The sequence below is a fragment of the Streptomyces sp. NPDC019224 genome, from assembly GCF_040632605.1.
Lineage (GTDB): Bacteria > Actinomycetota > Actinomycetes > Streptomycetales > Streptomycetaceae > Streptomyces.
On the sequence record NZ_JBEYCF010000015.1, the window covers coordinates 57672 to 145185 of the forward strand.

Below are 87514 nucleotides of genomic sequence, written 5' to 3' on the forward strand. Positions count from 1 at the left end.
CATCGACAACCTCGCCTCGGCCACCGACCGCGACGTCCACGCCTGGGCCGACCAGTGGCTGCGCACCACCGGCATCGACACCCTCACCGCACACACCGGCGAAACCGACACCACCTGGTCCCTCACCATCGACCACCAGGGCACCCGCCCCCACCGCATCAGCGTCGGCGTCTACGACCACACCCTCGACACCCAGCACGGCCCCACCCCCCTCGCCCTGCGCGAACGCTTCACCACCGGCATCCCCGAGGACACCACCCTCACCCGCCCCGGCCGCCGCCCCGCCCTCGTCGTCATCAACGACGAAGACCTCACCTACGCCAAGATCCGCCTCGACCCCCACTCCTGGAACACCGTCCTGGACAGCCTCTCCGGCATCCCCGACGCCCTCACCCGCGCCGTCATCTGGAACGCCGCCCGCAACCTGGTCCGCGACGGCGAACTCGCCCCCAGCACCTACCTCGAAGCCGCCCGCGCCCACCTCCCCTACGAGACCGACCTCGCCCTCCTCCAAGGCGTCCTCGCCTTCGCGGACACCCAGGTCGCCGGCCGCTACACCACCCCCGAGGACCGCCCCGCCGCCCTCGCCACCCTCACCGCCCTCTGCCGCGACCTCATCCGCCGCACCGAGGACGGCACCAACCCCGGCCTCCGCCTCACCGCCGTACGCCACCTCATCGACGCCGCCACCCAGCCCGACACCATCCAGGGCTGGCTCACCGACGACATCGTCCCCGGCGGACCCGGACTCGACCCCGAACTGCGCTGGCGCATCCTCACCCGCCTCGCCGTCCTCGGCGCCACCGACGAGGAAACCATCGACGCCGCCCTGGAGGACGACCCCAGCGCCACCGGCCAGGAAGGCGCCGCCCGCTGCCGCGCCGCCCTGCCCACCCCCGAGGCCAAGGCCACCGCCTGGGACGCCATGTTCCACGACGACACCCTCTCCAACTACCTCTTCACCGCCACCGCCCAGGGCTTCTGGCAACCCGAACAGACCGACCTCGTACGGGCCTACGTGCCCCGCTACTACCCCGAGGCCGCCCAGCTCGCCGCCCGCCGCGGCCCCGCCATCGCCGAAGCCGCCGGACGCCACGCCTTCCCCGCCCACGCCGTCGACGCCGACAGCCTCCGCCTCGGCGAAGAAGCCCTCACCGACCAGGCCCTCATCCCCGCCCTGCGCCGCAAACTCACCGATCAGCTCGACGACCTGCGCCGCGCCCTGAACGTACGCAACGCCACCTGACCGCACACCCCACCCGTGCCCGGCCCGCCCTCACCCCGAGGAGCGTGCCGGGCACACCCATACCACCCCAACCCCCGGCAACCCGTCCCCACCCGAAACCCGCCACCCTTTCGAGTTCAGATCACCCCGCTCCCCGGCCGCGCCCCCCGAAACCCGGACAAGCTGGCACGCACACCCATGCCCGCACCCCCCACGCGCGCCCGAAGGACCACCCACCCCATGCCCGTACCACCCCTCGCCGGGTCCACCACCGGCCCCACCGCACTGCGCCCCCTCCTCGACACCGTCCTCACCGCCCTCACCGAAGGAGCCCACCGCCGCGACGGCCCCCTCCCCGCAGGCGGACCCGACACCGTCGACCCCCACATGCGCACCGCCCTCACCCCCCTCATCCCCGACCACGGCACCGGCGCCCACCACGCCCTCGCCACCATCGTCGAAGCCCTCACCCAAGGCGCCGCCGACCCCGCCGACCCCCTCTGCGCCGCACACCTCCACACCCCGCCCCTCGCCCTCGCCGTAGCCGCCGACCTCGCCGCCTCGGCCCTCAACCCCTCCATGGACTCCTGGGACCAGGCCCCCGCCGCCTCCACCCTCGAAGCCGACACCGCCGCCGCGCTGGCCGCCGAGATCTACCCCCACCACCCCGCCCCCGACGCCCTCATCACCACCGGCGGCACCGAAGCCAACCAACTCGGCCTCCTCCTCGCCCGCGAACGCCACGGCCCCGTCCAGACCGTCACCGGCGCCAACGCCCACCACAGCATCGCCCGCGCCGCCTGGCTCCTCGGCCTCCCCGAACCCCTCACCGTCCCCGCCCCGAACGGCACCATCGACGTCCCCGCCCTCCACGAGACCCTCGCCCGCCACCACGCGCAGGGCCCCCTCCTCGTCACCGCCACCGCCGGCACCACCGACACCGGCCAGATCGACCCCCTCACCGACATCGCCGACCTCTGCGCCCGCCACGGCGCCGAACTCCACATCGACGCCGCCTACGGCGGACCCCTCCTCTTCAGCCCCACCCACCACCACCGCCTCGACGGACTCGACCGCGCCGACAGCGTCACCCTCGACCTCCACAAACTCGGCTGGCAACCCGCGTCCGCCGGCATCCTCGCCGTCCCCGACCGCCACCACCTCCACGCCCTCCACCACCACGCCCCCTACCTCAACGCCGACGACGACACCGAAGCCGGCCTCCCCGACCTCCTCGGCCGCTCCCTGCGCACCACCCGCCGCCCCGACGCACTCAAGATCGCCGTCACCCTCCAGGCCCTCGGCCGCACCGGACTCGCCGACCTCATCGACCGCACCTGCGCCACCGCCCACCACCTCGCCGACCTCATCACCCGCACCCCCGGCCTCGAACTCCACGACCGCCCCACCATCAGCACCGTCCTCTTCCGCCCCACCGACGCCGACGACCACACCGTGGCCACCGTCCGCCGCACCCTCCTCACCCGCGGCCACGCCGTACTCGGCCGCACCCACACCCACGGCCGGCTCTGGCTCAAGGCCACCCTCCTCAACCCCCACACCACCCCCGACGACCTCCACCGGCTCCTCGGCCTCGTCACCCGCCTCACCGCCGAACTCAAGGAAGGCAGCACCCTCCGATGACCGCCGCACCACCCACCCCCGACCCGCACCGCACCCACGATCTCGTCGGCATCGGCATCGGCCCCTTCAACCTCTCCCTCGCCGCCCTCGCCCACGGCCTCCCCACCCCCCTCACCACCGCCTTCTACGAACAGCGGCCCGCCTTCCACTGGCACCCCGGGCTCCTCATCGACGGTGCCACCCTCCAAGTCCCCTTCCTCGCCGACCTCGTCACCCTCGCCGACCCCACCAGCCCCTGGAGCTTCCTCAACTACCAACGCACCCAGGACCGCCTCTTCCCCTTCTACTTCGCCGAGCGCTTCCACATCCACCGAGCCGAATACGACGCCTACTGCCGCTGGGTCAGCGGACAACTCCCCGGCCTCCACTTCGGCCACCAGGTCGAGGCCATCCGCTGGGACCCCCACACCGCCCGTTTCGAGGTCGACCACACCCAGCTCGACGCCCACGGCGAAGCCGCATCACTCGGCCGCACCCACACCCGCCACATCGCCCTCGGCATCGGCACCGAACCCCACATCCCCGACGCCTTCAAACCCCTCACCGACGCCGGCACCGCCCCCGTCATCCACTCCGCCGACTACCTCCACCACCGCGACCGCCTCCTCCGAGCCCGCCACATCACCGTCATCGGCTCAGGACAGTCCGGCGCCGAAATCTTCCTCGACCTCCTCCGCGCCCGCCCCACCGGCAGCGAAGGACTCCACTGGCTCGCCCGCACCCCCGCCTTCGCCCCCATGGAGTACTCCAAACTCGGCCTCGAACACTTCACCCCCGACTACACCCGCTACTTCCACGCACTCCCCGAACCCGTACGCGACGCCCTCGTCCCCCAGCAATGGCAACTCCACAAAGGCATCGACCACGACACCATCGCCGCCATCCACGACGAGCTCTACCGCCGCACTCTCCACGGCGGCTGGCCCGACGCCACCCTCACCCCCGGCGTCACCGTCCGCACCGCAGGACGCGTCGCCAACACCCGCGTCGAACTCCACCTCGAACACACCCAGCAAGGCACCCGCACCCGCATCACCACCGACGCCGTCGTCCTCGCCACCGGCTACCGCGAACGCCCCCTCGACACCCTCCTCGAGCACCTCGCCCCCCACCTCCGCCGCGACACCTCAGGCCGCCCCCGCGTCGACGCACACCACCGCCTCGACCTCGGCCCCGCCATCACCGGCCACATCTACGTACAGAACGCCGAACGCCACACCCACGGCGTCGGCACCCCCGACCTCGGCCTCGCCGCATGGCGCAGCGCCACCATCCTCAACAACCTCACCGGCACCACCCCCTACCCCCTTCCGCAACGCACCGCCTTCACCACCTTCGGCCTCACCCAGCCCGCCATCCCCACCCAGCACCCCACCCTCGTCCCCCTCACCCACACCAACTGACCCCCCACAAGACCGTCCCCACCCCGCCGAGGACTGTCACAAGAACGGCTCCCAGCCGCCAACAATGTCGAGGTCACGTCACCAACTGATGTGGTTATCGCACAACGCTGGGCGCCGATGCCCGCACTTGCCATCGTGGTGCCCCGTCAGCCACCTCAGGCGGCACACCCGGAACGACAGCACCCGCACCCACGGGCGCCCCCGGACCGTGTGCCGCCCCACGGAACACCTCGGGGGAAACCATGTCACTCACCCGCCGCACGCAGATCGCCCTCGCCGGCCTCGTCGCAGCAGGAGTCGCAGCCGCCATCATCGTCGTCCCGGCACTCACCGACGACGACACCACCGGCCAGGCAACCGTCGCCGCCGCCAGAGACACCGACTACGGCCCCGAACCCGAAGCCGACAGCGACCTCGTGACCCAGGCCGACCGGATAACCTCCATGGCCACCGGCACACTCTCGCCCGACACCATGATCAACCGCGCCCGCACCTGGCTCACCGCCAACAACGGATCCCAGGTCCCGTACAGCATGCAGCGCGTCTGGAAGGACGGCTACCGCCAGGACTGCTCCGGCTTCGTCTCCATGGCACTCGCCCTCGGCAAGCCCGGCCTCAACACCGTCGGCCTCGCCAGCTCCGCCAACGGCGTCACCAAGCGCCTCAGCAGCGCCAGCCAGCTGCGCAAGGGCGACCTCCTCATCGACGCCAGCACCAGCGACGGCGACTTCCGCCACGTCGTCATCTTCGAGAAGTGGGCCAACTCCTCACACAGCTCCTACTGGGCCTACGAACAGCGCGGCTCCCACGGCACCACCCACCGCACCCTCAGCTACGGAATCGGCCGGGACAACTACGACCCCTACCGCCCCCTCAAGCTCAGCGGAAGCAGCAGCGGCGGCGGAGGCGGCAGCCAGACCCCCACCCCCAGCACCTCCTGGCCCGTCCTCAAGAGCGGCTCCCAGGGCACCGACGTCCGCTCCGCCCAGCAACTCCTCATCGCCCGCGGCTACAGCATCTCCGCCGACAGCAGCTTCGGCCCCAAGACCCGCGCCGCAGTGATCCGCTTCCAGAAGGCCCACTCCCTCGCCGCCGACGGCGTCATCGGCCCCAAGACCTGGTCCAAGCTCATCGTCACCGTCAAGTACGGCGCCAAGGGCCAGGCCGTCAAGGCAGCCCAGAACCAGCTCAGGATCTACGGCTACTCCCTCACCGTCGACGGCAGCTTCGGCGCCAAGACCAAGGCCGCGACCCTCGCCTTCCAGAAGAACCACCACCTCGCCGCCGACGGCGTCATCGGCCCCAACACCTGGCGCACCCTCCTCGGCTCCCGCTGACCCCCCGCCCCACACACCACGACGGCCCCTTTCCACCGCACCCGCGGAAGGAAAGGGGCCGCCGCCGCATGCACGCCGTCACACCCGAACGGACACCACACCCACTGGCCTCGATCTTTCGTGACGGTCCGTCGGTTCTTTCGGCGGGCCGTTCCGGTTGCTCGGGCCGGTGGTGGCCAGGGTGATGGCCCCGCTGTCGCGTCGGGTGGGCGCCGGGTTCCACGGCTTGGGTCGGGGTGGTGTGGGCAGCCCCTCCGGCGTGTGTCACGATCGCACCCAACCTGTGGGGGGTGTTGCTGAATGGCGCAGGACATTGCGCTGCGGCCGGTGGTGGATCCGGCCCTCGAGGACGCGGAGCGCGCGCTGCTGGAGAAGTCCGCCGACGGACTCTTCCCAGCCACGCTGCCGCTGCCCGAGGAGCCGGGGCTGGGCGGCCGTACCAAGGCGGACATCTGGACGGCCCTGGGGGCCTCCGCGGTGTGCGCGCTACTGCCGGCGACGATCCTGTGGGCGCTGATCGGCGTGTGGCCCGGCCTGGCCGTCGGGCTCGCGGCGCAGGCGGGGCTGATCTGGCTCGGGGTCCAGTTCGGGTTCGAGGCGTTCATCCTGACCGTCGTGGGCGTGCACCTGCTGGCCTGGCTGCTGATCGTCGTCCTCGGCTGCGGGACCGACGAGCGGCAGCGGGTGGCCCGGCTGCGCCACGGCCGCTACTACCTGGCCGAGGACTTCGGCGACGACTCCCTGCGCGAGCTGCTGGACCACTCGCCGCTGCGCCGGATGGAGCGCGCCCAGGCCGCCGTGACGGCGGTACTCCAGTCGCAGGTCGACCGGGACGGCCTGCTGGACGACATCGCCAACGACGTGACGCTGCCGGCCCAACAGTACGAGATCGCCCAGCGCCTGGCCGAGCTGACCCGGCTGGCGCGGAAGGTGCGCACCGCTGCCGGGGACGCCTCCGGCTCGCGGGTGGAGGAGATGCTGCGGACTCAGCGGCAGGCGCTGCGGCTGTCTTCGAGCGCGCTGGAGGAGCGGGTGGAGGCGCTGGAGCGGTACGCCGAGAACACCCGCGCGGCGGACGCGGCGTACCGCGAGTGGGAGGCCGTACGAGAGCTGGAGCAACTCGGCGAGGACATGCACGAGCTGGTGGTGAACACGGTGCGGGACGAGCTGGCCGTCGCCGAGATCGAAGGGCTCGCCGACCGGTCCCGGCTCCAGGACCTGCACCGGATGCTGGACGAGGCGCGGGAGGCGGGGCTGCTGGCCACGCGGTTCGCCGACGAGCCGGCCGACCGCCGGTCCGGCGACAGCGGCCGGGCGTGAGGGGGAGGACGACATGACGCAGACATCCCAGCCGAGACGCGAGTTCCACTCCGGCCGCGGCAAGAAGACCTTCGAGCGGATCCCGGGCGGGTTCTACCTGGTCGGCGCCCTGGTGATCCTCTTCGAGGTGGTCACGCTCGGCGCGGTGGGCCTGGCCCCGGCCGTCGGCGGCCCGGGCGACGACGGGGCATCCCCGGACAAGGAATCCCGGCGGGTCGAGGTCACCTACATCGCGACGGGCGACCACCCCTCGGTGGACTTCACCGTCGGGGAGGCGAACGGCAACCACGAGCCCCACGGGGTCGTCATCCTGCCGTACCGCAAGACCGTCGAGCTGGCGGCGGGCGCCGACTTCTACCTGGACGTCAGAAGCCGCGAGGACCAGGAAGGGGGCACTCTCACGTGCACCGTCCTGGTCGGCGGCAAGGTGGTCCAGCAGGCGCACAGCACACCGGACTCCTCATCGGCCACCTGCGCGGGCAGCGTCGCGGACGCCCCGCAGCGGGGCATCCCCGTGCCCACTCTCACCCCCGGCGCCTCCCCGCTGCCCGAGGAGCGGCGGCTCACCGGGACCGTCGAGGTGCCGGACTACCCGGGCGAGGGCTCGCCGGTCATCGGCACCGTCACGGACTCTTCCCTGGAGTACGCGGAGCTGGGCGGCACGTGGGACCGGAGCAAGACGCTGGATCCGGTCTTCGACGGCTTCACCCGCAAGCAGGAGGGGCGCCAGCGCGCACTCGTGAAGTCCACGCAGGTCGACGAGGACATCATGGCCGCGGCCGGCGGCACCGGGGAGCTGCGGGGCGTGGCGGGCGCGGTGATGGACGAGCGGCGGCGCTACGAGTACCCCCGCGACCAGGCGATCCTGGTCGACGTCGCCTCGCAGCCGCTGAAGGTCGACGGACATGACGCCTGGCTGCTGGTCAGCGAGATCCACTTCCACAAACGCGGGGTGCCGTCCACGATGGACCTGAACGCGGTCCTCGTGGTCGACACCGGGCGGGTCCGCCCCTCGGTGCTGTGGGTCGTACTGCCGGAGACGAACAAGAAGCTCTGGCCGGACCTGAACACTCTGGTCGCATCCGTCCAGGTCCACTGACCTGCACCGATACTGGACGGGCCCGGGCGCGCGACGCGTCCCGGGCCCGTCCGTAGAGCGCGACGCCGGCCGGGCACGGCATCGAGTCGGCGGCGATCAGGTCGACGAGCGTGCCCGACGCACGGGTGCGGTGCCAGACGATCGTGCAGTAGCGCGAGCGCAGCCACGGCTCCACGTGCTCGTACGTGGTGGCGGTGGCCGGCCATCCGTAGAGGTGCCGCGCCGCCCGAGCCTTCCGCCACGGCGTGAGCGCTGCTGATATCGCGTTGTCCAGGCCGACCTTGCGGACGGTCTCGACCAGCAGCACTTCCCCGGCCTACGAGACCACCGCCCGGCCGCCGCCCTCGATGCGGACACGCGGGTACGACCCGATACGCCTCTTCACCTGGAGAGTGCTTCTTCCCATGCAGCCGACAGGACCCTCGACAAGTACCATCGTTGCAGGTCAGGAGCACTCTCCGCTTATTTGGTCAAGCCTCGGACAGCCCTTGGTGCCGCGACGGGGCGAACCCCGACTGCCGCGGCACTAGAACACCGGCACACCGTCCCGCGTCAGCCGCCAGCCCACCGAAGCGAACTCCGCACCGTCCACCGAACCCCTCGCCTGCACCCAGGCGATGATCGTGTTCCGGATCTCCTCCGAATTCGCCCACAACTGCTTCGCACCCGCCACATGCGGGAAATTGCCCCCACCACTCGCCCGGTAGTTGTTCACCGCCAGCACGAACTGCGCCTTCGGATCGAGCGGCTTCCCCTCGAACGACAGACCCACGATCCGCGAACCCACCGGCTTCGCGATATCGATGTCATACGTCAGCCCCGACACCGCGTCATAGTTGTAATCCGGCGTGCTCTCCGCATTCGTCAGCCTCTCCGGATCCACCGGAGCACCCGCCGCCGTCTGCACGTAGTACTTCGCCGAGAACTCCAGATAATCCAGGACCTGCGCACCCGTCACCAGACGCGCCTCCAGCGTGTTCTCGAACGGATACAACCCCGCCGCATCCTTGATCGTCACATCACCGGCCGGAATCCGCGCCGTACGCGAGAAACACGACGCCTGCGACAACACCGGCAGATCCGCGTACTCACCACCCGCCAACGCCGCCTTCACCGTCTCCGCCTGAACGACATTGATCAGATCGATGATCGGCTCGTCCTTCCACGCCGCCTCGGCCGTCGACATCTCCGCCGCCGACGTACCGATCACCTGATTGACGTACGCCACGACCTTCTCGTGCTCATCCGCCAGCAACCTCGTGATCCTCGGATCCTCCACCGCCGTGTTCGAGTTCAGCACCCGCGAACCGGCCCTCTCGACCACCCAGCGGCCCTTCTCCCACACCACCTCGAAGTCGAACAGCGTCAACCGCTGCCCCCACTTCAACGGCTCCGACAGCACGACCTTCTTCCCGGTCTCCCTGTTCTCCACGAAGTACTCGGGAATCTCCAGATGCGCATGACCCACCAGAATCGCGTCGATCCCCGGCACCTGCTCCGCCACCAGACCCGCCGCGTTCTCCACATACGGAACCTGATCCCCGTACGACGACGTCCCACTGCTCCCCGAGTGCGCCGCCACGATCACCACATCGGCACCCATCGAACGCAGCCGCGGCACATACTTCGCCGCCTGCTCCTCCAGACCCGGGAACACCATCTTCCCGCTCACGTTCGCCTTGTCCCAGATCGCGATCCCCGGATTCGTCAGCCCCAGGATCCCCACCTTCACATCCCGCCCGTGCGGCGTACGCAGCTTCTTGACCACATACGGCGCGAACGCCGGCCGCAGCGTCTTCGCATCCAGCGCATTCGCCCCCAGCAGCGGGAAATCGCACTGCTCCTCGAACTTCCGCAGCACCGGAATCCCGTAGTTGAACTCGTGGTTCCCCAGCGCCGCCGCGTCATAACCGATCACGTTCATCGCCTGCGCCATCGGATGCACCGGACCACGCTTCGCCGTGATCGGATCGATCTTCGCGTAGTAGTACGAGAGCTGCGTCCCCTGGATCGTGTCACCCGCGTCGATCATCAACGTGTTGCCACGGCCCTTCTCCCGCCGCACCTCCTCCACCAACGTCGAGATCTTCGCCAGACCGACATCGTTGTGGCCCTTGTCGTCGAACTCGGCGTCCGTGAAGTAGTCCCAGTTGAAGACGTTCCCGTGCAGGTCCGTCGTCCCCATCACGGTGAACGAGTACCGCTTCTGCGGACCCCCGTGACCATCACCCCGCCCACGCCCCCGCGCCTGGGCGGGCGACGCGGCACCACCCGCCACCACCGCACCCGCGCCGGCCGCGGCCGATGTCCCCAGGAACGTCCTTCGGTTCAGCGGCATCTCGTCTCCCACATCCCAGTTCTCTTCGTACGAAGTTCTTCCGCGCACCCTCGTGTCGTGCCCGGCCCCGTCCGTCCGTGACGCGTGTAGACCGCACACACGCGCGGACAACGCGCGTAGATAATCACCCACCCACCACCCCCGGCAACACCCCCGGCAGGTTTCCGTTCCATGACCACACGCCATCCACCGGCGAACGCCCCGCCTGTCACACCCGGATGCCACAGTGGACCCATGACCGACACCGCACAGCCCTACGGCACCCCGGACCAACCCCGCCTCGCCGTCCGCGGCGAAGCCCGCCTCCAGGTCGACCCCGAAATCGCCCGCCTCTCCATCACCGTCACCGCCCGCGGCAAGGACCGCCGCGCCGCCCTCGAAGACCTCACCCGCCGCAACACCACCGTCCTCGAACTCGCCCGCACCTACGGCGACGCCATCGAGAAACTCGAAACCGGCTCCCTCTTCATCAACCCCGAACTCACCCCACGCGGCCGCGACGAAAAAATCCGCGCCTACCACGGCCGCGTCCACATCACCGCCGTCCTGGGCGACTTCACCGCCCTCGGCGAATTCATCACCCGCGTCGGCGACCTCGACATGACCCAGGTCAGCGGACCCTGGTGGGCCCTGCGCCCCACCTCACCCGCCCACGGCGAAGCCCGCCGCCAAGCCGTCCGCGAAGCCGTCCAGCGCGCCCGCGAATACGCCGGCGCCCTCGGCGCGGAACTCGCCGCCCTCGTCGAACTCGCCGACATAGGCGCGGAGAACACCGCCCCCGTCGCCTACGCCCGCACCGGCGGCTACGGCGGCGCGATGCCGGCCCCCGCCGGAGCCGGCGCCCCTCCGCCCCCTCCCATCGACCTCGAACCCCAGCGCCAGACCGTCTACGCCCAGGTCAACGCCCGCTTCACGATGACCCCGCCGAAACTCTGAAATTCCCCTCGGCACGGACCCGGCGCGCGCTCATCCGAGCGCGCCGTCGCGCAATTCAACACTTGTCAATAACCCTTCATGGAAAGGTGGTTGGACAGTCATACGGAGCCAATTGCCTACCCATAGGTAAGGTCTAGGCTCGAACCATGCGCCGAGCCAAAATCGTTTGCACCCTGGGACCCGCCACCGACTCATACGACCAGATCAAGGCCCTGGTCGAGGCCGGAATGGACATCGCCCGCCTCAACCTCAGTCACGGCAGCTACGCCGAACACGAAGAGCGCTACCACCGCGTGCGCAAGGCCTCCGACGAGGCACACCGCAGCGTCGGCCTCCTCGCCGACCTTCAAGGCCCGAAGATCCGCCTCGGACGCTTCCGCGAGGGCCCCGTACTCCTTGAACGCGGCGACGACTTCACCATCACCGTCGAACCCATGGAGGGCGACCGCCACGGCTGCGGCACCACGTACAGCGGCCTCGCCGCCGACGTCACCCCCGGCGAACGCATCCTGATCGACGACGGCCGCGTCACCCTCGAAGTCAAGGAGGTCGACGGCCCCCGCGTCCGCACCACCGTCGTCGAGGGCGGCATGGTCTCCGACCACAAGGGCCTCAACCTCCCCGGCGTCGCCGTCTCCGTCCCCGCCCTCTCCGAGAAGGACATCGACGACCTGCGCTGGGCCATCCGCACCGGCGTCGACGTCATCGCCCTCTCCTTCGTCCGCAGCGGCCGCGACATCGAGGACGTCCACCGCGTCATGGACGAGGAGGGCCGCCGCCTCCCCGTCATCGCCAAGGTCGAGAAGCCCCAGGCCGTCGACAACATCGAGGACATCGTCGCCGCCTTCGACGGCATCATGGTCGCCCGCGGCGACCTCGGCGTCGAAATGCCGCTGGAGCAGGTCCCGATCGTCCAGAAACGCGCGATCAAGCTCGCCAAGCGCAACGCGAAGCCGGTCATCGTCGCGACCCAGATGCTCGACTCCATGATCGACAACTCCCGGCCCACCCGCGCCGAGGCGTCCGACGTCGCCAACGCCGTCATCGACGGCACGGACGCGGTGATGCTCTCCGGCGAGACGAGCGTCGGCAAGTACGCCATCGAGACGGTCCGCACGATGTCCCGCATCGTCGAGGCCGCCGAGGAGGACATCCTCGCTAAGGGCCTCCCGCCCCTGACCGAACGCAACAAGCCCCGCACCCAGGGCGGCGCGGTGGCCCGCGCGGCGGCGGAGATGGGCGACTTCCTCGGCGCGAAGTTCCTGGTCGCCTTCACCCAGAGCGGCGACACGGTCAAGCGGCTCTCGCGCTACCGCTCGCCGATCCCCCTCCTGGCCTTCACCCCGGACCCGGCCACCCGCTCCCAGCTGAACCTGACGTGGGGCGTCGAGACGTTCCTCGGCCCGCACGTGGACTCGACGGACGCGATGGTCGCCCAGGTGGACGAGGAGCTGCTGAGGATCGGCCGCTGCCAGAAGGGCGACGTGGTGGTGATCACCGCCGGCTCCCCGCCGGGCGTGGCGGGGACGACGAACCTGGTGCGAGTGCACCACATCGGCGAGGACGACAGCCCGAAGTAGGGCGGCTCAGTATTTCGGCCCGACGTGAGCGTCCATGAGGGCTACGGACGCCCGTCGGGCGACGGAGATGTTGTACTCCTTGCCCGCGCGCGTACAGTGCGTCCACTCGACGCCGAGCTTGTCGAGGGTGTCGGTGTAGAGCTGCCGGATGTCGTCCGAGACGTTGGTGAACCAGTACCGGGGGTACTCGTACCGCTTCTTGACCCCGCCGACCACTCTGGTCGTCCAGTTCATGGTCCGACAGCCGTCGGAGTGGACGAGTCCACGGATGAAGTCCCACGGGTGGGCGTCCACGATCTCCTGCTGCCAGGGAGCGAGGACGATGCGGCGGGTGTGCTTCATGCCGGGGCCGTGTTGAGGGAAGAGGCAGGTCCAGTGCTTCGTGTAGGACTTGACTTCGACGCATCCGTCTCTGTGGCGCCGCGAGGTGCGCGGCACGGGCATCACTCGGCGTAAGGCCGACTCGGCTTCGTCGATCAGTCCCGGATGTGCCTCACCGCAGAAGATGGACAGATGGTGCTGCTTCCGCTTGGAGATGATGTGGCCATCGCCCAGATAGAGGCCGAGCAAATAGGCGTATGCGCGGCGATCGAATTCTCGGCCTGTGCACAGCGGGCAGTCGGTAGGCCGCTCGAACTGGATTCCGCGCCGCTTGCGATCCTCGTGCAGCCACCAGCCGATTGTCCCGCGCGGGACATTGAGAAGTTCCGCAACCGCTCGGTTCGTGGTTCCGCTCCGCAGGAGGGCGAGTGCTTCGTCACGTATCGACGGATTGTGCTGTTCCATGCGGCGAAGTCTTGTTCGACCTCGGCGGGGATGTGCGTGATTTGAGGGTGAGTTCACCGGCGGGAGTGAAGATCGCCAAGCTGGCTGACACCTTGGTATCGAAGGTAAAGTGCCCTGGGTGGGATTCGAACCCACGCTGTCGGTTGTTTGAGAACCGTGTCTCTTCCGCTGGACTACCAGGGCTGACATTAGGATCAAAGGCTAGCCTAGACCCGCTGTGACTCAAACATACAGGAGCTAGGTAGGCTCAGGTAGCAGCACCTGCCCTGAATCAAGGAGCCCCGTGACCACCCCCGAGTCGCCCCAGCCCGTCGCCGATGACGACAAGTCGCACGTCCCGCCGCTGACGACCCGCGTCGTCATCGCCGAGGACGAGGCACTCATCCGCCTCGACCTCAAAGAGATGCTCGAAGAAGAGGGCTACTCCGTCGTCGGTGAGGCCGGGGACGGGCAGCAGGCTGTCGACCTGGCGCGGGAGCACAAGCCCGACCTCGTCATCCTCGATGTGAAGATGCCGGTCCTGGACGGGATCTCCGCCGCCGAGAAGATCGCCGAGGAGTCCATCGCGCCGGTGCTCATGCTCACCGCGTTCTCGCAGCGCGACCTCGTGGAGCGGGCCCGGGACGCCGGGGCGATGGCGTACCTCGTGAAGCCGTTCAGCAAGAGCGACGTCGTCCCGGCGATCGAGATGGCCGTGTCCCGGTTCTCGGAGCTGAAGGCGCTGGAGAACGAGGTCGCGGACCTCGCCCAGCGGCTGGAGACGCGCAAGCTGGTGGACCGGGCGAAGAGCATCCTGCAGACGGACTACGGGCTGTCCGAGCCGGAGGCGTTCCGGTGGATCCAGAAGACGTCGATGGACCGCCGGCTGTCGATGCAGCAGCTCGCCGAGGCGCTGATCGCGGACGCCGAGGAGAAGAAGAAGGCCGCCGAGTAAGCCCCGTAAAGCACAGGGAAGGCCCGCGCCACCAGAGGCGCGGGCCTTCCTCGTACCCGTGGACGCTCAGTCCTCGCCCAGGTACGCCTTGCGGACGGACTCGTCGTGGAGGAGGTCCGCTCCGGTGCCGGAGAGGACGATCCTGCCGATCTCCATGACGTGGCCCCGGTCCGCGAGCGACAGCGCGGCCTGGGCGTTCTGTTCGACCAGGAGGATCGTCGTACCGGAGGCCCGGAGTTCGACGATGGTCTCCATGATCTTCTGCATCATGATCGGGGAGAGGCCCATGGAGGGCTCGTCGAGCATGAGCAGCTTGGGCCGGGACATCAGCGCGCGGCCCATGGCGAGCATCTGCTGCTCGCCGCCGGAGAGGGTTCCGGCGGCCTGCTTCCGGCGTTCCCCGAGGATGGGGAAGAGGTCGTAGGCGCGCTGGACGTCCTTCTCGATGCCCGCTTTGTCGTTGCGGAGGTAGGCGCCGAGGAGGAGGTTCTCCGTGATCGTCAGCCGGGGGAAGATGTGGCGGCCCTCGGGGGAGTGGGCGAGGCCCAGGGAGACGATCTTGTGTGCGGGGACGTTGTTGAGTGGTTTGCCCTCGAAGAGGATGCGGCCGCCGAGCGGTTTGAGCAGTCCGGAGAGGGTGCGCAGGGTGGTGGTCTTGCCGGCGCCGTTGGTGCCGATGAGGGTGACCACCTGGCCGGCCTCGACGGTGAACGAGATGCCCTTGACGGCTTCGATCTTGCCGTAGGCGACGCGGAGGTCCTCGACCTCGAGCAGTGCGGTCATCGGTTGTCCTCCTCTTCGGTGCTCGTGCTCGTGTGGGCCTCGGCTGCTTCGACCTCGGCGACCTCGTCGGCGCCGGGGGCGCCTTCGAAGGGGGTGCCGAGGTAGGCGGCGATGACGCGTTCGTCGCTCTGGACCTCGGACGCGGTGCCTTCGACGAGTTTCTCGCCCTGGACGAGGCAGGCGACGCGGTCGCAGAGGTTGAAGATGAAGCGCATGTCGTGCTCGATGACGAGGACGGCGATGCCCTGGTCCCGGATGGCGAAGATGAGTTCTTCGGTGACGCGGGTTTCCTGCGGGTTCATGCCGGCGGTGGGCTCGTCCAGGAGGAGGAGTCCGGGGTCGCTGGCGAGTGCGCGGGCGATTTCCAGCTTGCGCTGGTCTCCGTAGGGGAGGTTGCGCGCGAGGTGGTCGGCCTTGTCCTGGAGGCCGATGAACTCCAGGAGTTCCATGGCGCGTTCGCGGCTGGAGTGCTCGGCCCTGCTGTAGCCGGGCAGCCGCAGGAGGGCTGACCAGAGGCCTTCCTTGGTCCTGGTGTGGCGTCCGACGAGGACGTTCTCCAGGACGGTCATGTTGGCGAAGAGCCGGATGTTCTGGAAGGTGCGGGCGATGCCGGCCTTGGTGACGAGGTGGGGCTTGGGGGGCAGGACGGTGCCCTTGTAGCTGACCTTGCCCTCGGTGGGGACGTAGAGGCCGGTGAGGCAGTTGAAGAAGGTGGTCTTGCCGGCGCCGTTGGGGCCGATGAGGCCGACGATCTCGCCTGCGTTGACCTGGAGGTCGACGTCGCGTACGGCGGTGAGGCCGCCGAAGCGCATGGTGACCCCGCTGGCGTCCAGGACGGTTGTCGTGGTGGCGGTTGTCGTGGTGGTGGTCATGGTGTTACGCCCCCGCCTTGGCGATGCCGGCGTCCGTTTCGTCGGACTTCCGGGGTGTGGGCACGTCGAGCTGGTCGGTCTCGTGGAATTCGAGCTGCTTCCTGCGGTCGGCGACCAGGCCCTCGGGGCGGAAGCGCATGAGGAGGACGAGCGCGATGCCGAAGAGGAAGAGCTGGTAGTCCTGCATGAACTGCAGTTTGGCCGGGATGAGGTAGAGCAGTGCGGCGCCGACGAAGGGGCCGCTGAGGGTTCCCATGCCGCCGAGGATGACGGCGGCGAGGAGGAACGCGGAGTTCGGGGGCACGGAGCCGGCGAACTGGTACTGCTCGGGCGTCACGGTGTAGTTGACGTGTGCCTGTACGGTGCCGGCGAGGCCGGCGAGGGTGGCGCCGAGGGCGAAGGCGAGCAGCTTGAGCCGGAAGGCGTTGATGCCCATGGCGGTGGCCGCGGTCTCGTCCTCGCGGATGGCGACCCAGGCGCGGCCGATGCGGGATTCGCCGGAGCGGCGGAAGACGAGGACGACGACGGCGGTGACGACGAGCATCAGCAGGTAGTAGTTGGCGGGTCTGCTGAGGGTGAAGGGGCCGACGTCGTGGCTGAGTCCGAAGTCGATTCCGAGGAGGTTGAGGTCGGGGATGCTGGGGATGCCCTGGGAGCCGTTGGTGAGGTCGGGTCCGCTGTTGCCGTTGAGGTTGTTGACGGTGACGCGGAAGATCTCTCCGAAGCCGAGTGTGACGATGGCGAGGTAGTCGCCGCGCAGGCGCAGGGTGGGGGCGCCGATGAGGACGCCGAAGATCAGTGAGACGACTGCTCCGGTGAGGACGGCGGCCCAGAAGGGGAAGTGGACGCCGATCGCGGAGAGGGGTGCGCCGGAGACGAGGGCGGCGGTGTAGGCGCCGACGCCGAGGAAGGCGACGTAGCCGAGGTCGAGGAGGCCGGCGAGGCCGACGACGACGTTGAGGCCGAGTGCCACGGTGGCGAAGATGAGGATGTTGACGCCGATGAGGGCGTATTCCGCGGTGTCCTGGGTGAAGGGGAAGCAGAGGGCTGCGACCAGGGCTGCGGTGAGGGTGACGTTGCGGTGTCTGGCGGTCAGCGCGGTGATCCGGGCGATGAGTCCGGCCCGGGTGAGTGCGGTGAAGGCGAAGGCCGCGGTGATGAGGAAGCCGATGAACTGTTCGGAGTCCTCGGTGGGGATGTCGATCCCGTAGGTGAAGACGTACAGGGCGATGCCGAAGGCGGCGGCGATGGTGATGATCTCGGCCCAGGCCGGGAGGGTCTTGGCGCGGGGTGCCGAGGGGGCGGCGAGGCTGTTGCGGAAGCGCTGCCAGGCGTTCGGCGGGGGCCCGTCGGTGGTGGGGGGGACGTCGTAGGGGAGGGCGAGGGAGGCGATGACGGCGATGAGTGCGCCGATGCCGCTGACCCAGGCTCCGGGTTCGAGGTTGACGACGCCGCCGAGCTCGTAGGAGATGGCGCCCATGGTGTAGCCGGTGGTGCCGAGGGTGGCGAGGGCCAGGAGGCGGACGGGGCTGTTGGTGCCGGCGGGGGTGAGCCATCGCAGTCCGGGGATGCCGTAGCCGGTGAGGGCGAAGAGCAGGGTGAGGATCGCGCTGGTGAGGGTGAGGATCTGGAGGCCGCCGGGGTAGCCGGTGACGGTGAGGTCGCCGGGGAATTCGGAGGTCCAGGTCCAGGGGAGGAAGGTGCCGGCGAGTGCGGCCGCGGCGCCGGTGAGGGTGGCGATGCGGGCGGCGGGTGCGGGGAGCGGGAGGAGTGCGGTCGGGGTGGTGGTCATCTGTATCACGCCCTGTCCGCGACGCGTTCGCCGAGCAGGCCTTGTGGCCGTAGCAGCAGGACGACGATGAGGAGGACGAAGGCCCATACGTCCTTCCAGGCGCCGCCGCCGAAGAGGTCCATGCCGGGGACTTCGCTCATGTAGCCGGTGGCGAGGGATTCGGCGACGCCGAGGACGACGCCGCCGAGCATGGCGCCGTAGATGTTGCCGATGCCGCCGAGGACGGCCGCGGTGAAGGCTTTGAGGCCCATGAGGAAGCCCATGCGGAAGCCGATCTGGCCGTTCTTGAGTCCGTAGGCCACGGCGGCGACGGCGGCGAACGCGGCGCCGATGGCGAAGGCCATGACGATGATGCGGTCGGTGTTGATGCCCATGAGCTTGGCGGTGTCGGGGTCCTGCGAGGTGGCCTGCATGCCGCGGCCGGAGCGGGTCTTGGAGACGAAGAGGCCGAGGGCGATCATGCAGACGGGGGCGGCGATGAGGACGAAGAGGTCACCGCGCTGGACGTGGGCTCCGAAGACGCTGAAGGCCTCGCCCTTGAACTGGGGGAAGGGGCGGTCCTTGGTGGCGTCGGGGTACCACTTCCAGATGGCCTGCTGGAGGGCGAGGGAGAGCCCGATCGCGGTGATCAGCGGGGCGAGGCGGGGGGCGTTGCGCAGGGGCCGGTAGGCGAAGCGTTCGGCGGCGACGCTGATGGCGACGGAGCATATGACGCCGCCGATGATCATGAGGGGGACGATCGCGAGGAGGTTGGAGCCGGCCGGCATCCAGAGGTAGACGGTGAGAGCTCCGAAGCCTCCGATCATGAAGATCTCGCCGTGGGCGAAGTTGATGAGCTGGATGATTCCGTAGACCATCGTGTAGCCGATCGCGATGAGTCCGTACATCGCGCCGAGGATGAGTCCATTGGCCAGCTGTTGCGGCAGTTCGTGCACCGCAGGGCCTCCGTGGAGTGGTTCGGATATGGCACCGCGCGGGAGTGCTGGTAGCGCTCCCGCGCGGTCTGGGGTCGTTCGGGTGTGGCCCGGGAGCGGGTTACGGCTTGTAGGCCTCGCTGAGCTTGGAGACCCACTTGCCGCCGTCGACCTGGTAGGCGGTCATCATGGTGTTGGTGGTGTCGCCGTACTGGTCGAAGGAGACGGGGCCGGTGACGCCGTCGAACTTGACCTTGCTCATGGCGTCGAGGACCTTGGCGCGGGCGTCGTCGGGGAGCTTGCCGTCGTTCTCGGAGACGGCGAGCTTGACGGCCTCGATGATGGCCCAGGTGGCGTCGTAGGTGCCGCCCCCGTAGGCCTCGTAGGCGTCCTTGTAGCCGGCGGTCTGGTAGTCCGCGATGAACTTCTTGGCGGAGTCCAGCTCCTCGACGGGCTTGCCGACGGAGGTGGCGATGTCGCCCTGGGCCTTCTTGTTGAGCTTGATGAAGTCGGCGCTGTACATGCCGTCGCCGCCCATGAGGGGGATCTTGACGCTGTCCTTGAGCTGCTGGCTCAGGGGGGCGCCGGCGGGGTATTCGCCGCCGTAGTAGACGGCCTTGGCGCCGGACTTCTTGACCTTGGTGACGACGGCGTTGAAGTCGCGGTCGTCGGGGTTGACGTGGTCGGAGCCGACGATCTTGCCGCCGAGGCCGGTGAAGGTCGCCTTGAAGGAGGCGGCGAGACCGGCGCCGTAGGGCTTCTGGTCGTCGATGAGGTAGACCTGCTTGATCTTCGCGTTGTTGTAGAGGTACTTCGCGGCGAAGGCGCCCTGGATCTGGTCCGTGGTGGCGGTGCGGAAGTAGGTCTTGAAGGGGCGCTTCTTGTCGCCGGTCTTCCAGTTGTCGCCCTGGGTCAGTTCGGTGCCGGTGTTGGCGGGGGAGACCTGGGTGAGGCCGGCGTCGTTGAGCGGTTTCTGCATCGACTGGGAGACGCCGGAGTTCAGCGGGCCGACGACGCCGACGACCTTCTTGTTGTCGATGAACTTGGTGGCGTTCTGCTGGCCGACGGAGGGCTGGGCCTGGTCGTCGAGCGGCTGGACCTCGAAGGTGATGCCGGGGACCGTCTTCTCCTTGTTCGCCGTTTTGACGGCGAGGTCGGCGGAGTTCTTGATGCCGAGGCCGAGGGCGGAGAGGTCACCGGTGAGGGGGGCGTCGACGCCGATGACGACGGTCGTGTTGCCGCTGCCGCTGTTGCCGTCGCTCTCGTTGCCGTCGTCGCGCGACCCGCAGGCGGTGAGTGTCAGTGCTCCTGTGGTGAGCACTGTGGTGAGGATGAGCAAAGAACGGTGTCGCACGAAAGGTCCTTTCCCTGGCGCGGCCTCCTCGGCTTGAGGTGCCGTGTCGTTCGCCGGGCCGTACTGGTTGGTACAGGGCCGTGCTGCAGACGCGCCCGGCGGCGCGGTGACTGGCCGTGACTCTAAGGGCAGTGGTGGGGGTCGGGAGGGGTGCCGGCCAAGGATGTGACTGTCTTGTTATGCCCTTGAGCAAGGCTTGAGGTGGCTGGGCGGACATGTACGGCTTTTTACCGGACCGTGAAGTGACCGCAATGTGAGAACACGCAGCTCTGCTAAGGGGCTTGGGGTGATCTTGCTGCTGTCGTCCGGTGGGGCGGTGCGGGGGTGCGGGAGGGCAGGCCGCAGGGCCCGGTGGCCGGGAGGGCCGGGCTCGTCGTGTCGCGGCGGGGTGCTCCGTCTCGCGCGCTGGTCACGCAGCGTTACGGTGGCGGGGGTGCGGCGACGCGGTGTGGTGGTGGGGCGGGGAGGTGTGGCAGATGAGTGGGCCACGGAACGGGGGCCGGGGTCAAGGGGGTTGAGGCTGTCGTCTGCCTGAATTCCTTGTGCGGGGCGGTAGTTGTGTCCGGATACGCCGCTGCCCGGCCGTTTCGGTTCGCGGCCGGGCAGGGGTGGTGGGGCGTGGTGCGGGGTCAGGCGGCTTCGGGGGCGGGGGCGTCGCGCAGGAGGCAGGTCAGGCGTGCGGTGCAGACCCGCTTTCCGTGCTCGTCGGTGATGGTGATCTCGTACGTGGCGGTGGACCGGCCGCGGTGTACGGGGGTGGCGGTGCCGGTGACGAGGCCGCTTCGCGCCCCTCGGTGATGGGTGCAGTTCAGGTCGACGCCCACGGCGATCTTGGAGGGGCCGCCGTGGAGCATGGAGCCGACGGAGCCGAGGGTCTCGGCGAGGACGGCGGAGGCGCCGCCGTGCAGGAGGCCGTAGGGCTGGGTGTTGCCCTCGACGGGCATGGTGCCGACGACGCGCTCGGCGGAGGCTTCGAGGATGCGTACGCCCATGCGTTCCCCGAGGTGGCCGGCGGAGAAGAGGGCGGGCAGGTCGACGCCGAGCGCGGCGTACTCGTCGATGATCTCCTGGGGGAACGTGGGTGCGGTGTGCTCGCCCATGGCGCCGCCTTTCGTCTCGGTGCGGTGGTGCGCATCTGTGTGCGTCGTTCTTATCAGACGGCTGAGCGAGCGCTTAGGGGGCGTCGGCCGGCGGCTCAGCGCGCGGGCTCGAAGCGCACCACGACGGACTTGGAGGCGGGGGTGTTGCTGGTGTCGGCGGTGGAGTCGAGGGGGACCAGCACGTTGGTCTCCGGGTAGTAGGCGGCGGCGCAGCCGCGGGCGGTGGGGTAGTGGACGACGCGGAAGCCGGGGGCGCGGCGCTCGACGCCGTCCTTCCACTCGCTGACGAGGTCGGTGTAGGAGCCGTCGGCGAGGCCGAGGGCGGTGGCGTCGTCGGGGTGTACGAGGACGACGCGGCGGCCGCCCTTGATGCCGCGGTAGCGGTCGTCCAGGCCGTAGATGGTGGTGTTGTACTGGTCGTGGGAGCGCAGGGTCTGGAGGAGCAGCCGGCCCTCGGGGAGCTCGGGGAACTCGACGGGCGCGGCGGTGAAGTTGGCCTTGCCGGTGGTGGTGGGGAAGCGGCGGGAGTCGCGGGGGCCGTGCGGGAGGGTGAAGCCGCCGGGGTGGGCGATGCGCGCGTTGAAGTTCTCGAAGCCGGGGACGACGCGGGAGATGCGGTCTCGGATCGTCGCGTAGTCCTTCTCGAACTCCTCCCAGGGTGTCGCGGATCCGGGTCCGAGTACGGCGCGGGCGAGGCGGGCGACGATGGCGGGTTCGGAGAGGAGGTGGGGGCTCGCGGGGGTGAGGTTGCCGCGTGAGGCGTGGACCTTGCTCATGGAGTCCTCGACGGTGACGAACTGCTTGCCGCTCGCCTGGACGTCCTTGTCGGTGCGGCCGAGGGTGGGCAGGATCAGGGCGCGGGTGCCGGTGACGGTGTGGGAGCGGTTGAGTTTGGTGGAGATGTGGACGGTGAGGCGGGCGCGGCGCATGGCGGCCTCGGTGACGTCGGTGTCGGGGGTGGCGGCGACGAAGTTGCCGCCCATGGCGAGGAAGACCTTGGCGTCGCCGTCGCGCAGGGCGCGGATGGCGCGGACCACGTCGTAGCCGTGGTGGCGCGGTGAGGTGATTCCGAATTCCTTGTCGAGGGCGTCGAGGAAGGCGGGGGCGGGGCGTTCGAAGATGCCCATGGTGCGGTCGCCCTGGACGTTGGAGTGGCCGCGCACGGGGCAGACGCCGGCGCCGGGGCGGCCGATGTTGCCGCGCAGCAGGAGGAAGTTGACGACCTCGCGGATGGTCGGGACGGAGTGTTTGTGCTGGGTGAGGCCCATGGCCCAGCAGACGACGGTGCGCTTCGAGGCGAGGACGAGTTCGAGGGCCTGTTCGATGGCGGCGCGGTCGAGTCCGGTCGCGGCGAGCGTCTCGTCCCAGTCGGCTTCGGCCGCGGCGGCGGCGAACTCCTCGAATCCGTGGGTGTGTTCGGTGACGAAGGTTTCGTCGACGGCGCCGTCGGTCGCCAGGATCAGTTTGTTCAGGAGGCGGAAGAGGGCTTGGTCGCCGCCGATGCGGATCTGGAGGAAGAGGTCGTTCAGTGGTGTGCCCTTGAGCAGGCCGCGGGGGGTCTGCGGGTTCTTGAAGTGTTCGAGGCCGGCTTCGGGCAGCGGGTTCACCGAGATGATCCTGGCGCCGGCGGCCTTGGCCTGTTCCAGGGCGGAGAGCATCCGGGGGTGGTTGGTGCCGGGGTTCTGTCCGGCGACGATGATCAGGTCGGCGTGGTGCAGGTCTTCCAGGGAGACGGAGCCCTTGCCGACGCCGATCGTCTCGGTGAGCGCGGAGCCCGAGGACTCGTGGCACATGTTGGAGCAGTCGGGCAGGTTGTTGGTGCCGAATTCGCGGGCGAAGAGCTGGAGGAGGAAGGCCGCCTCGTTGCTGGTGCGGCCGGAGGTGTAGAAGACGGCCTCGTCGGGGGAGTCGAGGGCGCCCAGTTCCTCGGCGATGATCTGGAAGGCGCGCTCCCAGGTCACGGCCTGGTAGCGGTCGGCGCCCTCGGGCAGGTACACGGGCTGGGTGATGCGGCCCTGCTGGCCGAGCCAGTAGCCGCTGCGCCCGGCGAGGTCGGCGACGGGGTGGGCGGCGAAGAAGTCGGGGGTGACCCGGCGCAGCGTGGCCTCCTCGGCGACGGCCTTGACGCCGTTCTCGCAGAATTCGGCGGTGTGCCGCTTGTCGCCCTCGGGCCAGGCGCAGCCGGGGCAGTCGAAGCCGTCCTTCTGATTGACCTTGAGGAGGGTCTGCGCGGTGCGGCGCAGGCCCATCTGCTGCTGGGCGACGCGCAGGCTCTGGGCGACGGCGGGCAGGCCGGCGGCGGAGTGCTGGGCCGGTCCGACCCGGGGGGCGTCCTGGACGGGGTCTCCTGCGGGCGGCTTGCTGGCCATGGTGCTCCTCTTCGAGCCTGCTGGGGGTCCCAGGAGGTGTCTCGTGGGTCCGCCGTGTGTGTTTCCTTGTCTCCGATCCTGGCACGCGGGGCGGGTGGGGTGCCCGGGGAGCCGTGGCGGGCGGTGGCCGGTCCGGATTGTCGGTGGTACGTGGCAGGATCGGGGTGTGGCTGAGACGGCATCGAAGAAGACGGCAGACAACCGACCGCGCCTGCTCCTGATGGACGGGCACTCCTTGGCGTACCGGGCGTTCTTTGCGCTGCCGGCGGAGAATTTCACGACAGGGGCGGGCCAGCCGACGAACGCGGTGTACGGCTTCATGTCGATGCTCGCGAACACGTTGCGTGATGAGGCGCCGACGCATTTCGCGGTGGCGTTCGACGTGTCCCGCAAGACGTGGCGGGCGCAGGAGTTCCCGGAGTACAAGGCGAACCGTTCGAAGACGCCCGAGGAGTTCAAGGGGCAGGTCGAGCTGATCGGGGAGCTGCTGGACGCGATGCGCGCGGACCGGTTCGCGGTCGACGGCTTCGAGGCGGACGATGTCATCGCCACGTTGGCGACGCAGGCCGAGGCGGCCGGCTTCGAGGTGCTGATCGTCACCGGTGACCGCGATTCGTTCCAGCTGATCACGGACAACGTGACGGTGCTCTATCCGACCAAGGGCGTCTCGGAGCTGACCCGGTTCACGCCGGAGAAGGTCGTCGAGAAGTACGGCCTCACGCCCCGGCAGTATCCGGATTTCGCGGCGCTGCGCGGTGACCCGTCGGACAACCTTCCGGGCATCCCGGGGGTCGGCGAGAAGACGGCCGCGAAGTGGATCAACCAGTTCGGTTCGTTCGACGAGCTGGTGGCGCGGGCCGAGGAGGTGAAGGGCAAGGCGGGCCAGAATTTCCGCGATCACCTGGACGCGGTGAAGATGAACCGTGTGCTGACCGAGATGGTCCGGGACGTGGAGCTGCCGAAGACCCCGGCCGACCTGGAGCGCGCTCCTTACGACCGTACGGCGGTCACCGGTGTCCTGGACGTGCTGGAGATCCGCAACCCGAGCCTGCGTGAGCGGCTGCTCGCGGTGGATCCGGGGGCGGCGGAGGCCGGGCTGCCCGCGCCCGCGGCCGGGATCGAGCTGGACGGTGCCGTGCTCGGTGCGGGTGAGCTCGCCCCGTGGCTGGCGGAGCACGGTGCGCAGCCGCTCGGCGTCGCCTCGGTGGACACCTGGGCGCTCGGCAGCGGTGCGGTGACGGAGATCGCGCTCGCCGCGGCCGGCGGGGCGGCGGCCTGGTTCGATCCGGCGCTGCTCGACGAGGCCGACGAGCAGGCGTTCGCGGCCTGGATCGCGGACCCGGCCCGGTCCAAGGTCATGCACAACGCCAAGGGCGCCATGCGGGTCTTCCCGGAGCACGGCTGGCGGATCGAGGGCGTCTCGATGGACACGGCGCTCGCCGCCTACCTCGTCAAGCCCGGCCGGCGTTCCTTCGCGCTGGACGCCCTGGCCGTGGAGTACCTGGGCCGGGAGCTGGCCCCGGCGGCCGCCGCGGACGGGCAGCTGGCCTTCGGCGCGGACGACCGGGCGGAGGCCGACGCCCTGATGGCGCAGGCCCGCGCGGTCCTGGATCTCGGTGACGCGTTCACGGAGCGGCTGAAGGAGGTCGGTGCGGCCGAGCTGCTGCACGACATGGAGTTGCCGACGTCGATCCTGCTGGCCCGCCTGGAGCGGCACGGCATCGCGGCGGACCGGGCGCATCTGGAGGGCATGGAGCAGCAGTTCGCCGGGGCCGTCCAGCAGGCGGTGAAGGAGGCGCACGCGTCGGTGGGCCGGGAGTTCAACCTGGGTTCGCCCAAGCAGCTCCAGGAGATCCTGTTCGGTGAGCTGGGTCTGCCGAAGACCAAGAAGACCAAGACGGGGTACACGACGGACGCGGACGCGCTGGCGTGGCTGGCCGCCCGGACCGAGCACGAGCTGCCCGTCCTCATGCTCCGTCATCGTGAGCAGGCGAAGCTGCGGGTGACGGTCGAGGGTCTGGTGAAGTCGATTGCGGCGGACGGCCGTATCCACACCACGTTCAACCAGACGGTGGCGGCGACCGGCCGGCTCTCGTCCACCGACCCGAATCTGCAGAACATCCCCGTCCGCACGGACGAGGGCCGGGCGATCCGTCGTGGTTTCGTCGTCGGCGAGGGTTTCGAGACGCTGATGACGGCGGACTACAGCCAGATCGAACTGCGGGTGATGGCGCACCTCTCCGAGGACGCGGGTCTGATCGAGGCGTTCACCTCCGGCGAGGACCTGCACACCACGGTCGCCTCGCAGGTCTTCGGCGTCGGCAAGTCGGCGGTCGACCCGGAGATGCGGCGCAAGATCAAGGCCATGAGCTACGGGCTGGCGTACGGGCTTTCCGCCTTCGGTCTCTCCCAGCAGCTGAACATCGAGGCGGGTGAGGCCCGGGGCCTGATGGACACCTACTTCGAGCGGTTCGGTGGTGTCCGGGACTATCTGCGGCGCGTGGTGGAGGAGGCCCGGGCCACGGGGTACACCGAGACGGTCTTCGGCCGCCGCCGCTATCTCCCCGACCTGAACAGCGACAACCGTCAGCGCCGCGAGACCGCCGAGCGGATGGCGCTCAACGCGCCGATCCAGGGCACCGCCGCGGACATCGTCAAGGTCGCCATGCTCCATGTCGACCGTGCGCTGCGGGAGGCGGAGCTGAGGTCGCGGATGCTGCTCCAGGTGCATGACGAGATCGTGCTGGAGATCGCCTCGGGTGAGCGGGAGCAGGTCGAGGGGATCGTGCGCCACGAGATGTCCACGGCGGTCCGGCTGCGGGCCCCGCTGGACGTGTCGGTCGGCGTCGGCGGTGACTGGGAGTCAGCGGCCCACTGACCGTTTCCGGCCGGGGCCGTCGGGGCCTGCTGCTTCGGACAGGCCCTGGCCGGCCCCGGCCGCGTCGCGTCGTAGGGGTGCCAGGCGCACTGCCGTCGCGTACAGCAGGAGTCCGGCCGCGAGACCGGCGCCGGCGCCGAAGCAGGCCGTCGGGATGATGTCCAGCGGTGTGTCGATGTGCCCGACGTACGCGTACAGGCGGGCGCACCGGTGGGCGGTGCCCAGGGCCACGCACAGGCCGATGGCGGTGAGTGCCCGTCGTCGGGTGCGCCGGTCCAGGTCCGGTACGGACGGCGGCACCGGCCGTTGCCCGGCCCGGCGCAGGCCCGAGACCGCGAACCGGGCGAGCAGGAGCAGGGCCGGGGCCGATGTGCCGTACTGGACGAGCGTGGAGACGGGGAGCCCGCCCACGCTGCCGTCGAGTCCGGGTACCAGCCGTACGCCCCAGCGGTCGTGGTGGGTGAAGGCGTCCCATACGACGTGGGTGGCGGAGCCGATGACCGCCGACACCGCGAACCACGCGACGTCCCGGGTGTGAAGTGCCCCCCGTCCGGGGGTCGTTGCGGGCCGGCCGCCCCGCAGCCAGGTGTGCACGCGCCCCCGCCACCGTTCGGGCAGCAGTGCCACCAGGGGGTCGCGGAGCAGCAGCCACAGGGCGAGGGCCAGGGCCGTGATCAGGATGTCGACGGTGAGGACGCCCCACACCGCGTGGGTGACCTCGCCGAACTCCATGGCGCCCGGAATCACCGAGTCCGCGAAGTACGTCAGGTCGGGGGCGAACGACCCGGCGACGAGGGCCGATGCGACGAGCGGACCACGGCCCGTACCGTCGCGCCGTATTCCCGGGAGCACGGCGGCGGCATGGCTGAGCGTGAAGGGCATGCGGGCAGTATGCGTGACCCGGAAGGGCCGGTGCGGGCCGGCCGAGCGGGCGGGAGAGGACGTCATGCGGTCGTCCGCGGGTGGACGACTTGTGTTCAGGAAAGTGAGAAAGCGGTAAGAACCGTCCTGGCCGCTGTGTGCGGGCGGGAAGAGTTGCCGTAGGGTCGCCTGAGTCCAGGCGCAGGGGAGCGCCGAGAGCGACGACGGGGAGGGCCCACACGTCATGGCAGCGCAATTCGGTCGCCGACTGTACAGAGGGGCGGCCACCACCGCCGTGGCCGCCGTCGCGGTGGCGGCACTCTCCGCCTCGCAGGCCCCGGGGTCCCCGCTGGTCGCGGCGGACGGCGACCACTCGTCCGCCGGTGCGACGACCCCCGCCGACCAGGGCGGCGGCGTCTCCGGCGACTCGCCGTACTACACGGACCTGCCGCCGCTGAACACGCCGGACAAGCCCGGCGGTTCCGTCAATCTTCCGGTGACCGGCAGTGCCGAGTCGGGCATACCCGCCTCCGTCCTGGCGGCGTACAAGAAGGCCGAGCGGAGCATCGCGGGCACGGACGCGGCCTGCCGGCTGCCGTGGCAGCTGCTCGCCGCGATCGGCAAGGTGGAGTCCGGGCAGGCGCGCGGCGGCCGGGTCGACGCGCAGGGCACCACGCTCTCCCCGATCCTCGGTCCCGCCCTCGACGGCAACGGCTTCGCCCTGATCAAGGACACCGACGACGGTGCCTACGACGGGGACCGGACGCACGACCGGGCGGTCGGTCCGATGCAGTTCATCCCGTCCACCTGGGCGACCTGGGGCCAGGACGGCAACGGTGACGGCCGCAAGGACCCCAACAACGTCTACGACGCCGCGCTCGCGGCCGGGCGCTACCTCTGCGCCGGCTCCCGTGACCTGTCGCTCGCCGCGGACCTGGACCGGGCGGTCCTGAGCTACAACCACTCCGCCGTGTATCTGCGTACGGTCCGCTCGTGGTTCACGTACTACAACCGCGGCACGCACGAGGTTCCCGACGGCACCGGCGTCCTGCCGTCCGGCTCGACCAGCCGGGACCCGGGCCCCGGCCGTCCCAGCGGCGGTCCGTCGTCGACGCCCTCGTCGTCGACGTCGACGTCGCCGTCCCCGACGCCCTCGTCGTCGAAGACCCCGAAGCCGGGCGGTTCGACGAAGCCCCCGACCCCGTCCGAGCCGAGCGCCGAGCCCTCGAGGCCGGGCGAGCCCCCGACGCACACCCCGGCACCGGCCCCCTCCCCGTCCCAGACCGTGACCGCGGTGCAGAACGCCGGCACCGGCCCGCTGACCGCCATGGCCGGCGACGCCTTCGCCGAGCGGATCAAGGTGCGGGCGCGCAACGGTCTCGGCGGTGCGGTCGCCAGGACGTCCGTGACCTTCACCATCACCGGTGACACCGACGCCAGGTTCGCCGGTGGCTTCAAGGCCGTCACCCTCCGGACCGGGACGGACGGCACCGTCACCGCCCCGGTGCTCGCCGCGGGCGAGAAGGCCGGCGAGTTCACCGTCCGTGCGAGCGCCGACGGCACCTCGGCGACCGCCGCCACCTTCAAGGCGACCGTCACCGCCCGCCGGGCCGACGCCATCGCCAGGACCGGCACCGAGAAGCTGACCGCCGTCGCCGGCGGGACGTTCGACGACATCACGGTCGCCGCCACCTACAAGGGCGAGGCCGCCGGCCGCGTCGCCGTCACCGCCACCATGATCACCGACGGCGTCGAACCGGCCGAGAACGACAAGGGCCCGTACTGCACGAACGACGACGGCGACCCCGTCCGCAGCATCGTGCTCACCACGGCGGCCGACGGCAGCCTCACGCTCCCGAAGTTCTACGCCGACGGCCCGGCCGGTACGTACAAGCTGCGCCTCACCACCGAGGGCGGCGCCACGGTCGTCATCGAGCTGACCGTCGAGGAGCGCCCGGCCGCCGCCGCCTCCTGACGCGGAGCACGCCACGGGACAGCCCCTTCGCCGCTCGCCGGCGAAGGGGCTGTCCCGTGCTCAATCCCGTTTCAGCCGTGCCTTCGTGTACCGGGTCGCCTCCACCGTCGCCGGGTCCTCGGGCCACGGGTGCTTCGGATAGCGGCCGCGCAGCTCCGCCCGCACCGCCTTGTAGCCCTCGCGCCAGAACGAGGCCAGGTCCGCCGTCACCGCCGCGGGCCGGCCGGCGGGGGAGAGCAGGTGCACCAGGACCGGCACACCGGCCACCCTCGGGGTCTCCTGGAGGCCGAACAGCTCCTGGAGCTTCACCGCCAGCACCGGCTGGTCCCCGCCGTACTCCACCCTGATCCGCGAACCGCTCGGCACCTCGATCCGCTCCGGCGCCAGCTCGTCCAGCCGCCCCGCCTCGCCCGTGGCCCACGGCAGCAGCCTGCGCAGCGCCTGCCCCGCGTCGATCGCGGCCAGGTCGGAGCGGCGCCTCGCCCGCGACAGCTCGGGCTCCAGCCAGGCCCCGGGGTCCGAGAGCAGCGCCCCGTCCGACACATCCGGCCAGGGCTCACCCAGCACCCGGTGCAGGAAGGCCAGCCGCTCCCGCAGCTGCCCCGCGTCCCGGGTCCAGCGCAGCAGGCCGGGCCCCTCCCGCCGCAGCCCCTCCACCAGCGCGTCGCGGACCAGCGTCGGATCGGGCTGTTTCAGCGGGCGCGCCGCCAGCTCGACCGCCCCCAGCCGCTCCACCCGCCGGGCCACCACGTCCCGGCCGTCCCAGCGGACCTCCTCGCCCGCGAACCGCAGGGGCCCGGCCGCCAGGCGCGCGATGTCCTCGTCGATGACGGCCGCGAGGCGCACCCGGGCGGACGCCGCGTGCGCCGGCCGGTCCGCGACCGCGACGGCCAGCCAGGAAGCGCCGCGCAGCCCGGAGCCGTCACCCGGCTCCGCGCCGGTGCCCGACGCCATCAGGAACGCCCCGCCGCCCCGCGCCCGCGCCACCCGCTCCGGGAACGCCAGGGCCGCCACCAGGCCCACCGCCGTGTCGTCCGTGACCGCCCGGCCGCCGCCTTCACCCTTCGACGAGGACGACAGGCGCCGTACCTCCTGGCGCCAGCGGCCCGCGTAGGCGTCCTGACCCCGGCGCGCGGTGCGCAGCGCGGCCGCCAGATCGTCCCCGTACGCGCGCGGCGGTTCCTCGCTCAGCAGCGCCACCACCTCGGCCGCCCGGCGCCCGCCGACCTCGGCCGCCCCGTCCAGCAGCGCCCTGGCCAGCCGCGGGTGCAGCCCGAGCCGGGACATCCGCACGCCCCGCTCGGTGACCCGGCCGTCCGGGTCCACGGCGCCGACCGCGGCCAGGACCTCGCGCGCGGCGGCCATCGCCCCCTCCGGCGGCGCGTCGAGCAGCGCGAGCCCCGAGGCGTCCGGATCGCCCCAGCAGGCCGCCTGGAGGGCGAACGCCGACAGATCGGCCACCCTGATCTCCGGCGAGGGGAACCGGGCGAGCCGACCGTCCTCCGCCCGGTCCCAGCACCGGTAGACCGTCCCCGGGGCCTCGCGCCCCGCCCGGCCCGCGCGCTGGCGGCCCGCCGCCTGCGAGGCCCGTACGGTCGTCAGCGCGCTCAGCCCCCGGGCGTGATCGGTGCGTGGCTCCCGGGCCAGCCCGGAGTCGACGACGGTCCGCACGCCGGGGACCGTCAGCGACGACTCGGCCACCGAGGTCGCCAGGACGACCCGCCGCCCCTCGGCCGATCCGGCCAGCACCGCGTCCTGAACGGCCGCCGGGGCCCGCCCGTGCACCTGGAGCACTTCGGCCGCCACGCCCGCCAGCTGCCCGGCCACCCGGCCGATCTCGCCGACGCCGGGCAGGAAGCACAGCACGTCACCGTCCCGCTCGGCGAGCGCCCGCCGCACCACGGAGGCGACATGGCTCAGCAGCGCGGGGTCGACCCTCATCCCGTGCGGCGGCCGCACCGGCCCGGGCGGCGGCGCCCACACCACCTCCACCGGGTGCGACACGCCCTGCGCCTCGACCACCGGGGCGTCGCCGAGCAGCCGCGCCCAGCTCTCCGCGTCCGTGGTCGCGGACGCCGCCACCAGGCGCAGGTCGGGGCGGATCGCCTCGCGCACGTCCAGCAGGAACGCGGCCACCGTGTCCGCGTCGAGATGACGCTCGTGGCACTCGTCGATGATCACCGCGTCCACCCCGGCCAGCTCCTGGTCGCGCTGCAGCCGCTGGAGCAGCACCCCGGTGGTGACGACCTCCACCACGGTGTCCGGGCCCACCGCCCGCTCGCCGCGCACGGTGAACCCGACGCGTCCGCCGGTCCGCTCGCCGAGCAGCCAGGCCATGCGCCGGGCCGCCGCGCGGGCGGCGATCCGGCGGGGTTCGGCGACGACGACCCGGCGCGCCGGCCCGTCCCCGGTCAGACCGGCCAGGACGAGCGGGACGAGGGTGGTCTTGCCGGTGCCGGGGGGTGCGCACAGCACCGCGACCCCGCGGTCGTCGAGCGCCTGCCGCAGCGCGGGCACGGCGGTGCGGACGGGCAGCCGGTCGAGGGCGTCGGTGCGGATCACGCCCCCAGTCTCGTACGGCCGGCCCCCGCGCCCCGCACCGGCCGGTGCCCCGGGCCGGCGTACGGGCGTCCCGGGCCGGTCGGCCTCAGCCGCGTACGCAGACGAAGATCGCGGTGCCCGGGATCAGATTGCCGCGCAGCGGGGACCAGCCGCCCCACTCCTGGTCGTTCCAGGCGGGCCACTCCGGCTCGACCAGGTCCACCAGCCGGAAGCCGCCCGCGACCACGTCCCGCACCCGGTCGCCCAGCGTGCGGTGGTGCTCCACGTACACCGCGTCGCCGCGCTCGTCCTGCTCGACGTAGGGCGTGCGGTCGAAGTAGGAGGCGGCGACCGACAGGCCCTCGGGGCCCGGCTCGTCCGGGAAGGCCCAGCGGACGGGGTGCGTCACGGAGAAGACCCAGCGGCCGCCGGGGCGCAGCACCCGGTGGACCTCGCGGAAGACCTGGACCGGGTCGGCGACGAAGGGCACGGCGCCGTAGGCGGAGCAGGCCAGGTCGAAGGAGGCGTCGCGGAACGGGAGCCGCCCGGCGTCGGCCTCGACCAGCGGGACGTCGTCGCCGATGCGCAGGGCGTGCTGGAGCTGGCGGTGGGAGAGGTCCAGGGCGACGGGGCGGGCGCCCTGGGCGGCCAGCCAGCGCGAGCACTGTGCCGCGCCGGCGCCGATCTCCAGGACGTCGAGCCCCTTCAGCGCGGCGGCGGGGCCCAGCAGTCCGGCCTCCGCCTCGTCCAGGCCCTCCGGGCCCCAGACGAAGCGGTCGTCGCCGAGGAAGGTCCCGTGGTCGCTCTGGTACTCGTCGGCGTTGCGGTCCCACCAGCCCCGGCTGGCCCGGCTGCTCTCGGCGGTCCCGGCGCTGCGGCGTGTCGCCTCCGGTTCGGCGGCGTACATCTCTTGGCTCATCGTGTCCGTCGTTGTAGTTTGCCTTCACCCCGTCGTACGCGGTACGTACCAAGGGACCCGTGCAGCGCGGCACCCGTGTGTCCCGGTGTCCTCGGACACGATCTGGCCTCGGTGAACCCGAGTTGTGCCGGACATGGGGGCTTTTGCCCGTGGTGTCCGCCTTCGCGCATTGACCGTGCCCTGCTGCCCCCGTATGCTACAAGTTGCGCTGCGAGCCTGCGCTCCTCAGACCTAGCAGGCCGCGCTCGCATCTGTTGCATGTCCCCTCGGTTCACGAGGCGCCTCCCGCTCACGGGAGGGGCGCTTCCCGGGCTGTCCGGTCTTCTGCAGAGGCGATACGGGCTTTCGGCGTAGCAGTACCTACGACTCACTGTCCGTACCGGAGCCCTTTCCCACATGACGAGCAGCACCGAGACCACCGCCACCACTCCGCAGGTTGCGGTCAACGACATCGGCGACGCGGACGCGTTCCTCGCGGCGATCGACGAGACGATCAAGTACTTCAACGACGGCGACATCGTTGACGGTGTCATCGTCAAGGTTGACCGGGACGAGGTTCTCCTCGACATCGGTTACAAGACCGAAGGCGTCATCCCGAGCCGCGAGCTCTCGATCAAGCACGACGTCGACCCGAACGAGGTCGTCAAGGTCGGTGACGAGATCGAGGCCCTGGTTCTCCAGAAGGAGGACAAGGAAGGCCGCCTGATCCTCTCGAAGAAGCGCGCTCAGTACGAGCGTGCCTGGGGCACCATCGAGAAGATCAAGGAAGAGGACGGGATCGTCACCGGTACCGTCATCGAGGTCGTCAAGGGTGGTCTCATCCTCGACATCGGCCTCCGTGGCTTCCTGCCGGCGTCGCTCGTCGAGATGCGTCGTGTCCGCGACCTCCAGCCGTACGTGGGCAAGGAGCTCGAGGCCAAGATCATCGAGCTGGACAAGAACCGCAACAACGTGGTCCTGTCCCGCCGTGCCTGGCTCGAGCAGACCCAGTCCGAGGTCCGCCAGACGTTCCTCACCACCCTCCAGAAGGGTCAGGTCCGCTCCGGCGTCGTCTCCTCGATCGTCAACTTCGGTGCCTTCGTGGACCTGGGCGGCGTCGACGGTCTGGTGCACGTCTCCGAGCTCTCCTGGAAGCACATCGACCACCCCTCCGAGGTTGTCGAGGTCGGCCAGGAGGTCACCGTCGAGGTTCTCGACGTGGACATGGACCGCGAGCGCGTGTCCCTGTCGCTCAAGGCGACGCAGGAAGACCCGTGGCAGCAGTTCGCCCGTACGCACCAGATCGGGCAGGTCGTCCCCGGTAAGGTCACCAAGCTCGTTCCGTTCGGTGCGTTCGTCCGCGTCGACGAGGGCATCGAGGGCCTGGTCCACATCTCCGAGCTGGCCGAGCGCCACGTGGAGATCCCGGAGCAGGTCGTCCAGGTCAACGACGAGATCTTCGTCAAGGTCATCGACATCGACCTCGAGCGCCGTCGCATCAGCCTCTCGCTGAAGCAGGCCAACGAGGCCTTCGGCGGCGACCCGGCCTCGGTCGAGTTCGACCCGACCCTGTACGGCATGGCCGCGTCCTACGACGACCAGGGCAACTACATCTACCCCGAGGGCTTCGACCCCGAGACCAACGACTGGCTCGAGGGCTTCGAGGCTCAGCGCGAGATCTGGGAGACCCAGTACGCCGAGGCGCAGCAGCGCTTCGAGCAGCACCAGGCCCAGGTCATCAAGTCCCGCGAGGCCGACGAGGCCGCTGCCGCCGAGGGCGCTGCCGCCCCCGCCGGCAACGCCCCGGCCGCCTCGGGCGGCAGCGGCGGCTCCTACTCCTCGGAGTCCTCGGACAACTCCGGCGCCCTGGCGTCGGACGAGGCCCTGGCCGCGCTCCGCGAGAAGCTGGCGGGCGGCCAGAGCTGAGGCTCTGTCCTTCCGGCCGGTCATCGGCTGCGGTAGGTGAGTGACCGTGAGGCCCGTCCCCTTCGGGGGGCGGGCCTCACGCGTTTTTGCCGACGTGAACACAGAGAAACGTGCGGGATACACGAATAGCTGACGTCCCGTAACACACGCTTGCCAGGATCCCGGCAACCTCAAGATCAGAAGGGGAGCCGGGACATGACGCACGCTTCGCACCAGCCGCCCGCGACACCGGGCACGAGCCGCCGCACCTTCCTGCACAACGTCGGACTCGCCGGCGGGGCCGGGGCCATGTTCGCCACCATGGGGGCGCTCGGGCTCGCCCCCACCGCACAGGCCGCAGGGCGCGAACCCGCTTACCGCGCTCCGAGCAAGGGTGACTTCCACCTCAAGGGCAGGGCCGCCGCCAAGGTGGTCGTCGTCGGCGGCGGCATCGCCGGCCTCGCCACCGCCTACGAACTGGGCAAGGCGGGCTACGACTGTACGGTCCTGGAGGCCCGGGGCCGCACCGGCGGCCGCAACTTCACCGTGCGCGGCGGGGACTCCACCACCGACATCCACGGCGTGAAGCAGACCGCCCACTTCTCCGACGGGCAGTACATGAACGCCGGGCCCGGCCGGATACCGCAGTGGATGGTCACCCTCGACTACTGCCGCGAGCTCGGCGTACCCATCGAGGTCTTCACCAACGTGAACGCCAACGCCTACATCTTCAACGAGAAGGCGGGCATGAAGGCGCCGGTGCGCTACCGCACCGCCAAGGCCGACGTGTACGGCTATGTCGCGGAGCTGCTCTCCAAGGCCACCGACAAGGGCGCGCTCGACCGGCAGATCACCGCCGACGACCAGGAGCGGCTGCTCGAATTCCTCAAGGACTTCGGGGACATCGGCGACACGCTCGACTACACCGGCAGCCCCCGCCGGGGCTACCGGGTCGACCCGGCCGCCGTCGGCACCCCGGGTGAACTGCTCGGCCCCGTCCCCTCCGCCTCCGAGGTCTTCGCCAGCGGCGTCGGACGTTACTTCGCCTTCGAGTTCGAGTACGACCAGGCCATGCTGATGTTCCAGCCGGTCGGCGGCATGGACCGGATACCCGCTGCCCTCACCCGGGCCATCGGCGAACGGCGCATCCGGACCGGGGCCGCCGTCACGGAGATCACCGACACCTCCCACGGTGTCACCGTCACGTACACCCAGTCCGGCCGCACCCGCCGCATCGAGGCGGACTACTGCGTCGCCGCCCTGCCGCCCAACATCCTGGCCAAGACCCCGCACAACCTGGGCCCCGCCGTCCAGACAGCCCTGGAGGCGTGCAAGCCCTCGTCGGCCGGGAAGATCGGACTCGAATACCGCAGCCGCTGGTGGGAGAGCGACCACCAGATCTACGGCGGCATCACCGAGACGGACATGGACCTCGCCCACATCTGGTATCCGTCCTACGGCCACCAGGGCCGTCGCGGGACGATCATCGGCTACTACAACACCGGCTCCCACGCGGACGCCTACGCCGCGCTCACCCCGGCCGAGCGGGAGGCACGCGCGGTCGCGCAGGGCGTGAAGATCCACGGCGAGAAGTACCGGACGGAACTCGCCGCGTCGTTCTCCCACCACTGGCGTCAGACCCCGTACCTGGAGGCTTCCTGGCACTCCCTGGCGGGCGGCCCGGACGCCCCGCTGTTCGCGCCCCTCAACCGGGCCGCGGGGCACGTCTACTTCGCGGGTGACCACCTGAGCTACGCCGACGCCTGGCAGCACGGCGCGTTCACCTCGGCGCGCAAGGCCGTCATGGCACTGCACGAGCGGGTTCTTGGGTAAACACCGTACGAAGGGGGGCGTGGGCGGGGAATGACCATGCCCCCCTGAGCGTTCTTCTCCAGGAACACAAGGAGGAGCGGTAACCGTGCCTGATCCGCAGAGTTTGTACGAATGGGAGCCGAAGGGCCTGGCTGTCGTCGACATGGCGCTCGCCCAGGAGTCGGCCGGCCTGGTCATGCTCTACCACTTCGAGGGATACATCGACGCGGGTGAGACGGGTGAGCAGATCGTCGACGGCCTGCTCGAATCGCTGCCGCACCAGGTCGTGGCCCGCTTCGACCACGACCGCCTGATCGACTACCGCGCCCGCCGCCCGCTGCTGACCTTCAAGCGCGACCGCTGGTCGGCGTACGAGACCCCGACCCTGGACGTCCGCGTCGTCCAGGACGCCACGGGCGCGCCGTTCCTGCTGCTGTCCGGACCGGAGCCCGACGTGGAGTGGGAGCGGTTCGCCGCCGCCGTCGAGGAGATCGTCGAGCGGCTCGGCGTCCGCCTCGCGGTCAATTTCCACGGCATCCCGATGGGCGTCCCGCACACCCGCCCCGTCGGCGTCACCCCGCACGGCAACCGCACCGACCTGATGCCCGGCCACCGCAGCCCCTTCGACGAGGCGCAGGTCCCCGGCTCCGCCGAGGCGCTCGTCGAGTACCGGCTGATGGAGGCGGGCCACGACGTGCTGGGCGTCGCCGCCCATGTGCCGCACTACGTCGCCCGCTCCGCCTATCCCGACGCGGCGCTCACCGCGCTGGAGGCGATCACGGCCGCGACCGGCCTGGTCCTGCCAGCGGTCGCGCACGCCCTGCGCACCGAGGCACACCGCACCCAGACGGAGATCGACCGCCAGATCGGCCAGGGTGACGAGGAACTGGTCTCGCTGGTCGAGGGCCTTGAGCACCAGTACGACGCGGTCGCGGGCGCCGAGACCCGGGGCAACCTGGTCGCCGAACCGGCGGATCTGCCGTCCGCCGACGAGATCGGCCTCGAATTCGAGAAGTTCCTCGCCGAGCGCGAGGGCGACATCTGACCGCCCGTGCTGTGCCCGCTGCCCGCGGCCCCGCTCCTGGGGCCACGGGCAGCGGGCATTAGGCTGCCGGGCATGCTGAAAGTGGGCCTGACCGGTGGCATCGGAGCCGGCAAGAGCGAAGTGTCCCGGCTGCTCGTCGGCCACGGTGCCGTCCTCGTCGACTCGGACCGCATCGCCCGCGAGGTCGTCGAGCCCGGCACACCCGGTCTCGCCGCCGTCGTCGAGGAGTTCGGCACCGGCATCCTGGCCCCGGACGGCACCCTGGACCGGCCCGCCCTCGGCGCGATCGTCTTCGCCGACCCGGACCGCCTCGCCGCGCTCAACGCGATCGTCCACCCCCTGGTCCGTGCCCGCTCCGCCGAACTGGAGAAGGCCGCCGGCCCCGACTCCGTGGTCGTCCACGACGTCCCCCTCCTCACCGAGAACGGCCTCGCCCCCCTCTACGACCTGGTCGTCGTGGTCGACGCCGCCCCCGAGACCCAGCTCGACCGGCTCGTCCGGCTGCGCGGCATGACCGAGGAGGACGCCCGCGCCCGCATGGCCGCCCAGGCCACCCGTGAACAGCGGCGCGCCGTCGCCGACCTGGTCATCGACAATGACGGACCGGTCGAGGAACTGGAGGCCCGGGTCCGTACGGTCTGGGCGGAGCTGGAGCGGCGGGCGGCCGAGGCGGGCTGAGCCGGGGACGTACGGGAACGCCGGCGGCCGAGGCGGGCCGGGGCCGTACCGGAATACCCGCGGCCGCCCCCGCGTTCACCCCGCGACGGACCAGGGAAGGATGCGACCGTGCCCGAGAGGAACCCGGAAACCGACGTCATCGACTTCCGCGCGGCCGAGCAGTTGCTCGCCGCGCGTGATCCCCGGGGTGCCGTGCGGCTGCTCGACTCGGTGATCGCCGCCCACCCCGAGAACACCGCCGCCCGGCTGCTGCGCGCCCGCGCCTTCTTCGCGGCGGCCCAGCTGCGCCCGGCCGAGCTGGAATTCGAGCTGGTGCTTGAGCGGGAGCCGGACAACGCCTTCGCGCACTTCGCCCTCGCCCGCACCTTCGAGCGCTCCGGCCATCCCGAGCGCGCCACGCGCCACTTCAGGCTGGCGGCGGCGCTCGACCCCAAGCCGGAGTACCTGCGGGCTGCCCGCTTCGACAACTAGCGCCGCGGCAAACGGGGTTCGCCCCGTCGCGCCGCCCTGCGCGCGCTCTCGCCGTACCCGGCCGGACCCGGGTGCGGTCCCGTAGTCGAAAGCCCGGGTGCGTCCCGTACGAGGGCTTCCGGCCGGTCCGCCGGAAGTGGGTCTTCCCTGGTCGAGCGGAGCCGAGAACTCGGAGTGGGGTCTCCCCTGTTCGAGCGGAGCCGAGAACTCGGGGAAGCACCCGGCGCCGCTCCTTCCGGGCAGCCCCCGGCTGCTGAGGCCGCGGCAGGGCGAACCCCGGCTGCCCCGCCACTAAGGCGTGCCCGGCGGAGGGCCCTTGCCACCGCGGGGGCCGTGGTCGGGTTCGTACGGCGGTATGGAGCGGCCCGGCTGGTAGTGCGCGCCCTGGCGCAGCCGGTGCACCACCACGCACAGGTCCACCAGGACCAGCACGAGCAGCACCCCGCAGACGGCGGCCCAGCCGGTGCGGCCGTTCACGGCGAAGGCCGTCACCCCGAAGACGGCCCAGGCCAGGCCCCACAGACTCAGCCAGAGCCGCATCCGCAGCGGACTGCGGGCGGTCGTCGGTTCATTGCCGGTACGCATGGCATCGCCTCACCTACCAGCATGGACCCGCGACCGGACAGATGCGGCACGGTGGTGGGGAGACGACGGCCGCCCCGCGGGCGCGGCCCGGTCGGCTCGCGCAGCAGCTGACCTCGGCGGCGAGCGGCGCCCGGCCGGAGGCCCGCCGGCTCCTGGACAGCCAGGAGCGCGTGGCCGGCACACGCTGATGGCCGCGCTGCTGACCGGCGAGGACCGGGAGGGCTTCACCGGGCGCACCGACCGCCCCCGGCCTTTCCCTCCCCGCCGGCCTCCCGCACCTGAGCGCGGCCCTGGTCGTGCGCCGTTCGGTGCGAGGGGGTGGGAACGGCTGCGAACGTACGGTCGTTCGGCGGGTATGAGCGGACAACGAGTACGAGAGGGCTACTCCGGGACGGGGCCGGGCGCGATCACTCCCGACGGCTGCGCGGTCGAGTTGTACACGCGGCTGGCCGTGGGCGACGAACCGGACGTGATCGAGGCGGCCGTCCCCGCCGGTGCGCACATCCTGGAACTGGGCTGCGGGGTGGGCCGGGTGACGCATCCGCTGATCGAGCGCGGCTTCCGGATGACGGCGGTGGACGAGTCGCCGCAGATGCTGGAGCGGGTGCGCGGCGCGCGGACGGTGTGCGCCCCCATCGAGTCGCTGGACCTCGGCGACGAGACCTTCGACGTCGTCATGCTCGCGTCGCTCCTCGTGCACGCGGGCGACCGCCGGGTGCGTGACGGGCTGCTGCGGACCTGCAGACGGTACGTGCGCGACGGGGGTGTGGTGCTCATCCAGCGCGAGGGGGCGGGCGCCCACGACGCGCTCCCGCGCGAGCGCGTTCACCCCGCCGGCTACACGGTGCGCATCGTCTCCTCGGAGCCGGTCGGCGACGGGGTGCGCTCGGTGCACGCGGAGTACGAGTTCCCCGACGCCCGGTGGACACAGACCTTCCGGTCCCGGCCGCTGTCGAAGGAGGCGTTCGAAGGCCACCTGGGGGCGGCCGGGCTGAAGGTGGACCGCTGCCTCACGGACGACGGCGTCTGGGTGCGGGCCGTGCCCGTGTAGCGGCCGCCCCGGCGGTCAGTGGATGGTGCTGAAGCTGCGCCAGGGACGCGCGTTCGGCGCGTTGACGTCGGAGAAGGTGGTCGCGAGGTACGTCGTGCCCGGTCCGGTGCAGTTCCGTGTCCGGTACAGGACGATGTCGACCAGCGTCTCGTTCGTCACCGCCTTGGCGCCGGCGGGCGCGAGCCGGTGGCAGCCCTTGACCGAGGGGCTGTTCACCTCGATCACCACGTCACGCTCGGTCCTGTAGACGACAGGGCCGACCGCGGTCCGGCCGAGGCCCGAACAGCCTGCGACGGTGAGGGCCAGGAGCACGGCCTGGGCGGTGATGCCGAGCCGGCGGCGTCGGCGGTCGATCACGGACATGGGCGGGTCCTCGTCTGTCTCGTCACTGCACGGACCTTGATACGTGCCGGTGCTGGCCACCCTGCCCGCTTCCCGGAGCCCCGGCATCCGGGAAGCGGCCGGGCGGGGGAGCGCGGCGACACCGGGCGTACGCGTAGGGGTTCGCCCCGGAGCGGAACCGGGCATAACGTGGTAATAGCGCACGAAGAGGTGCGAGGCCGAGAGCCGGGCTCTTCCGGCTGGCAGGGGGCCGTCATGGTCCAGGACCTCTTGATCGCGGTCGTCGCGGCGGTGCTCGTCGGCGCCCTGTACCTGATGGCGGCCGCCAGGGTCGTCAGGCAGTACGAGCGGGGTGTGGTCCTCAGACTCGGCCGGCTCCGCGACGAGGTGCGCAGGCCGGGGTTCACGATGGTGCTGCCCGGCGTAGACCGGTTGCGCAAGGTCAACATGCAGATCGTCACCATGCCCGTGCCGGCCCAGGACGGCATCACCCGGGACAACGTCACGGTCCGGGTGGACGCCGTCATCTACTTCAAGGTGGTGGACCCGGCGAGCGCGGTCGTCGAGGTCGAGGACTACCGCTTCGCGGTCTCGCAGATGGCGCAGACGTCGCTGCGTTCGATCATCGGCAAGAGCGATCTGGACGACCTCCTGTCCAACCGGGAGAAGCTGAACCAGGGCCTGGAGCTGATGATCGACAGCCCGGCGGTCGGCTGGGGCGTCCAGATCGACCGGGTCGAGATCAAGGACGTCTCGCTGCCGGAGACCATGAAGCGCTCCATGGCCCGGCAGGCCGAGGCCGACCGTGAGCGGCGCGCCCGCGTCATCAACGCGGACGCGGAGCTCCAGGCGTCCAAGAAGCTGGCCGAGGCGGCGTCGGAGATGTCCGCCCAGCCCGCGGCGCTCCAGCTGCGACTGCTCCAGACCGTGGTGGCGGTCGCGGCCGAGAAGAACTCCACGCTGGTGCTGCCGTTCCCGGTGGAACTGCTGCGCTTCCTGGAACGCGCGCAGCAGGGGCCGCCGGTGGGACGGCCCGCGCCTGAGGGCGCCCGGCCACCGGACCCCGCCGCGCCGGGGACGGGGCCGCACGCCGCCGGTGACGCAGCGGGTTCCCCGGGCCCCGGCGGTTCCGAGCCGCCCGGCCCCGTCGCCTCGCGGCCCGCCGCGCCCTCGGAGCCGTACGCCCGGCACTGACCCCGCCGCGTGGTCACTCTCCGGCCGTCGCCCACCCCGTACGAGCTGCGGGAACGGCGGCGGCCGGTCCCTTGCCCGAATCCGTTGTCAGACCTCCCGCCTAGACTCGCCGAGCAGAGGGATCGTACGGACGAGACCGTGCTGACCAGGCACGGAACACCAGGACGCGGCCACCGGGCCGCGCGTGACGGGAGGGGAGGGGCCGGTGAGCACCGCACCGCCGCCGCAGGACGCGGACGACAGCCGACTGCTGCGCTGCGCCGCCGTCTTCCTGCCCGGTACGCCGCCACGCCTGGGGCGTTTCGCCTTCTGGGACCCGCTCGACGCCCCGCTCCCCGAGGCCGTCGGCGGCGGCGCCCGGAGCGAGGAGATCACGGTGGTCCGGCCGTACGGCGCCGAGGGCGAGGTGCGCTCCCGGCCCGTGCCCGCGCTCCTGCTCCCCGTCGCCGAGGCCCTGCCCCTGCTCGCCCGCGCCCGGCACCTGCGCTCCGCCCACCCCGCCACCCGCTGCTGGGGCGCCGCCGCCCTGCACGCGCTGCACCTGGTGGCCGGTGGCCGCATGCTCCCCGGGCTGACGGCCGACGACCACGACGCCTGGCGGGCCGGGCCCCGCGATGCCGGGGACGTCGCACACCTGCGGGCGGTGGCCGCCGCCCTGCCCTGGGAGGGGCACGCCGTCCCGCTGCCCGACCGGAATCCGCTCCGGCTGCCCGACCCCGAGGCACTGATCGGCTCCTTCCTCGACGCGGTCGCCGACACCCTGCCTCGGACTCCCGCCGCGGCCTTCGCGATGGGCGCCCCGTTCGCGGCGGCCGAGCCCCAGCACCTGCCCGGAGCGCGGGAGTGGGCCGTGGAGGTCGCCTCGGGGCTCGACGCCGGGGTCCGGGTGTCACTGCGCCTGGACCTCTCGGCGTACGAACTCTTCGACACGGCAGGCCCCGACGAGGGGACGGCCGACCCCGAAGCGGCGCCCGCCCCCGCGCGGCACGCCGCGGCGGCGGTCACCCAGGTGCACAGCCTCGCCGACCCCACCCATGTCGTCGACGCCGCCGCACTGTGGGCCGGTGAGGCGGGCGAGCCCTTCGGCCCGCGGGCCCGGATCGACACCGCGCTCGCCCTGCGCCGCGCCGCCCGCGTCTGGGCCCCGCTCGACCGGCTGCTGGACCAGCCGGTCCCCGACGTCCTGGCCGTCGGCGAGGACGAGCTGTACGAGCTGCTGGGCGACGCAGGGGCCCGGCTGGCCGCCGCCGGGGTGAGCGTCCACTGGCCCAGGGAGCTGGCCCGTTCCCTCACCGCGGCAGCCGTGGTCAGGCCCGCCCCCGGCACGGCCACGGACGGCACCGCGTTCTTCGACGCCGCACAGCTCTTCGCCTTCGACTGGCAGCTCTCGCTCGGCGACGAGCAGCTCACCGAGGCCGAGATGGACGTGCTCGCCGAAGCCCACCGCCCCGTGGTGCGGCTGCGTGACCGATGGGTCGTCGTCGACCCCGCGCTCGTCCGCAAGGCACGCAAGCGGGAGCTGGGCCTGCTCGGCCCGGTGGACGCCCTGGCCGTCGCCCTGACCGGCAGCGCCGACGTGGACGGCGAACAGGTCGAGGCGGTGCCGGCCGGCGCGCTGGCGGAGCTGCGTACGCGCCTGCTCACCGACGACGCCGTGCCCGCCCCGCCGCCCGGACTCCACGCCACGCTCCGCGACTACCAGCTGCGCGGGCTGGCCTGGCTGGACCGGATGACCTCGCTCGGTCTCGGCGGCTGCCTCGCCGACGACATGGGCCTCGGCAAGACGATCACCCTGATCGCCCTCCACCTGCACCGCGCCCACCCCGCCCCCACGCTGGTGATCTGCCCCGCCTCCCTGCTGGGCAACTGGCACCGCGAGATCAACCGCTTCGCCCCCGGCGTCCCCGTGCGCAGATTCCACGGAACCGGCCGCACCCTCGCCGGGGCCGACGCCGGCTTCGTCCTCACCACGTACGGCACGATGCGCTCCAGCGCGGCCGAACTGGCCGCCCACCGCTGGGGGCTGGTCGTCGCCGACGAGGCGCAGCACGTCAAGAACCCCCACTCCTCCACCGCGAAGGCGCTGCGGACCATCCCCTCCCCGGCGCGGGTCGCCCTCACCGGCACCCCCGTGGAGAACAACCTCTCCGAGCTGTGGGCGCTTCTCGACTGGACGACGCCCGGCCTGCTCGGCCCCCTCAAGGCGTTCCGGGCCCGCCACGCCCGGATCGTGGAGAGCACCGGCACGGCGGCGGGCCTCGGCAACGACGAGGCGGTGGAGCGGCTGTCCCGGCTGGTCCGGCCGTTCCTGCTGCGCCGCAAGAAGTCGGACCCCGGCATCGCACCCGAGCTGCCGCCCAAGACGGAGACCGACCACCCCGTCTTCCTCACCCGCGAGCAGGCCACGCTGTACGAGGCCACCGTGCGCGAGACCATGGCGTACATCGAGGCGTCCGAGGGCATCACGCGGCGCGGCCTGATCATGAAGCTGCTCGCCTCGCTCAAGCAGATCTGCAACCACCCCGCGCAGTATCTGAAGGAGGACGCGGCCCGCCTCACCGGACGCTCGGGGAAGCTCGCCCTCCTCGACGAACTCCTCGACACGATCCTCGCCGAGGACGGCTCCGTCCTCGTCTTCACCCAGTACGTGACGATGGCCCGGCTGCTGTCCGCCCACCTGACCGCGCGCGCCATCCCCTCCCAGCTCCTGCACGGCGGCACCCCGGTGCCCGAGCGGGAGAGGATGGTCGACCGCTTCCAGTCCGGCGAGGTCCCCGTCTTCCTGCTCTCCCTCAAAGCGGCGGGCACCGGCCTCAACCTCACCCGGGCCGCGCATGTCATCCACTACGACCGCTGGTGGAACCCGGCCGTCGAGGAGCAGGCCACGGACCGGGCCTACCGCATCGGCCAGACCCAGCCCGTCCAGGTGCACCGCCTGATCGCCGAGGGCACGGTGGAGGACCGCATCGGCGAGATGCTGCTCGCCAAGCGGGCACTGGCCGACGCCGTCCTCGGCAGTGGCGAGAGCGCGCTCACCGAGCTGAGCGACCGCGACCTGGCCGACCTCGTCTCCCTCCGGAGGCCGTCATGACCCCCGCACCCCGCCGCCGCCCGGACACCGCCCGGTCCGGCGCCGCCGGATCGCCCGCCGCCAGGCCCTCCGTCGCCGGACCGGCCGCTTCCGGCCGCCCCGGCCCCGGCCGGGACGCCCGCCCCGGCGCCCGTCCCCGCCCCGGCCCCGACGACCTGCGGCGCACCTTCGAGGCCGTGCCGGCGCGTACGTCCGGCGAGGGGGAGCCGTTCGCGGAGAGCTGGTGGGGCCGGGCCTGGGTGGCGGCGTTGGAGGCCCTGTCGATGGACGACCCGCGCCTCGCCCGGGGGCGGGAGTACGCGGACGGCGGGCACGTCGCCGCGATCACCGTCACGCCGGGGCACGTCGTCGCCTACGTGCACGGCAGCCGCCCCCGCCCGTACCGCGCCGAGCTGCGGCTGCGTACGTTCGCCGATCCCGACTGGGAGACCCTGCTGGACGCGGTCGCCGCCCGCCCCGGGCACCTCGCCGCACTGCTCGCCAGGGAGGTGCCGCACTCCCTGGCCGACACCGCGACCGCCGCCGGCATGACCCTGCTGCCCGCCCCGGGCGACCTCGACCCCGCCTGCACCTGCCCCGACCGCGGCCGGCCCTGCAAGCACGTCGCCGCCCTCAGCTACCAGATGGCCCTCCTGCTGGACACCGACCCGTTCGTCCTGCTCCTGCTGCGCGGCCGGGGCGAGCGCGAACTCCTGGAGGAGCTGGCCCGGCGCAACGCCGCGCACTCCGCCCGGGAGCGGCCCCCCGCCCCCGACACCCCGTCCGTGCCGGCCCGGGAGGCGCTGGCCGCCCGCTTCCTGCCGCCGCTGCCCGCCCCCTTCCCCGTGGAGCCGCAGCCGGGCCACCCGCCCGTCTACCCCGCCCTGCCCGGGGCCCGGGACCCACTGGCCCTGGACCAGCTCGCCACGGACGCGGCGGCCCGCGCCCACGCACTGCTGACCACCGGCCGAGACCCGCTCGCCGGGCTCACCACCTGGCAGGACGCCGTCCGTCTCGCGGCGGCCGGACCCACCGCCGGGCTCACCGCCACCACCCGCGCCCTCTACCGGGAGCTGGCCTCCGCCACCGGCCGCAACACCACGGACCTGGCCCGGGCCGTGGCTGCCTGGCGGCAGGGCGAGGCCGAGGGACTGGCGGTCCTGGAGACGCCGTGGGACCCCCCGGCGGGCCCGTTCGACCGTGCCCGCCCGGCCCTCGCGGCGGCCGGCTTCCCCCGCTTCCAGCCCTGGCGCAACCACCTCACCCACCCCGGTGGCGCCCTCCAGCTCCGCTTCGGCCGCGACGGCCGCTGGTACGGCTACGAGTCGGACCCGGGCGAGGACGAGTGGTGGCCCCGCGCCGCGCCGGACACCGACCCGGTGGGTGCGCTCCTGGAGCTGACCGGGGGCTGAGGGGGCCCGGCCCACGGCGCCGACGAGGGCTCAGCCGCCCCGTCCGGCGGGCAGTACGGCGTCGACGACTGCAGCCGCGAAACCGGGCGGCACGGGCTCGTTCCTGAGGAGTGCCCGTGCCCACACGGCTCCGGCGATCAGGTCGAGCAGCAGCATCGGGTCGGCCCCCGGCGGCAGTTCGCCGCGCGCGGCGGCCCGGGTGAACACCGGCTGCTCGCGGGAGAGCCGGTCGGCGAAGAAGTCCCGGGACAGCGCGGCGAGTTCGTCGTCGGGGAGGCCCGTCCCCGAGGCCAGGGCCCGCACGATCGCCCGGGTCCGTACACCGGTGACCACCTCGGTCACCTGCTCCGCGAGGGCGATCAGGTCCCCGCGCAGAGAACCGGTGTCGGGGATGTCGATGTCCAGGACGCGCGCCCGGAGCAGCGCCGCGCGCAGCAGCGGCGCCTTCGACGGCCACCAGCGGTAGATGGTCGTCCTGTTGACCCCGGCCTCCTGGGCGACGGCCTCGACGGTGAGCCCCGCGTAGCCGCGCTCGGCGAGCAGTCGAAGGGTGGCGTCGAAGATCGCCTCGGCGGCGCGGGGGCCCTTGCCGGGGCGGGGCTGCGGGAGAGGGGCGGGCATGGCGGCTCCAGACAAAAAAGCAACGCAACGTTGTGTTGCACTATATGCTGCGGCCGACTGCCGGCGCACGACACGCAGAGGGGTGCTCATGAAGAGCGGCAGGGCCTCCGGGGTTCCCGGAGCGGTGACGTGGGGACTGCTGGCCGCCTGGGCGGCCAACGACCTGGAGGAGATCGCCACCATGGCGGGCTGGCTGCGCACCGCGCGGCCGGGGCTCGAGAAGCGCCTGCCGTGGCTGTCCGACCGGGTGTGGGAGCGGGCGGACCTCTCGCAGCGCGAGGTGAACACGGCCATCGGGCTCATGGGCGTGGTCGTCGCGGCCGCCGCGGCGGACGGGGCGCGCACGGGCGGCCGAAGCGCCTTCTTCCGTACGGCCCTGGCCGGATTCGGGCTCCACGGGGTGGTGCACATGGCGCAGTCGGCGGCGTACGGCGGCTACACCCCGGGGGCGGCCACCTCCCCGACCGTCGTCATCCCGTACTCGCTGTGGGCGCTGCGCCGTCTGCGCGCGGCGGGCATCCCGATGGGCGGCGCCCGCACGGCGGCGGCCGGCCTGGCGTTCCTGCCGGTGGCCGTGGCCGGCGTACACCTGACGGCCCGGGTGGTGGCCCGGCCGCGTACACCCGGCGCGTGACCGGAGGCGGGGCCCGGCCGCGTACCGGGCCCCGGCGGGCCGCACCTGCGCGGGGATCGACTCGGCGGTCAGCCGCTCCTCCGGCGGAAGGTGGCGGAGCGGCGTCATCGGGAAACCACCCGAACGGGCGGGGGTACACAGGCGCACCGAGCCGACACGGCCGCGACAAAAACCTTTGGCGCACGCGCTGTTGCCGCTGCTAGTTTCCTCGGCGTGGCGAAACTCAATCAGATCATCGCAGTGGAGAAGGGCGTCAAGTCCAAGGCACACCAGGACCTGACGGCGGCGCATCACGGCCTCCAGAAGGCCGGACTCCTGGCCGGGATCTCCCGGACCTACCAGCCGAAGGACGAGGAGGGCGAGCAGCTGCCGCCCGAGTCGACGCTGGTGCAGGTCAAGGCCGAGGACGTGCTGCGGGAGACCGCCAAGACGCTCACCCGCCTGTTCGACGTGACCGCCACGAAGGACTGGGCGAACTGCGCGGCCCGCGCCGACGTGACGGTCGACGGCCGGGTCCTGGTGAGTGACGTACCCGTGTCCTACCTGCTCTTCCTGGAGAAGCAGCTCACCGACATCAACACCTTCGTCCGCAAGCTGCCCGTGCTCGACGCCGCCGAGGCGTGGACCCAGGACCCGTCCACCGACGCCTGGAAGACCGAGCCGGTCCGCACCCTGCGCACCAAGAAGGTGCCCCGGAACCATGTGAAGGCGGAGGCCACCGAGAAGCACCCGGCGCAGGTCGAGGTGTACTACGAGGACGTGCCGATCGGCTACTGGACGACCGTGAAGTTCTCCGGGGCACTGCCCGCGCGCCGGGTCAACGAACTGCTCGACCGGGTCGAGAAGCTGCAGCAGGCCGTCAAGTTCGCCCGCGAGGAGGCCAACGGCGTGGACGTCACGGACCAGAGGGTGGGTGACGCCGTCTTCGGTTACCTCTTCGGGTGACCGACCATGGAATCCCCGGCGGCCGTCGAAGCCGTCGGGGTGCGCGAGGAGCGCAAAGCTGAAACTGAAGTTTGTCGTGACGAAGCGGTTCCGGTGGAGGTTCGAGTCCTCCCCCCGGCACTTCTGTGCTCCGCGCACGAGTGCGCGCCGGGGTGGCCCAACTGGCAGAGGCAGACCGTGATCAATCTCAGACTCTCGCTCCAGGCTCAGCATGCGCCGCCTATCGCCGGATCAACCGGGCCCGTGCCCGTGTGCGTCGAGATGCCGGTTCGACTCCGGCCCGTGGAGCTTCGGTCCGCGGTCGTCTAAAGGCAGGACGCGGCGACATAAAACTGACACGGGACCTTAAAAGTGCCGGCGTGCGAGACAGGCGGCATCACAGGGCTCGGGGGCCGGCTACGCCCCCGGGCCCGCTCCCATTCGGCGGGACACTCCCTGCCCTCACTGCCGGTACCCCGCCAGGAACCGCCCGATGCGGCTGATCGCGGCGTCGAGGTCGTCGGCGTGCGGGAGGGTCAGGATGCGGAAGTGGTCGGGGCGGGGCCAGTTGAAGCCGGTGCCCTGGACCACCTGGATCTTCTCGCGCAGCAGCAGGTCCAGGACGAACTTCTCGTCGTCCACGATCGGGTGCACCTTCGGGTCGATGCGCGGAAAGGCGTACAGCGCGCCCTTCGGCTTCACGCAGGAGACGCCGGGGATCTCGTTGAGCTTCTGCCAGGCGCGGTCGCGCTGCTCGTACAGCCTGCCCCCGGGCGCCACCAGGTCACGGATCGACTGCCGGCCGCCGAGCGCGGCCTGAATGGCGTACTGGGCCGGGGCGTTGGGGCACAGCCGCATGGAGGCGAGCATCGTCAGCCCCTCCAGATAGCTGCGGGCGTGCTGCTTCGGACCCGAGACCACCATCCAGCCGGAGCGGAACCCGGCCACCCGGTACGTCTTCGACAGACCGCTGAAGGTGAGGCAGACCAGGTCCGGGGCGAGCACCGCCACGCTGTGGTGCTCGGCGTCGTCGTAGAGGATCTGGTCGTAGATCTCGTCGGCGAACACCATCAGGCCGTGCCGGCGGGCCAGGTCGAGGATGTCCTGAAGGACCTCGCGCGGATAGACGGCGCCGGTCGGGTTGTTGGGGTTGATGATCACGACGGCCCGGGTGCGGTCGGTGACCTTCGAGGCCATGTCGGCGATGTCGGGGTTCCAGTCCGACGCCTCGTCGCACGCGTAGTGCACGGCCTTCCCGCCGGCCAGCGTCGTCACCGCGGTCCACAGCGGGTAGTCGGGGGAGGGGATGAGCACCTCGTCGCCGTCCTCCAGCAGCCCCTGGACGGCCATCGAGATCAGCTCGGACACGCCGTTGCCGAGGAAGACGTCGTCGACGCCGACCTCGGTCAGGCCCATCGCCTGGTAGCGCTGGGCCACGGCCCGGCGGGCGGAGAGGATGCCGCGCGAGTCCGTGTAGCCGTGGGCCTGCGGGAGCATCCGGATCATGTCCTGGACGATCTCCTCCGGCGCCTCGAAGCCGAACAGGGCCGGATTGCCCGTGTTGAGCCGGAGCACGCTGTGGCCCGCCTCCTCCAGGGCGTTGGCGTGCTCGATGACCGGGCCCCGGATCTCGTAACAGACCTCGTTGAGCTTGCTGGACTGGCGGAATTCCATGCGGTGCCTCCCCGACCCGATTGCGATACTTGGTTTTACCAAGCTCGGGCTTGGAAAGTCCAACAACATGTCTAGACTGCGTCGCATGCCACGTCAGCCACAGCCAGCGACCCGCCCCGCCCGCCGCCGGAGTTACGACCAGTTCTGCGCCGGTGCCCGGGCGCTGGACGCGGTCGGCGACCGGTGGACGCTGCTGATCGTCCGTGAACTGCTGGCCGGTCCCCGCCGCTACACCGACCTCCACGCCGACCTGCCGGGCGTCAGCACGGACGTCCTCGCCTCCCGGCTCAAGGACATGGAGCAGGGCGGTCTCGTCACCCGCCGCAAGCTCCCGCCGCCGGCCGCCGCCTCGGTGTACGCCCTCACCGCACGCGGGCACGGACTGCTGCCGGTCCTCACCGCACTCGCCGAGTGGGGCGCCCCCGCGCTCACCGAGCGGCGGCCCACGGACGCGGTCCGGGCCCACTGGTTCGCGCTCCCGCTGCTGCGTGCCCTGAAGGGGCCGGGCGGCCCGCTCACCACGGGCATGCTCGACGTCCGTCTGGACGAGGGCGAGTTCCACATCCGTACGGGGGAGGTGGCCGCCGGCGAGCCGGTGTACGGGGACGGACCGGCCGGCCACGCCGACGCGCGCATCGCCCTCGACGCGGAGCTCTGCCTCGCGCTGGGGCGCGGCGAGCCGACGTTCGCCGAGGCGGTCGCGGACGGCCGGATCGAGGTCTCCGGCGACGGCGCGCTGGCCGAGGAACTGCGCGGGGACTGACGGCCCTCGGGGCGGGGCGGGGCGGGGCGGGGCGGGGCGGGGTGGGGTGGGACTGGTCTGGGCCGGATGCCGGTGGCGTGATTCCTTCGGCCCCTTCCCCGCGTTCACCGTGGAACGGGCGGCTCCACCGCCCGGCCCGCCCCCCGGCGGCCGGCTGATCGCCGTCGTCAGCGGGCGAGCGTCTCCCCGTACGCCCCGAGGCCGGCACTCACCAGCCCGTCGCGGAAGGTCAGCACCTCGTACACCCGGCCGCCGATCTGGTTGCGGTAGTCGATCACCAGCGTGTCGACGCCCGCCCGGACGTCCATCACCTCGAACTCCAGGTCCGGGATGAGTTCGAGCCCGCGCGCCCAGTACGCCCGCAGGGCGTCCTTGCCGCGCACGGTCCCGGAGGGGTCGCCGGTGAACTGCGCGATCATCGGGGAGCTGAAGGTCACGTCCTCGTGATAGTGCGTCAGAATGCGTTCGAGGTCGTGGGAGTTCCAGTCGTTCTGCCACTGGGCTGCGAACTTACGGGCGAATGCGAGATTCATGGCACGACCGTAATCGGCGCTACGGGTGGCGGCGGCCGGTTCTCGGCATCCGGGCACCGCCGAGCGGGACGCGCGATGATGGACGCGTGCGATTCGAAGCGATCTCCTGGGAACGGCTGACGGACGCGCTCGCCGCGCACGCCGACGCGCTGGAGCCGGCCGACGGCGGACCCTGGCTGAAGATCGCCGTCGACGGGGCACCGGCCGCCCGGCCCGGGAAACTGGCCGAGGCGGTCGCCGAGGCGCTGAGACTCCGCGGGCGGGCCGTGCTCCCCGTGTCCACCGCCGGTTTCCTGCGGCCGGCCAGTCTGCGCTACGAGTACGGCAAACAGGACCCCGACTCGTACTTCGGGAGCTGGTTCGACACCGGTGCCCTGTGGCGCGAGGTGTTCGGTCCCCTGGAGCCGGGCGGCAGCGGGCGGGTGCTGCCCGATCTCTGGGACCCGGCGACGGACCGGGCCACGCGCAGCCCGTACCAGCACCTGCCAAAGGGCGGGGTGCTGGTTCTGCACGGGCCGTTGCTGTTCGGGCACTGGTTCCCCTTCGACCTCGGCGTCCACCTGCGGCTGTCGGCCGGGGCGCTGCGGCGGCGCACACAGGAGGACCAGCTGTGGACTCTGCCCGCTTTCGCGCGGTACGAGGACGAGGTGGCGCCCGCCGGGAGCGCGGACGCGGTGGTGCGCGCCGACGACCCCCACCACCCCGCCTGGACCGGGCTGCGCTGAGGTCCGCGCTACTCATCCGGCAACGGCGGCCGGCCGCCCACCGTCCCGACGGCCTCCGCCCCGGCCCGGCACCCCGCCGCCGCGGCCGCCGTGTCATCCGCGCCCGCCAGCCGCGCCGCGAGGAAGCCGCCGGTGAACGCGTCGCCCGCCCCGGTCGAGTCCACGGCCGCCCGCACCGCCTCGGCCGGGACCCGGCCGGTCACCGCGCCCCCGGCGGCCAGCAGCGCGCCGCCCTCGCCGAGCGTGACGACGACCTGGCGGGCGGGCATGCTCAACTTGGCCGCCGCGTCCGCCGGTTCCGGCAGGCCGGTGAGCAGCAGCGCCTCGTCCGCGTTGGGCAGCAGCAGGTCCGCCCGCTCGGTCAGGGCGAGGAAGCGGTCGACGCCGAGACCGGCCAGGAAGCCCGCCGACGCGGGGTCGACGCTGACCGGAACATCCCGTCGTACGGCTTCCCGCAGGGCGAGCAGGGCCGTCGCCCGGCTCGTCGCGGCGAACAGCAGATAACCGGACAGGTGGAGGTGGGCGACGCCGTCGAGCAGCGAGGGAGACCAGTCGTCGGGGGACAGGCGCAGCACCGCGCCACTGTCGGTGAGGAAGGTGCGTTCGGCGGCGGAGTCCACCAGGGCCACGACGGTCGCGGTCGGCGCGTCCTCGTCCACCGCGAGCAGCCCGCGCACTCCCGCCCGCCGCAGCAGGTCCCGATGCCAGTCCGCCGAGTCGGCGCCGACCCGGGCCAGCAGCCGCACGTCCCGGCAGCCCGACCGCGCCGCCCAGCAGGCCACGTTGGCCCCCGCGCCGCCCGCCCGAGTCCGGATCACCGCGGCCGTGTCCGTGCCGTGGACCAGTGCCGATCCGTGCCGGGCCACCACATCGGTGACCACGTCCCCGACGACGAGGAGCCCGCCGCTCACCGCGCCGTCCAGGCGGTGGCGATACGGGCGGCGAGCGCCACATTGCCCCGGACCGCGGCGAGGTTCGCCTCCAGCGAGGCGCCCCCGGTCCGGCGCACCAGGTGATCGAGCAGGAACGGCGTGACCGCCTGCCCCGTGACGCCGCGCTCCCGGCACGCCTCCAGCGCCTCGGTCAGCACCCGGTCGTGCAGGCCGGGGTCCAACTGCTCCTCCCGCGGTACGGGGTTGGCCACGATCAGCGCCGCCTCCGGGCCGCCGAGCGCCTCCCGGGCCCGCATCACCTCCGCGACCTCCTCGGGCGAGTTCACCGTCCAGTCGACCGGCTCGCCCGAACTGCTCAGGTAGAAGCCGGGAAACGTGTCGGTGCCGTAGCCGAGCACCCCGACCCCCAGCGTCTCCAGGCGTTGCAGCGTGGCCGGGACGTCCAGGATCGACTTCACGCCCGCGCAGACCACGGTGATCCCCGTCCGCGCCAGCAGCCGCAGGTCGGCCGACTCGTCCTGCGTCTCGGTCCAGCCCCGGTGGACCCCGCCGAGCCCGCCGGTCGCGAAGACCCGCACTCCGGCCCGGGCCGCCAGGAAGGCGGTCGCGGACACGGTCGTCGCCCCGCTCGCCCCGGCCGCCAGCGCCGGGGCGAGGTCGCGGTGGCCCAGCTTGCGCATCCCCGGGTCGTCGGCCACCCGCTCCAGCTCGGCCTTGTCCAGCCCGATCCTGGCCCGGCCGTCCAGCACGGCGACGGTCGCGGGCACGGCGCCGGCGGACCGCACGAGCCCTTCCAGCTCCCCGGCGACCCGTAGGTTGCGTGGGCGGGGCAGGCCATGGGCGATGATCGTCGACTCCAGGGCGACGACGGGCCGCTCCGCGGCGAGGGCGGCCCGTACCTCGGCGGAGAGCACGGGGGCGTACGGGGTGGCGTCGAGGGGCGCGTTGAGTGACATGTCCACATCCCTGTCGCGAGTGGGCGGGGCTCAAACGTGCGGGGCCGGGGCGGGCCCGGCCGGTGGCGCGAAGAGTCCCCTCGCCCGCTGCGCGCCGGGCGTCAGGGGGTGGCCCACGCCGCCCGCAGCGTGCCCGCGAAGTACGTCGCGAGCTGGCGTATTGGCTCGGCCGGCCGGACGGAGCCGGGCGCCTCGACCAGCTCCGCGCCGAGCCGGGCGCGCACCCCCTCCAGCGCCCGGCCCCGTATCTCCGGGCGGGCGTGGAGGGCCACGCTCACCAGTCCGGTCCCCGTCGCGGCCGGCATCAACGGACCGATGCCGCTCTCGACGACGGTCCACTCGACGACCCCGTTGCTGTCCATGCCCAACCGTACGGCCGCCCACTGACAACGGCCCCGGCGGCCGGTCAGCCGTCCGTGGCCGTGCGCACCACGTCGGGGGTGTTGGTGATGATGCCGTCCACGCCCATGCCGTCCACCCGGAGCGCGGACGCCGCGTCGTTCACCGTCCAGGGGTTCACCTGGAGCCTCTTGTCGTGCGGGCCCTTCAGGGCGTGCACCGCCGCCACGTAGTCACCGGACAGGCTCGTCCAGGGCGGGTTGATCTGGTCGGTGAACTCGGCGTACGCCGGCAGCTCGGCCACGGCCGGGGCGCCGAGGAAGCCCGTGACCACGTCCGGACGCAGCGCGTGCACCGTACGCACGCTGTCGGCCCCGAAGCTCTGGATCACCAGGCGGTCCCTGACGTGGCTCCGGTCCAGCCAGCCCTCCTCGTCCAGCACCCGCAGGGTGGCCCGCTCGATCCCCGGGTAGATCTCCGGGCTCTTGATCTCCAGCAGGAGGTTCTGCCGGTTGTGGCCGAGCCGCTTCAGGTACTGGCGCAGGGTCGGTACCCGGGTACCGGTGTACCGCGGCCCGAACCAGCTGCCCGCGTCCAGCCGGGAGATCTCGGCGGCCGTGAAGTCCTTGACCGCCCAGGGCGCACGGTCCGGGAACACCTCCTCGACGTTCGTCGTCCGCCTCAGGTCGGTGTCGTGCAGGACGACCAGCACCCCGTCCCCGGTGAGCTGGACGTCGTTCTCCACCCAGTCGAAGCCCAGCGCGTCGGCCCTGTCCACGGCCGCGAGCGTGTTCTCGGGGGCGTACGCGGACGCGCCCCGGTGGGCGTAGACGCGCGGGTCGCGCGCCATGGTGTCGGTCGCGTGGCGGATCGGGGCGACCTGCTGCACGGGCCGCCGGGTCACGGGGGCGTCCGGGAGCGGCGTGCCCGGGTCCGGCATCAGCAACGTGCCGGCGCCCATCACGGCGGCGGCGACGACGGAGGCGGTAGCGGTGCCTGCGTACACGTGGACTCCTTGCGTCAGAGTTGCGGACGGCCCGAGCGTCCCAGCCGCCCCCGAACGGGGGACAGGCGAAGGATGGCCACTGTGTGAACGCACCTCGGGGACCGCGTCACGTGCTGTCGGCCCTGTCGATAAGATGCGGCACTTCTGTTGTGTCTGCCGGGCCTTGCGCCCGGACGACAGGCCCTGGGATCGTCCTGACCCGGGCTTGCTGCTGCGAAGGGCGTACAAGAATGCAGGGCACAATCGACGGCTTCAGTTATGGGGCGGTGACCCCGGCGGCGGCGTTCCTCATGGCATGCCTCGGCGCGGCACTGGGCCTGCGCTGCACCACCCGGTCGGTGCGTACCGGGCATTCCTTCAGGGCCGGCTGGCTGGCTCTCGGGGCGACCTCCATAGGTTCGGGCATCTGGACCATGCACTTCATCGCGATGGTGGGCTTCTCCGTCGAAGACGTGCCGATCGGATACGACAGACCGATCACCTTCGCCAGCCTCGCCGTCGCGATCGGCATGGTCGGTATCGGGATCTTCCTCGTCGGGTACCGGGGCGCCACCCGCATGGCCCTGGTGACGGGAGGCACGATCACCGGCCTCGGCGTGGCCTCCATGCATTACCTCGGCATGGCGGGGATGCGGTTCGAAGGGCGGTTCGAGTACGACACGGTGACCGTGGTCCTGTCCGTGGTCATAGCCGTGGTGGCCTCGACCGCCGCGCTGTGGGCCGCCGTCTCCATCCACGGCTTCCTGCCCAGCCTCGGCGCGAGCGTCGTGATGGGCGTCGCGGTGAGCGGCATGCACTACACCGGCATGGCCGCGCTCCGGGTCCATCTGCACCCCTCCGCCCTCGTCACGGGGCACGCCGCCGGCGACAGCGGCACCGAGCTGCTGGTGCCCATGCTGCTCGGGCCCGCCTGCTTCCTGCTGCTGGCAGCCGTCGTGGTCATGTTCGACCCGCTGGTGGTCATGGGCACGCCCGACTGGGACGACCCGCTCACCGCGCGGACCCCCGGGATCCCGGCCCAGCGCCAGGTTCCCCGCTTCGGAACGTACGCCGACCCGGCGTCCTTCCACTCACGGCCGCGCGACGCCGTGGAGTCCGCGGACTGGTGAGCGGCACCCCGCGCAGCCGCTGACGGAGCCGGTTGTCAGTGGCGGGTCGTACGGTGGTTGCATGCGGCCAGTCTCGAAGATCGAACGTACGGTGGCGCCTTTCGAGGTCATCAGTCCCTACCAGCCCAGCGGCGACCAGCCCGCGGCCATCGCCGAGCTGGAGAAGCGCGTCCGCGCGGGTGAGAAGGACGTCGTGCTCCTCGGTGCGACCGGCACCGGCAAGTCCGCGACCACCGCGTGGATGATCGAGAAGCTGCAGCGCCCCACCCTGGTGATGGCGCCGAACAAGACCCTCGCAGCCCAGCTGGCCAACGAGTTCCGCGAGCTCCTGCCCAACAACGCCGTCGAGTACTTCGTCTCGTACTACGACTACTACCAGCCCGAGGCGTACGTCCCGCAGTCGGACACCTACATCGAGAAGGACTCCTCGATCAACGAGGAGGTCGAGCGGTTGCGCCACTCCGCGACGAACTCCCTGCTCACCCGGCGCGACGTCGTCGTGGTCGCCTCCGTCTCCTGCATCTACGGCCTCGGTACGCCGCAGGAGTACGTGGACCGCATGGTCCAGCTCAAGGTGGGCCAGGAGATCGACCGCGACCAGTTGCTGCGCCGCTTCGTCGAGATCCAGTACACGCGCAACGACCTGGCCTTCACCCGGGGCACCTTCCGGGTGCGCGGCGACACCATCGAGATCTTCCCGGTCTACGAGGAGCTCGCCGTCCGCATCGAGATGTTCGGAGACGAGATCGAGGCCCTGTCCACGCTGCACCCGCTCACCGGCGAGGTCATCAGCGAGGACCAGTCCCTCCACGTCTTCCCCGCCAGCCACTACGTGGCGGGGCCCGAGCGCATGGAGAAGGCCGTCAGCGGCATCGAGCGGGAGCTGGAGCAGCGCCTGGCCGAGCTGGAGAAGCAGGGCAAGATGCTGGAGGCCCAGCGGCTGCGCATGCGCACGACGTACGACATCGAGATGCTCCGCCAGATCGGCACCTGCTCCGGCGTCGAGAACTACTCGATGCACTTCGACGACCGTTCCCCCGGCACCGCGCCGAACACCCTCCTCGACTACTTCCCGGAGGACTTCCTCCTGGTGCTCGACGAGTCGCACGTCACGGTCCCGCAGATCGGCGCCATGTACGAGGGCGACGCCTCCCGCAAGCGGACCCTCGTCGACCACGGCTTCCGGCTGCCGTCCGCCCTGGACAACCGCCCGCTGAAGTGGGAGGAGTTCCTCCAGCGGATCAACCAGACGGTCTACCTCTCCGCCACCCCGGGCAACTACGAGCTGTCCCGCGGCGACGGCTTCGTGGAGCAGATCATCCGCCCCACCGGCCTCGTCGACCCGGAGGTCGTCGTCAAGCCCACCGAGGGACAGATCGACGACCTGGTGCACGAGATCCGCGAGCGCGCCGAGAGGGACGAGCGGGTCCTGGTCACCACCCTCACCAAGAAGATGGCCGAGGACCTCACCGACTACTTCCTGGAGCTCGGCATCCAGGTCCGCTACCTCCACAGCGACGTCGACACGCTGCGCCGCATCGAGCTGCTGCGGGAGCTGCGCTCCGGCGAGTACGACGTCCTGGTCGGCATCAACCTCCTGCGCGAGGGCCTCGACCTGCCCGAGGTGTCGCTCGTGGCGATCCTCGACGCCGACAAGCAGGGCTTCCTGCGCTCGGGCACCTCGCTGATCCAGACCATCGGCCGCGCGGCGCGCAACGTCTCGGGCCAGGTCCATATGTACGCGGACAAGGTCACCCCGGCGATGGCCCAGGCCATCGACGAGACCAACCGCCGCCGCGAGAAGCAGATCGCCTACAACACCGAGCGCGGCATCGACCCGCAGCCGCTGCGCAAGAAGATCAACGACATCGTCGCCACGATCGCGCGCGAGGAGGTCGACACCGAGCAGCTGCTCGGCACCGGCTACCGCCAGGCGAAGGAGGGCAAGGCGCCCGTGCCCGCCCTCGGGAAGCACGCCGCCCCGGGCGACGGCAGGGCGACGACGGCCAAGAAGTCCGCGAAGGCGGGGAAGGCCGGCCGGGACGGGGCGGCGGTCACCGACCGTCCGGCGACCGAACTGGCCGGGATCATCGAGGAGATGACCGACCGGATGCGCGCCGCCGCGGCCGACCTCCAGTTCGAGGTCGCCGCCCGGCTGCGCGACGAGGTGGGGGAGTTGAAGAAGGAGCTGCGGCAGATGCGTGAGGCCGGTCTGGCCTGACGGGCCGGGCCGTGTGTTGCAGGACCGACACAAAACGGCCCAGGCCCTCCGCGTGGGTGACGCCACTGCGTAGGGTGCTGGGAAACCGCACAAGGACGGTTGCGGGAAAGCGGAGAGGGGACAGCGCGTGACGGTCAATATGACCAAGGGTCAGGCCATCAGCCTGCAGAAGAGCGACGGGGGGACCCTGACCGCGGTACGGATGGGGCTCGGCTGGCAGGCGGCACCGCGCCGCGGTCTGTTCGGCTCGCGCACCCGGGAGATCGACCTGGACGCCTCGGCGGTCCTGTTCGCCGACAAGCAGCCGGTGGACGTCGTCTTCTTCCGGCACCTCACCAGCGACGACGGCTCGGTGAGGCACACCGGGGACAACCTGGTGGGCGGTGCCGGCTCCGGCGGCGACGACGAGGCGATCCTCGTGGACCTCCAGCGGGTTCCGGTCCACATCGACCAGATCGTCTTCACGGTGAACTCCTTCACCGGCCAGACGTTCCAGGAGGTGCAGAACGCCTTCTGCCGCATCGTGGACGAGACCAACGGCCAGGAGCTCGCCCGCTACACGCTGGACGGCGGCGGGCAGTACACCGCGCAGATCATGGCGAAGGTGCACCGCGCGGGGAGCGGCTGGAAGATGACCGCCATCGGCAACCCGGCCAACGGCCGGACCTTCCAGGACCTCATGCCGGCGATCCTGCCGCACCTGTAGGCGGCACCGGACCCGCATCGCCGGGTCCGCATCGCGGTACGCGCAGCTCCCGGCGGCATCGGCCGCCGGGAGCTGCGCGCATCGCGGCACCATCCAGCGACACGACACGACACGCAGACGCACACCACACCAGCAGTAACTCGTCGAGGGGACAGGGCAATGACGGCCGAGCTGGTCCGGGGGCAGAACCACACCTTGCCCCAGACCCGTCTGGAGATCCGGATATCGGCCGGGACGCCCGTCGTGGCCGGTGCCACGCTCGGCGACGAGCACGGCAGGGTCCCCGGCGTCGAGTGGATCGCCCACCCGGGCTCCCCTCAGCTGCACGGTCTCGAAGTCTCCCGGCAGGCCGCCGCCGACCACCGGCTCGCCGTCGACCTCGACGCCCTGCCCGACGGGGTGCACCGGGTCACGGTGCTGCTGGCCCTCCCGCTGGGCGCCGGCGGGCCGACCCGGTTCGGGGCCGTCGCCTCGCCCTTCGTCGCGGTCACCGGTCTCGACGGCGCCGAGATCGCCACGTTCACGCTGACCGGGCTCGACAGCGAGTCCGCGGTCGCCGCCCTGGAGCTGTACCGCCGCCAGGGCGCCTGGAAGGTCCGGGCGGTGGGCCAGGGCTACGCCGGCGGTCTCGCCGCCATGCTCACCGACCAGGGCGTGGACCGGGCCACCGAGCTGGCCGGGACGATCCAGGAGGCGGTCGCCCGGGGGCTGGCCCGCTCGGTGGCCCCGCCACCGTCCCGTACCCCGGAGGGCGACCGGGTCAGGCACACCCCCGCCCCGGCCCCCGCGCCGGGCAACGGGCAGCCTCCCGTCCCGCCGAACCCGTCGGCCGCGCCCCCGCAGCCCGAGCCGCCGGCCGAGCCGGCCGTCCCCCCGGGCGGCCCGATCAACTACGCGCACCCGCGCCGCCAGTCCACCGCGCCCCCGCCGCCGCCCCCGGCCGCGCCGCCGGCCCCGCCGGGGCAGCCCGCCCGGCCCGTCGCCGGTGACGCGACCGGCTGGTCCATGGACGAGCGCCTGTACAACCAGGTGTGGGGCATGTTCGAGGACCTGGCCCGGGCCGCCGCCGCGTACCGCAGCGCCGTCGACTTCGCCGAGTCCCGGATGGACCAGGAGCTGGAGCGGACCCTGTCCGACCCGCGCAGCCGCATCGGGAACGCCGGTGACCGGGCCCGCCTGGAGGCCCGCGCCAAGCGCGACGAGCTGACCGCCCGCGCCCGCGAGTCCCTCGACCGCGACCTCGCCCAGCTCACCGCCGAGTCCGCCGTCGTGGAGCCCGCGCTCCCGGCCGCCTACGCGGGCTGGGACAACCCCGTCTGGCACGGCTACCGGGTTCCGATGGAGATCCCCATGGCGCTGCGGATCGGCGACCTCCGCCTGCCGGAGAGCGCCGGCCTGCGCATCCCGCTGCTCGTCCGGCTTCCGCTGGAGCGGGGCATGTGGATCGACAGCGGGCGGACGGCGTCCGAGGCCGCCGCGCTGACCGGCACGGACCAGCTGCGCAGGCTCGCGATGGAGACCGCCGTGCTGCACGCGGCCCGGCTGCTGGCCGTCTACCCGCCGAACGAGTTCACGGTCCACGTCATCGACCCGGCCGGCTCGGCCGCCGGCGCGCTCGCCCCGCTGGTCCGCTCCGGGGTCCTGCCGTCGCCGCCCGCGTCCGGTGCGCAGGGGGTCTCCTCGGTCCTCGCCCACCTCACCCGGCGGGTCGACCTGGTGCAGATGGCGATCCGGGCCGGTGCCGCCGACTCGCTGCCGCCGGACCTGGACCCGGCCGAGCAGCTGCTGATCGTCAACGACTTCCCGCACGGCTTCGACGACCGCGCGGTCACCCAGCTGCGCTACCTCGCCGACGAGGGGCCCTCCGCGGGCGTCCACCTGATGATGGTCGCGGACCGGGAGGAGGCGTCCGCGTACGGCCCGGTCCTCGACCCGCTGTGGCGTTCGCTGCTGCGGGTCACCCCGGTCGCGGACGACCATCTGGCCGATCCCTGGGTCGGTCACGCGTGGACGTACGAACCGCCGCGCACGCCGCCGGGCAGCGCGGTCCTGGACGAGGTGCTGGCCCGGGTGGCCGACGCCCGCCGCACCGGGCACCGCTGAGCCGCCAAGCCCCGTAAAGCTTTTGGCAAACCGCCCCCGACCTGGCTTTTTGGAGATTCTTTAGGCTTCTCTTTACCTTTACTTGGTACTTCCGGTACCGTTCATGGAGCGGAGGGGAGTACTCCCATACGCGGCGTTCCCGTCAATACGGACCGTGACCGGTCCCGGGGCGCCGGCCTCGGCGCGCAGCCCGCGCGCCCGGGTGGAAGAGACCTCCGGCAGCGACGACGCTGATCAGTAGCCCGTAGCGAACTGCCGGAGGCGCAGTGGACGTTTCATGGACCCTCTGGGCGCTGACCATCTTTGGTCTGTGTGCCCTCATCGCCGTCGACTTCTTCATCGGGCGCAAGCCCCATGACGTGTCGACCAAGGAAGCCGGGATCTGGACGATCGTCTGGATCGTGCTGGCCGCCCTCTTCGGGCTCGCGCTGCTCGTCTTCGGCGAGAGCCAGGCCTCGGGCGAGTTCTTCGCCGGCTACATCACCGAGAAGTCGCTCAGCGTCGACAACCTCTTCGTCTTCGTGCTGATCATGGCGAAGTTCTCGGTGCCCTCCCACCTCCAGCAGCGGGTGCTGCTGATCGGCGTGCTGATCGCGCTGGTGCTGCGGGCGATCTTCATCGCCGCGGGCGCCGCCGTCATCGCCAACTTCTCGTGGGTCTTCTACATCTTCGGCGCGTTCCTGATCTACACCGCCTGGAAGCTCATCCAGGAGGCGCGGGCCGACGAGGAGGAAGAGGAATTCGAGGAGAACCGTCTCCTGAAGAACATCGAGCGCCGCTTCGGCGTCGCCGACCGGTACCACGGCACCAAGCTCTTCATCCGCAACAACGGCAAGCGCGTCCTGACCCCCCTGATGGTCGTCATGCTCGCCATCGGCACCACCGATGTGCTGTTCGCGCTGGACTCCATCCCCGCGATCTTCGGCCTCACCCAGGACCCGTACATCGTCTTCACCGCCAACGCCTTCGCCCTGATGGGCCTGCGCCAGCTGTACTTCCTGATCGGCGGGCTGCTGGAGAAGCTGGTCCACCTCAGCTACGGGCTGTCGGTGATCCTCGGCTTCATCGGCGTCAAGCTGGTGCTGCACGCCCTGCACGAGTCCGGGGTGCACGTTCCCGAGATCTCCATCCCGGTCTCGCTCGGCGTCATCTGCGGAGTGCTGGTGATCACCACGATCACCAGCCTGATGGCCACCAAGAAGAAGGATGAGGCCGAAGCCCGCGAGGCGAAGACCGAGGACCGCGTCTAGGGCGTTTTTCGAGGGTCCCGCCGCTCACCAGCCGCGGGCGCGCCACTCCGGCAGGTGGGGCCGTTCGTCCCCCAGCGTGGTGTCGCGCCCGTGGCCCGGGTAGACCCAGGTCTCGTCCGGCAGCGGGGCGAAGAGCTTGGTCTCCACATCGTGCAGCAGGCTCGCGAACGCCTCGGGGTCCTTGCGCGTGTTGCCGAGGCCGCCGGGGAAGAGGCAGTCGCCGGTGAACAGGTGCGGCGCCCCGTGCGGGTCGTCGTAGAGGAGCGTGATCGAGCCCGGGGTGTGCCCGGTCAGGTGGCGGGCGGTGAGCGCCACCTGACCCACCCGGATGGTGTCGCCGTCCTCGACGAGCACCTCCGTCGGCACCTCGATGCCCTCGGCGTCGAACCGCCCCGCGTAGGTGCGCGCCCCGGTGGCCGCGACGACCTCGCCCAGCGCCCGCCAGTGGTCGCGGTGCCGGTGGGTGGTGACGACCGAGAGGATCGAGTCGTCACCGATCAGCCGCAGCAGCGTTCCGGCCTCGTCGGCCGCGTCGATCAGCAACTGCTCGCCGGTGGCCCGGCACCGCAGCAGATAGGAGTTGTTGTCCATCGGGCCGACGGCGACCTTCGAGATCATCAGATCCGTCAGCTCGTGCACGTCGGCAGGCCCGCCGACCCTGACCGCTCCGCTGTACGTCATGTTCTTCAGCCTATAGCGGGGGCAGCGCCGGAAGCGTTCCGCCTTCGACCGCCAGCGCCGAGCCGTCGCGCCGACCGCTGAGCCACCCCAGCAGCTCGGGAGCCGTGCCCCGGACACCGACGGGCCCGCCCTCGGCGCCGCCGCCGGTCGTCCACACGCGTCCGGTCTCGTCGGCGAGCCCCGTCGACACGACCTCCGGGTGCCCGGCGAACCGTTCGGCCAGGAAGTCGATCTCCCGCGCGATGAACTCCTCGGGCAGGTCCTCCAGCTCGTAGCCGACGCCCAGGTCGACGTGGTGCAGCTCCACCTCGGCGCGGCGCCGGAACGGCACGCGGGAGGCCGAGTCCGTCACGCCGTTGCGCAGGGTCACCGTGCGCGACCAGTCCGCGGGTGTGGCCGCCGCCTCGACGAAGCGGGCCGCGCTCGCCGTCAGGTCGGCCTGCTGCTCCGCCTGCGGCCGGGGGGCGTCCCGCTCGATGTCGCGGTCGCGGGTTTCGCTGTCTGCGTACATCGGCCGGCCGCGGAGAACGTTTGCGAGGGCGTCGGCGTTACGAGAGAGGTGCGCGACGACATGACCGCGGCTCCAGCCCGGCAGCCGTGAGGGGGCGGCCAGTGCCGCGTCGTCGAGTTTCCCGGTGGCGCCGAGCAGCCGATCGGTCGCTTCACGCAGTGCTGCCAGGTCGTGCACATGATCAGCCATGGGGCCGAGCCTAGCCCCGGCCACTCGTTCGGGTGAAGGAGTTCTCAGCCGTCCGTAATTCGAATGTGCGTGCTATACGCTCGGAGTCGAAAGCTCCGTACACCGCTGTGGCACCCCCCATAACCTGGGCCAGGGGCTCAGTTCCCCCGCTTCTCTCCAGAAAGGTGCGGACCGGCGTGGCCGACCGTCTCATCGTCCGTGGCGCTCGTGAGCACAACCTCAAGAACGTCTCGCTCGACCTTCCCCGCGACTCCCTGATCGTCTTCACCGGGCTCTCCGGGTCGGGCAAGTCGTCGCTCGCGTTCGACACGATCTTCGCGGAGGGCCAGCGCCGCTACGTGGAGTCGCTCTCCTCGTACGCCCGGCAGTTCCTCGGCCAGATGGACAAGCCGGACGTCGACTTCATCGAGGGCCTGTCGCCCGCCGTCTCCATCGACCAGAAGTCGACCTCGCGCAACCCGCGCTCGACGGTCGGCACCATCACGGAGGTCTACGACTACCTCCGGCTGCTCTTCGCCAGGATCGGCAAGCCGCACTGCCCCGAGTGCCGGCGCCCGATCTCGCGCCAGTCGCCGCAGGCCATCGTGGACAAGGTCCTGGGCCTGCCCGAGGGAAGCCGCTTCCAGGTCCTCTCACCGCTGGTGCGCGAGCGCAAGGGCGAGTTCGTCGACCTGTTCTCCGACCTCCAGACCAAGGGCTACAGCCGCGCCAGGGTGGACGGCGCGACCATCCAGCTCTCCGAGCCGCCCACGCTCAAGAAGCAGGAGAAGCACACCATCGAGGTGGTCATCGACCGCCTCACCGTGAAGGACAGCGCCAAGCGCCGGCTGACGGACTCCGTCGAGACCGCGCTGGGCCTCTCCGGCGGCATGGTCGTGCTCGACTTCGTCGACCTCCCCGAGGACGACCCCGAGCGCGAGCGGATGTACTCGGAGCACCTCTACTGCCCGTACGACGACCTCTCCTTCGAGGAGCTGGAGCCGCGCTCCTTCTCCTTCAACTCCCCGTTCGGCGCCTGTCCCGACTGCACCGGCATCGGTACGCGCATGGAGGTCGACCCGGAGCTGATCGTCCCGGACGAGGAGAAGTCCCTCGACGAGGGCGCCATCCACCCCTGGTCGCACGGCCACACCAAGGAGTACTTCGGCCGCCAGATCAACGCCCTGGCCGAGGCCCTCGGCTTCCGTACGGACATCCCCTGGGCGGGGCTGCCGCAGCGCGCCAGGAAGGCCCTGCTGCACGGCCACAAGATCCAGACCGAGGTCCGCTACCGGAACCGCTACGGGCGTGAGCGCGCCTACACCACCCCCTCCTTCGAGGGCGCCGTCCAGTTCGTCAAGCGGCGGCACTCCGAGGCCGAGAGCGACTCCAGCCGGGAGCGCTTCGAGGGGTACATGCGCGAGGTCCCCTGCCCGACCTGCGAGGGCACCCGCCTCAAGCCCATCGTCCTCGCGGTCACGGTGATGGACAGGTCCATCGCCGAGGTCGCCGCGATGTCGATCAGCGAGTGCGCCGAGTTCCTCGGCCGCCTCAAGCTGAACGCCCGCGACAAGAAGATCGCCGAGCGAGTGCTCAAGGAGGTCAACGAGCGGCTGAGGTTCCTGGTCGACGTCGGCCTGGACTACCTCTCGCTGAACCGCGCGGCGGGTACCCTGTCCGGCGGCGAGGCCCAGCGCATCCGGCTCGCCACCCAGATCGGCTCCGGTCTCGTCGGCGTGCTCTACGTGCTGGACGAGCCGTCCATCGGGCTGCACCAGCGCGACAACCACCGGCTGATCGAGACCCTGGTCCGCCTCCGCGACATGGGCAACACGCTCATCGTCGTGGAGCACGACGAGGACACCATCAAGGTCGCCGACTGGGTCGTCGACATCGGCCCCGGCGCCGGTGAGCACGGCGGCAAGGTGGTCCACTCCGGCTCGCTCAAGGAACTGCTGGCCAACGACAAGTCGGTCACCGGGCAGTACCTCACCGGCAAGAAGTCGATCCCGGTGCCCGAGGTGCGGCGCCCCGTGGACCCCTCGCGGCTGCTCACGGTGCACGGCGCCCGGGAGAACAACCTCCGGGACATCGACGTCTCCTTCCCGCTCGGCGTGCTGACCGCCGTCACCGGCGTCTCAGGATCCGGCAAGTCGACGCTGGTCAACGACATCCTCTACACCCACCTGGCCCGCGAGCTGAACGGCGCCAAGTCGGTGCCCGGCCGGCACACCCGGGTCGACGGGGACGACCTCGTCGACAAGGTGGTGCACGTCGACCAGTCGCCCATCGGCCGTACGCCCCGGTCCAACCCGGCCACGTACACCGGTGTCTTCGACCACGTCCGCAGGCTGTTCGCCGAGACGATGGAGGCCAAGGTCCGCGGCTATCTGCCGGGCCGGTTCTCCTTCAACGTCAAGGGCGGCCGCTGCGAGAACTGCTCCGGCGACGGCACCATCAAGATCGAGATGAACTTCCTGCCCGACGTGTACGTCCCGTGCGAGGTCTGCCACGGTGCGCGCTACAACCGGGAGACCCTGGAGGTCCACTACAAGGGCAAGTCCATCGCCGAAGTGCTGGACATGCCGATCGAGGAGGGGCTGGAGTTCTTCGAGGCCGTCCCCACCATCGCGCGCCACCTGCGCACGCTCAACGAGGTCGGCCTCGGGTACGTGCGGCTCGGTCAGTCCGCGCCGACGCTCTCCGGCGGTGAGGCCCAGCGGGTCAAGCTCGCCAGCGAGCTCCAGAAGCGTTCCACCGGCCGTACGGTCTACGTCCTGGACGAGCCGACCACCGGTCTGCACTTCGAGGACATCTCCAAGCTGATCAAGGTGCTGTCCGGCCTGGTCGACAAGGGGAACTCGGTGATCGTCATCGAGCACAACCTCGACGTCATCAAGACCGCCGACTGGGTCGTCGACATGGGCCCCGAGGGAGGCAGCGGCGGCGGCCTGGTCATCGCCGAGGGCACCCCGGAGTACGTGGCCGGCGTCCCCGCCAGCCACACCGGGAAGTTCCTCCAGGACATCCTGGACGCCGGCCGGGTGACCGAGGCCGCCGTGCCGGGCGCCCGCAAGCCCGCCGGGAAGAAGGCCGCGAAGAAGACGGCCGCCGCCAAGTCGGCTCCGGCCACGAAGACGGCGACGGCCAGGGCGTCCGTGGCGAAGAAGCCCGCCGCCAAGAAGACGGCCCGCGCCCGCAAGGCCTGAGACCGGGGGCGCGGCGGGGTGGCGGCCCCTTCGGGGGCCGTCGCCTCGCCGCGTTCCCGCACCTGACCAGCGGCGACCCGGACGGACCGGCCCGCGCGCGGAGACGTCCGTCTCCGCCGGTATCGTCGGTTACGTCACCGATGCCGCCGCCGCCCCCGGCAGCTCTGGCACGGTTTTCCGCTCTGCCTCTTTGACGCCTCGACCCGTGGAGACCGCATGTCCGGCCAGCCCGCCGCCCGCCGCACCGTGCTGAAGGGCGCCGCTCTCGCGGGCGTCGCAGGGCTGGGAGCGGCCGCCTGCTCGACCGACTCCAAGCTCGGCCACGCCCAGACGCCGACCCCCACCGCCCGCGTCGAGCTGGGCGCGCCGGACGAGGTGCCGGTCGGCCAGTCCAAGCTCTACCGCGAGCAGCGTGTGATCGTCACCTGCCCGGCCAAGGGGGAGTACAAGGCCTTCAGCGCCCAGTGCACCCACGCCGGCTGCCTGCTGGACCGGGTCGAGAAGAACGAGGGCCACTGCCCCTGCCACGGCAGCCTCTTCGACACGACGACCGGCAAGGCCGTGCACGGCCCCGCGACCGTGCCGCTGCCCTCCGTCCCGGTCCGCGTCGAGGACGGGAAGCTGGTCGTCGGCCCGGAGGCCTGAGCCGGCCGGACGGCCGTCGGCCCTCCGGCCGCAGCGCCCGCCCCGCCCCGGTACCCGCTCCCGCCCTACTCCCAGTCCCAGTCGATCCCGACCAGGCCCGGCCGCACCCCCTGCTCCACCAGATGCACGGTCCGGTGCCGGCCGGTGAGCGTGAGATCCGCCCGCGCGCCCCGGGGCGCGCCCGCCGACACCTGGGCGAAGCTGCGGCACCGTACCGGCAGCGCCGCCTCGTCGAACCCGACCTGCAGCACGTACTGCCCGCCGCCGAAGGTGAAGCCGCGCAGATACTCGCCGCACGGCCCGCCCGTGCCGTCCTCGAAGCCGTAGCCGAACAGGTACGTCTCGCCCGTCCGCAGCCGCGTGTCGAACAGCAGCTCGGCGACCAGCACCCCCGTCCCACGGTCCCACCGGACCCGGCCCGTCCGGCAGTTCTCCCGGGCGTGCACCGCCACCCGCTCCGGATCGCAGCCCGGGTCGCCGACGTACACCGCGAGATAGCGGTCGATGCCGTCGCGGTGGGCGCGCACCACGTGCTGGGAAGCCCGGGACTGCATCCGGCGGCCCGGCCCGATCCGTACCCGCTCCTGGTGGCCCACCGTGTGCAGCCCGCCGTCCGCCGGTGACTCCATGCCCGCGAGCAGCCGCTCCACCGCCCCGGACGCCTCCACCAGCGAGCGGTACGTGCGCGCGGGCGGGCGCTCGGGGCCGGGGCGGGACTCCCCGGCGTCCAGCAGGCCGAGCAGCGAGTTCACCGGCAGGTCGAGCACCTCCTCCAGGGCCTTCACGGCCCGCAGCGACTCCGGGCGCTGCGGGCGGCGGGCGCCCTGCTGCCAGTAACTCAGGCTGGTCACACCGACCCTGACCCCCCGGTGCGCCAGATGGTGCCGTACCCGCTGGAGCGGCAGCCCGCGCACCGAGAGCGCGGTGCGCAGGGCCAGATGGAACGGTCCGGTGTGCAGCACCTGCGCCAGTTCGGCCTCGGTGTGCCCCATGGGTCCTCCATGTGAACGTTCACGCCGGCCGGGCACGGGGCCGCGGCGGCGGGTGCCGGTCCGCAGGTGGTCGGGGGCGCGTGTTCACACCGGGGCCCCGGGCGTTCACACCGCGGTGTTCACCCGCATTCAAGCGTGTTGACCCGTTCCCGACAACGGTCGATGCTCCTCCACAGCGTCCGGACGCGCCCCTCGGAACCCCCGCCCCCCGCCAGGGAGGAACACCATGCGCAACCGCAGGATCCGGCCGGCCCGGCTGTCGGTGACAGCCGTACTCGCCGCCGTGCTGCTCGCCGCACCCACGGCGACCGCCACCGCCGCCGACCAGGGCCGCACCGCCACCTCCGCGCTCCAGGGCCGCACCGTCACCGCGGCGGCCCCCGCCCGGACGCCGTCCGCCCCGACGGCCGCCCTCGCCGCCACCCGGCGGCTGAACATCACGATGCAGGCACAGCAGAAGTCCAACTGGTGCTGGGCCGCGTCCGGCAACACCATCGCCACCTGGTACGGCCGCGCCTACAGCCAGAACCAGTTCTGCAACGCGGCCTTCGGCCGGGCCCAGGGCTACGAGTGCCCCAACTCGCAGGCCGCGCTCGACAACGTGCAGAACGCCCTGTACTGGGCCGGCGTCAACCCCGGCTCGTACGTGAACGGCTGGCTGCGCTACTCCACGGTGCAGACCGAGATATCCGCCGGCCGCCCGGTGGAGACCCGCATCCAGTGGTCGTCGGGCGGCGGCCACATGCACGTCCTGTACGGCTACGACGACGCCGACAGCCTCGTCTACTGGGGAGACCCCTGGCCCTCCAGCAACCGCTACAACTGGGCCTCGCATGCCTGGTACGTGAACAACAGCGAGTTCTCCTGGACCCACTCGCTCTACCGGATCGGGGCGTGACGGCATGACCTCCATCGGTTCCCCGGCCCGTGTGCGCGGTGCCCGCCGTCCCCTCGCCGCCGCCCTGGCCGCCGCCGGTGCGCTGGCCGGCGCGGCCCTGCTCACCGCCGCCCCGCAGGCGGCCGCCGCCGACGGCCCCTCGGCCGGCCCCGCCGCCCTGGCCGCGGCCCACCGGGCGGCCACCGACGCCAAGACCCTGGACACGCTGTCCCGGTTCTTCGCCCGTGAGGGTGCCGTCAGCGAGGCGGCGGCCGCACCCCGCGTCGAGGGCGCCGCCGTGCCCGTGCGCACCCTGTCCGCCGGGTTCGTCGCGGGCGAGCCGGGAGCCCCCCTCGCCTCCCTGGACTACCTGGCCAGCACGGCGGTCTCGTCGGACGGGCAGAAGGCCTCCCTGTGGACGCTGCCCGAGCCGGGCGAGGACGGCGCCTGGCAGGTGGTGAACATCGCCACCGGCGACGACGAGGCCCGCTACACCGCGGCGGGCGCCCGCAAGCTGCCCGGCGGCATCGTCTTCCGCGAGCCCCAGATCGACGCCTGGTACGTCCAGAAGGGCGACCGGGTCCTCCCGCTCGACCAGGACGCCGTCCGGGCGGTCGGCGAGCGGGGGACGACGCTGTCCGCCTACCGCAGCCGGGTCCGCGCCGCCTACGCCGACAAGCTGCCCGGCTCCGCCTACGCGCGCAAGGGCGAGGCCGGCGGCTACGGGCCCGCCGGGGCGAAGCCCGCCGGCGAGGAGCGGTCCGGGCCCGCCGTCGCCGCGGCCTCCGGCAAGGACACCGCTCCGGCCGTCGGCGCCACCGCGGCCGCCGCGGGCGCCGCCGCCGTACTCGCCCTGTGCGGCGGCACGGTCCTGCGCCTGAGGAGCCGCCGCAGGACGGGGTGACCCGCCCCCGCCCATGACCCCGCGCTCCGGGACAGGTGGCCCCACCCCTGCCCCGGAGCGCGGCGCCGTGCGCGCACACCGTGCTGTCACTGCCCGCAAGTAGGGTGGGAGGCATGGCAGACCCCTCCAGCTACCGACCCAAGCCGGGACAGATCCCCGACTCCCCGGGGGTCTACAAATTCCGCGACGAGCACCGCCGGGTGATCTACGTCGGGAAGGCCAAGAGCCTGCGCCAGCGCCTGGCCAGCTACTTCCAGGACCTCTCCGGTCTCCATCCGCGCACGCGCACGATGGTGACCACGGCCGCGTCCGTGGAGTGGACCGTCGTCGCCACCGAGGTCGAGGCGCTCCAGCTCGAATACTCCTGGATCAAGGAGTTCGACCCCCGGTTCAACGTCAAGTACCGCGACGACAAGAGCTACCCCTACCTGGCGGTCACGCTGAACGAGGAGTTCCCCCGTGTCCAGGTGATGCGCGGCGCCAAGAAGAAGGGCGTGCGCTACTTCGGCCCGTACGGGCACGCCTGGGCGATCCGCGAGACGGTCGACCTGATGCTCCGCGTCTTCCCCGTCCGCACGTGCTCCGCGGGCGTCTTCAAGAACGCCGCCCGGACCGGCCGCCCCTGCCTCCTCGGCTACATCGGCAAGTGCTCGGCCCCCTGTGTCGGCCGCGTCACCCCCGGGGAACACCGCGAACTTGCCGACGACTTCTGCGACTTCATGGCCGGCCGCACCGGCGCGTACATCCGCCGCCTGGAGAAGGACATGATGGCGGCGGCCGAGGAGATGGAGTACGAGCGGGCGGCGCGGCTGCGCGACGACGTGGAGGCGCTCAAACGCGCCATGGAGAAGAGCGCCGTCGTCCTCGCCGACGCCACCGACGCCGACCTCGTCGCGGTTGCCGAGGACGAGCTGGAGGCCGCCGTCCAGATCTTCCACGTCCGGGGCGGCCGGGTGCGCGGCCAGCGCGGCTGGGTCACCGACAAGGTGGAGAACGTCGACACCTCCGGCCTCGTGGAGCACGCCCTGCAGCAGCTCTACGGTGAGGAGAGCGGCGACGCCGTCCCCAAGGAGGTTCTGGTCCCGGCCCTTCCCGAGGACCCCGCGGCGGTCTCGCAGTGGCTCGCGGACCGGCGCGGTTCCCAGGTCAGCCTGCGCATCCCGCAGCGCGGCGACAAGAAGGACCTGATGGTCACGGTCCAGCGCAACGCCCAGCAGGCCCTCGGGCTGCACAAGACCAAGCGCGCCTCCGACCTCACCACCCGCTCCCGGGCCCTGGAGGAGATCGCCGAGGCCCTGGGCCTGGACACCGCCCCGCTGCGCATCGAGTGCTTCGACATCTCCCACCTCCAGGGCGAGGACGTCGTGGCCTCCATGGTGGTCTTCGAGGACGGACTGGCCCGCAAGGGGGAGTACCGCCGCTTCCAGATCAAGGGCTTCGAGGGCCAGGACGACGTCCGCTCGATGCACGAGGTGATCAGCCGCCGCTTCCGCCGCTACCTCCAGGAGAAGGAGCGCACGGGCGAATGGGAGGAGACCCCGGCCGCCACGGGCCCCGTGCCGCCGCCCGCCGACGAGAGCGTCCCGGCCGGGGAGCCCCGCGAGGACGATGGACGCCCCAAGCGGTTCGCGTACCCCCCGCAGCTCCTCGTCGTCGACGGCGGGCAGCCGCAGGTCGCCGCCGCCAAGCGGGCCCTGGACGAGCTGGGCATCGACGACATCGCCGTCTGCGGCCTCGCCAAGCGCCTGGAAGAGGTCTGGCTGCCCGATGACGACGACCCGGTGGTCCTGCCCCGCTCCAGCGAGGGCCTCTACCTCCTCCAGCGCGTCCGCGACGAGGCGCACCGCTTCGCCATCACCTACCAGCGGGCCAAGCGGGCCAAGCGCATCCGTTCCAGCCCCCTGGACGCCGTCGCCGGCCTCGGAGAGACCCGGAAACAGGCCCTGATCAAGCATTTCGGCTCCGTCAGGAAGCTGCGGCAGGCGACAATCGACGAGATCTGTGAGGTTCCCGGGGTAGGCCGCAGGACCGCGGAGTCCGTGGCCGTCGCCCTCGCGGCGGCCACCCCGGCCGCACCCGCCGTGAACACGGCCACAGGAGAGATCATGGAAGAGGACGACGGGGGCAGCACGGCATGACTGACCACGAACATGAACACGGGCACGACCGCACAGACCGAGCAGACGGAGCAGCACACGTGAGTACGGGCACCTCGACCGAGACGGGCGACACCGCGGCGGCCATCCCGGAGCTGGTGATCATCTCCGGCATGTCCGGCGCCGGGCGCAGCACCGCCGCCAAGTGCCTGGAGGACCTCGGCTGGTTCGTCGTCGACAACCTGCCGCCCGCGCTGATCCCCACCATGGTGGAGCTCGGCGCCCGCTCCCAGGGCAACGTGGCGCGGATCGCCGTCGTCGTCGACGTGCGCGGCCGCCGCTTCTTCGACAACCTCCGGGAGTCCCTCGCCGACCTGGACGCCAAGGGCGTCACCCACCGGGTGGTCTTCCTGGAGTCCTCCGACGACGCGCTGGTCCGCCGCTTCGAGTCGGTCCGCCGCCCGCACCCCCTCCAGGGCGACGGCCGCATCGTCGACGGCATCGCCGCCGAGCGCGACCTGCTGCGTGAGCTGCGCGGCGACGCCGACCTGGTCATCGACACCTCCAGCCTCAACGTCCACGAGCTGCGCGCCAAGATGGACGCCCAGTTCGCCGGCGACGAGGAGCCGGAGCTGCGCGCCACGGTGATGTCGTTCGGCTTCAAGTACGGCCTGCCGGTCGACGCCGACCTGGTGGTGGACTGCCGCTTCCTGCCCAACCCGCACTGGGTCCCGGAGCTGCGCCCGTTCACCGGGCTCAACGAGGAGGTCTCCTCGTACGTCTTCGACCAGCCGGGCGCCAAGGAGTTCCTCAACCAGTACACGGAACTGCTCCAGCTCGTGGCCGCGGGCTACCGCCGCGAGGGCAAGCGCTATGTGACCATCGCGGTGGGCTGCACGGGCGGGAAGCACCGCTCGGTGGCCATGTCGGAGAAGCTGGCGGCCCGGCTCGCCACGGAGGGGATCGAGACCGTGCTCGTCCACAGGGACATGGGGCGCGAGTGACCAGCCGCAATCTGCGCCTGCGCCGGCTGCGGGGAGCGGGGCCCGCGTTCTCCGTGCGCAAGCGCGGCGCCCAGCCCAAGGTCGTCGCCCTCGGCGGCGGCCATGGCCTGTCGGCCTCCCTCACCGCGCTGCGCCGGATCACCGGCGACCTGACCGCCGTGGTCACCGTGGCCGACGACGGGGGCTCCAGCGGGCGGCTGCGCGAGGAGCTGGGCGTGCTGCCCCCCGGCGACCTGCGCAAGGCGCTGGCCGCCCTGTGCGGCGACGACGACTGGGGCCAGACCTGGGCCCAGGTCATCCAGCACCGCTTCCAGTCCAAGGGCGCCCTGCACGAGCACGCGGTCGGCAATCTGCTGATCGTCGCCCTCTGGGAACAGCTGGGCGACCACGTCCAGGCCCTGGACCTGGTCGGCAAACTGCTCGGCGCGCACGGCCGCGTCCTGCCCATGTCCGCCGTCCCGCTGGAGCTCCAGGCCCTCGTCAAGGGGCACGACCCGGAGCGCCCGGAGGACGTGGACACCGTCCGCGGCCAGGCCACCGTCGCCCTCACACCGGGCGAGGTCCAGTCCGTGCACGTGGTCCCGGCCGACCCGCCGGCCGTCCCCGAGGCGGTCGCCGCCGTGCGGGACGCGGACTGGGTGGTGCTCGGCCCGGGCTCCTGGTTCTCCTCGGTCATCCCGCACCTGCTCGTCCCCGAACTGCTGGACGCGCTGATCGAGACGAAGGCCCGCAAGGTCCTCTCGCTGAATCTCGCACCGCAGCCCGGCGAAACAGAAGGCTTCTCACCGCAGCGTCATTTGGAGGTTTTGGGACGACACGCCCCTAAACTCGCCCTGGACGTGGTGCTGGCCGACGAGGCCGCCGTACCCGACCGCGAGTCCCTCGCCGACGCAGCAAAGCGGCTCGGTGCCGCGGTCGAACTGGCGCCCGTGGCCTCACCCGACGGCGTTCCGATCCATGATCCGGAGCTGTTGGCCGCCGCGTACGACCGTATTTTTCGGATGCATGGAAGGATCGGCCCATGGCGATGACGCCGGCGGTGAAGGACGAAATCTCTCGGCTTCCCGTGACCCGGACCTGCTGCAGGAAAGCGGAGGTCTCGGCGATTCTTCGGTTCGCGGGTGGACTCCACCTGGTGAGCGGCCGGATCGTGATCGAGGCGGAGCTGGACACCGCGATGGCGGCGCGCCGGCTCAAGCGGGACATCCTGGAGATCTTCGGGCACAGCTCGGAGCTGATCGTGATGGCCCCCGGCGGACTGCGGCGCGGCTCGCGCTACGTCGTACGGGTGGTGGCGGGCGGCGACCAGCTGGCGCGCCAGACCGGGCTGGTCGACGGCCGGGGCCGCCCCATCCGCGGCCTCCCCCCGCAGGTGGTCTCGGGGGCCACCTGCGACGCCGAGGCCGCCTGGCGCGGCGCCTTCCTGGCGCACGGCTCGCTCACCGAGCCCGGCCGCTCCTCCTCGCTGGAGGTGACCTGCCCCGGCCCGGAGGCCGCGCTCGCCCTGGTCGGCGCCGCCCGCCGGCTCTCCATCGCGGCCAAGGCCCGCGAGGTGCGCGGCGTGGACCGGGTCGTCGTCCGCGACGGCGACGCCATCGGCGCCCTGCTCACCCGGCTCGGCGCCCATGAGTCGGTGCTGGCCTGGGAGGAGCGCCGGATGCGCCGCGAGGTCCGCGCCACGGCCAACCGCCTCGCCAACTTCGACGACGCGAACCTGCGCCGCTCCGCCCGGGCCGCGGTCGCCGCGGGCGCCCGGGTGGGCCGCGCGCTGGAGATCCTGGGCGAGGAGGTCCCGGAGCACCTGGCGGCGGCCGGCCGGCTGCGCATGGAGCACAAGCAGGCGTCCCTGGAGGAGCTCGGCGCCCTCGCCGACCCGCCGCTGACCAAGGACGCCGTCGCGGGCCGCATCCGCCGGCTCCTGGCGATGGCCGACAAGCGGGCCCAGGACCTCGGCATTCCCGGTACGGAATCCACTCTGAGCGAAGAGCTGGCCGACGGCCTGGTCGGCTGAGCCGCATCCGCGGACCGCGCCCCGCGAGGGGAACGGCCCGCCGGTCCGCGGGCGTTGACGCTGCGTAATCGTCGCAGGGAGCGCCGGGAGGCGATCGGAGGCCCGTGCTCCTACTGGGGAGTACGGGCTTTCCGTGTCCTTACGGCCCCGCTCGATGTCACCCCGGCGGCTTCGGAGAGGTAGGGTCGTAGGCGGTCGGGGACATCCCATACAACTCGCCGGCGTCGAAAACCGGCGTACCTAACGAGGAGATCGGTTCGTGACGATCCGCGTAGGCATCAACGGCTTTGGCCGCATCGGTCGTAACTACTTCCGCGCGCTGCTGGAGCAGGGTGCGGACATCGAGATCGTGGCTGTCAACGACCTGGGTGACACCGCGACCACGGCGCACCTGCTGAAGTACGACACCATCCTGGGTCGTCTGAAGGCAGAGGTCAGCCACACCGCCGACACCATCACCGTCGACGGCCACACCATCAAGGTGCTCTCCGAGCGCAACCCGGCCGACATCCCCTGGGGTGAGCTGGGCGTCGACATCGTCATCGAGTCGACCGGCATCTTCACCAAGAAGGCCGACGCCGAGAAGCACATCGCCGGTGGCGCGAAGAAGGTCCTCATCTCGGCTCCGGCCAAGGACGAGGACATCACCATCGTGATGGGCGTCAACCAGGACAAGTACGACGCGGCCAACCACCACGTCATCTCCAACGCGTCCTGCACGACCAACTGTGTCGCCCCGATGGCCAAGGTTCTGGACGAGAACTTCGGCATCGTCAAGGGCCTCATGACGACGGTCCACGCGTACACCAACGACCAGCGCATCCTGGACTTCCCGCACTCGGACCTGCGCCGCGCCCGCGCCGCCGCCGAGAACATCATCCCGACCACGACCGGCGCCGCCAAGGCGACCGCTCTGGTCCTGCCGCAGCTCAAGGGCAAGCTCGACGGCATCGCGATGCGCGTCCCGGTCCCGACCGGCTCCGCGACCGACCTGGTCGTGACGCTGCAGCGCGAGGTCACCAAGGACGAGGTCAACGCCGCGTTCAAGAAGGCCGCCGACGACGGCGACCTCAAGGGCATCCTGTACTACACCGAGGACCCGATCGTGTCCTCGGACATCGTCAGCGACCCGGCGTCCTGCACCTTCGACTCCTCCCTGACCATGGTCCAGGAGGGCAACTCGGTGAAGATCCTCGGCTGGTACGACAACGAGTGGGGCTACTCCAACCGTCTCGTCGACCTCACCGTCTTCGTCGGCGGCCAGCTCTGAGCACCGCCGAACCGGCAGGCATCTCGATGTGAGCACGGGGCTCGAACAGCGCAACGCCGCGCCGTTCGAGCCCCCTCGCATGCTCCCTCGTCCTCCAAGGAGTCCAGACAGATGAAGACGATCGCCGAACTTCTCGCCGAAGGGGTCGCCGGCAAGCGGGTATTCGTCCGCGCCGACCTCAACGTGCCGCTGAGCGGCACCACCATCACCGACGACGGCCGCATCCGCGCCGTCGCCCCGACCGTCAGCAAGCTGGCCGAGGCCGGCGCCCGGGTCGTCGTCGCCTCGCACCTGGGCCGCCCCAAGGGTGCCCCGGACCCGGCGTTCTCGCTGGCCCCCGCCGCCACCCGGCTCGGTGAACTGCTCGGCGCCGACGTGGCGTTCGCGACCGACACGGTCGGCGAGTCCGCCCGCGCCACCGTCGCCGCGCTCACCGACGGTCAGGTCGCCGTCATCGAGAACCTCCGCTTCAACCCCGGCGAGACCTCCAAGGACGACGCCGAGCGCGGCGCCTTCGCCGACCAGCTGGCCGAACTGGCCGAGCTGTACGTGGGGGACGGCTTCGGCGCCGTCCACCGCAAGCACGCCTCGGTCTTCGACCTCCCGGCCCGCCTCCCGCACGCCGCCGGCGACCTCATCGCCACCGAGGTCGGTGTCCTGAAGAAGCTCACCGACGACGTGCAGCGGCCCTACGCCGTCGTGCTCGGCGGCGCCAAGGTCTCCGACAAGCTCGGCGTCATCGACCACCTGCTGGAGCGCGCCGACCGCATCCTGATCGGCGGCGGCATGGCGTACACCTTCCTCAAGGCCCAGGGCCACGAGGTCGGCAGCTCGCTGCTCCAGGAGGACCAGATCCCGGCGGTCCAGGAGTACCTGCGGCGCGCCGAGGAGAAGGGCGTGGAGTTCGTGCTCCCCGTCGACGTCGTCGTCGCGCCCGCCTTCCCGGACCTCAAGACCAAGGCCCCGGCCCACCCGGAGACCGTCCCCGCCGACGCGATGCCGGCCGGGCAGATGGGCCTGGACAACGGCCCGGAGACCAACAAGCTCTACGCATCGAAGCTCGCCGACGCGGCCACCGTCTTCTGGAACGGTCCGATGGGCGTCTTCGAACACCCCGACTTCGCCGAGGGCACCCGGGCCGTCGCCCAGGCCCTCGTCGACTCCTCGGGCTTCAGCGTGGTCGGCGGTGGCGACTCCGCCGCCGCGGTCCGCATCCTGGGCTTCGACGAGAACGCGTTCGGACACATCTCGACCGGTGGCGGTGCCAGCCTCGAATACCTCGAGGGCAAGACGCTTCCCGGCCTCGCCGCTCTGGAGGACTGACCTTTCATGACCACTCGCACCCCGCTGATGGCGGGCAACTGGAAGATGAACCTCAACCACCTCGAGGCCATCGCCCACGTCCAGAAGCTCGCCTTCGCCCTGGCCGACAAGGACTACGACGCCGTCGAGGTCGCCGTCCTGCCGCCCTTCACCGACCTGCGCTCCGTGCAGACGCTGGTCGACGGCGACAAGCTGAAGATCAAGTACGGCGCCCAGGACATCTCGGCGCACGACTCCGGCGCGTACACCGGTGAGATCTCCGGCCCCATGCTCGCCAAGCTGAAGTGCACCTTCGTCGCCATCGGCCACAGCGAGCGCCGCCAGTACCACGGCGAGACCGACGAGGTCTGCAACGCCAAGGTGAAGGCCGCCTACAAGCACGGTCTGATCCCGATCCTGTGCGTCGGCGAGGGCCTGGACGTCCGCAAGGCCGGCGAGCAGGTCGCGTACACCCTCGCGCAGCTCGACGGCGCCCTGAAGGACATCCCGGCCGAGCAGGCCGAGACCATCGTGGTCGCCTACGAGCCGGTCTGGGCCATCGGCACCGGCGAGGTCGCCACCCCGGAGGACGCGCAGGAGGTCTGCGGTGCGATCCGCGCCCGCCTCGCCGAGCTGTACTCGCAGGAGCTGGCCGACGCGGTCCGCATCCAGTACGGCGGCTCGGTCAAGTCCGGCAACGTGGCGGCGATCATGGCCCAGCCCGACGTCGACGGCGCCCTGATCGGCGGCGCGGCGCTGGACGCCGACGAGTTCGTCAAGATCGTCCGCTTCCGCGACCAGTGAGTATGCGGTAGCGCGGATCCGTCGTACCCTTGCGGGGGCCTGGGAGGGCAGCCTCCCGGCCCCCGTTGTTCGCACACGCAGTCGGTATTTCCGGAAAGTAGGGACCAGCCGTGATTCTGGGGTTCGAGATCGCCCTGATCGTCTTCAGCCTGCTGCTGATGCTGCTGGTGCTGATGCACAAGGGCAAGGGCGGGGGTCTCTCCGACATGTTCGGCGGCGGCATGCAGTCCTCCGTCGGCGGTTCCTCGGTCGCCGAGCGCAACCTCGACCGCATCACCGTCGTGGTCGGTCTGGCCTGGTTCGCGTGCATCGTGGTGCTTGGTCTGCTCATCAAGCTGGACAACTGACCCGTCGTAAGCGATTCCCGGTGACGGTGTAACTCCTTTCACTGGACGCGCGTTGGGCCTTACGTAGACTGGGGCATCCTCGAGCACCATCACGCAGGGAGTTACGACCGTGGCAAGTGGCAACGCGATCCGGGGAAGCCGGGTCGGAGCGGGGCCGATGGGGGAGGCCGAGCGCGGCGAGTCCGCGCCACGACTCCGCATCTCCTTCTGGTGCTCGAACGGGCACGAGACGCAGCCCAGCTTCGCCCATGACGCGCAGGTACCGGAGACCTGGGACTGCCCGCGCTGCGGTTTCCCGGCCGGCCAGGACCCGGAGAGCCCGCCGGACCCGCCGCGCACCGAACCGTACAAGACGCACCTCGCGTACGTGCGCGAGCGGCGCAGCGACGCGGACGGCGAGGCCATTCTCGCCGAGGCCCTCGCGAAGCTCCGCGGCGAGATCTAGTGCCGCGGCCCTAGTAGTCGTTCACCGGCCGGTCACCCCCTGGGTGGCCGGCCGGAGTGCTTCCTCGGGTCCTGTCCGGAGTTCCCCCGCGCCGGAGCTCCGGACAGGACCTCGTGCCGCAGCCCGCCGTTGTCACGTCCGGCCGCCTGATCAATTAGGTTGGAGGGGCAGCGGGGAACTGCGGTTACGAGAGAAGTGGGCTGATGTCCGGGATGAACGCAACAAGCCGTACCAGGCTCAACCAGACGCCGGAATGGGCGGCGCTGGGCAAGCACCGTGAGCAGCTCGGGTCGCTCCATCTGCGCCAGCTGTTCGCGGAGGACCCGGAGCGCGGCACCGGGTACACCCTGCGGGTCGGCGACCTGCACCTCGACTACTCCAAGCACCTGGTCACCGACGAGACGCTGGGGCTGCTGCGCGAACTGGCCGCCGCCACCGACGTCGCCGGGCTGCGTGACGCCATGTTCCGCGGCGAGAAGATCAACACCACCGAGGACCGGGCCGTCCTGCACACCGCGCTCCGCGCACCGCGCGACGCCGTCATCGAGGTCGACGGCGAGAACGTGGTGCCGGCCGTGCACGCGGTGCTCGACAAGATGGCGGCGTTCTCCGACCGTGTCAGGTCGGGGGAGTGGACCGGCCACACCGGCAAGCCGATCAAGAACATCGTCAACATCGGCATCGGCGGCTCCGACCTGGGCCCCGCCATGGCGTACGAGGTGCTGCGCTCCTTCACGGACCGCTCGCTCACCTTCCGCTTCGTCTCCAACGTGGACGGCGCCGACCTGCACGAGGCCGTGCGCGACCTCGACCCGGCCGAGACGCTGTTCATCATCGCCTCGAAGACCTTCACCACGATCGAGACGATCACCAACGCCACCTCCGCCCGTAACTGGCTGCTCACCGGCCTGAGTGCGGGTCAGGAGGCCGTCGCCAAGCACTTCGTGGCGCTGTCGACCAACGCGGAGAAGGTCGCGGACTTCGGCATCGACACGGCCAACATGTTCGAGTTCTGGGACTGGGTCGGCGGACGCTACTCGTACGACTCCGCCATCGGCCTGTCCCTGATGATCGCCATCGGCCCGGACCGGTTCCGCGAGATGCTCGACGGCTTCCACCTCGTCGACGAGCACTTCCGCACCGCCCCCGCCGAGCAGAACGCCCCGCTGCTGCTCGGCCTGCTGGGCGTCTGGTACGGCGCGTTCTTCGACGCCCAGTCGCACGCCGTGCTGCCCTACAGCCACTACCTGTCCAAGTTCACCGCGTACCTGCAGCAGCTGGACATGGAGTCCAACGGCAAGTCCGTGGACCGCGACGGCAACCCGGTCGACTGGCAGACCGGTCCGGTCGTCTGGGGCACCCCCGGGACCAACGGCCAGCACGCCTACTACCAGCTGATCCACCAGGGCACGAAGGTCATCCCGGCCGACTTCATCGGCTTCGCGCGGCCGGTCGAGGACCTGCTGCCCGGCCTGGTCGCCCAGCACGACCTGCTGATGGCCAACTTCTTCGCCCAGACCCAGGCCCTGGCCTTCGGCAAGACGCCGGACGAGGTGCGCGCCGAGGGCGTTCCCGAGGAACTGGTGGCGCACAAGACGTTCCGGGGCAACCACCCGACGACGACGATCCTCGCCGACCGGCTCACCCCGTCCGTGCTCGGCCAGCTGATCGCCCTGTACGAGCACAAGGTCTTCGTCCAGGGCGCGATCTGGAACATCGACTCCTTCGACCAGTGGGGGGTCGAACTCGGCAAGGTCCTCGCCAAGAAGATCGAACCGGTCCTGACCGAGGGCGAGGGCGGCGAGCAGCTGGACAGCTCGACCGCCGCGCTCGTCTCCGCCTACCGCGAGCTGCGCGGGCGCTGAACCGGCCGGAGGGGGCGGTGCGGGCCCGCCCGCACCGCCCCCTCCCGCATGAGGTCAGGGCGCCGCCAGCGTGGTGGCGCCGAACGCGGCCGCGCCGGCCGGTGGCGGCGCGTCCCGGGGCGCCGTATCCGGATGGCCGGCGGCCAGTACGTACAGCGGGACGCGGCCGGCGTCGTCCAGGCCGCAGCGGGCGGCGACCGCCGAGTCCCGGAACGCGCCGGTCTGCGCGGGCCCGAGCCCGAGGGCCGTCGCCGTCAGAGCGAACGTCTGGCCCAGGTGGCCGGCGTCCAGCAGGCAGACCCGGTAGGCGCGCGGCGTCGGGTATTTCACGCCCATCCGCTCCAGGCGGGCGGCGAGTACGACGAAGAAGGCGGGCCGGGCCGCCCACGGCTGGTCCGCGCAGAGGTGGACGGCCTCGGCGGGGCTGAAGCCCTCGGAGAGCAGTTCGAGCCCGTGGAACAGCCCGTCGTAGTGGTACCAGCCGGAGGGCAGTCCTTCGACATCGAGGACGCCCACGTAGGCGTCGATCTCCTGCCGTGATCCGCCCTGCGGACTCGTACGCCGGTACAGCGCGCCCCGGCCGCAGTCGATGAAGTCGACCGGCCCGAACACCGCAGCCAGCAGGGCGGCCAGGGTGTCCACGGCCACCGGCGCGCCGGTGAAGTCGCGGTGGGTGCGGCGGTCGAACAGGACCTGGTCGTACGGCATCCGCAGCTCCGCCGGGCGGCGCGGCAACAGGAGCCGGGGCGCCCGCGGGTGGCTGGTGAACAGCGGGGGCAGGGGGCCGGTGTCCGCGTCGTCGGCCTCGCCGGCGGGATCGTCCGGTGAGTCGCCGGAGGGTGCCGCGTCATAGACGTCGGACGTGGCGTAGTGGAAGAACGACGCCTCGGGCGCCCAGGCGCCCCACTGCCCGGCGATCAGCTCGTCGCGCCGGGCCGCCTCGCCGCCCTCGTTCAGCAGGGCCCCGGCGTCTCTCAGCGCCGCCATGGCCTCCTCGACCGTGTCCGGGGTCAGGTGCCGGAGGCCCCCGGCCGCCTGGCCGGGCGTGCTCCACTCCTCGAACGCGGACAGCACCTCCGCCGCGACGGGATGCAGGGCCGTGGGCGTGCCGTGCGGATGGGGATGGACGACGAACTCGCCCTCGTGCCAGTAGCACGTCAGACAACGGGAGCGGCGAAGACGCAAGGTGACTCCTGGGGCGGGACGGGAAAGGGGCCTGGTACCCGCGTGGGGCCGGGGGCGAAGAGGGAAGCCGGCCCCACGCGGGAGCCGTCAGGACTGGCGGTAGGCCCACGTCCAGTTCCAGCTGGAGCTCTGCCCGGCCTGGGGGCGGTCGGCCCGGAGGACGGCCCGGTGCTTCATCTCGATCCTGCGCATGGTGGATCACTTCCTTTCCTCATTGCCCGTCGCGGATGTCGCGGCGGGGCTTCTCCATGACGCGGCATGACTGCTCCGAAATGCAAGGAGCGCTTACCCGTATCACCCTTTCGTGGTTCTTTCCATGGCCTTTGATTTCGCTTTGTGTTGTATCGAAGGGCAGGGGAATCACTGGCGGTCATCACGCGTCTGTCGGGCAAAATGCCTGGTCATAGGCGTGTAGGCGGCTGGTCTTGCTGTTTTCTTTCCGTCTTTTGTCGGAGACCTGTCGGCATGGCCGAGGCCGGGTGGGGGCTGTCGTAGCGTGCTCGCACCGACCGCAGATAACGCGAAGGAAAACCATGAGCGTATTTCCGTCCGGAGAAAAGGCCGACGCCGTGTTCGGGCGCCTGTTCAGCGTTCTGCTGGAGGACGAGCAGTTCGTGGAGAAGGCCCGCAAGGAGTCCTTGTCCGTACAGCTCGTGCACAGCAGGCCCGACTGCCGGATCTTCGTCTCGCCCGACGGGGTCGTCCTCGGGGACGAGGCACCGTTCAAGCCGGCGATCACTCTCAGGATGTCCTGCGACACCGCGCACGCGCTGTGGCTGGGCCGGCTGCCCGTACCGGCGGCCATCGCCACCGGCAAGCTCCGCATCCGCGGCCGGATCGCCAAGGTGCTGGAGCTCGTGCCCCTGCTCCAGCCGGCCTTCGACCGCTACCCGGACATCGCCGCCGACGCCGGCATCTGACCCGGCACCCCCACCACTCTCACCAAGGAGCCCTCAGTCATGACCATCGATGTCCCGGGAGACCTCCCCCCGGAACTGAACTTCGACGAGCTGCCGCCCGCCGTGCGGGAGCTCAAGGAGGCCGCACGGCGGTACGCCCGGGAGGAGGTGCGCCCCCGGGTCCAGGAGCTGGACCAGGCACCGGCCGAGGACTTCGACTGGGACCTCGTACGCGCCGGCCACGAGGCGGGACTGACCCGGGCGGCCGTCCCCACCGACTACGGCGGCCTCGGCCTCGGCATGCTCGGTGTCGCCACGGCCCTGGAGGAAGTGGCCGCCGTGTGCCCCGGCACCGCGCTCGTCTTCGGCGCCACCATGCTCGGGCAGGCACCGCTCCTGCTCTCCGGCGACCCCCGCCTCCAGGCGCGCTACCTGCCCCTCTTCTCCGGTGACGAGCCGGTGCTCGCGTGCAACGCCGTCACCGAGGAGGACGCGGGCTGCGACCTGATCATCCCCGCCAACGCGCACCACGCGCGCAACGTCATGACCGCCCGCCGGGACGGCGACGACTACGTCCTCAGCGGCCGGAAGCGGTTCATCACCAACGCCCGCTTCGCCGCCTTCGCCTCCGTGTTCGCCAACATGGAGGGCAGCCCCGGGGCGACCGGGCTCACCTCCTTCATCGTGCCGCTGAACCTCCCCGGCGTGGAGCGCGGCCCGGTCGCGGACAAGATGGGCTACCGGGCCTGCCTCGGCAGCGAACTGACCTTCCACGACGTCCGGGTGCCCGCCGAGAACATGATCGGCGTGGAGGGCGAGGGCATGGCCATCAACATGGCCCAGAGCAACATGGCCCGCGCCGCCGTCGCCGGGATCTCCACCGGCGTGGCACGCGGCGCCCTGGAAGCGGCCGTCGACTGGGCCGGCGAACGCGTCCAGGGCGGCACGCTGCTGCACCGCCACCAGTTCACCGCCGCCAAGCTGGCCGACATGAGTGCCAAGGTCGAAGCCGCCCGGCTGCTCTACCTGCGGGCGGCGAACACCGTGGACACCCAACTGCCGCCGCCCGCCTACGAGCCGGCCGTCGCCAAACTGTTCGCCGACCGGGCCGCCATCGACGTCGCCGACGCCGCCTGCTCCCTCGTCGGTGCCCGCGGCTACCTGCGCTCCCACGGCGTGGAGAAGATGCTCCGCGACGCCTACGGCACCCGCATCTACGAGGGCACCCCCGAAGTGCTGGCGCTCACCATCACCGAAAGCCTCTACGCCGGGGACGATGCCGAGTGAACGCGCCCTCCCCGCGCACCGGCGGCGACCGCCACGGGCGCACCGCCATCCCCACCTCCGCGGACCCCACCGGATCGCGCGCCCTGCGCTACGTCGCCGACATCATCGAGCTGCACGAACGGCTCGGCTACCGGCAGCTCCCCGCCGAGATCACCGGCACGCCGCTGTACCACGCGGAGGACCCCGAAAGCGGTCTGATCACCCTGACCGCGCGGGACAGCCAGTTCCCCGCCCGGTACCTCCGGGGCATCCTCGGTTTCCGGCTCGCCCAGTACCTGCGGCTGAGCTGGATCTCGGCCGACCTGGTCTACCGGACCGCCGCCTTCCACGAGCCCCTGCCCCGGACCGGCGAGACCGAGAGCATCCACACCGTGTGCCTCTGCTCACGGACCGGCCGCATCCGCGGCTACGTCGGGCTGAGCTGTTCAGCGGACACTGTCGGCCTTCCCCTCGACTCGGCCCAGCGCGCCCTGTTCCCGACCGAGGCGGCGCACGGTGTGGACCTGCTGGCGCCCTACGCCCGCCCCGGCCTCGACACCCACCAGGTCTTCGAGCTGAAGCGGTTCCTGCGCGACCAGTCGATGCCGCTCGGCATCCAGCACGACCGGGTGCCGTGGCACCTCATGCTGGGCATGGGCGAGGCGATGATCCAGCTCGGCGACGCGATCAGCCTCGTCCTGGGCGACGCGAAGGAGCACGTGGCCCTGCGCCACCTGCGGCTGGCCGGCTTCGACCTCCACGTGGTCGAGGACACCTCGCCGAGCCTGCCGGAGACCGACCCGCTCGCGCCCATCTACCACCAGGGCGTCGTCGCCAAGCCGTTCGTGGCGCCGGTGCCGACGGACCTGCCCTGGTACCGCGACGTCGTCCGCTCCTATCTGGAGGGCACCAGCGACCTGACCTCGTACCACGAGATGGTCGCCAGACTGGCGGCGCGCAGGCGGAAGCCCGACGGTCCCACGATCCCCCGTCAGCGCGGAGGCTCCCGATGACGGCCGAGGACATGAGCCGGCTCGCGGCCGGTCACGAGGAGTCGCCCGCCCACCGGGTCTTCTACGACGAGCTCGTCACCCGTAACGCGGGCGTCGTCCCGCCCCGGGACCAGCAGGCGCTCCGCGAGGCGACGGTCCTCGTCGCGGGCTGCGGCTCGATCGGCGGTGCCGCCGTGGAACCGCTGACCCGGCTCGGCGTTCAGCGCTTCCTGGTGGCCGACCCCGGCACGTACGAGCTGAACAACCTCAACCGGCAGAGCGCGGTCGCCGCCGACATCGACCAGAACAAGGCCGCGGGCGCCGCCGAACGCATCATGTCGATCAACCCGCACGCCCGGGTTTCGGTGTTCGCGGAAGGGGTGACCTCACAGAGCGTTCAACGGCTCACCGCGTCCTGCCAGCTGATCATCGACGGGGTGGACGTCACCACCGCCGAGGGCTGGCGCGCCAAGCACCTGCTGCACCGGGTCGCGGTGCAGCGGCGGCTGCCCCTGATCACCGGCTGGGACATGGCGGGCACCCAGTACGTGCGCTGCTACGACTACCGGCGCGTCCGGGAACCGTTCGCCGGCGCCATCACCGTGGACGACATCGTGCGCATGGACACCTGGGACCTGCTGCGGCGCGCGGTGCCGTTGCGCAGGGTGCCGGCCGAGATGCTGGCGGAGATCCGGGCCAACCATCTCCGCACGGACTACAGCTTTCCCCAAGTCGCCTACACGGCTACGGCTTTCGGGGTGCTGAGTTCCTACATGGCGGTCCGGCTCCTGGCCGGGAAGCCCGTGCGGTCCGAGATCCGGGTGGATGTGCACCAGCTGGCCCGGCCGTTCGGCGAGCGCTGGCGCGGGCGCCTGGTGTGGCCGGTCGAACTGGCCGCCCTGGTCCCGCCGATGATCCGCCTGCGGAGCCGGCAAGGCGCCCGCTGAACGAAGCCCCCGGTGCCGGGGGGGGGGGGGCCCCCCCCCCCCCCAACATCGAGGAAGGCACGAAATACATAAACAAAAGTGGAGGGGCGAGGACCCAGGTGGGGTGTAGTGCCCGGGCGGACCACGGGGGTGG

General features: G+C 71.5%; 72 protein-coding genes, 2 tRNA genes and 2 pseudogenes (1 of these 76 running past the window's edge). 49 read left to right on the forward strand and 27 right to left on the reverse strand.

Features of this window, described 5'->3' with window-relative positions; translation table 11 throughout:
* The 6 genes from pepN to ABZ564_RS12655 all read left to right on the forward strand — a co-directional run.
* Positions 1 to 1246, forward strand: partial view of an aminopeptidase N gene (gene pepN, locus ABZ564_RS12630; RefSeq protein ID WP_360854013.1) — the end only. It extends 1256 nt beyond the left edge of the window; the window shows 1246 of its 2502 coding nt (coding positions 1257-2502); its start codon lies off the left edge, out of view; the stop codon is at positions 1244 to 1246.
* Positions 1247 to 1465: 219 nt separating this feature from the next.
* Complete coding sequence (locus tag ABZ564_RS12635; RefSeq protein WP_360854016.1) at positions 1466 to 2869, forward strand: aminotransferase class I/II-fold pyridoxal phosphate-dependent enzyme; 1404 nt, start codon at positions 1466 to 1468, stop codon at positions 2867 to 2869.
* On the forward strand, positions 2866 to 4272 hold the full coding sequence (locus ABZ564_RS12640) for a SidA/IucD/PvdA family monooxygenase (RefSeq protein WP_360854019.1): 1407 nt from the start codon (positions 2866 to 2868) through the stop codon (positions 4270 to 4272). The genes ABZ564_RS12635 and ABZ564_RS12640 overlap by 4 nt, the downstream gene beginning before the upstream one ends.
* A gap of 242 nt (positions 4273 to 4514) precedes the next feature.
* Positions 4515 to 5609, forward strand: a complete 1095-nt coding sequence (locus ABZ564_RS12645) for a peptidoglycan-binding protein (protein WP_360854022.1) — start codon at positions 4515 to 4517, stop codon at positions 5607 to 5609.
* 300 nt (positions 5610 to 5909) lie between these two features.
* Positions 5910 to 6929, forward strand: coding sequence for a hypothetical protein (locus ABZ564_RS12650; protein ID WP_360854025.1), 1020 nt, complete (start codon positions 5910 to 5912; stop codon positions 6927 to 6929).
* Positions 6930 to 6942: 13 nt separating this feature from the next.
* Complete coding sequence (locus tag ABZ564_RS12655) at positions 6943 to 8028, forward strand: hypothetical protein (RefSeq protein ID WP_360854028.1); 1086 nt, start codon at positions 6943 to 6945, stop codon at positions 8026 to 8028.
* Between the two features lie 223 nt (positions 8029 to 8251).
* Here ABZ564_RS12655 and ABZ564_RS12660 read toward each other — a convergent pair.
* Positions 8252 to 8413, reverse strand: a pseudogene (locus ABZ564_RS12660) (IS1380 family transposase); the annotation flags it as partial.
* A gap of 141 nt (positions 8414 to 8554) precedes the next feature.
* Positions 8555 to 10366 (reverse strand): 5'-nucleotidase C-terminal domain-containing protein, encoded by a 1812-nt coding sequence (locus tag ABZ564_RS12665; protein ID WP_360854217.1) that lies wholly within the window; start codon positions 10364 to 10366, stop codon positions 8555 to 8557.
* A 234-nt stretch (positions 10367 to 10600) separates the two neighbouring features.
* On the opposite strand from ABZ564_RS12665, the gene ABZ564_RS12670 reads away from it, so the two are divergent.
* Both ABZ564_RS12670 and pyk read left to right on the forward strand, forming a co-directional pair.
* Positions 10601 to 11302: an SIMPL domain-containing protein gene (locus tag ABZ564_RS12670; protein ID WP_360854031.1), complete on the forward strand. Its 702-nt coding sequence runs from the start codon at positions 10601 to 10603 to the stop codon at positions 11300 to 11302.
* Between the two features lie 146 nt (positions 11303 to 11448).
* Positions 11449 to 12882 carry a pyruvate kinase gene (gene pyk, locus ABZ564_RS12675; protein WP_360854034.1) on the forward strand — a complete coding sequence of 478 codons (1434 nt, stop codon included), beginning with the start codon at positions 11449 to 11451 and terminating at the stop codon, positions 12880 to 12882.
* A gap of 6 nt (positions 12883 to 12888) precedes the next feature.
* On the opposite strand, the gene ABZ564_RS12680 is transcribed toward pyk, so the two are convergent.
* Complete coding sequence (locus ABZ564_RS12680; RefSeq protein ID WP_360854037.1) at positions 12889 to 13668, reverse strand: helix-turn-helix domain-containing protein; 780 nt, start codon at positions 13666 to 13668, stop codon at positions 12889 to 12891.
* A 110-nt stretch (positions 13669 to 13778) separates the two neighbouring features.
* A tRNA-Leu gene (locus ABZ564_RS12685) sits at positions 13779 to 13851 on the reverse strand.
* Positions 13852 to 13951: 100 nt separating this feature from the next.
* On the opposite strand from ABZ564_RS12685, the gene ABZ564_RS12690 reads away from it, so the two are divergent.
* The gene (locus ABZ564_RS12690) at positions 13952 to 14602 is read left to right on the forward strand and encodes a response regulator (RefSeq protein WP_360854039.1); all 651 of its coding nucleotides are present in this window, start codon (positions 13952 to 13954) and stop codon (positions 14600 to 14602) included.
* A 66-nt stretch (positions 14603 to 14668) separates the two neighbouring features.
* Here ABZ564_RS12690 and ABZ564_RS12695 read toward each other — a convergent pair whose 3' ends face one another.
* The 7 genes from ABZ564_RS12695 to ABZ564_RS12725 form a co-directional block, all read right to left on the reverse strand.
* On the reverse strand, positions 14669 to 15385 hold the full coding sequence (locus tag ABZ564_RS12695) for an ABC transporter ATP-binding protein (RefSeq protein WP_360854042.1): 717 nt from the start codon (positions 15383 to 15385) through the stop codon (positions 14669 to 14671).
* Positions 15382 to 16257, reverse strand: coding sequence for an ABC transporter ATP-binding protein (locus ABZ564_RS12700; protein ID WP_360854045.1), 876 nt, complete (start codon positions 16255 to 16257; stop codon positions 15382 to 15384). Before ABZ564_RS12700 ends, ABZ564_RS12695 begins: the two co-directional genes overlap by 4 nt.
* A gap of 4 nt (positions 16258 to 16261) precedes the next feature.
* Positions 16262 to 18049 (reverse strand): branched-chain amino acid ABC transporter permease, encoded by a 1788-nt coding sequence (locus tag ABZ564_RS12705; protein WP_360854048.1) that lies wholly within the window; start codon positions 18047 to 18049, stop codon positions 16262 to 16264.
* Between the two features lie 5 nt (positions 18050 to 18054).
* Positions 18055 to 18984, reverse strand: coding sequence for a branched-chain amino acid ABC transporter permease (locus ABZ564_RS12710; protein ID WP_360854051.1), 930 nt, complete (start codon positions 18982 to 18984; stop codon positions 18055 to 18057).
* 100 nt (positions 18985 to 19084) lie between these two features.
* Positions 19085 to 20302 (reverse strand): branched-chain amino acid ABC transporter substrate-binding protein, encoded by a 1218-nt coding sequence (locus tag ABZ564_RS12715; RefSeq protein ID WP_360854220.1) that lies wholly within the window; start codon positions 20300 to 20302, stop codon positions 19085 to 19087.
* A gap of 644 nt (positions 20303 to 20946) precedes the next feature.
* A complete protein-coding gene (locus tag ABZ564_RS12720) occupies positions 20947 to 21417 on the reverse strand; it encodes a PaaI family thioesterase (protein WP_360854054.1) in 471 nt (156 codons plus the stop codon).
* Between the two features lie 95 nt (positions 21418 to 21512).
* The gene (locus ABZ564_RS12725; protein WP_360854057.1) at positions 21513 to 23786 is read right to left on the reverse strand and encodes an FdhF/YdeP family oxidoreductase; all 2274 of its coding nucleotides are present in this window, start codon (positions 23784 to 23786) and stop codon (positions 21513 to 21515) included.
* A 166-nt stretch (positions 23787 to 23952) separates the two neighbouring features.
* Here ABZ564_RS12725 and polA point away from each other — a divergent pair, with 166 nt between their 5' ends.
* Positions 23953 to 26664, forward strand: a complete 2712-nt coding sequence (gene polA, locus ABZ564_RS12730; protein ID WP_360854060.1) for a DNA polymerase I — start codon at positions 23953 to 23955, stop codon at positions 26662 to 26664.
* On the opposite strand, the gene ABZ564_RS12735 is transcribed toward polA, so the two are convergent.
* A complete protein-coding gene (locus ABZ564_RS12735; RefSeq protein WP_360854062.1) occupies positions 26650 to 27546 on the reverse strand; it encodes a DUF4184 family protein in 897 nt (298 codons plus the stop codon). The two genes, polA and ABZ564_RS12735, sit on opposite strands and share 15 nt — an antisense overlap.
* Positions 27547 to 27769: 223 nt before the next feature.
* On the opposite strand from ABZ564_RS12735, the gene ABZ564_RS12740 reads away from it, so the two are divergent.
* The gene (locus ABZ564_RS12740; RefSeq protein WP_360854065.1) at positions 27770 to 29500 is read left to right on the forward strand and encodes a lytic transglycosylase domain-containing protein; all 1731 of its coding nucleotides are present in this window, start codon (positions 27770 to 27772) and stop codon (positions 29498 to 29500) included.
* 60 nt (positions 29501 to 29560) lie between these two features.
* Here the strand turns inward: ABZ564_RS12740 and hrpB are convergent, their stop codons facing one another.
* Both hrpB and ABZ564_RS12750 read right to left on the reverse strand, forming a co-directional pair.
* Positions 29561 to 32062, reverse strand: a complete 2502-nt coding sequence (hrpB, locus tag ABZ564_RS12745) for an ATP-dependent helicase HrpB (RefSeq protein WP_360854069.1) — start codon at positions 32060 to 32062, stop codon at positions 29561 to 29563.
* Between the two features lie 85 nt (positions 32063 to 32147).
* The gene (locus ABZ564_RS12750) at positions 32148 to 32960 is read right to left on the reverse strand and encodes a class I SAM-dependent methyltransferase (protein ID WP_360854073.1); all 813 of its coding nucleotides are present in this window, start codon (positions 32958 to 32960) and stop codon (positions 32148 to 32150) included.
* Positions 32961 to 33356: 396 nt separating this feature from the next.
* Between ABZ564_RS12750 and rpsA the strand changes: the two genes are divergently transcribed.
* From rpsA to ABZ564_RS12775, 5 genes are all read left to right on the forward strand, one after another.
* Complete coding sequence (gene rpsA / locus ABZ564_RS12755) at positions 33357 to 34865, forward strand: 30S ribosomal protein S1 (RefSeq protein WP_073968288.1); 1509 nt, start codon at positions 33357 to 33359, stop codon at positions 34863 to 34865.
* 288 nt (positions 34866 to 35153) lie between these two features.
* Positions 35154 to 36677, forward strand: a complete 1524-nt coding sequence (locus ABZ564_RS12760; protein WP_360854223.1) for an FAD-dependent oxidoreductase — start codon at positions 35154 to 35156, stop codon at positions 36675 to 36677.
* An 85-nt stretch (positions 36678 to 36762) separates the two neighbouring features.
* Positions 36763 to 37701 carry a PAC2 family protein gene (locus ABZ564_RS12765; protein WP_360854077.1) on the forward strand — a complete coding sequence of 313 codons (939 nt, stop codon included), beginning with the start codon at positions 36763 to 36765 and terminating at the stop codon, positions 37699 to 37701.
* 72 nt (positions 37702 to 37773) lie between these two features.
* The gene (gene coaE, locus ABZ564_RS12770; RefSeq protein WP_360854080.1) at positions 37774 to 38379 is read left to right on the forward strand and encodes a dephospho-CoA kinase; all 606 of its coding nucleotides are present in this window, start codon (positions 37774 to 37776) and stop codon (positions 38377 to 38379) included.
* A gap of 108 nt (positions 38380 to 38487) precedes the next feature.
* Positions 38488 to 38850, forward strand: coding sequence for a tetratricopeptide repeat protein (locus ABZ564_RS12775; protein WP_360854083.1), 363 nt, complete (start codon positions 38488 to 38490; stop codon positions 38848 to 38850).
* A gap of 291 nt (positions 38851 to 39141) precedes the next feature.
* On the opposite strand, the gene ABZ564_RS12780 is transcribed toward ABZ564_RS12775, so the two are convergent.
* Positions 39142 to 39435 (reverse strand): DUF6343 family protein, encoded by a 294-nt coding sequence (locus ABZ564_RS12780; protein WP_360854086.1) that lies wholly within the window; start codon positions 39433 to 39435, stop codon positions 39142 to 39144.
* A gap of 41 nt (positions 39436 to 39476) precedes the next feature.
* On the opposite strand from ABZ564_RS12780, the gene ABZ564_RS12785 reads away from it, so the two are divergent.
* The gene (locus ABZ564_RS12785) at positions 39477 to 39623 is read left to right on the forward strand and encodes a hypothetical protein (RefSeq protein ID WP_360854089.1); all 147 of its coding nucleotides are present in this window, start codon (positions 39477 to 39479) and stop codon (positions 39621 to 39623) included.
* 167 nt (positions 39624 to 39790) lie between these two features.
* Positions 39791 to 40486, forward strand: coding sequence for a class I SAM-dependent methyltransferase (locus tag ABZ564_RS12790; RefSeq protein WP_360854092.1), 696 nt, complete (start codon positions 39791 to 39793; stop codon positions 40484 to 40486).
* 15 nt (positions 40487 to 40501) lie between these two features.
* Here the strand turns inward: ABZ564_RS12790 and ABZ564_RS12795 are convergent, their stop codons facing one another.
* Positions 40502 to 40849 carry a hypothetical protein gene (locus ABZ564_RS12795; protein WP_360854095.1) on the reverse strand — a complete coding sequence of 116 codons (348 nt, stop codon included), beginning with the start codon at positions 40847 to 40849 and terminating at the stop codon, positions 40502 to 40504.
* 234 nt (positions 40850 to 41083) lie between these two features.
* Here ABZ564_RS12795 and ABZ564_RS12800 point away from each other — a divergent pair, with 234 nt between their 5' ends.
* The 3 genes from ABZ564_RS12800 to ABZ564_RS12810 all read left to right on the forward strand — a co-directional run bounded on the left by ABZ564_RS12800 (position 41084) and on the right by ABZ564_RS12810 (position 46504).
* Entirely contained in the window at positions 41084 to 42022 is a 939-nt protein-coding gene (locus ABZ564_RS12800) for a slipin family protein (RefSeq protein WP_360854098.1), read from the forward strand.
* Positions 42023 to 42227: 205 nt separating this feature from the next.
* Positions 42228 to 45113 (forward strand): DEAD/DEAH box helicase, encoded by a 2886-nt coding sequence (locus ABZ564_RS12805; RefSeq protein ID WP_360854101.1) that lies wholly within the window; start codon positions 42228 to 42230, stop codon positions 45111 to 45113.
* A complete protein-coding gene (locus tag ABZ564_RS12810) occupies positions 45110 to 46504 on the forward strand; it encodes an SWIM zinc finger family protein (RefSeq protein ID WP_360854104.1) in 1395 nt (464 codons plus the stop codon). Before ABZ564_RS12805 ends, ABZ564_RS12810 begins: the two co-directional genes overlap by 4 nt.
* Before the next feature lie 30 nt (positions 46505 to 46534).
* On the opposite strand, the gene ABZ564_RS12815 is transcribed toward ABZ564_RS12810, so the two are convergent.
* Positions 46535 to 47125: a TetR/AcrR family transcriptional regulator gene (locus ABZ564_RS12815; protein WP_360854107.1), complete on the reverse strand. Its 591-nt coding sequence runs from the start codon at positions 47123 to 47125 to the stop codon at positions 46535 to 46537.
* Positions 47126 to 47213: 88 nt separating this feature from the next.
* Here ABZ564_RS12815 and ABZ564_RS12820 point away from each other — a divergent pair, with 88 nt between their 5' ends.
* The 3 genes from ABZ564_RS12820 (at position 47214) to ABZ564_RS12830 (ending at position 48824) form a co-directional block, all read left to right on the forward strand.
* A complete protein-coding gene (locus tag ABZ564_RS12820; protein ID WP_360854110.1) occupies positions 47214 to 47759 on the forward strand; it encodes an HXXEE domain-containing protein in 546 nt (181 codons plus the stop codon).
* A gap of 213 nt (positions 47760 to 47972) precedes the next feature.
* A complete protein-coding gene (locus ABZ564_RS12825; RefSeq protein ID WP_360854113.1) occupies positions 47973 to 48704 on the forward strand; it encodes a hypothetical protein in 732 nt (243 codons plus the stop codon).
* Positions 48705 to 48737: 33 nt separating this feature from the next.
* Positions 48738 to 48824: transfer RNA gene (locus ABZ564_RS12830), tRNA-OTHER, on the forward strand.
* A 321-nt stretch (positions 48825 to 49145) separates the two neighbouring features.
* Here the strand turns inward: ABZ564_RS12830 and ABZ564_RS12835 are convergent.
* Positions 49146 to 50357 (reverse strand): pyridoxal phosphate-dependent aminotransferase, encoded by a 1212-nt coding sequence (locus ABZ564_RS12835; protein WP_360854116.1) that lies wholly within the window; start codon positions 50355 to 50357, stop codon positions 49146 to 49148.
* 85 nt (positions 50358 to 50442) lie between these two features.
* Here ABZ564_RS12835 and ABZ564_RS12840 point away from each other — a divergent pair, with 85 nt between their 5' ends.
* The gene (locus tag ABZ564_RS12840; protein ID WP_360854119.1) at positions 50443 to 51120 is read left to right on the forward strand and encodes a winged helix-turn-helix transcriptional regulator; all 678 of its coding nucleotides are present in this window, start codon (positions 50443 to 50445) and stop codon (positions 51118 to 51120) included.
* A gap of 167 nt (positions 51121 to 51287) precedes the next feature.
* Here the strand turns inward: ABZ564_RS12840 and ABZ564_RS12845 are convergent, their stop codons facing one another.
* Positions 51288 to 51653, reverse strand: coding sequence for a nuclear transport factor 2 family protein (locus ABZ564_RS12845; protein ID WP_360854122.1), 366 nt, complete (start codon positions 51651 to 51653; stop codon positions 51288 to 51290).
* An 86-nt stretch (positions 51654 to 51739) separates the two neighbouring features.
* Here ABZ564_RS12845 and ABZ564_RS12850 point away from each other — a divergent pair, with 86 nt between their 5' ends.
* Positions 51740 to 52378 carry a uridine kinase gene (locus ABZ564_RS12850; RefSeq protein ID WP_360854125.1) on the forward strand — a complete coding sequence of 213 codons (639 nt, stop codon included), beginning with the start codon at positions 51740 to 51742 and terminating at the stop codon, positions 52376 to 52378.
* Positions 52379 to 52386: 8 nt separating this feature from the next.
* On the opposite strand, the gene ABZ564_RS12855 is transcribed toward ABZ564_RS12850, so the two are convergent.
* From ABZ564_RS12855 to ABZ564_RS12870, 4 genes and pseudogenes are all read right to left on the reverse strand, one after another.
* Positions 52387 to 53289, reverse strand: coding sequence for a PfkB family carbohydrate kinase (locus ABZ564_RS12855; protein ID WP_360854128.1), 903 nt, complete (start codon positions 53287 to 53289; stop codon positions 52387 to 52389).
* Positions 53286 to 54227, reverse strand: coding sequence for a pseudouridine-5'-phosphate glycosidase (locus ABZ564_RS12860; protein WP_360854130.1), 942 nt, complete (start codon positions 54225 to 54227; stop codon positions 53286 to 53288). The genes ABZ564_RS12855 and ABZ564_RS12860 overlap by 4 nt, the downstream gene beginning before the upstream one ends.
* 131 nt (positions 54228 to 54358) lie before the next feature.
* A pseudogene (locus ABZ564_RS12865) lies at positions 54359 to 54589 on the reverse strand (cysteine methyltransferase); the annotation flags it as partial.
* Positions 54590 to 54633: 44 nt separating this feature from the next.
* A complete protein-coding gene (locus ABZ564_RS12870; RefSeq protein ID WP_360854133.1) occupies positions 54634 to 55572 on the reverse strand; it encodes a glycerophosphodiester phosphodiesterase family protein in 939 nt (312 codons plus the stop codon).
* A gap of 230 nt (positions 55573 to 55802) precedes the next feature.
* On the opposite strand from ABZ564_RS12870, the gene ABZ564_RS12875 reads away from it, so the two are divergent.
* From ABZ564_RS12875 to ABZ564_RS12895, 5 genes are all read left to right on the forward strand, one after another.
* Positions 55803 to 56681: an MHYT domain-containing protein gene (locus ABZ564_RS12875; RefSeq protein ID WP_360854136.1), complete on the forward strand. Its 879-nt coding sequence runs from the start codon at positions 55803 to 55805 to the stop codon at positions 56679 to 56681.
* A 61-nt stretch (positions 56682 to 56742) separates the two neighbouring features.
* Positions 56743 to 58902 (forward strand): excinuclease ABC subunit UvrB, encoded by a 2160-nt coding sequence (gene uvrB / locus ABZ564_RS12880; RefSeq protein ID WP_360854139.1) that lies wholly within the window; start codon positions 56743 to 56745, stop codon positions 58900 to 58902.
* Between the two features lie 127 nt (positions 58903 to 59029).
* Positions 59030 to 59608, forward strand: a complete 579-nt coding sequence (locus ABZ564_RS12885; RefSeq protein WP_360854142.1) for a TerD family protein — start codon at positions 59030 to 59032, stop codon at positions 59606 to 59608.
* 159 nt (positions 59609 to 59767) lie between these two features.
* Positions 59768 to 61711, forward strand: a complete 1944-nt coding sequence (locus ABZ564_RS12890; RefSeq protein WP_360854145.1) for a TerD family protein — start codon at positions 59768 to 59770, stop codon at positions 61709 to 61711.
* 266 nt (positions 61712 to 61977) lie between these two features.
* The gene (locus ABZ564_RS12895; protein WP_360854148.1) at positions 61978 to 62961 is read left to right on the forward strand and encodes a TerC family protein; all 984 of its coding nucleotides are present in this window, start codon (positions 61978 to 61980) and stop codon (positions 62959 to 62961) included.
* Positions 62962 to 62985: 24 nt separating this feature from the next.
* Here ABZ564_RS12895 and ABZ564_RS12900 read toward each other — a convergent pair whose 3' ends face one another.
* Both ABZ564_RS12900 and ABZ564_RS12905 read right to left on the reverse strand, forming a co-directional pair.
* Entirely contained in the window at positions 62986 to 63642 is a 657-nt protein-coding gene (locus ABZ564_RS12900; protein ID WP_360854151.1) for an MBL fold metallo-hydrolase, read from the reverse strand.
* A 10-nt stretch (positions 63643 to 63652) separates the two neighbouring features.
* Positions 63653 to 64342, reverse strand: a complete 690-nt coding sequence (locus ABZ564_RS12905; protein ID WP_360854154.1) for a maleylpyruvate isomerase family mycothiol-dependent enzyme — start codon at positions 64340 to 64342, stop codon at positions 63653 to 63655.
* A gap of 176 nt (positions 64343 to 64518) precedes the next feature.
* On the opposite strand from ABZ564_RS12905, the gene uvrA reads away from it, so the two are divergent.
* Both uvrA and ABZ564_RS12915 read left to right on the forward strand, forming a co-directional pair.
* Positions 64519 to 67530 carry an excinuclease ABC subunit UvrA gene (gene uvrA, locus ABZ564_RS12910; protein WP_360854157.1) on the forward strand — a complete coding sequence of 1004 codons (3012 nt, stop codon included), beginning with the start codon at positions 64519 to 64521 and terminating at the stop codon, positions 67528 to 67530.
* 216 nt (positions 67531 to 67746) lie between these two features.
* Positions 67747 to 68175 (forward strand): Rieske (2Fe-2S) protein, encoded by a 429-nt coding sequence (locus ABZ564_RS12915; RefSeq protein WP_360854160.1) that lies wholly within the window; start codon positions 67747 to 67749, stop codon positions 68173 to 68175.
* 65 nt (positions 68176 to 68240) lie between these two features.
* Here ABZ564_RS12915 and ABZ564_RS12920 read toward each other — a convergent pair whose 3' ends face one another.
* Complete coding sequence (locus tag ABZ564_RS12920) at positions 68241 to 69167, reverse strand: hypothetical protein (RefSeq protein ID WP_360854163.1); 927 nt, start codon at positions 69165 to 69167, stop codon at positions 68241 to 68243.
* 226 nt (positions 69168 to 69393) lie between these two features.
* Here ABZ564_RS12920 and ABZ564_RS12925 point away from each other — a divergent pair, with 226 nt between their 5' ends.
* From ABZ564_RS12925 to pgi, 12 genes are all read left to right on the forward strand, one after another.
* Positions 69394 to 70065 carry a papain-like cysteine protease family protein gene (locus ABZ564_RS12925; RefSeq protein ID WP_360854166.1) on the forward strand — a complete coding sequence of 224 codons (672 nt, stop codon included), beginning with the start codon at positions 69394 to 69396 and terminating at the stop codon, positions 70063 to 70065.
* A gap of 4 nt (positions 70066 to 70069) precedes the next feature.
* Complete coding sequence (locus ABZ564_RS12930) at positions 70070 to 70948, forward strand: hypothetical protein (RefSeq protein WP_360854169.1); 879 nt, start codon at positions 70070 to 70072, stop codon at positions 70946 to 70948.
* Between the two features lie 113 nt (positions 70949 to 71061).
* Positions 71062 to 73086 (forward strand): excinuclease ABC subunit UvrC, encoded by a 2025-nt coding sequence (uvrC, locus tag ABZ564_RS12935; RefSeq protein ID WP_360854172.1) that lies wholly within the window; start codon positions 71062 to 71064, stop codon positions 73084 to 73086.
* The gene (gene rapZ / locus ABZ564_RS12940; protein WP_360854175.1) at positions 73083 to 74048 is read left to right on the forward strand and encodes an RNase adapter RapZ; all 966 of its coding nucleotides are present in this window, start codon (positions 73083 to 73085) and stop codon (positions 74046 to 74048) included. The genes uvrC and rapZ overlap by 4 nt, the downstream gene beginning before the upstream one ends.
* Positions 74045 to 75079, forward strand: coding sequence for a uridine diphosphate-N-acetylglucosamine-binding protein YvcK (yvcK, locus tag ABZ564_RS12945; RefSeq protein WP_360854178.1), 1035 nt, complete (start codon positions 74045 to 74047; stop codon positions 75077 to 75079). Before rapZ ends, yvcK begins: the two co-directional genes overlap by 4 nt.
* The gene (gene whiA / locus ABZ564_RS12950) at positions 75070 to 76059 is read left to right on the forward strand and encodes a DNA-binding protein WhiA (protein ID WP_030919772.1); all 990 of its coding nucleotides are present in this window, start codon (positions 75070 to 75072) and stop codon (positions 76057 to 76059) included. Before yvcK ends, whiA begins: the two co-directional genes overlap by 10 nt.
* A gap of 259 nt (positions 76060 to 76318) precedes the next feature.
* Complete coding sequence (gene gap / locus ABZ564_RS12955; RefSeq protein WP_360854182.1) at positions 76319 to 77329, forward strand: type I glyceraldehyde-3-phosphate dehydrogenase; 1011 nt, start codon at positions 76319 to 76321, stop codon at positions 77327 to 77329.
* 111 nt (positions 77330 to 77440) lie between these two features.
* The gene (locus ABZ564_RS12960) at positions 77441 to 78652 is read left to right on the forward strand and encodes a phosphoglycerate kinase (protein ID WP_360854185.1); all 1212 of its coding nucleotides are present in this window, start codon (positions 77441 to 77443) and stop codon (positions 78650 to 78652) included.
* A 6-nt stretch (positions 78653 to 78658) separates the two neighbouring features.
* Positions 78659 to 79435, forward strand: coding sequence for a triose-phosphate isomerase (tpiA, locus tag ABZ564_RS12965; protein ID WP_360854188.1), 777 nt, complete (start codon positions 78659 to 78661; stop codon positions 79433 to 79435).
* Positions 79436 to 79545: 110 nt separating this feature from the next.
* The gene (gene secG / locus ABZ564_RS12970) at positions 79546 to 79782 is read left to right on the forward strand and encodes a preprotein translocase subunit SecG (RefSeq protein WP_143618920.1); all 237 of its coding nucleotides are present in this window, start codon (positions 79546 to 79548) and stop codon (positions 79780 to 79782) included.
* A 109-nt stretch (positions 79783 to 79891) separates the two neighbouring features.
* Positions 79892 to 80227, forward strand: a complete 336-nt coding sequence (locus ABZ564_RS12975; protein ID WP_360854192.1) for an RNA polymerase-binding protein RbpA — start codon at positions 79892 to 79894, stop codon at positions 80225 to 80227.
* Between the two features lie 212 nt (positions 80228 to 80439).
* Positions 80440 to 82092: a glucose-6-phosphate isomerase gene (gene pgi / locus ABZ564_RS12980; protein WP_360854195.1), complete on the forward strand. Its 1653-nt coding sequence runs from the start codon at positions 80440 to 80442 to the stop codon at positions 82090 to 82092.
* A 54-nt stretch (positions 82093 to 82146) separates the two neighbouring features.
* Here the strand turns inward: pgi and ABZ564_RS12985 are convergent, their stop codons facing one another.
* On the reverse strand, positions 82147 to 83277 hold the full coding sequence (locus tag ABZ564_RS12985) for a SagB/ThcOx family dehydrogenase (protein ID WP_360854199.1): 1131 nt from the start codon (positions 83275 to 83277) through the stop codon (positions 82147 to 82149).
* Positions 83278 to 83810: 533 nt separating this feature from the next.
* Here ABZ564_RS12985 and ABZ564_RS12990 point away from each other — a divergent pair.
* From ABZ564_RS12990 to ABZ564_RS13005, 4 genes are read left to right on the forward strand one after another with little or no spacing between them, the layout of a single operon-like run.
* Complete coding sequence (locus tag ABZ564_RS12990; protein ID WP_360854202.1) at positions 83811 to 84197, forward strand: SCP2 sterol-binding domain-containing protein; 387 nt, start codon at positions 83811 to 83813, stop codon at positions 84195 to 84197.
* Between the two features lie 39 nt (positions 84198 to 84236).
* Entirely contained in the window at positions 84237 to 85463 is a 1227-nt protein-coding gene (locus ABZ564_RS12995; RefSeq protein ID WP_360854205.1) for an acyl-CoA dehydrogenase family protein, read from the forward strand.
* Positions 85460 to 86455, forward strand: a complete 996-nt coding sequence (locus tag ABZ564_RS13000; RefSeq protein ID WP_360854208.1) for a hypothetical protein — start codon at positions 85460 to 85462, stop codon at positions 86453 to 86455. The genes ABZ564_RS12995 and ABZ564_RS13000 overlap by 4 nt, the downstream gene beginning before the upstream one ends.
* Positions 86452 to 87381, forward strand: coding sequence for a ThiF family adenylyltransferase (locus tag ABZ564_RS13005; protein WP_360854211.1), 930 nt, complete (start codon positions 86452 to 86454; stop codon positions 87379 to 87381). The genes ABZ564_RS13000 and ABZ564_RS13005 overlap by 4 nt, the downstream gene beginning before the upstream one ends.
* Positions 87382 to 87514: the final 133 nt, after the last annotated feature.

Bases quoted from the DNA above. Each gene is read 5' to 3' on its own strand.
- ABZ564_RS12635 (WP_360854016.1), top strand. From the start codon at position 1,466: ATGCCCGTACCACCCCTCGCCGGGTCCACCACCGGCCCCACCGCACTG.
- ABZ564_RS12640 (WP_360854019.1), top strand. From the start codon at position 2,866: ATGACCGCCGCACCACCCACCCCCGACCCGCACCGCACCCACGATCTC.
- ABZ564_RS12645 (WP_360854022.1), top strand. From the start codon at position 4,515: ATGTCACTCACCCGCCGCACGCAGATCGCCCTCGCCGGCCTCGTCGCA.
- ABZ564_RS12650 (WP_360854025.1), top strand. From the start codon at position 5,910: ATGGCGCAGGACATTGCGCTGCGGCCGGTGGTGGATCCGGCCCTCGAG.
- ABZ564_RS12655 (WP_360854028.1), top strand. From the start codon at position 6,943: ATGACGCAGACATCCCAGCCGAGACGCGAGTTCCACTCCGGCCGCGGC.
- ABZ564_RS12665 (WP_360854217.1), bottom strand. From the start codon at position 10,366: ATGCCGCTGAACCGAAGGACGTTCCTGGGGACATCGGCCGCGGCCGGC.
- ABZ564_RS12670 (WP_360854031.1), top strand. From the start codon at position 10,601: ATGACCGACACCGCACAGCCCTACGGCACCCCGGACCAACCCCGCCTC.
- pyk (WP_360854034.1), top strand. From the start codon at position 11,449: ATGCGCCGAGCCAAAATCGTTTGCACCCTGGGACCCGCCACCGACTCA.
- ABZ564_RS12680 (WP_360854037.1), bottom strand. From the start codon at position 13,668: ATGGAACAGCACAATCCGTCGATACGTGACGAAGCACTCGCCCTCCTG.
- ABZ564_RS12695 (WP_360854042.1), bottom strand. From the start codon at position 15,385: ATGACCGCACTGCTCGAGGTCGAGGACCTCCGCGTCGCCTACGGCAAG.
- ABZ564_RS12700 (WP_360854045.1), bottom strand. From the start codon at position 16,257: ATGACCACCACCACGACAACCGCCACCACGACAACCGTCCTGGACGCC.
- ABZ564_RS12705 (WP_360854048.1), bottom strand. From the start codon at position 18,049: ATGACCACCACCCCGACCGCACTCCTCCCGCTCCCCGCACCCGCCGCC.
- ABZ564_RS12720 (WP_360854054.1), bottom strand. From the start codon at position 21,417: ATGGGCGAGCACACCGCACCCACGTTCCCCCAGGAGATCATCGACGAG.
- ABZ564_RS12725 (WP_360854057.1), bottom strand. From the start codon at position 23,786: ATGGCCAGCAAGCCGCCCGCAGGAGACCCCGTCCAGGACGCCCCCCGG.
- ABZ564_RS12735 (WP_360854062.1), bottom strand. From the start codon at position 27,546: ATGCCCTTCACGCTCAGCCATGCCGCCGCCGTGCTCCCGGGAATACGG.
- ABZ564_RS12740 (WP_360854065.1), top strand. From the start codon at position 27,770: ATGGCAGCGCAATTCGGTCGCCGACTGTACAGAGGGGCGGCCACCACC.
- ABZ564_RS12750 (WP_360854073.1), bottom strand. From the start codon at position 32,960: ATGAGCCAAGAGATGTACGCCGCCGAACCGGAGGCGACACGCCGCAGC.
- rpsA (WP_073968288.1), top strand. From the start codon at position 33,357: ATGACGAGCAGCACCGAGACCACCGCCACCACTCCGCAGGTTGCGGTC.
- ABZ564_RS12760 (WP_360854223.1), top strand. From the start codon at position 35,154: ATGTTCGCCACCATGGGGGCGCTCGGGCTCGCCCCCACCGCACAGGCC.
- coaE (WP_360854080.1), top strand. From the start codon at position 37,774: ATGCTGAAAGTGGGCCTGACCGGTGGCATCGGAGCCGGCAAGAGCGAA.
- ABZ564_RS12780 (WP_360854086.1), bottom strand. From the start codon at position 39,435: ATGCGTACCGGCAATGAACCGACGACCGCCCGCAGTCCGCTGCGGATG.
- ABZ564_RS12785 (WP_360854089.1), top strand. From the start codon at position 39,477: ATGCGGCACGGTGGTGGGGAGACGACGGCCGCCCCGCGGGCGCGGCCC.
- ABZ564_RS12790 (WP_360854092.1), top strand. From the start codon at position 39,791: ATGAGCGGACAACGAGTACGAGAGGGCTACTCCGGGACGGGGCCGGGC.
- ABZ564_RS12795 (WP_360854095.1), bottom strand. From the start codon at position 40,849: ATGTCCGTGATCGACCGCCGACGCCGCCGGCTCGGCATCACCGCCCAG.
- ABZ564_RS12800 (WP_360854098.1), top strand. From the start codon at position 41,084: ATGGTCCAGGACCTCTTGATCGCGGTCGTCGCGGCGGTGCTCGTCGGC.
- ABZ564_RS12810 (WP_360854104.1), top strand. From the start codon at position 45,110: ATGACCCCCGCACCCCGCCGCCGCCCGGACACCGCCCGGTCCGGCGCC.
- ABZ564_RS12815 (WP_360854107.1), bottom strand. From the start codon at position 47,125: ATGCCCGCCCCTCTCCCGCAGCCCCGCCCCGGCAAGGGCCCCCGCGCC.
- ABZ564_RS12820 (WP_360854110.1), top strand. From the start codon at position 47,214: ATGAAGAGCGGCAGGGCCTCCGGGGTTCCCGGAGCGGTGACGTGGGGA.
- ABZ564_RS12835 (WP_360854116.1), bottom strand. From the start codon at position 50,357: ATGGAATTCCGCCAGTCCAGCAAGCTCAACGAGGTCTGTTACGAGATC.
- ABZ564_RS12840 (WP_360854119.1), top strand. From the start codon at position 50,443: ATGCCACGTCAGCCACAGCCAGCGACCCGCCCCGCCCGCCGCCGGAGT.
- ABZ564_RS12845 (WP_360854122.1), bottom strand. From the start codon at position 51,653: ATGAATCTCGCATTCGCCCGTAAGTTCGCAGCCCAGTGGCAGAACGAC.
- ABZ564_RS12860 (WP_360854130.1), bottom strand. From the start codon at position 54,227: ATGTCACTCAACGCGCCCCTCGACGCCACCCCGTACGCCCCCGTGCTC.
- ABZ564_RS12875 (WP_360854136.1), top strand. From the start codon at position 55,803: ATGCAGGGCACAATCGACGGCTTCAGTTATGGGGCGGTGACCCCGGCG.
- uvrB (WP_360854139.1), top strand. From the start codon at position 56,743: ATGCGGCCAGTCTCGAAGATCGAACGTACGGTGGCGCCTTTCGAGGTC.
- ABZ564_RS12890 (WP_360854145.1), top strand. From the start codon at position 59,768: ATGACGGCCGAGCTGGTCCGGGGGCAGAACCACACCTTGCCCCAGACC.
- ABZ564_RS12900 (WP_360854151.1), bottom strand. From the start codon at position 63,642: ATGACGTACAGCGGAGCGGTCAGGGTCGGCGGGCCTGCCGACGTGCAC.
- ABZ564_RS12905 (WP_360854154.1), bottom strand. From the start codon at position 64,342: ATGGCTGATCATGTGCACGACCTGGCAGCACTGCGTGAAGCGACCGAT.
- ABZ564_RS12915 (WP_360854160.1), top strand. From the start codon at position 67,747: ATGTCCGGCCAGCCCGCCGCCCGCCGCACCGTGCTGAAGGGCGCCGCT.
- ABZ564_RS12920 (WP_360854163.1), bottom strand. From the start codon at position 69,167: ATGGGGCACACCGAGGCCGAACTGGCGCAGGTGCTGCACACCGGACCG.
- ABZ564_RS12925 (WP_360854166.1), top strand. From the start codon at position 69,394: ATGCGCAACCGCAGGATCCGGCCGGCCCGGCTGTCGGTGACAGCCGTA.
- ABZ564_RS12930 (WP_360854169.1), top strand. From the start codon at position 70,070: ATGACCTCCATCGGTTCCCCGGCCCGTGTGCGCGGTGCCCGCCGTCCC.
- uvrC (WP_360854172.1), top strand. From the start codon at position 71,062: ATGGCAGACCCCTCCAGCTACCGACCCAAGCCGGGACAGATCCCCGAC.
- rapZ (WP_360854175.1), top strand. From the start codon at position 73,083: ATGACTGACCACGAACATGAACACGGGCACGACCGCACAGACCGAGCA.
- whiA (WP_030919772.1), top strand. From the start codon at position 75,070: ATGGCGATGACGCCGGCGGTGAAGGACGAAATCTCTCGGCTTCCCGTG.
- ABZ564_RS12960 (WP_360854185.1), top strand. From the start codon at position 77,441: ATGAAGACGATCGCCGAACTTCTCGCCGAAGGGGTCGCCGGCAAGCGG.
- tpiA (WP_360854188.1), top strand. From the start codon at position 78,659: ATGACCACTCGCACCCCGCTGATGGCGGGCAACTGGAAGATGAACCTC.
- pgi (WP_360854195.1), top strand. From the start codon at position 80,440: ATGAACGCAACAAGCCGTACCAGGCTCAACCAGACGCCGGAATGGGCG.
- ABZ564_RS12990 (WP_360854202.1), top strand. From the start codon at position 83,811: ATGAGCGTATTTCCGTCCGGAGAAAAGGCCGACGCCGTGTTCGGGCGC.
- ABZ564_RS12995 (WP_360854205.1), top strand. From the start codon at position 84,237: ATGACCATCGATGTCCCGGGAGACCTCCCCCCGGAACTGAACTTCGAC.
- ABZ564_RS13005 (WP_360854211.1), top strand. From the start codon at position 86,452: ATGACGGCCGAGGACATGAGCCGGCTCGCGGCCGGTCACGAGGAGTCG.